Origin of the sequence: Acidovorax sp. M14 (assembly GCF_049331375.1) — a bacterium.
Classification (GTDB): domain Bacteria; phylum Pseudomonadota; class Gammaproteobacteria; order Burkholderiales; family Burkholderiaceae_C; genus Acidovorax.
In genome coordinates this window covers 1,180,556-1,293,549 of sequence record NZ_CP186263.1, presented here as the reverse complement: position 1 = coordinate 1,293,549, position 112,994 = coordinate 1,180,556, and the positions used below count along the sequence as shown (strand labels likewise).

Below are 112,994 nucleotides of genomic sequence, written 5' to 3'. Positions count from 1 at the left end.
GGCGCACTTCGACATTGCCCGCTTCGTCGCTGCCCACGGGCACGGATTCGTGCGGCAGGTTGGGCACGGCCACCAGCATGGCCAGCAGCTCGGACTGGATCTGTTCCAGGCGGGCGGCGGATTGTTCCAGCTCCACCTTGCCTGCGGCCACCTGGGCCTTGACGGCTTCGGCGCCGTCCTTGTCACCCCGGCTCATCAGCATGCCGACCTGCTTGGACAGCTGGTTGCGCTGGGCCTGCAGCTCTTCGGTGCGGGTCTGCAGCGTCTTGCGCTCGGACTCCAGGGCCTGGAAAGCGGAGACGTCCAGAAAGGCCTGGGGCTTTTTGCGGGTTTCCAGCCGCGCGATGGCGGTGTCGAGGTCTTTGCGGAGGAGAAGAATGTCAAGCATTGCAGGATTTTAAGGGGGTGGTCGGCACAGGCTCAGGCAAGGCTGGCGGGGTCAAAGTTGGCGCCGCAGAGAATCAGGGCCACCGTCTCTTGCGGCTGGGGCTTGTAGGCGCCGGATTGCAAAGCTGCCAAGCCCAGCGCGGCAGCGGGCTCCACGGCCAGTTTCAGCTCCTTCCACAGCCACAGCTGGGCCGCGCGGATGGCGTCGTCGGGCAGCAGCAACGCATCGTGTACGTGGCGCTGGCTCACCTCCCAGCTGATCGCCCCGATGCGGCGGGCACCGAGCGAGTCGGCGGCCACGCCACCCACCTCCACATCCACCGGTTGGCTCGCAGCCCGCGCAGCGTGCAGGGTGGGTGCGCGTTCGGGCTCCAGCGCCACCACATGGGCGCGGCTTTCCACCCATGCGGCCACACCGCCAATGAGGCCACCGCCGCCCACGCTGACCAGCACCGTATCGGGCAGGCGGCCGCCCTGCTCTTCCATCTCCAGCGCCAGGGTACCCGCGCCGGCCACCACTTCGGGCTGGTCGTAGGCATGGGCCTGCAAGGCGCCGGTGGTCTTCTGGCGGGCCACGCAGGCTTCAAAGGCTTCGGAATACGCGGCGCCGGTGACGACCACCTCCGCCCCCAGGGCGCGCAGGCGAGCGCGTTTGGCCTCGGGCGAGACCTCGGGCACAAACACCTCACAGCGCACGCCCAAGGCCTGGGCGGCCGCCGCCACGGCGATGCCCGCGTTGCCGCCCGAGGCGATGATCACGCCGCTCTCGGGCATCGGGTTGGCCAGCAGACGGTAGAGCATGCCGCGCGCCTTGAAACTGCCACCCACCTGCAGATGCTCCAGCTTGAGCCAGACCTCGGCACAGTCCACGCCCAAGGACTTGCCGGACAGGCGCATCAGCGGCGTGGTGCGCAAAAAGTCGGGCTGGGTGGCCAGTTGGCGGCGGGCGGCGGCAATGGCGGCGCGGTCGATCATGCAGGGGCTCCGGATGGCAGGTGGTGTCAAAAGAAGGGGCAGTGTAGGGGCTGCCCGCAACATGCAGACACAACGTGGACTGCACGTGCGCCCCACAACTGCCGATAACATGGGCAAAGCAGTTCCAACCCCACCCGTCCGGCGGTTCTGCACACAGGAGAAAAGCATGTTCTTTGTGTTCGGCCCGTCGGGCCAGATGTACCGGGGCGGCCCCGAAAACCTGGCACGTATTTCTGCGGTGCGCAGCGTGCAGCGCCCGCAGGCCCTGCGCACGCGGGCCATGGACGCACAAGACGGGCAGCCGGTGCCCGTCTTCACGGCCCCGCCCCGCCCCACCGCCGCCGACCACACCCATGCGGCGGCACCCGGCGCCGTCGTCAACCTGCGCCTGCAGGACGCCGTGAGCGCCTACGCGCAAACGGAGCAAGGCCCCCAGGCCAGTGCCCGCCAGCCGTTGACCAAGGTGAGCGATGTGATGACCACCGGCGGCGTGAGTGTGGCGCCCGATGTGCGCGTGAACGATGCCTGGCAGACCCTGGCAGAGCACCGGGTGGCGCAGGCCCCCGTGGTGGATGCGCTGGGCCGCGTGATCGGATTGCTGCTGAGGGCCGACATGGCGCCGCTGGATCTGCTGCCCGAGCCCGGCGCCGTCAAGCAGGCCATCGACCTGGCCCGCCGCCCGGTGGCCGAGGTGATGGTGAGCCCGGTGCCCACCGTGTCACCCGACACCGAACTGCGCCGCGTGGCCGCCGTGCTGCTGGACACCGGCCTGCCCGGCCTGCCGGTGACGGACGAGGCGGGCGTGCTGTCGGGCTTTATTTCACGCACCGACATCCTGCGCGCCGTGGCGGCCGACCCGCCGCTGGACCTGTGGAGCGGGCCCGCCGTGCCTCTGTAGGGGCATATTTGGATAAAAATGACCGCTAGCGCTAGAGAAATATGCGCTAGCAGCTATCAATTCAGGAGTGAATAAAAAAGGCGCCTACCGGCGCCCTTGCACGATCAGCGGCAACCTCGCACGCCGCCGTCAGTGCGCAGACGGCCCCGTCTCCGGCGTGCGCTCACGAATTTCCAGACCCGTGGCCGCGTCAATCTTGAGCCCCTTGGGCAGCGGGAACTTGATGGTCTCCTCAATGCCCGCCATGCTGCGCACCGACACTGCGCCCAGCGCCTTGATGCGGTCGATAACCTGCTGTACCAGAATCTCCGGCGCGGAGGCGCCCGCCGTGAGCCCCACGCGCGAACGGCCCTTGAACCATTCGCCCTGCAACTCGTCGGCACTGTCCACCATGTAGGCCGTGGTGCCCAGCTTGGCAGCCAGCTCGCGCAGGCGGTTGCTGTTGGAGCTGGTGGGGCTGCCCACCACGATCACCACGTCCACCTGCGGGCTCAGCACCTTGACGGCGTCCTGCCGGTTCTGTGTGGCGTAGCAGATGTCCTGTTGCTTGGGCTCGCGCACGTTCGGAAAGCGCGCCCGCACGGCGGCAGAGATTTCGGCTGCGTCGTCCACACTCAGCGTGGTCTGCGTGACCACGGCCAGCTTCTCGGTCTGCGCGGGCTGCACGCGGGCCACATCTTCCACGTCTTCCACCAGGTGGATGCCGTGGTCGAGCTGGCCCATGGTGCCCTCGACCTCGGGGTGGCCCTTGTGGCCGATCATGATGAATTCGTAACCCTCTTTGGCGAGCTTGGCGACCTCGACATGCACCTTGGTCACCAGCGGGCAGGTCGCGTCAAAAATGCTGAAGCCACGCGCCTCGGCCTCTTGCTGCACCGCCTTGCTCACACCATGGGCGCTGAAGACCAAGGTGGCGCCTGGGGGCACATCCGACAGCTCTTCGATGAAGATCGCGCCCTTGGCCTTGAGGTCGTTCACCACGTAGGTGTTGTGCACGATCTCGTGGCGCACATAGATGGGGGCGCCAAATTTCTGGATAGCGCGCTCCACGATCTCGATGGCGCGGTCCACACCGGCGCAAAAGCCGCGCGGCTCGGCCAGCAGGATTTCTTTCGGCGCCAGCATCACAGGATTCCGATCAGCTGCACTTCAAAGGTCACAGGCTGGCCCGCAAGCGGATGGTTGAAGTCGAACAGCACCGCGCCGTCTTCACGCACCTGCATCACGGCACCGGCGTAACTGCCCTGGCCGTCGGGCGTGGGGAACTGCACCACATCGCCCACGTTGTACTTTTCGTCGGGGTCACCCAGCTCGTTCATCAGCTTGCGCGCCACCCACTGCTGCATGTCGGGGTTGCGCTCGCCAAAAGCCTCACCCGCAGGCAGCTCGAACGTGGTGCGCGTGCCCTCGGCCAGGCCCAGCAGGCGCTGCTCCATGGCGGGCGACAGCTCGCCCGTGCCCAGCGACAGGGTGGCCGGCTTGTCGGCAAAGGTGTTGATCACATCCCCCGCTGGGCCAGCCAGGCGGTAGTGCAGCGTGAGGAAGGAGCCCGGCTGAACGGTGGGAAGGGGGGTGGAAATAGAGGTCATGAGAGTCCCGATAAACTGCCCCGATTGTAGAAAACCGGGGAAACCCCTATCGGCTGGGTCCATCGGTGCCCTGCCCCGTACGTACTTTCTTCGCGCCATGCCCCTCAAAGACCTGCCCGCCGACGCCCAGCCCCGCGAAAAACTGCTGGCGCGCGGCCCCGCTGCGCTGGCCGATGCCGAACTGCTGGCCATCCTGCTGCGCACCGGCATCGTGGGCAAGGGCGTGCTGCAGATGGCGCAGGAGCTGCTGGACCCGCCCGGCATCGACCCGGACACGGGCGCTGTCACCGGCGGCTTTGGCGGCATTGCCGGGTTGCTACACACCAGCGCGGCCGATCTGGAGCGGATCAAAGGCCTGGGCCCCGCCAAACGCGCCGAGCTGGTGGCCGTGCTGGAACTGGCCCGCCGTGCCCTGGCCCAGCAGCTGCGTGAACGCGAAGTGTTCGACTCGCCCGATACCGTCAAGCACTACCTGCAACTGCACCTGGCCGCCAAGGGGCACGAGGTGTTTGCGGTGCTGTTTCTCGATGCGCAAAACCGCCTGCTGGCACTGGAGGAGCTGTTTCGCGGCACGCTCACGCAGACCAGCGTGTACCCGCGCGAGGTGGTGCTGCGTGCCCTGCACCACCAGGCCGCAGCCGTGGTGCTGGCCCACAACCACCCGAGCGGCAGCGTACAACCCAGCCGTGCGGATGAGGCGCTGACCCAGACCCTGAAGACCACGCTGGCCCTCGTGGACGTGCGCGTGCTCGACCATGTGATCGTGGCACCGGGCCAGGCGCTGTCAATGGCTGAAAAGGGCCTGGTGTGACCGCCCCAGCCCCCACACCCGCCCAGCCGCCCACGGCCCTGCAAGCCGCGCTGGCGCGTGCTGCGCGCGCTGTTCCCGGCAAGGCGCCCCCGGTGGAAGCCACAGCCGCCGCCCCGGCCCCCAGCGCACCCCGGTCCGCCCGGCGCGCAGGCCTGGCTGACAAAAAGGCAGCCGCCAAGGCAGCGATGCGCCCGCTGCGCCAGGCCCCCGCCGGGCCCACAGCCGCAGCGAGCCCCTCACCACCCCGCCGCCGAGCCCCTCCGGCCCCGCGCCGTGCGGGTGAGCGCATCACCCAGCTGCAGGACCTAGCCACCGTGGCCCGCCGCCTGCGCGAGGAGCAGGAGCGCCGCGAGGCCGAAGACAAAGCCCGACGCGAAGCGGCAGCACGGGCCGAGGCCGAGCGCTACCTCTTCAGCCGCAGCGTGGGCCCTGTCACCCCGCTGCGCAACCCCAATGTGGCGCGGCTGCGGCGCCACCTGCCGCCGCCGCTGCCGGTGCAGCACTGGCTGGACGAGGAGCGGGTGCTGCTCGAATCCATCAGCGACGACTTCGACGTGAGCACCCTGCTGGACACCGACGACCAGCTCAGCTTTCGCCGCCCAGGCATCGGCGTGGAAGTGACGCGCCGCCTGCGCTCCGGCCACTGGAGCATTCAGCGCCACCTGGACTTGCACGGCCTGCGTGTGGACGACGCGCGCGAGGCGCTGGGTGAATTCATCCGCCACGCGCACAAGATCGGCCTGCGCTGCGTGCGCGTGGTGCATGGCAAGGGACTGGGCTCGCCCGGCAAAAGCCCTGTGCTCAAGGGCCGCGTACAGCGCTGGCTGGTGCAGAAGAACGAGGTACTGGCCTTCGTGCAGGCGCGGCCCATGGATGGCGGCGCGGGCGCCCTGGTGGTACTGCTGCAACCCGTTTTGCGCAAAAATTCATAAAAATAGCCGCAAGCGCCGGATCCATATGCGCTTGCAGCTATCAAAAACAGAGCAACACAGTGCTCTACAACAGACCGCACCGTGGCGGCGCTGCAAACGCACGCACCGTCACGGCACCCACAACGGCAGGGGGACGACTACTTGGACAAGTCCACGCCGTACTTCGACGTGCCCTTGCCTGACCCATCATCGGCCGCCAGCAAAGACACATTGCCCAGCCCGGCCGCTTGGGCCACGCTGAGCGCATTGGCGCCTGAGCTGAACACCACCGGCCCCGCCACTGTGGCCTTGGCAAAGCGCCAGCTCTTGGCCGCGCCGTTGGCGGTGCGAGTCACCGCCGGGTTCTTGCGGATGTAGTCGATCACCACGTCGCGGTTGGCATCGGGCGAGGCCCAGATGGTGCCCGAGCCGTCCAGCTCGTCGATAAAGCTCTTGCCGCTGGTGGCGCGGTAGTTGTTGGTGGCGATCACAAACTCCTGCGCCCCATCGATGGGTTTGCCCAGGTAGGTGAGGTTCTTGATGCGGCTGCCCACGGGCTGGGTCACGTCGATCTCGTACTGCATGTCCGCGGTGGTGAACATGTCGAAGTTGTAGCCCGGGAAAGTGCTGATGAGCTGCTGCTCGGTGGTCTTGGCCGGGTCGATCTGGTTGAAGCGCTTGGCAGCGGCTTCCAGCCAGTTCTTGATGTCCGCGCCGTTCACCTTCACCGCGTACACCGTGTTGGGATACAGGTACAGGTCGGCCGCGTTGTTGATGGCCAGCGGGCCCACGGCCACGTCGGTGTAGTCCGCGCCGCCCTGGAAGCCGCTCTTGAATGGAGCGCTCACCGACAGCACGGGCAAAGCAGCGTACTGCGGCAGGCTGGCCTTGATGTAAGCCGCCACATAGGCCTGCTGGGCCTGGTTCACGATCTGGATCGCGCCGGGGTCACCCACATCAGCAAACAGCGTGCTCATGCGGAAGTCAGTCTGGCCGATCGGTGTCTTCACATACTGGATCGCGGCTTGGTGCTGTGTCTCGATCAGAGGGGCGATAGCAGGGTCTGCATCCACAGTCACCGTGGCGCCAGCGGCATTCTTGCTCTGGATGTTGCGCAGCTCGCTCTTGCTGGCGGTCTTGTTGACCACCCACTTGCTGCCGTCCCACTGCAACGCCAATTGCACCACGCCCAGGGCCTTGCCCCAGGAGCCGGCCATGACGGCGGGCACACCGTTCACCGTGCCTGCCTTGTGGTCCACACCGGGCAGGTTGAAGCTGGGGGTGGCTGCGGTGTCGGGGAACACGCCGTGCTGGTGGCCCATCACCATGGCATCAATGCCCGCCACCTTGGACAGGTGCAAGCCCGGGTTCTCCATGGTGGCCGAGTAGGCGGCACTATCGAGCCCGCCGTGCAACAGCGCCACCACAATGTCGGCGCCCTTTGCGCGCAGCTCGGGCACGTACTTGTTGGCGGATTCCACGGCGCCTTCCGTGTAGACCTTGCCTTCCAGGTAGCGCTTGTCCCAGTTCATGATGCCGGGGGTGGTGAAGCCGATCACACCAATTTTGATCGGCAGCTTCACTTCCTTGCCATCGGTGCCCTTGGCCACCAGCGTGCGTTCCAGCAACGTGTAAGGCTGCACCAGCGGCTTCTTGGTCTTGTTGCTGTACACGTTGGCCAGCACGGCGGGGTAGCCCGCGCCCGCGCATTTCTTGGTGGCATCGACCCCATCCACGTCCAGCCCGCCACCCAGCACCTGGTTCAGGAAGGGCAGGCCGTAGTTGAACTCGTGGTTGCCCAGCGTGCCCGCATCAAAGCCCAGCGCGCCCATGGCCTTGTACATGGACAGCTGCTGCGTGCAAGGTATGGGGCTGACGGTGGCCTCGTAGTCGGCCAGCGCAGTGCCCTGAATGGTGTCGCCGTTGTCCACCAGCAGCGTGTTGGCAAACTCCTTGCGGGCAGCGCGCACCAGCGTGGCGGTGCGCTCAAAGCCGTAGCTCTTGTCGTCGGCCAGCTTGAAGTAGTCGTAGCTGCGCACATTGAAGTGCAGGTCGGTGGTCTCCAGCACAGCCAGCGTGGCTGTGGCGCCCGCGTTGCTGCTGGCGTTGTCGCTGCTGCCACCGCAGGCGGCCAGCGACGCAGCAAGTGCTACCACACCCAGTGCGGCGACACGGCGTGAAACCTGCGAAGGAGAAATCAGAAAACCCAGAATGCGTTCAGACATGAACAGTCCCTGTTGGAAACAAGGGACCGAGTGTCTGGGCCGGGTTTGACAGCGGTGTGACGTGGCAACGTCGATGCAACACCCGCGCCGCACGCGGCAGTCAGCGGGCCTCGCTACGGCTCAATCGATGCGGTGCACGTCGCCGTTGTGGGGCGATGCACTCTCGTGGAACAGGTCTTCCAGAAATTGCACAAGTTCATGCTCTTCGACAAAGTCGGGGATCACAAAGCCCGAGGGCGTGCGCTTGCCGTCAGCGCCCACGCGGTAGGCCTGCCACAGCGCGCCTTCGCGGCGCACTTCGACGATGCGGCCGAACACATTGAAGCGCGGGTACCCATGGGCTTCCGGCTGTTGAGCAGGTGTGGGGATTGGTTCAGCGGCAGTCATAGGAGTTTGTCCAGACGCGAGGGAGCCGTCAGGTTCGCACCGAGGCGATCAAGTCCACCTCCACCGTCGCGTTCTTGGGCAGCTGCAGCACCCCGACCGACGTGCGGGTGTGGGCGCCGGCCTCTCCCAGCACGGCAAACAGCACCTCCGACGCGCCATCGGCCACCTCACTTTGCTGCGTGAAGGTGGGCGCCGACTGCACATACACGGTAATGCGCAGGATGGATTGCACGGCATCCAGCGAACCCACGGCGCGCTGCAGCAGCGCCAGCGCCCGCATCGCGCAGACCTTGGCGGCCTTTTGCGCATCGGCCAGCGAGGCATCGGCCCCCGCCGCGCCCGTAACGACCACCGTGTCGCCCACGCGCGGGATCTGCCCGCTCAGGTAGATGTGGTGGCCGTCACGCACCAGCGGGACGTAGTTGCCACCAATCTTGATCTCGCCATCAAAGCGGTAGCCCAGTGCCTGGGCCTGTTCCTCAAATCTCGCATCGCGTGACATGAACATGGGTCTCCTGAAAAACTGCAGTCTTCGCTGCGGGCTACATGAAGCGCGCAAAAGGGTCTACCAGCGAGGCGATCGACACGGTGCCGGCCGCCCCACCCTCGTCACGCCGCGCCGATTCATGTCCTGCCGGCACGGGCACGGCGGGCAAGGGCTGCATGCGGCGGCCATACACGCGCTGCACGCGGTCGTCGAGCGTGGGGTGGGTATCCAGCCAGCGCTCCATGCGGCTGCGGCCGGGTACGTCCACCAGCAGCATGTGTTGCACGGCCGGGTGGGCCAAGCCAGTGTGGACGGGGTTCTCGGCATACCCGGCAGGTGTGTCGCGGCGCTGGGCCATGACCTTGCGCAGCACGCCACCCAGGCCATCGCGGCTGCGGGTCCATTGCACGGCGCGTGCGTCGGCCAGGTATTCGCGCTGTCGCGATACGGCGGCCTTGAGCATGCGGCCGGTGAGCCAGCCCGCAAAGCCCGCTACCATGATGGCCGAACCGAACCACCAGGCCAGGCCCCGGCGCTCGCGCATCGTGTCGCCAAAGTTGTAGACCAGCTCCAGCCCGAACACCATGCCCGCCAGGCGCATCTTCAGGCGCGTGTCGCCCTCGTGCAGATGGCTCAGCTCGTGCGCCACCATGCCCTGCATCTCTTCGCGGGTGAGGTAGTCCAGGGCGCCCTGCGTCACGGCAATGACGGCGTCGCTCTCGTCCCACCCGGCAGCGAACGCGTTAATGGCATCGGTGCGCGGCATGACCATGATCTGCGGGCGATCCATGTGCGCGGCAATGCACAGCTCGTCCACGATGTTGGACAGCCGCTGCTCGGCGTGCGACAGCGACGGGCGCAGCTCGCGCGCGCCCACACGTTGCGCCAGCTTGACACCGCCTGCGCGCAAGTTGGACGTCTCCACCCACCAGCCGCCCAGCACCAGCATCAGCGAGACCCCCACATTGGCGGCCAGAAAACCTTGTGGGAAGGGCAAGTGCACGGGCAGCACCGCCACCATCAGCCACCAGGCCAGCGCCAGGGCCGCATGCACGGCCGCCACCAGAACGACCACAGCGAAGGCAAAACCCAGCAGCAGGCGGCGCGTCTCGCTGCGCGCGTTGTGCTGGTGATCCCAGAACTTCATGGATGCGGCAATGGAAGGGTCAGAACTTCACCCGGGGCACGGCGCGCTCTTCGTCGGACTGCGTGGACGCCAGCATGGGCGCGGGCGCAAAACCCAGCAGGCGCGCGACGATGAGGTCCGGGAACTGCGCCGCCGCATCGTTGAACTCCAGCGCCTGATCGTTGTAGGCCTGGCGTGCAAAACCGAGGCGGTTTTCAGTGCTGGTGATTTCTTCGGACAGCGACTGCATGGTGGCGTCGGCCTTGAGTTCAGGGTAACTCTCGGCCACCACCATCAGGCGGCCCAAGCTGCCGCCGAGTACGCCCTCTGCCGCTGCCAGCGCGCCCATGGCGCTGGCGCTTTGCGGTGCGGCACGCACCGCTGCAGCCGCGCCCTGCGCCTGGCTGCGGGCCTTGATGACGGCCTCCAGCGTGGCGGCCTCATGCGCGAGATAACCACGCGCCACCTCCACCAAGTTGGGAATCAGGTCATACCGGCGCTTGAGCTGCACATCGATCTGGCCAAACGCGTTGGCAATGCGGTTGCGCAACTGCACCAGCCGGTTGTAGACCGCCACAGCCCACAACCCCACCGCGACCAGCACAACGACCACGACCCATGCAGTTGCCGACATACCCCACCTCCTGTATTTGTTGGAGGGAGCATCTTAGAGCCTGCGGAAGAAGCCTCGGGAAACCCGTAAGGGCGCCCTGCAAGGGCGCAAACGAGGGCCGCCTTGCGAGCTGGCTACACCCCTTTGTTGCGCATCCAGTCGGCCGTGCCCATGAAGCTTTCCTTCAGCCGCACACGCAGATCGGTGGGCACGCCGGTCTCGCCCATGGCCTGGTCCATGCAGGCCACCCACTGGTCGCGCTCCTTGATGCCGATGGCAAACGGCATGTGGCGCGCACGCAGGCGCGGGTGGCCAAACTGGTCGGTGTAGTACGAAGGCCCGCCCAGCCAGCCGCACAGAAACATGAACAGCTTTTGCCGGGCCTGGCCCAGGTCGCTGCCATGGGCGGCACGCAGCGCGGCGTAGCCGGGCTCCAGGTCCATCAGGTCGTAGAAGCGCTCGGTCAGGGCGCGCACGCGTTCTTCGCCGCCGATCCATTCAAAAGGGGTGGCGGCCACGGGGGCCTCTGCGGCGGAGGACGAGGGGGTGGATTCCATGGGGTTGGCAAAAAGAGGTTGCCAGGCGGTGTCGGGAAGCCTTGGATTATAGAAATCCGGGCCTTGTCATGCGCCTGCAGCGCGTGGGGGACAGCCGCGCATCGACACCCGTGGCCCTGTGCCCCGTTACTCCAACACCGCCCGCAGCTGCCGCGTGGTCACCGCCAGGCGCCGGGCGCCGATCTGGGCCAGGTTGTTCATCACCGTGAGGGCCGCCTCAGGATACTGCCGGGCCCAGGCGTCGAAATGCGCGCGCGACAACCGCACCAGGTGCGCCGGGCCACGTTCGGCGCCCGCGCAGGCGCTGCGGGCCGCACCGTTGAGGAAGGCCATCTCGCCAAACGCCATGCCCGGACCGACGGTGGCCAGACGCAAGCCCTTGTCGGGCGGCCATTGGGTCACCAGCGTGATGTGGCCGGACTTGACCACGAGGAGGTCATGGTCCGTGTCGCCCGCATGGAACACCACACCATGGGGTGCAACGGCCTGCGGCACCAGCAGTGCCTGCAAGGCCTCGGCCGCGGCCTTGGGCACGCCCTCGCCCACCTCGCCCAGCACATCCCGCTCGGGGTGCACGGGGCGCTGCTCGATGGGCCGCTGGGACAGGATGCCCACCTCGGCCCATTCCAGCGCCCGGTCCAGGTCGGCAAAGGCGCGCACATGCTCTCCGGCATGCTCGGCGGCCATGGGGTCCAGGGCTGCCACGGCTGCGGCGATGCCCTGCTGGTCCAGATCACGCACCAGCGCCCGCAGTTGGGCCATTGCCGTACTGTCCCACGCAGGCACACGGCCCGCGTCCAGAATGACCCAGCGATGGCGCGGAAGCAGCAGCATGCGCACCTGCTCGGCCAGATGGGCGGCCACCCCAAAAGACATAACGCCTTGCAGTTCAAACACGGCCACCTGGTTCATGCGCGGTGTCAGCCAGCTGTCCGACCCGGCACGGCGCAAGCGCCGCGAGCGCAGCTCGCCATCCAGACGCACGTGGCGCAGCACCGTGGCGGCAGAGTCGTGCAGCAGCACAAACGTGGCCACCACCAGGCCAGCCACCAGCGCCCCCACACCCCCCATCACGGCAAACACCAGCGCCACCAACCAGCTTTGCGCCCAGGTCACCCGCGACCGGCGGGCGTAGCCCAGCGACCACATGAGCCCCGGCACCTGCATCAGCCCCGCCAGCACCAGCCCCCCTGCCAGACAGGCCATGGGCACCCAGTGCAACCACCACGCTCCGGTGACCGCCACCCCCAGCATGATGGCGGCGTGCCAGCGCGGGGCATCGCGCGAGGCCCCCGCCTGCGCCAGCACGATGCGCGAACGCGAGGCGCTGGTGGATGCGGGAATCATGCCCACGAGCCCGCACAGTGCACCCAGCAGGCTCTCGCGGCGCAGGGCCAGGTTGGCGTTGCCGCGCAGGCCGTGGTCCAGCTCCAGCTCCTGGTTGAACACCAGAATCTCCAGGCTGTTGACCAGCGCCATCAGCACCGCCAACACCACCAGGGCCGAGCCCTGCTGCCGGGCCAGGGCCATCCAGGGAATGCCAGTCCAGTCGGGCAACATGGGCCAGGCAAACACGCTGGGCGGCACGGCTGGCACGAACACGCTGCCCAGCCCCACGCCCCATACCCCTGCCAGCGCCACGGCCAGTGCCACCACGGCCACCGCCGACAGCAGCCCCGGCATGCGGGGCCAGCGCCGGCGCAGCCCCCAGGCCAGCACCACCACGGCCAGCGCCGCCAGCAGGTGCCAGCCGGTGCGTGCGTCCCACAACGCATCAGCCCCCGCGCCAAAACCATTGCGCACCTGGCCTACCACCATCGACAAGCCCACACCGGCTGCAAACCCGTGTGTGACCGAGATGGGAAGAAACCGCGCCACCGACGCCAGCCGCAACACCCCCAGCAGCCACTGGAACACAAAGGCCAGAGCTACCGTGGCACCGCTGACCGCCAGCACCTGGCGCGCGCTCAGGCCCAGGCTGGGGGCTGCACCGTGGGCGGTTGCCAGCACGGCAGCAAACAGCAATGCCACCACCGTGGTCGGTGCATACACCACCCCGGCGCGGGGCGTCGCCAAGGTCAGCAGCAGGCCGGGTAACGCGGCCGACCACAACGCCAGCGCGGCCAGAGAATGTTCCCCCGCCAGCGGCGCAAATGCCAGCAGCCCCAGCCCCACGGCATGGGGCACGGTGACCGCCGCCGCCGACCACGCCGCCGCTGCGCCCGAGGGCTGCGGCGCTGACGGCCCGACCTCTGCCCCCGCCGAAGGCCCAGCACGGCGATGCAGCGCGGCAGTCACGGGTGCGGTCGGTGGCATGGAGGTGTCTAGCAAGCCCCGGGCATTGCGCGCCTACAGGCTACGCGCTGCAAAGGTGTCGCAGGTCTTGACACTGCCGCTTTGCAGGCCACTGTTGAACCAGCGCTGCCGCTGGGCGCTGGTGCCGTGCGTGAAGCTCTCGGGCACCACGGCGCCGCCGTTGGCCCGCTGCAGCGCGTCGTCACCAATCTTGGCGGCGGCGTTCATGGCTTCTTCCACATCGCCCTGCTCCAGGATCTGCCGGGCCTTCTGGGCGTGGTGGGCCCAGACCCCCGCAAAGCAGTCGGCCTGCAGTTCCAGCCGCACCGACAGCGCGTTGTATTCGACCTTGCTCACACGGCCCCGCATCTGGTCCACCTTGGCGCTGATGCCGAGCTGGTTCTGCACATGGTGGCCTACCTCGTGGGCAATCACGTAGGCCTGGGCAAAGTCGCCGGGGGCTCCCAAACGGGTCTTGAGGGTTTCGTAAAAGCCCAGGTCGATGTAGACCTTCTGGTCAGCCGGGCAATAGAACGGTCCCATCGCGGCCTGGCCTGTGCCACAGGCGGTGGGCGTGGCGCCCCGGAACAACACCAGCCGCGGGTCCTGGTAGCGACCGCCGCCCTGGCGGAACAACTCGCCCCACACGTCCTCCGTGTCCGCAAGCACCGTAGACACGAAACGTGCCATGGTGTCATCGGCCGGAGGCCTGTGGGCAGGGGTATGGGGCTGTGTCTGGACCTGGGGCGCCGGGCCGCCACCGCTGAGCAACCCCAGGATGGTCAAGGGGTTGATGCCCAGCACCCAGCCCCCCACCAGCGCGATCACGATGGTGCCAATGCCGATGCTGCGCCCACCAAACACCGGCGATCCACCGCCGCCGCCCTCGTCACGGCGGTCTTCCACGTTGTCGGACTCGCGATTGCCTTCCCATCTCATTGCATCTCTCCAGCGCCCTCACGGCGGGGCGGCCAAGCCTGCATGTTACGCGCCGGGACGGCCCCGGCGTGGACGATTTACGATGTGTTCCACCCCGCTTCAGCCCGCCTTTCATGACATCCATGGCCCCTGACACCCCCCACAGCACGCCCCCGGCCGGCCCGGCCATCCTGCTGACTGGTTTTGACCCGTTTGGCGGCGGCGCACACAACCCCAGCTGGCTGATTGCGCAAGCGCTGCACGGCCAGCGCATTGCAGGGCACCATGTGGTGGCCGCGCAGTTGCCCACGGTGTTCGGGCAGTCGTTGCAGCGGCTGCAGTCGCTGCTGCAGGAGCACCAGCCTGCCATCACGCTGTGCCTGGGCCTGGCCGGCGGGCGGGCAGCGCTGTCCATCGAGCGCATTGGCATCAACATCAACGATGCGCGTATCCCCGACAACTGCGGCGCCCAGCCCATCGACACCCCGGTGCAGGCCGGCGGGCCCGCCGCCTACTTTGCCAGCCTGCCCATCAAGGCCATGCTGCGTGGCGTGCAGCGGGCAGGCGTGCCCTGCGAGGTATCGCAGACCGCAGGCACCTTTGTCTGCAACCATGTGCTGTACGGGCTGATGCACTTGCTGGCGCAGGGCGCTGCCCCCCAGGGAGCGCGTGGCGGCTTTGTGCATGTGCCCTGGCTCAGCGGCCAGGGCGAGCCCCACTTGCCCCTGCGCGACATGGTGCGCGGCATCCATGCGGCCCTCTGGGCCGCAATGCTGGCCCCGCAGGACATCGCGCTGCAGGCAGGGGCCACGCATTGATGAGAATTACCGCGTACAGCAAACCTGAGCCGAGACCGCCCTGCCCTGTGGTCCCGTACCCGGCGTCGGTGAGGGGTTCTCCGCTCCCAAGCAGCCTGCACGCTGTGTAAAGTCCGCGCATGCCTTTTGTCCCCTCTTTCGCATCCTATGGCCTGCTGGACGCGGCCGCCACCGCCGAGCGCTTGCCCTGGTCCGCACTGGCCGATGAAATAGCCGCCTTGCTGCAGGACAACAGCGTGGTGGTACCCCAGCGGGCCGTGCTGCCGCTGGCACAAGGCGGCAGCCTGTTTGTGATGCCCGCGACGGATCAGACTGTGGCCATGACCAAGCTCATCACCCTGACCCCGGGCAATGCAGGCACCGGGCGCCCGTCGATCCAGGGCGATGTGGTGGTGTTTGACATCGCCACGGGGGAGCGCCGGCTGGTGCTTCATGGTCCCACCGTCACCGCACGGCGCACCGCCGCAGCGTCGCTGCTGGCCGCCCAGCGGCTGGCGCAGGTGCCACAAGGGCCTTTGCTCATCGTAGGCGCAGGGGTGCAGGGCCTGGCGCACGCCGAGGCCTTCATCCACGGCCTCGGCGTGCGCGAGGTGTGGATTACCTCCCGCAGCCGCGCCAGCGCCGAGGCCCTCGCGGCGCAAGTGCAAGCGCTGGGCGCCCAGGCTCGGGTGGTGCCCGACGCCGATGCTGCCATGCCACATTGCCCGCTGATCGCCACCTGCACCACCGGCAAGGCCGTGGTGCTGAGCGCCCCGCCCCGGCCCGACACGTTCATCGCAGCGGTCGGCGCCTTCACGCCCGCCATGGTGGAGCTGGCCCCGGGCCTGTGCCAGCACATCGCGCAGCACGGGCGCATCGTGGTGGACACCAGCGATGCGCTGCACGAAGCAGGCGATCTGCTGCAGGCAGGCCTGCATGTGGCGGCGCTGCCCACACTGGGCGATGTGGTGCGTGACCACCGCAATGCGGCGCTGAAGCACCCACCGGGCCCGGTGCTGTTCAAAAGCTGCGGCTGGGCTGGCTGGGACCTGGCGGCCGCCCGGCTGGCGCTGCGCCATGCCAGCCCGGCCCTGGCAGCGATGGACTCCGTGACCGCAACGCCTGCATGATGTTCATCACCCGCTTTTCAGACCACAGCCTGCGCATGCAGATTGCGCTGGTGTTCGGCGCGCTGGTGGTGGGCTTGTCGGTGTTGCTGTCGCTGGGGTTCGGCGAACTGCTCAAGCACCGCATCCAGCGCGATGCAGGCAACTCGTTGCAGGTGGTGGCCGAAAACGCCGGCAAGCTCTTGGCCCTGGGCCTCATGCAGCGCAGCCTGGAGGCCGAGGTGATGGCCAGTGCCGAAGTGGTCTGGTCCAAGGGGCTCGACTCTGCCGAAGCCCAACACATGCTAGCCCGCAGCCAGGCCATGCAACCCACCAATGTGTGGATTGGCGTGGCCGACGCGCAAGGCGTGGTGCGCAATGCCACGAACGGCCTGCTGGTGGGGCAGAGCGTGGCGCAGCGCCCCTGGTTTCAGCACGGCCTGCAAGGAGTGCATGTGGGCGACGTGCATGCAGCACAGTTGCTCGAATCCCTGCTGCCTCCCACCGCGACGGGCGAGCCGCACCGTTTTGTGGACTTTGCCGCCCCCATCCGCATCGGCCCCACCACCGTGGGCGTATTCGCCATCCACGGCAGCTGGCAATGGACCCGCGAGGTGCTCGAAAGCCTCACGCCCGCTTCGTCTGACGAGAGCGCGCTGGAACTGTTCATCTTTGACCGGCAAGGCACCCTGATCTTTGCCCCCGGCGGGCGGACCGAGGTGATGCGGGCCGCCGGGCAGCGGCTGCCCGAGGGCATTCAGATCAACAACAACCGCGACGGCGGCGGCAGCACGCAGACCACCGTGGCACGGTGGCAGGACGGCAAACGCTACCTGACCGCAGCCACGCAGCTGCAACCACGCAATGCCGCCAGCGACCTGGGCTGGCGCATCGTGGCGCGCCAACCCGTGGAGCTGGCTTTTGCCGAGGCCGACGACACCGTGCAGCTGGCGCTCGCCATCGGTCTGGTTGCCGCGCTGTTCGCCTCGGCCCTGGCCTGGCTGGCCGCCCGGCGCCTGAGCGTGGACCTGTATGCGCTGGCCGATGCCGCCAGCGCGGTGGAGGCAGGCCGCCCGGGCAGTGACATACCGGCCATGCAGAGCAGCCGCGAAGTGCAGCAGCTCTCGCAGTCTCTGGGCCGCATGACGCACCACTTGGTGGCCGCCCGTGAAGCCATGGAAGAAAAGGTGCGGCTGCGCACGCTGGAACTGGAAGCCGCCAACCGCGCCCTGGACCTGCAGGCGCGCACCGACGCGCTCACCGGTCTGCTGAACCGGCGCGGCTTCGAGACACAAATGGCCTTTGCCGTGGCGCTGGCGCGGCGCAGCAGCCGTCCGTTGAGCCTGATCACCGTGGACGTGGACCACTTCAAGCGGGTGAACGACACCTACGGACACGAGGCGGGGGACGAGGTGCTGCGGCGCCTGGCGCGCACGCTGGAGTCCCGCCTGCGGGGCTCGGATGTGGTGGCCCGGCTGGGGGGCGAGGAGTTTGTGGCGCTGTTGCCCGACACCGACCTGAACGGCGCTCAATCGATTGCACAAGCCCTGGTCACGGCCATGGCGGAGCAGCAGGACCCGGTGGTGGGGACGATCACCGTCAGCGCGGGCGTGGCCACGATGCGCGGCGCGGAAGACAACGGTGCCGCCATGCTGCGGCGGGGCGACGCGGCGCTCTACGAGGCCAAGGGGCAGGGACGCAACCGGGTTTGCGTGGAAGCTTGAGCGGACGTCAGAGCCTTACGAAAACAAGCACCCTGTCAGTGCCCGCTGGATACTGCCCCCGCCTCCAGCACTGGGGCATCGAAGTACGGCCGCAGCTGGCCCGCCAGTTCCTGCAAGCTGGCATCCGGCCCCTGGGCTGCCAGCGCCAGCCGCTCCAGCGCGTAAGGCCGGTGGCCCAGCATCATTGACATGTTCACGCAATGGCCTTGCGCGGCCATGCGCAGCACGAAGTCGTTGAGGAGTTCACAAGGCCAATAGGTGGGGGGGTGGGTGTGGTGGGCGTGACAGCCTGCATCTGCAGGGTCCGGCGCCGTATCAGCCGACTGAAACGCTGAGGCCACCGGCGAAGCGGCTGGCGCTTTGGCTTTGGCGGCGACCGCAGCGCCCTGCGCAGGTGCCAGGGCACGGACGGGCGCAAAGAAAAAACTTGAGGCAACAGCGGACATCAGCATGGTGAGGCTCCATCAGCCCCCATCTCCCGGGAGGCATGTCACCGATGCTAAAAAACTTACCGATGCTTGCATTTCAGCCAAGGCGCATGGCGTTTGTAGGACACCGCCCCTGCCCACAGGGCGGGTACCCAGCGCGCCGCCGAGGCTGTCAGGCCTTGGGCAGCGTCACGCCTACCTGGCCCTGGTACTTGCCGCCCCGGTCGCGGTAGCTGACTTCGCACACGTCGTCCTTGTCGCTTTCGAAGAACAGCACCTGGGCACAGCCTTCGCCGGCATAGATGCGTGCGGGCAACGGCGTGGTGTTGCTGAACTCCAGCGTCACATACCCTTCCCACTCGGGCTCGAACGGGGTCACGTTGACGATGATGCCGCAGCGCGCGTAGGTGCTTTTGCCCAGGCAGATGGTGAGCACGTTGCGCGGGATGCGGAAGTATTCGACCGTGCGGGCCAGCGCAAAGCTGTTGGGCGGGATGATGCAGCTGTCGCCTTCGAAATCGACAAAGCTCTTTTCATCGAAGTTCTTCGGGTCCACCACGGTGCTGTGGATGTTGGTGAACACCTTGAATTCGGGCGCGCAACGGATGTCATAGCCGTAGCTGCTGGTGCCGTAGCTGATGATCTTGCGGCCTTCGACCTCACGCACCTGACCGGGCTCGAAGGGCTCGATCATTCCGTGCTCGGCCGCCATGCGGCGGATCCATTTGTCGCTCTTGATGCTCATAGCAGAACTCCCTGCGCTGTGGCCCGCACAGTGGTGGTCTGCCGGGCGCTATTAAATACGTAGCTGGTAGCGCATGAATATCAAGCGCTGGAGCCGTATTTTGCTTGAGAAATCACCGTTTGCTGCACCACGCGGTCGTCACCGAGCACGATCAGCGCAAACAAAAGCTCATCCAGGTTGCGCGCCTGGCGCGTCTTGCGCGCCAAAAGCGGCGTGGCCTCGGGGTTCAGCACCACAAAATCAGCCTCGCAGCCCGGCTGCAGATTTCCCACCACACCGGCCAGGCCCAGCGCCTTTGCAGCACCGGCGGTGTGTTGCCACCACAGTTGCTGGGGGGACAGGCTCAGGCCCTGCTTGGTCTGCCCCTCCCGCCCCACGTAGTACGCGGCCAGCATGGTGTGGAACGGGCTGAAGCTGGTGCCCCCGCCCACATCGCTGGCCAGGCCGTAGCCGAAGCCCACCCGGTCGGCCCCCGCGTAGTCGAAGAACCCGCTGCCCAGAAAGAGGTTGCTGGTGGGGCTGACCGCCGCCACCGCGCCGGTGTCGCGCATCAGCGCGCGGTCGTCGTCATCGAAGTGGATGCAGTGCGCATACACCGCACGTTCGCGCATCAGGCCAAAGTCGTCGTACACGCCCAGGTAGCTGCGCGCGGCGGGGAACAGCTCGCGCGCCCAGCGGATCTCGTCGCGGTTCTCGGCCACGTGGGACTGGATCCACACATCGGGGTAGCGCTCAGCCAGCTCGCCCGCGCCGCGCAATTGCGCATGGGTGCTGGTGGGCGCAAAGCGGGGGGTGATCGCATAGCCGAGCCGGTCCACGCCGTGCCAGCGCCGGATGAGCGCTTCGGTGTCGATCAGGCTCTGCTCGGTGTCGTCGCGCACGCCGTCGGGCGAGTGGCGGTCCTGCAGCACCTTGCCGGTGATGAGGCGCATCTGCTGCCGTTGGGCCTCGGTGAACAGTGCATCCACCGACGCGGGGTGAGACGTCGAAAACGCCAGGGCTGTGGTCACGCCATTGCGCAGCAGTTCGGCCACAAAAAATTCGGCCACCTGGGCGCTGTAGCCGGGGTCAACAAACCGCGACTCGTGGGGAAAGGTGTAGTTCTCCAGCCAGGGCAGCAAGCCATCGGCGGGCGAGCCGATCACGTCCGTCTGCGGAAAGTGGATGTGCATGTCCACAAACCCTGGGGCCAGAATGCGCCCCGGCAAATGCACCACCGGCTCTCCGGCGAACTGGGGCGCGAGGGTCTGCCAGGCACCGGCTGCCAGCACCCGCTGGCGGCCCTGGGCATCCGGGCAGATGGCCAGCAGGCCATCTTCGTCATAGAGGGCGCGGCCGTCGTCGGCAAAGCGCAAAAGGGCGGAACGGTAAACAGGCATGGCGGCAAGCTTAGCGGCAGGGGGCTCCGTTTGTATATGCAGCACCCCATAGTGGCTATGGGGTTCAGGGAGCACCGAGCAGTGACAACGATGGGCGACACGCCCGACCGGCTTAGCGGGACACCTTGCCCACCACGCCTTCCACCAGCCAGTTCATCTGCAAAATTTGTGCATCCGACAGCGCCTGGCCTGCGGCGATCCGCTCCTGCCCCTCGTTGTCGCGCACCGGCGCCTTGCCTGCGCGGAAGGGCTGCAGCTTGCCCGCACCCACGGCCTTCTGCGCATTGAGCACCTCTTGCTGGACGGCCGCTGGCACCCGGGTACCAAAGTCGCCGACGCGGATCATGCCCTCGCGCACGCCGCCCCACAGGTTGGCACTTTTCCAGGTGCCGTTTTGCACAGCGCGCACGCGCTCGGTGTAGTAGGCGCCCCACTGGTGCGTCACGGCCACGATCTGGGCGTCCGGCCCGGTCTTGCGCATGTCGGAGTGGTAGGCCACGGCCATCTTGCCGCGCTCTTGCGCAGCCGCCATCACGGCGGTGGAGCCCGTATGGAAAGCGATCACATCCACGTCCTGGTTGAACAGCGCCATGGCGGCGTCGCGCTCCTTGGGCGGGTCGAACCACACGTTGAGCCACACCACCTTGACGGCGGCCTGGGGGTTGACCGAGCGCATGCCCAGCGTGAATGCGTTGATGCCCTGCAGCACTTCCGGGATGGGAAACCCAGCCACGAACCCGGCCACGCCGGTCTTGCTCATGCGGCCCGCAGCAATGCCCGCGAGATAGCGACCCTCGTAATAGCGCGCATTGGCGGCAGCCACATTGGGGGTGGTCTTGTAGCCGGTGATGGACTCGAACTTCACCTGCGGATAGTCCTGCGCCACCTTGAGCGTGGGCTCCATGTAGCCAAAGCTGGGGGTGAAGATGATCTGGTGGCCGGTGGAGGCCAGGTCGCGGATCACGCGCTCGGCATCGGCCCCTTCAGCCACGTTCTCGACAAACGTGGTCTTGACGTGGTTGCCCAGCGCGGCCTCGACGGCCTTGCGGCCTTCGTCGTGCTGGCGCGTCCAGCCTGCCTCGGTGATGGGCGAGACATAGACAAAACCGGCTTTGACCGGCTCGGTCACACTGCCCTTTGCGGGCGCGGTCTGGGAAAAGACGGGGGAGAAAAAACAGGCGGCCACGAGCGTGGCAGCGAGGTTTTTGTACATGGTGTTCCTCTACATGGCCCTGATGGAATGGACCGGAGGCACCGCAGGACGACGGTGCCACCGGGACGGTCAGACTGTGCGAAAACTACATGGAGCGATGCTGCAAAGACTGCCGGGGTAAAAAAACGAGTTCAAGCGCTGGCGAAGCACTGCGACAACGCGCAAAACCCCGCCATCAAATTCAGTTCAGCCGCAGCGCCTGCGAGCCTGCGCCCAGGCGGAAAGCACCCACCACTTCGGCCAGGCGCGAAGCCTGGTCTTTCAGGCTTTCGGCGGCGGCGGTGGACTCTTCCACCAGGGCTGCATTTTGCTGGGTCATCTGGTCCAGCTGGGTCACGGCCACATTCACCTGGCCAATGCCCTGGCTCTGCTCCGAAGCGGCTGCACTGATCTCGCCAATGATGTCGGTCACGCGCCGCACCGAGCTCACGATCTCGCCCATGGTGGTGCCAGCGTTCTGCACCAGCGCAGCACCCGACTCGACCTTTTCCACGGACACGCCGATCAGCGTCTTGATTTCCTTGGCCGCCTGGGCCGAGCGCTGGGCCAACGAGCGCACTTCGCTGGCCACCACAGCAAAGCCACGGCCCTGCTCGCCCGCACGGGCGGCTTCCACGGCGGCGTTGAGGGCCAGGATGTTGGTCTGGAAGGCGATGCCGTCGATGGTGCCGATGATGTCGGCAATCTTCTTGCTGCTGGTGTTGATCTCGTCCATGGTGGTCACCACCTGGGCCACCACATCGCCACCGCGCTGGGCCACCTGCGCCGCAGACACGGCCAGCTGGTTGGCCTGCACGGCCGAATCAGCGCTCTGGCGCACGGTGCTGGTCAGCTCTTCCATGGAGCTGGCGGTCTCCTGCAGGCTGCTGGCCGTCTGCTCGGTGCGTGCGCTCAGGTCCTGGTTGCCAATCGCGATCTGGGTGCTGGCGGTGGAGATGCTGTCCACCACGCCCCGCACTTGCTGCAGCGAACGGTGCAGCGCACTGCGCATGGCATCCAGTGCGCGCAGCAGGTGCCCGGTTTCATCGTTGGCATAGCTCGCCTGGGGAGCCCCCGTCAGGTCCATGTTGGCGATGGTCTCGGCAATGGCCTCGGCCTGGCGCAGCGGGCGCGTGATGCTGGTGGTCAGCAGCCAGGCCAACAAGGCGCCCAGCAGCAGCGACACGCCGGTGCAGATTTGCAGCAGCAGTGTGGTCTGCGCACGCAGCTCTTCGCTGCGCTTGCCGGCTGCATCCAGCTCGGCGCGCTGGCCGTCCACCATCTGCTGCACACCTGCCAGATAACTGCGCGAGGTGGGCTCAAAACGCTCGGTGAACACCTTGTTGGCGTTCTCGGCATCACCCGCCTGCTTGAACTTGCTCACCTCCTCGCGGGCCGCCAAATAGTCCTTGCGCAGCTCACCAACCTTTGCAAACAGCTGCTTCTTCTCCGGCGTGTCCATCTTGGACTCGATGAACTTCTGCAGCTCATTGGTTTCACGGATCGACGCCGCCGTGGCAGGCGCAAAGTAGGGGATCAGGCTGGCGTCACTGCTCTTGGCAATGGCCGCTGCACGCTGCACCCCCGATGTGGTGTGGCGCAGCCAGTCCGAGCCAGCACGCTCGGTCTTGATGTTGTCGTTGACCATGGCGTCGATCTCTCGGCCCAGCTGGCTGAGCTTGACCACAGCCACCACGCTGCTGGCAAAAAACAACGCCAGGATCAGGCCGAGCACCAGCGTGAGGCGCTTGCCAATGGAAATTTGACTGAGAAACATGGAAGGCTCCAAAAAAGGGGGCAACACGGCACCCGTGCACTCCGCAAAGAAACTGTTCAAGGTCTCAAGGGGCGCAGGGTAAGGGCCATGGTGGTGGATCACCCCGTGGGCCTGGGCCGGACGCAATTCGAACGAATGCTTACTATTTTAAGGGTTTACCCAGATCAGTCCCCTGCCGCACGTGCGACAGGCCGTCCGTGCGGGCTACGCCCACCTCAGTAATCGTGCTCCACGCACCGCTCAAACGCCTCCTTGAGCTTGTGCTCCCACACCCGCTTGTCGGCATTGCCTGCAAAGCTGGCTTCAAAGCTGTTGAACGCCAACTGGTAGGCATGTTTGGCCGTGAGGCCCGTGGCCGCAAACACCTGGGTAAAGTTCTCGTTGATGTAGCCCCCAAAGTAGGCCGGGTCGTCTGAATTGACCGTGGCGGCCAGCCCAGCGTCGAGCAGCTTGCCCAGGTTGTGATCTGCCAGATTGGGGAACACACACAGCTTCTGGTTGGACAGCGGGCACACCGTGAGCGCAATGCGGTCTTGCGCCAGGCGCTGCATCAGCGCCGCGTCGTGCACGGCCTGCACGCCGTGGTCGATGCGCTCGACCTTGAGCACATCGAGCGCGCTCCAGATGTAGGCGGGAGGGCCCTCCTCTCCCGCATGGGCAACCAGGTGCAGGCCCAGCTCGCGGCAGCGGGCAAACACGCGGGCAAACTTTTCGGGGGGATGGCCCAGTTCGCTGGAATCGAGCCCCACACCCACGATCTTGTCGAGCAGCGGCATGGCCTGCTCCAGCGTCTCAAACGCCGACCCCTCGCTCAGGTGGCGCAGGAAGCACAAAATCAGCGTGGCGCTGATGCCCAGTTCGGCGCGGGCGTCCTCGCAGGCGCGGTGCAGACCGTTGATGACGGTCTCCACGGGCACGCCGCGTGCGGTATGAGTCTGCGGGTCGAAGAAGAGTTCGGCGTGCAGCACGTTGTCGCGCGCCGCGCGGCCCAGGTAGGCGCGCGCCATGTCGTAGAAGTCCTGCTCATGCAGCAGCACGCTGGCGCCCGCGTAGTAGATGTCCAGAAAGCTCTGCAGGTTGGTGAACGCATAGGCGCTACGCAAGGCGTCCACACTGGCATAGGGCAGCGTCAGCCCGTTGCGCTGCGCCAGCGCAAAGATCAGCTCAGGCTCCAGCGAGCCCTCGATGTGGATGTGCAGCTCGGCCTTGGGCATGGCACGCAGCAGGCTGGGCAGGCGCTCGGCGGAGATGGGGGGGATCTTGAACATCAGCAGACTCCAAAGGTGATGCCACTCTGGCGCAGAAAGCGGCGGTAAGCAGATGATGCCTTGTCGGCAGCGGTATGCAACTCCGCGCGCAGGTCGAGTGGCAGGCACTGTGGCATCTGCGACTCCAGCACGGGCTGGTCCTGCGTGAAGATGGTGTGCTGGAAGGCCTGCAGCTTCTCGTCCGGCGAATCAAAATCCGCCACCGCCAGCCGGAACCACACCCGGCTGCGCACGGGCGTTACCGGGCAGATAAACAGGGCTATGGATTCACGCCAGCCCTCCACCGCCGTGGTGCCCGCCTCGGGCACCTTGGTCAGCACGGCTGCATAGGGCGCCGTGACTTCGTAGGTGTATTCGACCTGGGCGGCCGCCGTGGAATGCAGGTTGGATTGCGGTTGCCAGGCCTTGCAGCCCGTGGCCAGCACGCCCGTGGGCGTGGGCTCCACGCGGTAGTCGTCGATGGCCGTCGCTTCGCGGCTGCCCAGCCAGCCTTCGTGCACAAAGCCGAAATGCGACATGTCCAGAAAATTTTCGATGATGCGCGGCGCGCTGGCCGCCACATCGTAAGGACCGCAGTTGAGCTTGCGCAGGCGGGCGTCCCCTTCCGCCGCAAACACAGGCAGCCCCTGCTCACCCGGTGCGATGCGAACCCAGACCATGCCATAAGCCTCCTGCGTCTCAAAGTGCCTAGCGCAGTGGGTGGCCGGAGGCACAAAGCTGGGCAGTGCGGGCACATGCGTGCACTGCCCGCCGGCCGCAAACTGCCAGCCATGGTAGGGGCACTCCAACTGGCCCTGGGGCGTGACGCGGCCCAGCGACAGGCGGGCGCCCCGGTGCGGGCACTGGTCGGCCAGCGCGTGCACAGCGCCTCCGCTGTCGCGCCACAACACCACGGGTTGTTCCAGCAATTGCACGGCCAGCGGTGCCTGCGCAGCCACGGCCTCTGACAGGGCTACCGGGTGCCACAACGTTGATTCCACCATCGTCCTTGCTCCTCAAAAAGCCACGGACCGCAAAAGGCCCCTGCAAAACAAAAGGGCCACCCCAGGGCGGCCCTTTGTCACAGCAGCCCGCAAGAGCTGCTGATGAACGCGGTGCAAATTACTTCTTGTCGCCGCCGGGGATCTTGCCTTCCACGCCCTTGACGTAGAAGTTGATGCCGCCCAGGAATTTGTCGTCGGCCACGGCGTCCTTTTCCAGCACGGGCTTGCCGTCCTGACCCATGATGGGGCCCTTCCAGATGCTGAAGCTGCCGTCGGCCAGGCCCTTCTTCACTTCTTCCACCTTGGTCTTGGTTTCGGCAGGCACGTCTTCAGCGATGGAGACGATGTCGATCGCGCCTTCCTTCACGCCCCACCAGCTTTGGCCCGAAGCCCAGGTGCCGTCCAGCACGTCCTTGGTGGCCTTGACGTAGTACGGGCCCCAGTTGATGACAGCCGATGCCAGGTGGGCCTTGGGACCATAGGCAGTCATGTCGCTGTCCCAGCCGAAGGCGCGCTTGCCCTTCTCTTGAGCAGTCTTGAGCACGGCGGGAGAGTCAGTGTTCTGGAACAGGATGTCAGCGCCGCCGTTGATCAGGCTGGTTGCCGCTTCGGTTTCCTTCGGTGGGCTGAACCATTCGTTCACCCACACCACCTTGGTCTTGATCTTGGGGTTGACCGACTGCGCACCCAGCGTGAAGCTGTTGATGTTGCGGATCACTTCAGGAATCGGCACCGAGCCCACCACGCCCAGCGTGTTGGACTTGGTCATGGCGCCTGCGATGATGCCAGCCATGTACGCGCCTTCGTAGGTGCGGCTGTCGTAGGTGCGCAGGTTCTCGGCCGTTTTGTAGCCGGTGGCGTGCTCGAACTTCACGCCCTTGTTGTCTTCCGCCACCTTGAGCATGGACTCCATGTAGCCGAAGGTGGTGCCGAAGATCAGCTTGTTGCCCTGGCCGGCCAGGTCGCGCAGCACGCGCTCGGCGTCAGCGGACTCGGGCACGCTTTCCACAAAGCTCGTCACGACCTTGTCGCCAAATTCCTTCTCGATGGCCTTGCGACCGTTGTCGTGTGCAAACGACCAACCGCCGTCGCCCACAGGGCCGACATAGGCAAACGCAATCTTCAGTGGCTCGGGCTTGGGGGCCGGTGCTTCTGCGGCAGGGGCCGGTGCAGGCGCGGGGGCCGGTGCCGGTTCTTCCTTCTTGCCACAACCCACGAGGGCGGCAGCGGCCACAGCGGAGAGCGCTGCCACCTTGAGCATGGAGCGTTTCTGCAGATCAGTCATGTCGGTTTCCTTATCGAAGAAGTAAGACTTGCAAAGGTTGGGGGACGAAACTATCAATTATGGTGCGATCTACCGCAGGGTAACCAGATTTTCGCGCGCGCAATCCCTATCACGAGCCCGGATAAAACGGTTTGCCCAACGATGCCGGCATGTTGATGCGAATCCAGGTCGGATTGCGCGAGATCAACGCCAGCACCACGATGGTGGCCACGTACGGCAGCATGCTCAGCAACTGGCTGGCCACCTGCACGCCCGTGGCCTGCAAATGGAACTGCAGCATGGTCACGCCACCAAACAAATAAGCACCAAGCAACACCCGTGCCGGACGCCAGGTGGCAAAGGTGGTGAGTGCCAGCGCGATCCAGCCGCGCCCGGCCACCATGCCCTCGACCCACAGCGGGGTGTAGACGGTGGAGATGTAAGCCCCGGCCAGCCCGCACAGGGCACCGCCCACCACCACGGCCGCCAGCCGGATGCGCCGCACCGGGTAGCCCAGCGCGTGCGCCGACTCGGGCGACTCGCCCACCGACCGCAGCACCAGCCCGGCGCGCGAGCGGTACAGGAACCAGATCAACCCCGCCACCAGCAGCATGGTGAGGTACACCAGCGGATGCTGGCGGAACAGCGCGGGGCCTAGCAGCGGCACATCGCCAAGCACCGGAATGGCGTACTTGGGCAACTCGGGCAGCTTGGCCTGCACGTAGCTGATGCCCGCAAACGCCGAAAAGCCCACACCGAAGAGGCTGAGCGCCAAGCCCGTGGCGTACTGGTTGGTGTTGAGCCAGATCACCAGCACGCCAAAGATGGCGGCCAGCACGGCACCGGCCGCCATGCCTGCAGCAAAGCCCAGCCAGGTATTGCCGGTGTGCACCACCGTGGCAAACCCGGCAATGGCGGCGCAGAGCATCATGCCCTCGGCGCCCAGGTTGACGATGCCCGCCTTCTCGTTGATGAGCAGGCCCAGGGCCGCGATGGCCAGCACGGTGCCCGCACTGAGTGTGGCGCCGATGAGGAGTGCGTACGATTCCATCAGGCCACCACCTTTCTGGTGCCCACCCAGCGGATGCGATAGGCAATCAATGTGTCACAGGCCAGCAGCGTGAACAGCAGCAGGCCCTGGAACACGCCGGTGAGCGACTTGGGCAGGCCCAGGCGCGACTGCGCCAGTTCACCGCCGATGTAGAACATGCTCATGAGAATGGCGGAAAGAATCATTCCGACGGGGTGCAGCCGCCCCACAAAGGCCACGATGATGGCCGCAAAACCATAGCCTGCCGGCACATAGGGCGTGAGTTGACCGATGGGCCCGGCCACCTCCAGCGCACCCGCCAAACCGGCGGCACCACCCGAAATCAGCAATGCCGTCCACAGCGCGCGGCGCGACGAAAAGCCCGCATAACGCGCCGCTGCCGGTGCCAGCCCGCCCACCTGCTGGGCAAAGCCCGCCCGGGTGCGGAACAGGAACACCCACAAGGCCCCGGCGCCTGCGAGCGCCAGCAGCAACCCGATGGACACGCGCGAGCCCTGCATCAGGCGCGGGATCTGCGTGACCTTCTCGAACGTCTTGGTCTGCGGAAAGTTGTAGCCCATGGGGTCCTTCCACGGGCCATAGACCAGGTAGCCCAGCACCAGCGTGGCCACATAGACGAGCATCAGGCTCACCAGGATTTCATTGGCATTGAACTTGTCTCGCAGCAGCGCCGTGAGCCCCGCCCAGACCATGCCACCCAGCACCCCGGCGAGCAGGATGGCGGGCACGATCCAGGGGCCCGTGGTCTTGTCGGCCAGCAGCGCCACGCCACCCGCCACCACGGCGCCGATGACAAACTGGCCTTCGGCACCGATGTTCCACACGTTGGAGCGGAAACACACGGCCAGCCCCAGCGCAATCAGCAACAGTGGCGTGGCCTTGACCATGAGTTCGCCAATGGCGTACTGCGTCTTGATGGGCTCCCAGAAGAACACCTGCAGCCCGCGCACCGGGTCTTTGCCCAGCGCAATGAACAAGGCCACACCGATCAGCACGGTAAAGGCCAGCGCCAGCAGCGGCGAGCCATAGGTCCAGAGCTTGGAAGCCTGGGGGCGTGGTTCCAGCTTAAGCATGCTGCACCTCCCCTGCCTTGGCCTGTTGTGCGAGGTGCGCTTGGACATCGGCATGCCACAGGCCGCTCATCCATTCGCCAATGCGCTCCACCGTGGCCTCGGCGCGGGGCACCGAGGGCGACAGGTGCCCCTTGGCCACCACATGCAGCCGGTCGCAGATTTCAAACAATTCGTCCAGCTCCTCACTCACCACCAGCACCGCACAGCCCGCATCGCGCAGCGCCAGGATGGAGCCGCGAATCTGCGCCGCCGCCCCCACGTCCACACCCCAGGTGGGTTGCGAGACGATGAGCAGCTTCGGGTTGGCGTCGATTTCCCGCCCCACGATGAACTTTTGCAGGTTGCCGCCCGACAGCGACTTGGCCGCTGCATTGGGGCCGCCCGCCTTCACATTGAAGCGGGCAATGATGTCCGCTGCATGTTTTTGCAGCGCCCCCACCTTGATCCAGCCACTGCCGCTGACCGAATTGGTGCGGGTGAGCAACAGGTTGTGCGCGAGCCCCATGGTGGGCACAGCACCCCGGCCCAGGCGCTCTTCAGGCACAAAGTGCAGGCCCAAAGCACGGCGCTGGCCCGGGCCCATGCGGCCCGCGTTCTGGCCCGTCACCTGGATGCTGGCCGGCTCGGCGCGCTGGTCTTCGCCCGACAGCGCGTAGAGCAGCTCTTTTTGCCCGTTGCCCGACACACCGGCAATGCCCACCACCTCGCCCGCCTTCACCTCGAACTGCAGGTCGATCAGGTCCACGCCAAACTGGTCGGCACGCGGCAGCGACAGGCCCTGCACGCGCAGCACCGTGGCACCGGTCTGCACCGCGCGGTGCTCCAGCGCAGGCGGCTCGGCGCCGATCATCAGGCGCGACAGGGAGGCATTGGATTCTTCGGCCGGGTTGCACACGCCCGTGACCTTGCCACCCCGCAGCACGGTGCAGGCGGTGCACAGCGCGCGGATCTCATGCAGCTTGTGGCTGATGTAGAGAATGCTGCAGCCCTCGCTGGCGAGCTTGCTCAGCACCACAAAGAGCTTTTCGACCGCCTGGGGCGTGAGCACCGAGGTGGGCTCATCCAGGATCAGCACCTTGGGGTTGGTGAGCAGCGCGCGGATGATTTCCACGCGCTGCATCTCGCCCACGCTCAGCGTATGCACGGGGCGCAGGGGGTCGATGTCGAGGCCGTATTCGGCGGCCTTGGCGGTGATGCGGCCGGTCACTTCGGCCAGCGTCAGGCTCTTGTCCAGGCCCAGCCACACGTTCTCGGCCACGGTTAGGGTGTCGAACAGGCTGAAGTGCTGGAACACCATGGCAATGCCCAGGGCCCGCGCTTCTTGCGGATTCCGCACCTGCACGGCCTGGCCGTTGAAGAACACGCTGCCTTCGTCGGGCTTGACCGAGCCGTAGATGATTTTCATCAGCGTGGACTTGCCCGCGCCGTTTTCGCCCAGCACGGCGTGGATTTCACCCGGCAGCACCGTGAGCGACACGCCGCTGTTGGCCACCACGGCCGGGTAGCGCTTGGTGATGCCCACCAGCTGCAGCCGTGGCGGCGCCGCACCAGGCGCTGAAGGATTGGGGGGAGAACTCATGCGGGGATTGTCTCTCAGTTTTACAACTTGTTATAAGAATGAAAATACCTCATGGCGCTTGTTCAGCATGCCCAAGCAGCTATTCTTTTCGTAGCGAAGCAGCCACGGTTTTCACGCAATCTCGCAGCCAGGCGGCCGCCGCCGAGTGGTGCGTGCGGGCATGCCACAGCTGGTAGTACATGAGCCGGGGGAAGGGCACCGGGCACGGCAGGATGGCCAGTGGCAGCTGGTCCACATACCGCTCGCAATACTGGCGACCCGTGGTCAGCACAAGCAAGCTCGATGCCACGATGCTGGGGATGAGGCTGAAATGTGCGCAGCGCGCCGTGATGTGGCGCTGCATGCCCAGGCTGTCCAGGTGGGCGTCGATCACGCCGCGCGCGCCGGGGTGGGTGGGCGTGGGGGCGATGTGCTCGGCGGCCAGCCAGCTCTCCACGTCCCAGCCGCGCCGCACGGCGGGGTGGTCCCTGCTGACCAGGCACACCACCTCATCGCCAAACAGGCGGCCCATGTGCAGGTCGTCCGGCGGCTGGGGCCAGTTGCCGATCACCACATCGACCTCACCCTGCGCCAGGTGTGCGTGGTAGTGCGTGTCGGCCGACAGGGGCAGGATTTCGATGGGGCACAGGGGCGCCTCGACCTTGATGCGGGCCACGAGCTGGGGCAGAAAGAGCGGGTCGAGGTAATCGCTGGCCGCCACGCGGAAGGTGCGGGTGGCCGTGCGCGGGTCAAACCCACGCGCATCCGAAAACAGGGCCTCCGCCGCACGCAGGATAGCCCCGGCGGGCTCCACCATGCGCAGCGCGGCGTCGGTGGGCATCATGCTGGCTCCGGAGCGCACCAGCAGCGGGTCGCCCGACAGGTCGCGCAGCCTTTTCAACGCAGCCGACACCGCCGGCTGGTGCATGCCCAGGCGGACGGCGGCCCTCGATACGCTGCGTTCTGTGAGCACGGTGTGCAAGACCCTTATGAGATGGAGGTCTATCTTGTCGAAAAGGGCGTGGTCTCTCATAGCGATGTGGGCATGGGTGCCATAAGCTTGCGCATATGCCGGTAGCGGTACTGCGTTCTACCCTCTGCTGAACCTTTCCATCCAAGATCGAAGTGGCGTTTGTCATGACAACAAGACCCTTGCAATTCCTGCGCCGAGGCCAGCCCGTGGCGCTGGGCAATGTACCACCCGACCGCACCCTGCTGGAGGTGCTGCGCGAAGACCTGGGCTGCACCGGCACCAAGGAGGGCTGCGGCGAAGGCGACTGCGGCGCCTGCACCGTGGTGCTGGGCGAAGAACGTGATGGCCAGCTGCACTACAGCGCCGTGAACAGCTGCATCCGCCTGGCCCATTCGGTGGATGGCATGGCACTGTGGACCGTGGAAGACCTGGCGGAAGATCCGCTGATCCAGCCCGTGGGCGACACAGCGCCCGCTGCACAGCAAACCATCACGCTCCATCCCGCACAGGAGGCTATGGTCCAGTGCCACGGCTCGCAGTGCGGCTTCTGCACCCCAGGCTTTGTGATGAGCCTGTTCGGCATGTACCAGAACCACGTCTGCCACGGCCAACCCATCACCCGCGAACTGGCGCAAGAAGAACTCTCGGGCAACCTGTGCCGCTGCACCGGCTACCGCCCCATCCTCGATGCCGCCCAGCAGATGGCGTCACTGCCCGGCATGGCGGTCAATGAATCCGAAGTGCTACAAAAATTGAAGCTGCTGAGGCATGATGCACTAGCGCATGCGGCCGATTCGGCCTATATCGCGCCCTCCACCCTCCCAGAGCTGCTGGCAGCACGCGCCGCCCACCCGGGTGCCCAGGTGGCGGCGGGCTGTACCGACGTGGGGCTGTGGGTGACCAAGCAGCACAAGCAGTACGCCCAGGTGCTGGACGTGACCCGCGCGGCCGAGCTGCGGCAGGTGGTGCAGCACCCCGACGCCATCCACATCGGCGCCGCCGTCACGCTGACCGACGCGTTTGCGGCCCTCACTGCGCAGTGGCCGCAGCTGCACCGATTTGCCACGCGGTTTGCGGGGCTGCCCGTGCGCAACTCGGGCACGCTGGGCGGCAATGTGGCCAACGGCTCGCCCATTGGCGACTCCATGCCCCTCTTGATCGCGCTGCGCGCCCAGGTGGTGCTGGCCAGCCAGGCCCGGGGCGAGCGCCAGCTGCCGCTGGAAGACCTGTACACGGGCTACCGGCAGAACGTGATGGCGCCGGATGAGCTGCTGGTGCGCATTGTGGTGCCCCGCCCCTCGGCGCACGAACAGCTTCGGGCCTACAAGATTTCGAAACGCTTTGACGACGACATCTCCGCCGTCTGCCTGGTAGTCAACCTCGACATCGCCGGCGGTGCCGTGCAGCGCGCCAGCATTGGTGCAGGCGGCGTGGCCGCCACCCCGGCCCGCGCCCGGCAGACCGAGGCAGCACTGACCGGCCAGCCCTGGACCAAGGCCACCGCGCAGCGCGCCGCTGCGGCGCTGCAGGCCGAGTTCAGCCCCATCTCCGACATGCGCGCCAGTGGCGCCTACCGCCGCCAGGTGCTGGGCAGCTTGCTGCAGCGCTACTGGCTGGAGACCCAGGGCCAGCCCTCGGTCAGCCTGGACACTTTGACGCTGGAGGCCGCCGTATGAACGCCCCCCACACCATCGCCGAAACCGCCCTGCCCGCGCCCGCCCGCACCGCCATGGGCCAGTCGCACATCCACGAAAGCGCCCGCGCCCAGGTGGCGGGCGCCGCGCACTACATCGACGACCTGCCGGAAGTGAAGGGCACGCTGTATGCCGCGCCCATCCTCTCGACCGTGGCCCACGGCACCCTGAACAGTGTGGATGCCACCGCCGCACTGGCCCTGCCCGGCGTGCGCGGCGTGGTGCTGGCCAGCGATGTGCCCGGCGACAAGATCCTGGCCGCGTTCGGGCACGACGAGCCCGTGTTTGCGCTGGACAGCGTGCAGTTCGTCGGCCAGGTGGTCGGCCTGGTGGTGGCCGACTCGGTCATGCAGGCGCGCCGCGCGGTGCGGGCCGTGAAGCTCGACATCTCCCCCCAGCCCGCCGTGCTGACGGTGCAGGACGCGCTGAAGGCGCAAAGCTATGTGCTGCCGCCGGTGTTTGTGCGCCGGGGCGATGCCGCCACAGGCCTCGCGCAATCGGCGCACCGCATGCAGGGAGCGTTTGAAGTCGGCGGCCAGGAGCATTTTTATCTGGAAGGCCAGATCGCCTACGCCATGCCGCTGGAGCAAAAGCAATGGTGGATCTACTCCAGCACGCAGCACCCCGGCGAGGTGCAGCACTGGGTGGCGCACGCGCTGGGCATCGACAACCACGCGGTCAAGGTGGAATGCCGCCGCATGGGCGGTGGCTTTGGCGGCAAGGAGACGCAGGCCGGGCACCTGGCCGTCTGGGCCGCCGTGGCCGCGAACAAGCTGGGCCGCCCCATCAAGCTGCGGCTGGACCGGGACGAGGACTTCATGGTCACCGGCAAGCGCCACCCGTTTGCGTACGAATACGACGTGGGCTTTGACGGCACCGGCCGCATCACGGGCCTGAAGCTGCAGATGGCCGCCAACTGCGGCTTCAGCGCCGACCTGTCGGGCCCCGTGGCCGACCGCGCGGTGTTCCATGCCGACAACGCGTATTACCTGAGCGATGTCGAGATCGCGTCGTACCGCTGCAAGACGAACACGCAGAGCCACACCGCCTTTCGCGGATTTGGCGGCCCGCAGGGCGTGATCGTGATCGAAGCCATCCTGGGCGACATTGCACGTGCACTCGGCCTGGACGCGCAGGACGTGCGCCTGGCGAACCTGTATGGCAAGGACGCGAGCAGCGGCCGCAACGTGACCCACTACCAGATGGCGGTGGAAGACAACATCCTGCACGAGCTGCTGCCCACGCTGGAGCAGACCTCGCACTACCGCCAGCGCCAGGCCGAGATTGCGGACTGGAACGCGCGCAATGCGGTCATCAAGCGCGGCCTGGCCATCACGCCCGTCAAGTTCGGCATCAGCTTCACGGCCACGCTGTTCAACCAGGCGGGTGCGCTGGTGCATGTGTACACCGACGGCAGCGTGCAGGTAAACCACGGCGGCACCGAAATGGGCCAGGGCCTGCACACCAAGGTGGCGCAGATCGTGGCCGACGAGCTGGGCGTGCCCCTGCACCGCGTGCTGGTGACGGCCAGCGACACCAGCAAGGTGCCCAACGCCAGCGCCACGGCGGCCAGCAGCGGCACCGACCTGAACGGCCGCGCCGCCCAGTACGCCGCGCGCAACGTGCGCGACAACCTGGCCTCGTTCGTATGCGGCCTGGACGGCTGCGGCGCAGGCGCGATCCGGTTTGCGGGCGGCCAGGTGATCTCGCCCAAAACGGTGCGCAGTTTTGAAGAGGTGGTGCAGGCCGCGTACGCCAACCGCATCCAGCTGTGGAGCGACGGCTTTTACCGCACGCCCAAGATCCACTACGACAAGACGACCCTCACGGGCCGGCCGTTCTATTACTTTGCCTACGGCGCCGCCTGCACCGAGGTGGCCATCGACACCCTGACCGGCGAGAGCCGCGTGCTGAAGGTGGACATCCTGCACGACGTGGGCCACAGCATCAACCCGGCCATCGACGTGGGCCAGATCGAGGGCGGGTTTGTGCAGGGCATGGGCTGGCTGACGACCGAGCAGCTGGTGTGGAACGACAAGGGGTACCTCGCCACCCACGCGCCGAGCACGTACAAGATCCCGGCCACGGGCGATATTCCGGAGCACTTCAACGTCCACCTGTGGCCCGAGGCGAATCGGGAGGACAACGTGGGTGGTAGCAAGGCGGTGGGAGAGCCGCCGTTCATGCTGGCGATCAGTGTGTATGAGGCGCTGCGCAATGCGGTGGCGGCGGGGCGTAGCGGGGTGGATGCGGCGGCGCCAGTGGTGCTGACAGCGCCGGCGACTGCGGAGAATGTGCTCAGGGCGTTGGGGCGGTTGGGAGAGTGATGTTTTGGGCTGCTGGCGCTGAAGGGATATGCGCTGGTAGCTATTGATTTTGTAGTTTTCGGTGGGGTGGCTGATTGGGCCGCATGCCTTTTTCAAGGGCGGAGGCCGGGAGTCGCCCGGCATGCGAGTCCCTTTCTTTCGCGTCGCCGAAAGAAAGGAACCAAAGAAAGGGCGACCCCACTGTCTGCGTCCCCTGCGCTTCGCTTCGGGGCAACCTGCGGTGCTCGGGTTTGGCGGGGTCTCGCTCGAACTCGCTCCGTTTCACTTCGCTCAGACAATCGCGAGCCCTGATCCGCCAAACCCTGCGCTCCTCGGCGCATCCAGAGGGGCAAAGGGGACAGAACATCCACACGGGCCTTTGCTTCGCTGCGCTGCGCTCGGCCCCAACTCGCGGGCGCAAGCGCCACGCGCTGCGCAGGCCAAGCCGAGCGCAGCGATGGCCCGAATGGATGTCCGGCTGTTCGGTTGTTTGGATGTTCGGCTGTCCACCCCCTGCTGGCTGCGCCTGCGGCGGGGCGGTTGCGGGGTGAGCACGCGCGTCGAAGCGCGCGTGCTTCGTGAACTGACTCGCCGTGGATGTCTGAACGAAGCTGCTACGCAGCGCAGTGAGTTCCACGGCGCACCACGCAAACGCCCCGACGCAGGTTTGCCCCTTCGCACCGCGAAGGGGTCGCAGACTGGGGGTCGCCTTTCTTTTGGGTACTTTTCTTTGGCGAAGCAAAGAAAAGTACCTCGCCCGCCGGGGCGACTCCCGGCCTCCGCCCTGAAGCCAGGCATGCCCCCAAATCAGCGCCAACGACAAAAAACTACAAAATCAATAGCAACCACCCCATATCCCACTAACGCATCCAGCCAAAAACCCTTCAAACAGGCCCCAAAGCCATCCGCCCCGAAGAAGTGACCGACGCATCCCTCGCATGCCGCGTCTCCACCCGGTTGCGCCCCGCCCGCTTCGCGTCATAACAAGCCATGTCCGCCGCGTACAGCACCGACGGCACATCCTGCAAGCTGGCATCGAGCACCACCAGCCCGATGCTCACCCCCAGCGTAAAACTGCGCCCCTGGTACGAAGGCTCCCACGCATGCACCGCCGCACGCAACTGCTCGGCCACGGCCTGGCCGCGTGCCAATGCACAGCCGGGCAACACCACCGCAAACTCATCGCCCCCCAAGCGCGCCGCCCAGCCGATCTGGCGCACATGGGACTCCAGCAGCCGGGCCACATGGCGCAGCACATCGTCGCCCGCGTCGTGGCCCGCAATGTCGTTGACCACGGTGAAATGGTCCAGGTCGAGGAACAGCACCACACCATCGCCCTGGGTCTCGCCACCCTCCTCGTCGGCAGCGGGCACCACAGCGCGCTGGCGGGCCGACCGCTCGACCATCAGCTGGCCCAGGCGCTCGTCAAACGCGGCGCGGTTGTACAGCTGCGTCAGCGCGTCGTGCGCGCGGCCCCAGGACTGCTGCACCTGGGCCTCGCGCGCGGCGGTGATGTCTTCCAGAATCCACACGGTGCCACCGTGCACCTCCTCGGGGCGCACGCCCCGGCCCTGCACGCGGGCCCACACGGGACTGCCGTCCTTGCGCATAAAGCAGATGTCGCCGTCGAACGCACCATGCGCCGCCACTTCGGCCCGCACCCGGTCGCCCACCTGCGCATAGTCGGCGTCGCTCGCGTACAGGATGCGCGCGGGGCGGCCCTGCAGCTCCTGCGCGGTGTAGCCCAGCATCACGCAGGCCTGGTGGCTCGCCACCTCCAGCATGCCGTGGCGGGTGATGACGATGCCCACGGGGGCGCTGTCCAGCACGGCCTGGAACTGGCCGACCACCGTGTCCTTGCGCGACTGCTGCAGGCTGCCCTGCTGCACCAGGCCCTGGAACACTCGCACCAGTTCGCCCACCTCGCCGCCCGCGCGGGGCCAGTCCACCGCTTGTGCGGGCTGCTGGCGCGCGCTGGTCCGAAGCAGCTGGCGCGCCTTGAAGGTCAGCTGCGCCAGTGGCTGCGCCATCCAGCCCATCAGCGCCACCGCCAGCAGCATGCACAGCACCATGCTGGCCACCGCCAGCCACCAGGCTTCGCGCTGGGCGCCGCGCAGCGGTGCCAGCAGCGCCTGCGACTGGCTCACGCGCGCCACGATCCACTGCGGCAGCGGCATGCCCGCCATGCTCACGATGTGGTCGGCCTGCACATGGGTCATGCCCCGCCCGACCACCGGCTGGGCCTGGCTCTGCCAGCGGGTGTACACGGGGGCCAGGCCCGCCTCGTCACGCACCTGGCCCAGCACGCGGGCGGGGTCGGAGTGCGACAGGATGGTGCCGTCGCGGGTGAAGACGATGAGCTGCGAGTCGTCGCGCGCGGGCAGCGTCATCGACGGTGGCAACAGGCTTTGGGATTGCAGCCGCAAAGCCCCGGCCACCACCCCCATCACGGTGCCGTCGTCACGGTGCAGCGGCATGGTGAACATGACCCGCGCCTCGCCCCGGCGCCCGGCGATCAGCTCGGACACCAGGGGTTTGCCATCGACCAGGGTGCGGCGCAGTGCGTCGCGCTCGGCAGGGTCCAGGTCCGCCGCCTTTTCGATCTGGCCGGCGCGCAAATTGAGGCGCAGTTCGCCGTTGTCGCGCGCGACCTGCATGGTGTCGAAAAACTGCACCGCAGGCAGGCCCTGCTGCAGCAGCCATTCCAGCGACGAGGGCGACTCCAGCACGGCCGGCGTGATGCCAGCAGCCACCGTGCGCAGCACCTTCTGGCTTTGTTCAATCTTGCTGGCCAGCAACCGGGCCACCACCTCGACCTCGTCGGTCTGCTGGCTCACCACCCGGCGCATGGCCTCTTGTCCGGAGGCCCGTGTGACCAGCCAGGCGGCCACCGCCCCCGACAGCGCCACCGCCAGCGCAGCCACCAGCATCAGCCGCAGCACCAGGGCGCCGGGCACCAGCCAGCCCGGCGCAGGGTCCGGGGCAGCCTGGGGGCCGGGCGGCGGCGTCATGGACGCTTCCCCCCTGCGGGCTGATGGGCACACTCAAAGTTCGGCATGGGGACGGGTCGCAGCAGACATGTCCCAACAAATATACGCAGGGCCTGTGCCCCGGGGCTTGGGTGGAACCCTTGGGTAAAGCCAAGGAAAAACCCTGAGCCCGCCGGGGTGCGGCAGGGATGAAAAGGAGGCGCAGCAAGGGCCGTGCAGCGCGGTGCACGCGCACATCGCCGCGCAGAAGAGCCGCCCCAGGGCCGATCGCCTCAGAGGTGCCGGTTTGTCAGCAAATGCAACGGAGCACCAGCCCGTGACAGCGCTCAGGAGCAAGCAGCCCGTTGGCCGCTGCTGAGCCTCCACCAAGCGGGGTCAGCAGCCCGCCATCGACTGCAAGGCCCGGGGCTGGGGCAGTGCCAGCACATTGCCGGTGCCGTGGATCAGGCCCAGCTCGCGCAGGTGGCGCAGCACACGCGAGAAGGTTTCGGGCGCAATGCCCAGCTGGGCGGCGATCAGGCGTTTGCGCTGGTGCAGGGTGACCTGCATGGCGCCGCTGTGGTCGGGCTGGGCGTGGTTCAGCAGCCACTGTGCGCAGCGCGATTCGGCATCCTGCGCGAGGCGGCTCACCGCCAGTTCAGACTGTTGCCGGTAGCCCTGGGCCATGTCCAGCAGCAGGCCGCGAGCGCCCGCCGGCATGGCGGCCAGACTGCGTTGGAACGCCTCGATGGGCACGCGCCGCACATGCACACGGGTGTCGGCCACCATGTCCACCGGCAAGGGCAGGCCCAGCAAGGCCGACGCGGCATCGAGCCAGAATGGCCCCTCGACAGCACCGAGCTGGTGGCGCAGGAAACCGTCGTCCAGCACACCGCGCAGCACACGGCCGCTTTCGAGGTGCAACACCGTCGTCAGCACCTCATTGCGCCTGCGCAGCACTTCGCCGGGAGCGATGACCTCGGTGTCAGCGGGCAGAGAAAAAAGGTTAGGTGGCAGCATGGAAGCCACTGTGCCGTGCGGCTGCGTCTGCGGCATTGAGCCACATCAAAACCGCACCATGTCGCCCGCCCCGCGCGCCCCAGGTTTGCGCCAAAACACACGAAAACTGCGCCAGCAACGTGCATGGATGCGCGCTGAGAGCGCCTGGCAGGGATGTAAACAGGTGTTGCACCAGGGCATGGAACTTGCGAAGCCCTACCGGCGGGCCCCGCCCTGCACCACGGTGCAACAGGGGCCGCGTCTCCTTTGCCCCGCCGGCCCTCCGGCGCTTTTTTCCCCAGGAATCACTCCATGAAGAAAAACCTGATTGCACTGTCTCTATCGCTTGGTGGCGCCCTGCTTTGTGCCACCGGGGCCCAGGCCCAGAGCTCCGTCCAGCTGATGGGCCTGACCGATGTGTTTGTGGGCTCCATGAAAAACGCCGGTGATGCCGGCAGCAGCAAGGTGGTCAACAGCGGCGGCATGACCACGTCGTGGTTCGGTTTTAAGGGCACTGAAGACCTGGGCGGCGGGCTCCGGGCCAACTTTGCACTCACCTCGTTCATCAAGGTAGACAGCGGGATCCAGGGCCGCTTTGCCAACGACACCTTCTTCTCGCGCGATGCCAACGTGGGCCTGAGCGACAGCTGGGGCACCGTGACCGTGGGGCGCGGCCTGGCCCCCAACTTCCTGCCGTCGATCCTGTCGAACCCGCTAGGCGACTCGTTCACCTTTGCGCCGCTGATCCTGCACATGAACGTGCCGCTGTTCAACGGCACGGGCTGGGGTTCCACCACGCCGTCCGACACCGGCTGGTCCAACGAAATCATCTACAGCACGCCCAACCTGGGCGGCCTGACCGCCAACCTGCACTACCAGTTTGGCGAGGTCGCGGGCGACAGCAGCAAGAAGAACGTGGGCATCAACGCGCTGTACTTCAACGGCCCCATCACCCTCACCGGCTTCTACGAGCGTGACCAGATGAGCAACCCCGCCGTGCCCAGCACCTACCTGGGCACCACCAAGACCGACTGGATGCTGGGCGGTGCGTATGACTTTGCCGTGGTGAAGGCCTTTGCCAGCTACGGCCAGGCCAAGGCCGACAACACCACCAACAAGGCCAAGACCACGCAGCTGGGCGTGTCGGTGCCCGCAGGCGCCACCGGCAAGGTGCTGGCATCGTGGGCGCAGACCAAGATGACGGCCACCGACATCTCGCGCAAGACCTTCACCGTGGGGTATGACTACTTCCTGTCCAAGCGCACCGACGTGTACGTGATGGCCATGAACGACCGCATCACCAACCAGACCAAGGGCAACAGCTTCGGCGTGGGCATCCGCCACCGGTTCTGACGGCTGCACGCAGCACCTGGGGCGTTTTTCAAGCCCCAGCAGCCCCAGGCGCCAGTGCAATATGCCTGAGCAGCTACAAAATAAGTAGCACCCGGAAATCATTCACGTTGGTGTGCGTGGGGCCGGTGACCAGCAGGTCGTCCAACCCCGCAAAAAATCCCCAGGCGTCGTTGCGCGCCAGGTGGTCGTCGATGCGCAGGCCCGCTGCGCCTGCACGCACCAGCGTGTCGGGGCACACAAAGGCCCCCGCGTTGTCTTCGCTGCCGTCGATGCCGTCGGTGTCGGCCGCCAGCGCCCACACGGCGGGCTCGCCCTGCAGCGCCTGCGCCAGGCCCAGGCAAAACTCCCCCGCACGCCCGCCCCGCCCCCGGGGCACGCCGGGCGCACGTGGACGCACCGTGACGGTAGTCTCCCCCCCCGAAAGAATCACACACGGCGCCGCAAACGGCTGGCCACGCCGCGCCACCGCGCGGGCCAGTGCCGCATGCACCTTGCCCACCTCGCGCGACTCTCCCTCCATCTCGTCCGACAGCACATGCGCAGGCAGCCCCGCCGAACGGGCCAGCGTGGCGGCAGCCTCCAGCGCCTGCTGGGGCGTGGCAATCATGTGCACGGCATGGCCGGCAAAACGCGCGTCGCCGGGTTTGGGCGTCTCCAGGCTGCCGGCCTCCAGCGCGGTGCGAATGGCCGGGGGCACCTCGATGCCATAGCGCGCCAGAATGGCCAGCGCATCGGCGCAGGTGGTCGCATCCGGCACGGTGGGGCCGCTGGCAATCACCGACGGGTCGTCGCCCGGCACGTCGCTGATGGTGAGCGTGACCACGCGCGCCGGCGCACAGGCCGCCGCCAGGCGCCCGCCCTTGATGCGCGAGAGGTGCTTGCGCACGCAGTTCATCTCGCCAATGTGCGCGCCGCTGTCGAGCAGGGCGCGGTTGATGCGCTGCTTGTCTTCCAGCGTCACCCCGTCGCAGGGCAGGGTCAGCAGGGACGAGCCCCCGCCCGATATCAGGCACAGTACCAGATCGTGCTCCGTCAGCCCCTGGGTCAGATCCAGAATGCGCTGCGCCGCCGCCAGCCCGGCCGCATCGGGCACGGGGTGCGCGGCCTCCACCACCTCGATGCGCTGGGGCACGCCCGCAGGCCGGGACGGCACATGCCCGTAGCGGGTGACCACCAGGCCCGACAGGGGCGCGTCCTGCGGCCACAGGGCCTCCAGCGCCTGCGCCATGGCGCCGCCCGCCTTGCCCGCGCCCAGCACCAGGGTGCGGCCCCCGCTCTCGCGGCTGGGCGGCTGGGGCAGCCACTGGCGCATGTCGTGCAGGGGTTGTGCGCTGTGCACGGCAGCGTCAAACAGCGCCTTCAAGAAGGCGCGGGGGTGGGTGCGGTAATCCGGCAGGGAAGAGCTGGCTGGCTGGGTTTCTGGGTGCATGCCGCGCATTGTGCAGCGGCGGGGCGGGTCACCCGGCTGTAACCAGGTTGTCACACGCCGCCGGTATCGTCGGCACCCTTGCTCAGGGACCCACAACAGCCATGCACAACACCCCATGGAGCCGACTGGAGGCGATGATGGCACTGCTGTCGCCCGCCGCCCGCCAGGGCACCGGCCCCCTGGCGAGGCTGATGCGCGAAGGCGGGCTGTACTGCGTGTTCCAGCCCCTGGCCGACCTGCGCGAGGGCCAGGTCTACGCGCACGAGGCGCTGATACGTGGCCCCCAGAACACCCCCTTGCACACCCCCGACAAACTGCTGGAGCTGGCCCGGCACGAGGGCATCCTGCAGGACTTTGAGCTGCTCTGCGTTTACACCGCCATGGAGCAATGGGGGCGGCACGACGCCCCGGGCCGGCTGTTTGTGAACATCAGCGCCGATGCGCTGGTGCATGGCGTCCAGCTGATCGGAGCTACCGAGCTGGGCAACACCGTGCGCAGCCTGGGCCTGAGCGCCCGCATGCTGGTGCTGGAAATCACCGAACACGAACGCGTGACCGACATGCCCCAGCTGCGCCAGGCCATCAAGGCCGTACACGCCTGCGGCGCGCGGCTGGCGCTGGACGACTTTGGCGACGGCCGCTCCAGCCTGCGGCTGTGGTCCGAGGTCAAACCCGACTTCGTGAAGATCGACAAATACTTCATCCGCGACATCAGCGACCACCCCGAAAACCTGCAGATGCTGCAGGCCATCAAGGGCATTGCCGACGTATTCGGCACCCAGCTCATTGCCGAAGGCATCGAAACCCGCGACGACTTGCGCGCGCTGCGCGACCTGGACATCCCCCTGGGCCAGGGCTGGCTGCTGGGCCGCCCCGCCATGGTTCCGCGCGAGGCGGTGGACGACGCAGCGCTGGAGGTCATGCACGACCGCCGCGTAGCCGTGCTGCCGCACCTGGGCCAGACTGCGCGCCCGGGCATCCTGCGCAGCCTGCTGGTGGTGCAGGCGCCCACCGCAGCGCCCGCCACCAACAACGACGCCGTGGCAGCCCTGTTCCGCCAGCACACGGACCTGCACGCGCTGGCAGTGGTGGACGGGTCGCGCCCCGTGGCCCTCATCAACCGCCAGCAGTTCATGAACCACTACGCCACGCCGTACTTCCGCGAGGTGCATGGCCGCAAATCGTGCCTCGCGTTTGCCAACCTGGCACCGCGCGTGGTGGAGCTGGACTGCGATGTAGACCAGCTCGTGGGCATCCTCACGTCGCAGGACCAACGCTACCTGAGCGACGGCTACATCGTCACCGACAACGGCCGCTACCTGGGCCTGGGCACCGGCGACCAGCTGGTGCGCGCCGTGACAGAGACCCGCATCGAGGCCGCGCGCCACGCCAACCCGCTGACCTTTTTGCCCGGCAACATCCCCATCAGCCTGCACATCCAGCGCTTGCTGGAAAGCGGTACCGAGTTTGTGGCCTGCTATGCGGACCTGAACAACTTCAAGCCCTTCAACGACCACTACGGCTACTGGCGCGGCGACCAGATGATCCGCCTGGTGGCGCGCCTGGCCACGGCCCACTGCGACGCACGCAGCGACTTCGTGGGCCATGTGGGCGGAGACGACTTCATGCTGATCTTCCAGAGCAGCAACTGGCTGCAGCGCTGCAAGAACATCGTGGACGAGTTCGCACGCGAGGCCGTCACGCTGTTCGACGACAGCGCACGGCTGGCAGGCGGCATCCAGGCCGAGGACCGGCATGGCGTGCAGCGCTTCTTTCCGTGCACCACGCTGGCCATCGGTGCCGTGCGCATCACGCCCGGGCGCTTCCGGCACGCCGAAGAAGTAGCCAACCTGGCTGCCGTGGCCAAGCATGAGGCAAAGCAGGCATCCACGGGGGTGGTGCTGCATGGCGGGTTCACCGAGTCGAGCCTGGGGGCGTTGGCCGCGACGCGGGCGCTGCAGGATGTGCTGGCGGCGTAGGGACCGTTTGAACCGCGTCTGAGGGGCGCAACGCTGACGCAGAAAGCGGTGTTCTGGCTCAACGTCAGGCTGTCATTGACACCGCACGGCTTAGGGCAAACAAGTCCGCTTCGGGCCCGAAGCTGCGGTTGACTCGCTACGCGCTGGCTTGCAGTCCAAGCCGCGCAGTGTCCGGAGCCCGACAATGCGCTCCAACCCTCAATCGATAGGACATGCCCCAGCAAGCCGGGTCATGCCTCTCATCTCAAACGGTAGGCCTCATGAATACAGTCTTTGCTCGCGCCGAGTTCTTCGACGCTTCCGCACTGGTTCTACTTTACGTCAACGACCCAGGTGCTTCGGCGGTTCGTGAATACTTCAATCGACGGCCAACCGTTTACACGACGGAGTTTTGCTTCCATGAGGCTCTTAGTGTTCTGAAAACTAAGTGGCGAAGGGTCAAAGTTCTAAGTCGAGATGAGTACTTGGCGGCAGCTCATGAGCTGACTATTTGGTATTCGGGAATGCAACGGACGTTGCCAGAAATCGCACTTCACGATCGTGACTACTATCCGTTGGTTCGCGAGCTAGCGATTCGCACTGGGCTCGATTATTCAGATGCGCTTCAGTTGGCGAGCCTGAAGTATGGGAACTATGCAAGCTTGGCTAGAGAGTCGAAGACGGTCTTGACTACGGCCGATCGAGAATTGGCCAATGCTGCACGTGCCGAGGGGTTGCGCGTTTGGTCGGTGCTTGATGAGACGCCACCGAATGAGGTCTAACCTATTGCTAGTTCCGAGAAGCGTCGGCGAGCTGCCACTCGCGACTCAGTGTCAGCATTGACCGTCCGCTTCTAACTGCCGCAGCACTTGACTCCCTCACGGCCCCGTAGACGCCCCCGCCTCAAACCACTTCCCAATCAGCGCCCGCTCCGCGTCGGTAATACCCGTCGCGTTGTTCATGGGCATGAGCTTTTGCACCACAGCCTGCTGGTAGATGGCCTGGGCGTGTTGCTTCACGCTGTCGGGCGAATCAAGCCGCAGGTTCTTCATCTGCACCGCAGCGCCGTGGCACATGTAGCAGCGCTGCTCCAGTACCGCTTGCACGGCCTTGAAGTCACTATGGCCGCTAGCGCCGGTTTTATCTGCGCTGGCAGCTCCTGAAACAGGAGCATTCGCGACAGGAGCGGCAACGGGTGCGGGGCGCATCCACACAATGGCGCCCACGATCACGACCACGCCCACCAGCGCATACGGCAGCGGGTTGCCATTGCGGCCCAGCTTGTAGCCGTGGCGCATCACGAAGAACTGACGGATGGCCGCGCCCGCGAACATCATCAGGATCAGCACCAGCCAGTTTTGCGGGTGGCTCCAGGTGAAGCTGTAGTGGTTGCTCAGCATGGCAAACAGCACCGGCAGCGTGAAATAGGTGTTGTGCACGCTGCGCTGCTTGCCGCGTTTGCCGTGGATCGGGTCCACGGGCTGGCCGGCCTTGATCTGGCTGATGACGGTGCGCTGGCCGGGGATGATCCAGAAGAACACGTTGGCGCTCATGGACGTGGCGATCATCGCCCCCACCAGCAGGAAGGCCGCACGGCCCGCAAACCAGTGGCAGGCCAGCCACGAGGCCACGCACACCAGCACCAGCACCAGCGCGCCCACGATGGCGTCGCCGTTCTTGCGCTGGCCGAAGATGCGGCAGATGGCGTCGTACAACAGCCAGAACAGCACAAAGAAGCCCAGCGCCACCACGATGGCCGTGGCGGGTGCCCAGTCCATGCGCGACTTGTCGATGAGGTAGGTGCTGGCGCTGTAGAGGTAGGACACCGTGAACAGCGCAAACCCGCTGATCCAGGTGCTGTAGCTCTCCCAGAAGAACCAGTGCAGGTGCTTAGGCAACTGCGGCGGCGACACCGCGAACTTGACCGGGTGGTAGAACCCGCCGCCGTGCACGGCCCAGAGCTCGCCGCTCACGCCTTGTTTCTTGAGGTCTTCGTCTTCGGGCGGCGTGAGGCTGCTGTCCAGAAAAACAAAATAGAACGACGAGCCGATCCAGGCAATGGCCGTAATGACATGGACCCAGCGCAAAAGCAGGTTGGCCCAGTCGAGAAAGTAGCTTTCCATATCTCAACCTTGGCAGCGCGCACGCGCTGCAATAGCAAACCTGCTCACCACTGCGGGCGCTCTGAGCAGACATTGAGGTCGCGCACCTTGGCCAGTGGGTTGCTGGCCGGGGCACCGCTGCGACCGGTACGTCAAAGTGTATGCAGGAATTGTTCCCGATTCCAGCCCCAACCTGGGGCATTCGGGGCCGGAATTACCCTCATTCCCCAGCCTTTGGTGCTGGCTGCAGCGTCTGCAGCAACTGCGCCGCCACGGCCACGGCAATCACCTCGGGCTCCTTGCCCCCGATGCCAGGGATACCGATGGGGCAGGTGACCTGCGCCAGCTCCTCGGCGGCGAACCCGCGCCCATGCAGGCGGTTGCTGAAGGTGCCCCACTTGGTTTGGCTGCCGATCAATCCGATGAAAGGCAGGTCGCCCTGCTCGCGCTGGCGGCGCAGGCAGGCGGCCACCACGTCCAGGTCCTCAGCGTGGCTGAAGCTCATGATCAGAACGCGGCTGCCGGGTGCCAGGCGGGGCACGGCGAGTTGCACCGGCTCGGAGTGTTCGCAGACCACACCTTCGGGCGGGTCGGAAGGGAAAATGCCGTCCCGGCTGTCGATCCAGGTCAGCGCAAAAGGCAGTGGCGCCAGCACGCGGGCCACCGCGTGGCCCACATGCCCGCCGCCAAACAAGGCCACTGGATGCAGGCGGGGCGCCAATCGCTGGGCCAGGCCTGGTGCGTCTTGCGCTGCGAGCAACTCAAACCCGAGGTGCACCACCCCGCCACAGCACTGGCCCAGCGCCGGACCCAGCGCAAACCGCATCGGCCCCGGCGCAGTGACCAGCCCACCCGCCAGGCGGCGGCGTGCTTCGGCAATCGCCTGCAGCTCCAGATGCCCGCCGCCGATGGTGCCCACCAGCTGGTCGGCGAACACGGCCATCCAGGCGCCGGGCTCCCGGGGCACGGACCCTTGGGTAGACTCCACGGTCACCAGGCAGGCTGGCACGGCCCCCAGGCCGTCCAGCAGCATTTGCAAATTTGTCACCGCGATCCTTTTCGTGACGGATGCAAAACGGGGCTCTGCCAGCGGCTCACCCTCCGGTGAGGCAGCTGTTGTAGCCCTCATTTCGACCGTCGTCATTTTGTAACGTACCACCTTCGCCGCTGGGTTATCGTGCCCGCAGTCTCAGGAACCTTTCACACCATGCCCGACACGCCCTCTCCCCGCTCCACCGGAAAGCGCAGCCACTGGTTGCTGGCAGGCATCATGGCCGTGGGCGCGGCGCTGGTCTCGGCCTGCAAGGCCCCGCCAGAGCCCACGCCAGCCCCCGCGCCCGACAGCGTCCCGTCCACCGGGCCGGATGCCAGCGGCGTCAAGGGCCCCGTGCCCGCCACCGCCGGGTCAGCGCGCCCCTCGGCCGCTGCCACGCCACTGGCCTACCGCCAGGATGCCGCCACGCACCTGTATGGCCTGAACCGCGAACGCATCTTCAAAGGCAAACTGCCGCCGCAGCTGTATGCCATTGGCGTGCTGCAGCTCGACATCGACCGCGCGGGCAAGATCACCCGCCTGCACTGGATGCGCGCCCCGCGCCATGCCCCCGAGGTGGTCACCGAGATCGAGCGCACGGTGCGCGCTGCAGCCCCGTTCCCTGTCCCGGCCCGCTTGGGCAAGGTCACCTACACCGAGACCTGGCTGTGGGACAAGAGCGGGCACTTTCAGCTCGATACGCTGACCGAAGGGCAGCTGTAGCAATATCTCCCTGAGCGGCCAGGCCACTTCGGCCGTCAGGCAGCGCTTGCTACGAGCCCCGGTAGGTCGAATAGCTCCAGGGGCTGACCAGCAGCGGCACGTGGTAGTGCTGGTCGGCATGCGCAATGCCGAAGTCCAGGCTCACCTGGTTCAGAAAATTGGGTTCGGGCAGTTGCACGCCCCGGGCCTTGAAGTAGCCCGCCACATCAAAGCGCAGCCGGTACGTGCCGGTGCGCAGGCTGGCGTTGTCGAACAGCGGCGCATCCGTGCGGCCGTCGTGGTTCAGCACCAGGCGCTTGATGAGGGTGGCGTTGTCGCCGTCGGTGGAATACAGGGCCACTTCCATGCCGGCCGCAGGGCAGCCGTTCATGGTGTCCAGAACGTGGGTGCTCAATCCCATGGGGGAATCTCCTGAAGTAAGAGTCTGTCCAATCGGCGACGATTGCCAGATCGCAGTGTGTAGACCAAAAGTGTATACACTTTTCACCATCCACCGTATCATGCAGCCATGGAATCTTCCTCCACCAGCGCCATCGTCGAAGCGCTGACCCGCGCCATCGTAGAACACCGCCTGCAACCCGGCACCAAACTGGCCGAGCAAAAGCTGGCCGACCACTTTGGCGTGTCGCGCACGCTGGTGCGCCAGGCACTGTTTCAGCTGGCGCAAAACCGGCTGGTCACGCTGGAGCCCGCACGGGGCGCATTTGTGGCGACACCCTCGGTCGAGGAGGCGCGCCAGGTGTTTGCCGTGCGCCGCATGCTGGAGACCGAGATGACCCGCGCCTTTGTGCGCAGCGTGACGCCCGCCAAGCTCAAGGCCCTGCGCGCCCACGTGGCCAGCGAGAAGGCCGCCATGGGCACGCACGACGCCAGCACCCGCACCGAGTTGCTCGGCGACTTCCATGTGCGCATGGCCGAACTGATGGGCAACGAGGTGCTGGCGCAGATGCTGGGCGACCTGATCTCGCGCTGCGCCCTCATCACGCTGATGTACCAGTCGGCCAGCGCGGCCGAGCACTCGCACGAGGAGCATGCCGACATCGTGGCGGCCCTGGCCGCGCGCGACGAGGAGCGCGCGGTGGCCCTGATGCAAAGCCACCTCGAACATGTCGAAGCCAGCCTGACCTTTGACCGCAAGCGCCCGGCCAGTGACTTGGCCGCCGCACTGGCCTCTTGAAAACCACCCCACCATGATCTACGACACCACCCAGGCCTACCCCCGCGACCTCATCGGCTATGGCAAGACACCGCCCCACGCCCAGTGGCCCGGTGGCGCGCGCATTGCCGTGCAATTCGTCCTGAACTACGAAGAAGGCGGCGAAAACGCGGTGCTGCATGGCGATGCGGGCAGCGAGCAGTTCCTGTCCGAAATGTTCAACCCGGCCAGCTACCCCGAGCGGCACATGAGCATGGAGGGCATCTATGAATACGGCTCGCGTGCTGGCGTGTGGCGCATCCTGCGCGAGTTTGAAAAGCGCCAACTGCCCCTCACGGTGTTTGGCGTGTCCACAGCCCTACAGCGCCACCCCGATCTCACGGCAGCCTTTGTGGAGTTGGGCCATGAGATTGCGTGCCATGGCCTCAAATGGATCCATTACCAACACATTCCCGAAGAGGTGGAACGCGCCCACATGCAAGAGGCGATGGACATCATCCAACGCATGACGGGCGAAAGAGGAAGTTCGCAAGACCACGTACATGGTCTGGGCTGGTACACCGGCCGCGACAGCCCCAACACGCACCGCCTGGTGGCTGACTACGGCGGCTTTGAATACGACAGCGACTACTACGGCGACGACCTGCCCTTCTGGATGAAGGTGCAAAAAACCGACGGCAACGTGGTGCCCCAGCTCATCGTGCCCTACACGCTGGACTGCAACGACATGCGCTTTGCGCTGCCCCAGGGCTACTCGCACGCCGACCCGTTCTTCCAGTACATGAAGGACACGTTCGACGCACTGTATGCCGAGGGCGACCCAAATGGCGACAACGCGCCCAAGATGATGAGCATTGGCATGCACTGCCGCCTGCTGGGCCGCCCGGGCCGCATCACGGCGCTGCAGCGCTTTCTGGACCACATCGCACAACACGACAAGGTGTGGGTGGCCCGCCGCATCGACATCGCGCGCCACTGGAAGGCCGTGCACCCCTACCCCACCACAAAGGCCTGACGACCATGGCATGGACCCTTGACCAACTGAATGCCGCCACGCCCGCACAGGCCCTGGAGGCGCTGGACGGCGTGTACGAGCATTCCCCCTGGATTGCCGAACAGGCGCTTGCCCAGCGGCCATTCCGCTCGCTGGCACACCTCAAGCACGCCCTGGCCCACGCGGTGCGCACCGCCAGCACCGAGGCGCAGCTGGGCCTGATCCGCGCCCACCCCGAGCTGGCGGGCAAGGCCATGGTGGCGAAAAGCCTCACCGCCGAATCGACCAACGAGCAGTCCAAGGCGGGCCTGACGCAGTGCACGCCCGAAGAATTTGCGCGCATCCAGCAGCTCAATGCGGACTACAACGCCCGCTTTGGCTTCCCCTTCATTCTGGCCGTGCGCGGTCCGCGCGGCGCGGGGCTGAACAAGCAGCAGATCATCGATACCTTTGCGCGGCGGCTCGACAACCACCCGGAGTTCGAGGTGGCAGAGGCCTTGCGCAACATCCACCGCATCGCCGAGATCCGCCTGAACGACAAGTTCGCCGCCGAACCTACGCTGGGCAATGACGTGTGGGACTGGCATGAAAAGCTGGCCGAACACTCCGACCCCGGCTTTGCTGAAAAGGGCCAGCTCACCGTCACCTACCTCACCGACGCACACCGCGCCTGTGCCCAGCGCATCAGCCACTGGATGCGCGACTGCGGCTTTGACGAGGTCGAGGTGGACGCCGTGGGCAACGTGGTGGGGCGGTATCGCGCCGCCACACCCGGTGCCAAGTACCTCATGACCGGCTCGCACTACGACACCGTGCGCAATGGCGGCAAGTACGACGGGCGCCTGGGCATTTTTGTGCCCATGGCCTGCGTGCGCGAACTGCACCGCGCGGGCCAGCGCCTGCCGTTTGGTATCGAGGTGATTGCCTTTGCCGAAGAAGAAGGCCAGCGCTACAAGGCCACCTTCCTGGGTTCGGGCGCGCTCATCGGGCACTTCAACCCTGCCTGGCTGGACCAGAAGGATGCCGACGGCGTGACCATGCGCGCTGCCATGCAGCACGCGGGGCTGTGCATTGACGACATTGCCAAGCTGCAACGCGACCCGGCCCAGTACCTGGGCTTTATTGAAGTCCACATCGAACAGGGCCCGGTGCTCAACGAGCTGGACCTGCCGCTGGGCGTGGTCACCTCCATCAATGGGGGCGTGCGCTTTGTGGGCGAAATGATCGGCACCGCCAGCCACGCAGGCACCACCCCCATGGACCGCCGCCGCGATGCGGCCGTGGCGGTGGCAGAGCTGGCGCTGTACATCGAGCAGCGCGCCGCCCAGGACGGAGACTCGGTGGGCACGATCGGCCTGCTCAACGTGCCCGGCGGCTCCATCAATGTGGTGCCGGGCCGCTGCCAGTTCAGCCTGGACCTGCGTGCACCCACCGACCCGCAACGCGACGCACTGGTGCGCGACGTGCTTGACCACCTGGGCCAGATCGCTGCCCGGCGCGGCCTGCGCTATACGCTGGAAGAATCCATGCGCGCCGCCGCCGCCCCCAGCGCACCGGCGCTGCAGCACCATTGGGAGCGCGCGGTGGACTACTTGGGCGTGCCCGTGTTCCGCATGCCCAGTGGCGCAGGCCACGATGCGATGAAGCTCCACGAAATCATGCCGCAGGCCATGCTGTTCGTGCGCGGAGAAAACTCCGGCATCAGCCACAACCCGCTCGAATCCACCACCAACAACGACATGCAACTGGCTGTGGACGCCTTCACCCAGGTGCTGCACCAGCTTGCCGAGGAACAACAACCATGACCACCCCGAACCACCACGCCGCGCTGGACGCCTGGATCGACCAGCACTTTGACGAAGAAGTGCGCTTTTTGCAGGCCCTGGTGCGCGTGCCCACCGACACGCCCCCGGGCAACAACGCACCCCATGCCGAGCGCACCGCCGAGCTGCTGAAGGACTTTGGCTACGAGGCCGAAAAGCATGCCGTGCCCACCGTCGACGTGCAGGCCTACGGCATGGAGTCCATCACCAACCTCATCGTGCGCAGACCATACGGCAGCGGCGGCAAGACCATCGCCCTGAACGCCCACGGCGACGTGGTGCCGCCCGGCGAAGGCTGGACGCACGACCCCTACGGTGCCGAGATCGTCGATGGCGCCATGTATGGCCGCGCCACCGCCGTGAGCAAGAGCGACTTTGCAAGCTTCACCTTTGCCGTGCGGGCCTTGGAAGCCGTGGCCAGGCCCACCCAGGGCGCGGTGGAGCTGCACTTCACCTACGACGAAGAGTTTGGCGGCGAACTCGGCCCCGGCTGGCTGCTGCAAAAGGGGTTGACGAAGCCCGACCTGATGATTGCCGCGGGCTTCAGCTATGAAGTGGTCACCGCCCACAACGGCTGCCTGCAGATGGAAGTGACGGTGCACGGCAAGATGGCCCACGCCGCCGTGCCCCACACCGGCGTGGATGCCCTGCAGGGCGCCGTGCACATCCTGAATGCGCTGTACGCACAGAACGACGAGTACAAGAAGGTCACGTCCAAAGTCGAGGGGATCAAGCACCCCTACCTGAACGTGGGCCGCATCGAGGGCGGGACCAACACCAATGTCGTGCCCGGCAAGGTGATGTTCAAGCTCGACCGCCGCATGATCCCCGAGGAAAACCCGGTGGAGGTCGAAGCCACCATCCGCCGCGTGATCGAACAGGCCGCAGGCGAGCGCGCCGGTATCAGCGTGGAGATCAAGCGCCTGCTGCTGGCCAACGCGATGACGCCGCTGGCGGGCAACAAGCCACTGGTCGACGCGATCCAGCAACATGCCCAAGCCGTGATCGGCGAACCGGTCCCTGCCGTGGGCACGCCGCTCTACACCGATGTGCGCCTGTATGTGGAGCGCGGCATTCCCGGCGTAATCTACGGCGCCGGCCCCCGCACCGTGCTCGAATCGCACGCCAAGCGCGCCGACGAGCGCCTGCAACTCGAAGACCTGCGCCGCGCCACCAAGGTGATCGCGCGGACATTGAGCGACTTGCTCGCCTGAAGGCCCGCAGGGCATTGGGATTGAGTCATGCATGCAGCACATCAGTGCAGCGCCGCAATGTCATGACGCAATGGCCTCTGACAGCCCCTTGACCAACCTACACTGGCGCGGGCGCATCCATCGACTGGGTGCGCCCGTTGTCATTTCCAGATTCCACACACCAGGAGATATCCCATGAACATTCGCCATACGCTGCTGGCTGGCAGCGTTGTGCTGGCCCTGGCCAGCCTCACGGCCTGCGGCAGCACGCCGCCGGTGGCCAAGGCTCAGCCGGTAGCCGCAGTACAGCAGACCGCTTCGGCCCAGGCCGCCAGCGCAGCCTACGACTTCGACATGGATGTGTTCCACCCCGTCGTGGCACGCAATGGCATGGTCGCCACCGAACAAGAACTGGCCTCGCAGATTGGCCTGGACATCCTGAAAGCCGGTGGCAATGCGGTGGATGCCGCCGTCGGCATTGGCTTCGCGCTGGCCGTGGCCCTGCCCAACGCAGGCAACCTGGGCGGCGGCGGCTTCATGATGGTGCACGACGCCAAGACCGGCAAAAGCGTGGCCCTGGACTTCCGCGAAGTGGCGCCTATCAAAGCCACGCGGGACATGTACCTGGATTCCAAAGGCAATGTGGTGGACGGCAAGTCGCTGTACACCCACTACGCCGTGGGCGTGCCTGGCACCGTGGCCGGCATGGAGCATGCGCTCAAGAGCTGGGGCACCCTGCCCCTGTCGCGTGTGATCGCTCCGGCCATTGAGCTGGCGGACAAGGGCTTCCCGGTGAGCGAAACGCTCGCCAAGATCCTGCAGCAAGAGAAGAAGAACATGGGGAAGTGGCCAGCCACCCAGGCCATCTTCTGGAAGAACGGCGAACCGCTGAAGGTGGGCGACCCGCTGGTGCAGAAAGACCTGGCGCAGTCCATGCGCCTGATTGCCCAGCAAGGCGCCAAGGCGTTCTACGAAGGCGAGATCGCCCAGAAGATCGCGGCTGAAATGGCCCCCCACGCGGGCGCCATCACGCTGCAGGATTTGCGCGAGTACAAGGTGGTGGAGCGCGCGCCCATGCGCGGCACCTACCGTGGCTATGAGATCGTAACCATGCCCCCACCTTCCTCGGGCGGCCCGCATCTGGTGCAGATCCTGAACATGCTGGAGCCGCTGCCCCTGGCCCAGTGGGGTCCCAACAGCGCGCAGACCATCCACCACATGGCCGAGAGCAGCAAGCTGGCGTATGCCGACCGCTCCGAATATCTGGGCGACCCGGATTTCGTTAAGATCCCGCTCAAGGGCCTGACCTCCAAGCGCTATGCCGAATCGCTTGCCAAGGGCATCGACCCCAACCGCGCGCGCCCGGCCAAGGAGATCAAGCCCGGCCAACCCCAGCCGTATGAGAGCGACCAGACCACCCACTACAGCGTGGTGGACAAGGCAGGCAACGCCGTGGCCGTGACGTACACGCTCAACACCAACTTCGGCAGCGGCATCGTGGCCAAGGGCACGGGCATCCTGCTCAACAACGAGATGGACGACTTCTCGGCCAAGCCCGGCGTGGCCAATGCCTACGGGCTGGTCGGCGGTGACGCCAACGCCGTGGCCGCCAAGAAGCGCCCCCTGTCGTCCATGACGCCCACCCTGGTGCTGAAGGACGGCAAGCCCACGCTGGTGACCGGCAGCCCCGGCGGCGCACGCATCATCACCACGGTGCTGCAAACGGTGGTCAACACCATCGACTTTGGCATGAACCCCGCCGAGGCCGCTGCCGCACCCCGTGTGCACCACCAGTGGACGCCCGACGAGCTGCGCGTGGAAAAGGGCCTGTCGCCCGACACCATCGCCCTGCTCAAGCAGCGCGGCCACAACATCGCGGTCAAGCCCTCAATGGGCCGCACGCAGACCATACAGATCCGCGGTGGCGCGCTGTACGGCTACTCGGACCCGCGCAACCCCGACGGCAAGACCCTCGGCTACTGATTGCCAGCGCCCGCCTAGTGCGGGCTAGCTGCGCCTGTCAGCCTTTGCAAGGCCACGCACTACAAATGCGTGGCCGTTTTTTATTGCAGCCTTCGTGACAGCATGCGGGCATACCCTCATACGCCGCCCTTCAGACTTGCCTACAGTTCTTGTATGCAAGATTTGCGTTCAAAAAGCTACTGAAGGAGTTGGCATGCCCCGGTTTTTCAAATCCCTTTTTGGCCAGGTGGTGCTGGCCTTGATAGCCGGTGTGGTGGTGGGCCTGGTCTGGCCCGACACCGCCATCGCGCTCAAGCCCCTGGGCGACGGCTTCATCAAACTCATCAAGATGCTGATCCCGCTCATCGTGTTCTGCGTGGTGGTGCATGGCATCGCAGGCACGGGCGACCTGAAGCGGGTGGGCCGGGTGGGCGTCAAATCGCTGATCTATTTCGAGGTCGTCACTTCCATCGCCCTGGTGTTGGGTCTGGCGCTGGCGTTCTGGCTCGAGCCCGGTGTGGGCATGAACGTGGACCCCAAGGCGCTCGACCCCAAAGCCATGGGCGCCTATGCCGAAAACGCCAGCAAGCTCACCGGGGGCGGCTTTACCGACTTCTTGCTCAAGCTGATCCCCACCACCGCCGTGAGCGCGTTTGCCAACGGCGACGTGCTGCAGGTCCTGCTGTTCTCCATCGTTTTTGGCTGCGCCCTGGCATTGATCGGCGAGCGCGGCGCGCGCGTCACCAGCCTGATCGACGACCTGTCGCATGTGCTGTTCAAGACCATGGGCCTGATCATCAAGCTCGCGCCGCTGGGCGTGCTGGGGGCCATCGCCTTCACCGTGGGCAAGTACGGCCTGGGCTCCCTCAAGCAGCTGGGCATGCTGGTGGCGCTGTTCTACGCTGCGGTGGTCATCTTCGTCGTGGTGGTGCTGGGCCTCATCATGCGGGTGTCGGGCTTCAGCCTCTTCAAGCTGCTGCGCTACCTGCGCGAGGAGCTGGCCGTGGTGTTTGCCACCACATCGTCCGACAGTGTGTTGCCGCAAGTCATGGCCAAGCTCAAGCACATGGGCATCCGCGACTCCACCGTGGGCCTGGTGATCCCCACGGGCTACTCGTTCAACCTGGACGCTTTCTCGATCTACATCACGCTGGCGGCCGTGTTTATCGCCCAGGCCACCAACACGCCGATTTCCATGGCCGACCTGCTGACCATCCTGGCGATCTCGCTGGTCACCTCCAAGGGCGCACACGGCGTGCCCGGCTCGGCAATCGTCGTGCTGGCAGCCACCTTGCAGGCCATCCCTGCCATCCCGGCGATTGGTCTGGTACTGGTGCTGTCGGTGGACTGGTTCATGGGCATCGCCCGCGCGCTGGGCAACCTCATTGGCAACTGCGTCGCCACCGTGGCCGTGGCGGCGTGGGAGGGCGACATCGACCGCGAACGCGCCCATGCCGTACTGGACGGCCGCGAGCCACCCATGCCACGCGCCTGATTGGGCGCCGCACCTTTGCAGCACGCGACAATCCGGCCATGAGCATCAACCAGACCCAGATCGCCCAGCAGGTGGTGGAATCCATCCTCGCGCAAAAACTCTCGCCCGGCGAGCGCCTGGGCGAGCAGGAGCTGGCCGATCTGTTCGGCGTGAGCCGCACGCTGGTGCGCGAGGCCCTGATGCAGCTGCAGGCACGGGGCTTTGTGGAAGTGCGCTCGCGCCGGGGCTGGTACGTGGTGGAGCCTTCGGTGGAGGATGCGCGCGACGCGTTCTCCGCCCGGCGCATCATCGAGTCGGGCATCCTGGCCGATGCGGGCCGACCGCTGCAAAGCGTGACCCGCCGCCTGCGTGCGCACATCGCCGACGAGCAGCAGGCCATCGAAGGCGCGGACGCTGCCACGCGCGCCTTTCTGCTCGCAGACTTCCACGTCTGCCTGGCCGAGGCGATGGGCCACCGCAGCCTGAGCGACATCCTGCGCGACCTCACGGCACGCACCACGCTGGCCGCATCGCTCTACCAATCGCAGCACGCGGCCAGCCAGTCCTGCGCCGAACACGCCGCCATCGTCGAGGCGCTGGAGGCCGGCAACACCACCCTGGCCCGCGAGCGCATGCTGGCCCACATCGGCCATGTGGAAGGCGCTCTCAACCCCGGCCAGCCCCTGGTGCGCGACCGGCTGCGGGAATCCCTGGCACCGCTGACCAGCCCACGCACCAAGGCGGCAGCTACGGACCCGGGCTAACCACACCGAAGGCACACAGGCCACCCACCGTCCAACCGCCTCCACCACGGCAGGCGAGAAATTGCTGCGTCCCTAAGGGTTAACCGGGATAAGCGCGCCCGGTCATTTTGTATACGATTTTTGTATGGACACCTGTGCACCATCCGGTGCCAGTGTTCCTTTCGTATTCACCCCCCCAACCCGCTGAAGGACGCCCATGAACCCGCCCGTACACCCCGTGGACGAACACCTGCCCCTGGGGCGACTGACGGCGCTGGGCCTGCAGCATGTGCTGGTGATGTATGCGGGCGCCGTGGCGGTGCCACTCATCGTGGGCCGCGCGCTCAACCTCACGCCCGACCAAGTGGCCAAACTGATCTCGGCCGACCTGTTTGTGTGCGGGCTGGTCACACTGATTCAGGCGCTGGGCGCCTCGCGCTGGTTTGGCATTCAGCTGCCGGTGATGATGGGGGTGACCTTTGCCTCGGTGGCGCCCATGATCTCCATGGCGCAGAGCACGGGCGGCACGGCCGGGGCCGGGCTGATCTTTGGCTCGGTGATCGGCGCGGGCGTGATCTCCATCCTGATCGCGCCGCTGGTCAGCCGCATGCTCCGCTTCTTCCCGCCGGTGGTCACCGGCACCATCATTGCGGTCATCGGCATCAGCCTGATGCGCGTGGGCATCAACTGGATCTTTGGCAACCCGGTGGGCCCCACGGCGCCCAGCGTGCCCAACCCCGAGCACCTCAAATGGCTGGCAGAGGCGCAGGCAGCGGCGGGTGCACCCGGCTCATCGCTGCCGCCGGTCCCCAAGGGCTTTGCCGTGGTGCCCACGGTGCCCAACCCCAAGTACGCGGACCTGACCGGTGTGGGCATCTCGTGCCTGGTGCTGCTGTCCATCCTGCTGATTGCCAAGTTTGCCAAGGGCTTCATCGCCAACATTTCGGTGCTGCTGGGCATCGTGATCGGCGCGGTGGTTGCCGTGGGCATGGGGCTGATGAACTTCGACAAGGTGGCCAAGGCGCAGTGGTTTGACCTGGTGCTGCCGTTCGAAATTGCCGGGCCCGTGTTCGACCCCATCCTGATCCTGACCATGACCCTGGTGATGATCGTGGTCATGATCGAATCCACCGGCATGTTCCTCGCCCTGGGCGAGATGACCGACCGCAAGGTCGACCAGGCGGCCCTCACGCGCGGCCTGCGCACCGACGGCCTGGGCACGCTGCTGGGGGGCATCTTCAACACCTTTCCGTACACCAGCTTCTCGCAGAACGTGGGCCTGGTGGCCGTCACCGGCGTCAAGAGCCGCTTTGTGTGCGTGGCCGGTGGTGTGATCCTGATCGTGCTGGGCGTGCTGCCCAAGATGGCCGCCCTGGTCGAGTCGCTGCCCACCATGGTGCTGGGCGGCGCGGGGCTGGTGATGTTCGGCATGGTGGCGGCCACGGGCATCCGCATCCTGGGCGGTGTGGACTTCAAGACCAACCGCTTCAACGCCATGATCGTGGCCGTCTCCATCGGCGTGGGCATGGTGCCGCTGATCGCACCCAACTTCCGCCAGTGGATGCCGCATGCCATCCACCCCCTGATCGAATCCGGTATCCTCCTGGCCTCGATCACGGCGGTGGCCCTGAACGTTTTCTTCAATGGCGCCAGCCGCGACACCTCCGCCGCTGTCAACGCCGCACGCCAGGCCGACGCCCACTAGCATCCCGCCTGCCCGCTGCCGAAAACCCGCCACCGCCCGCGTGGCCCGCCCCCTGTCCGCCACGGCTGCCAGGGGGTTTTGGCTTTAGAGCCTGTTCAAAGTCTTTTTGGAGATCGCATTGGAGTGCAATCGGGAGGAGTGGATGCGTCGGGTGCGCCGCATGGGTTCGTGCCCATGCAAGCAGCCGGGGCGCCAAAACTCCAAGTTCATCGGCCCGATTTCACTCCCACCTTCGGGCAAGTGCCTTGCCGGGCGGTCTGCGGCGGAGCAAAGCTTGCCGATAGCACGGGCTATCGGCAGCGCACCGCGCCTTGCATCCCATCCCGGCAAGGGACTTGTGCGACTCCAAAAAGACTTTGAACAGGCTCTTATGCTGCATCCGCATAAACCTGCATGCCAGCCGCCCACGCCATCGGGTACCCTTGTTTTCGCTTTCCGCCCAGGACTTCCAGGATTTCCGCATGACACAGAACATTTCCGCCGCCGAACAGGCCCTGCGCGACGCTGCGCGCGAATACCACCGCAACCCCACCCGGGGCAAGATTTCGGTCACGCCCACCAAGCCTTTGTCCAACCAGCGCGACCTGTCGCTGGCCTACTCGCCGGGCGTGGCCTATCCGTGCCTCGACATCGCTGCCGACCCCTCCAAGGCGTTTGACTTCACCTCGCGCGGCAACCTGGTTGCGGTGATCACCAACGGCACGGCGGTGCTGGGCCTGGGCGACATCGGCCCGTTGGCCAGCAAACCGGTGATGGAAGGCAAGGGCTGCCTGTTCAAGAAGTTTGCCGGTGTCGATGTGTTCGACATCGAACTGGCCGAGCGCGACCCCGACAAGCTCATCGAAATCATCGCCGCGCTGGAGCCCACGCTGGGCGGCATTAACCTCGAAGACATCAAGGCGCCCGAGTGCTTCTACATTGAGCGAGAGCTCAGCAAGCGCATGAACATCCCGGTGTTCCATGACGACCAGCACGGCACGGCCATCATCAGCAGCGCAGCGCTGCTCAACGGCCTGGAGCTGGTGGGCAAGCAGATCGATCAGGTCAAGATTGCCGTGTCCGGCGCGGGCGCGGCAGCCATTGCCTGCCTCAACGTGATGGTGGGCCTGGGCGTCAAGCGCGAGAACATCTTTGTGTGCGACTCCAAGGGCGTGATCTACGAAGGCCGCCCTGGTGGCTACGACGAATCGAAAGCGGCCTACGCGCAAAAGACCGACGCCCGCACGCTGGCCGATGCGGTCAACGGCGCCGACGTGTTCCTGGGCTGCTCGGCCCCCGGCGTGCTGACGGCCGAGATGGTCAAGACCATGGCGCCGAAGCCCATCATCCTGGCCCTGGCCAACCCCGAGCCCGAAATCCGCCCCGAACTGGCCAAGGCCATCCGCCCCGACTGCATCATCGCCACCGGCCGCTCGGACTACCCGAACCAGGTCAACAACGTGCTGTGCTTCCCGTACATCTTCCGCGGCGCGCTGGACTGCGGCGCCACCAAGATCACCGAAGCCATGAAGCTGGCCTGCGTGCGCCAGATCGCCGACCTGGCCAAGGCCGACATCAGCGAAGAAGTGGCCAGCGCCTATGCGGGCAAAGAGCTGACCTTCGGCCCTGACTACCTGATCCCCACACCCTTCGACTCGCGCCTGATCCTCAAGATTGCGCCCGCCGTGGCCAAGGCCGCCGCCGAATCGGGCGTGGCCACGCGCCCCATCGAAGACATGGAGGCCTACAAGGAAACACTGTCGCGCTTTGTCTACCAGACCGGCATGCTGATGCGCCCCGTGATCAACGCGGCCAAGGCCCTGCCCGATGCGCAAAAGCGCGTGGCCTATGCCGACGGTGAAGACGAGCGCGCCCTGCGCGCCGCGCAGATGGCGATTGACGACAAGATCGCCCACCCCATCCTCATCGGCCGCCCCGCCGTGATTGCTGCGCGCATTGCCAAGGCCGGCCTGCGCATGCAGCTGGGCAAGGACGTGGAGGTGTGCAACCCTGAGGACGACCCCCGCTTCCGCCAGTACTGGGAGCACTACCACCAGCTCATGAAGCGCAACGGTGCCTCGCCCGAAGTCGCCAAGGCCGCCGTGCGCCGGTCCAACACCATCATCGCCTCGCTGATGGTCACGCTGGGCGATGCCGACGCCATGATCTGCGGCCTGGTGGGCACGTACGAGACGCACCTGGAGCGCATCCACAGCATCATCGGCCGCCAGGAAGGCGCCAACAACTACGCGGCCCTGAACGCGCTGATGACCAACCGGGGCACGCTGTTCATTGCCGACACCTATGTGAATGAAGACCCCACGGCCCAGCAGCTGGCCGACATCGCCTGGATGTCGGTGCAGGAAGTGCAGCGCTTTGGCATCCCGCCCAAGGTGGCCTTCCTGTCGCACTCCAGCTACGGCTCGTCCAAGCGCGCCTCGGCCCGCAAGATGCGCGAGGCGCGCGACCTGTTCGTGGCGGCGCACCCCGAGATCGAGTGCGACGGCGAGCTGCACGGCGACGCCGCGCTGGAGCCGAACATCCGCAACGCCTACATGGCGGATTCGACCCTGACGGACTCGGCCAACCTGCTGATCTGCCCCAATCTGGATGCCGCCAACATCCTCTACAACGTGCTCAAGACCACCACCAGCGGTGGCGTCACCGTGGGCCCCATCCTGATGGGCGCCGCTGCCACGGCCTACATCCTGACCCCGGCTGCCACCGTGCGCCGCGTGCTCAACATGACGGCCCTGGCCGTGGCCAGCGCTGCCACCCGGCCACGCTGAAAGTGCCGTGCCGGCCTTGCGCTGGTCGGCCTGCACACCGAGTCAACGGGGCCCCTGGGCCCCGTTTTTTTGTGCGTGCGAGAACCCCTTGCACCGCACTCGCACCATTTCGGGAAACCCAGCATGCTGGTATGCACCACTTCGGTGAACAATGGGGCACGGCAAAACACCCGCATCCGCAAACCGGGCATCGTTTTTGCTGACTGCAGGTGCATGGCCCCTGGATGGGGCCAACACCTTCCCTCACCGCATTTCCCCTTGCCCGACAGGAGCCCCGAATGAAAAAAAGACTGTTCATGCAAACCGCTGCCGCCCTGGCTCTGATCGGCAGCGCGTCGCTGGCCCAGGCACAGGCCACCACGCCCATCAAGTTCCAGCTGGACTGGCGTTTTGAAGGCCCAGCCGCGCTGTTCCTGCAACCCGTGGCCAAGGGCTACTTCAAGGCCGCAGGCCTGGACGTGACGGTGGATGCCGGCAACGGCTCCGGCGGTGCGGTGCAGCGCGTGGCATCGGGCACGTACGACATGGGTTTTGCCGACCTGGCCGCAGTGATGGAGTTCCACGCCAACAACCCCGACGCGCAGAACAAGCCCGTGGCGGTGATGGTGGTCTACAACAACACACCCGCCTCGGTCATGGCGCTGAAAAAGAGCGGCATCACCAAGCCCGCCGACCTGGCCGGCAAGAAGCTGGGCGCCCCCGTGTTTGACGCAGGCCGCCGCGCGTTCCCCATCTTCCAGAAGGCCAACGGCATCGGCGCCGTGACCTGGACCGCCATGGACCCGCCACTGCGCGAAACCATGCTGGTGCGCGGTGACGTGGACGCCATCACCGGCTTCACCTTCACCTCGCTGCTCAACCTGGAAGCCCGGGGCGCCAAGGCCGCCGATGTGGTGGTGCTGCCCTATGCCGACTTTGGTGTGAAGCTGTACGGCAACGTGATCATCGCCAGCCCCAAGCTCATCAAGGAGAACCCGGGCGCCATCAAGGCGTTCCTGTCAGCGTTCACCAAGGGCGCCAAGGAAGTCATAGCCAACCCCGCTGCGTCCATCGAATACGTGAAGGCGCGCGACGGCATCGTGAACGTGCCGCTCGAAACCCGCCGCCTGCAGCTGGCCATCGACACCGTGATCAACAGCCCCGACGCGCGCGCCGAGGGCTTTGGCCAGCTCAAGCCCGGCCGCCTCTCGCTGATGGCGTCGCAGGTGTCCGATGCGTTCAACACCAAGACCCGTGTGAACGCCGACGATGTGTGGAACGCCAGCTTCTTGCCCAGCGCTGCCGAGCTGAACATCCTGCCTAAGAAGTAATTACTATTAATTTGATAGCTGCAAGCGCATGATTGACTAGCGCTTGCGGCCATTCTGAGCATAAAAACTTCCATGCAGGCTGCTGACAACTATTTTGTGGACTTCCGGGACGTCTGGCTCGCCTACAACGACGAGCTGCGCGCCAAGAACCAGTTTGCGGTCGAAGCCATCGACCTGCAGGTGCGGCGCGGCGAGTTCATCGCCATCGTCGGCCCCTCGGGCTGTGGCAAGTCCACCTTCATGAAGCTGGCCACGGGGCTGAAGATGCCGTCGATGGGCAAGATCCTCATCGACGGGCAGCCGGTGACAGGGCCGCTGAAGGTGTCGGGCATGGCCTTCCAGGCGCCTTCGCTGCTGCCCTGGCGCACCACGGTGGACAACGTGCTGCTGCCGCTCGAAATCGTTGAGCCCTACCGCAGCCACTTCAAGCAAAAGCGCAAGGAGTACGAAGAACGCGCCCGCAAGCTGCTGCAAAAGGTGGGCCTCGCAGGCTACGAAGACAAGTTCCCCTGGCAGCTCTCGGGCGGCATGCAGCAGCGCGCCAGCATCTGCCGCGCGCTGATCCACGAGCCCAAGATGCTGCTGCTGGACGAGCCGTTTGGCGCGCTGGATGCCTTCACGCGCGAGGAGCTGTGGTGCATCCTGCGCGACCTGTGGACCGAGCAGCAGTTCAATGTGATCCTGGTCACGCACGACCTGCGCGAGTCGGTCTTCCTGGCCGACACGGTGTATGTGATGAGCAAGAGCCCCGGCCGGTTTGTGGTGCGCAAGGAGATCGAGCTGCCCCGCCCGCGCGACCTGGAAGTGACCTACACCAAGGAGTTCACCGACATCGTGCACGAGCTGCGCGGCCACATCGGTGCCCTGCGAAAAGCAGGCGCGCCCATCCAGCAATAAGAACAAAGAAAGCGCCTCATCCCTATGCACAAGAAAACCGTGGAGCGCTGGTCCCCCTGGATCCTGCTCGTCGCCACCATCCTGCTGTGGCAAATCATCTGCTCGGCCTTCAGCATCCCTGAATACCTGTTCCCCAGCCCCTGGGCCATTGGCGTGCAGCTGGTGGAGTTCAGCGGCGTCATCGCAGGCCATGCCTGGCGCACCTTCTGGGTCACCATGGCGGGCTTCGGCATCGCCATCGTCGTGGGGGTGCTGCTGGGCTTTGTGATCGGCAGCTCGCGCATCGCCTATGCCGCCGTGTACCCGCTGATGACGGCCTTCAACGCGCTGCCCAAGGCCGCCTTTGTGCCCATCCTGGTGGTGTGGTTCGGCATCGGCGTGGGCCCGGCCATCCTCACGGCGTTCCTCATCAGCTTCTTCCCCATCATGGTCAACATCGCCACGGGCCTCGCCACACTGGAGCCCGAGCTGGAAGACGTGCTGCGCGTGCTGGGCGCCAAGCGCTGGGACGTGCTGACCAAGGTGGGTCTGCCCCGCTCCATGCCGTACTTCTACGGCTCGCTCAAGGTGGCCATCACGCTGGCCTTTGTGGGCACCACCGTGTCGGAAATGACCGCGGCCAACGAAGGCATCGGCTACCTGCTGATCAGCGCAGGCTCGTCCATGCAGATGGGCCTGGCCTTTGCGGGCCTGATGGTCGTGGGCGCCATGGCCATGGTGATGTACGAGCTGTTCAGCTGGATCGAAAAGCGCACCACGGGCTGGGCGCACCGGGGTTCTCAAGGTGAATAACCCGACGGCGTTGAGCGAAGCCCAGGCAGCCACGCTGCTGCGCCGCGCCAACGCCGTGGCCCAGCGCGCCAAGGACATGGGCCGCCACCCTTTTGGCGCGCTGCTCGTTGCGCCCGATGGCGAAACCGTGCTGGCCGAGCAGGGCAACATCGACACGGTGAACCACGCCGAGAGCACGCTGGCGCGCACGGCGGCGGCCAACTACCCCGGCGCCTATCTGGCCCAGTGCACGCTGGTCACCACCTGAGAACGTGTTCGCCATCTCCCAGGGGTCGCGTTGGAGCGCAATCGGGATGAGTGGATGCCCTGGTTGCTTGCATGGGCTCGTGCCCATGTAAGCAACCGGGGCGTTCAATCGCCCGATTTCGCTCCAACCCTTCGGGCAGTGGTCTTTGCGGGTGGCCTGCGGCGTTGCGGCGCTTGCAAATAGCCGAGCTATTGGCAGCGCACCGCGCCTTGCATCCCATCCCGCAAAGACCGCTGCGCGACCCCTGGGAGATGGTGAACACGTTCTTGGACCCCTGCGCCATGTGCGCTGGCACCATCTACTGGGCGGGCATCGGCCGCGTGCTGTATGGCGCCGAAGAAACCGCCCTGCTCGCCCTGACGGGCGACCACCCCGAGAACCCCACACTGGCCCTGCCCTGCCGCACGGTATTTGCCAGCGGCCAGCGCCCCACCGAGGTACTGGGCCCGGTGCCCGCACTGCAGGACGAGATCACGGCCCTGCACCGCGATTTCTGGCAGTAATGGGCTCTGGCGCCTGTACATCAAGCGCAAGCAGCTCCTCTTTCAGTAGCAAAAGACACCACCAACGGGTGCCCCGGCACCCTGCCGCTATACTGCCCGCCCCGTTTGGACGACAGCAGGATCACACCGCATGCGCTTGACCATTCTTTTGCGCCTTCTGGCCCTTGGGGCCGCAGCAGGTCTGGCCGCATGCGGCGGCACCGCACCAACACAGCCAGCGGCGGGCGACGCCACACCGGTCACCGCGACCCCATCCACCACGCCCCCTATCCGCATCGGCATCGCCCTGGGCGGCGGCGCGGCCAAGGGCTTTGCGCACATTGGCGTGATCAAGATGCTGGAGGCCAATGGCTTGGCGCCCGCCGTGGTCTCGGGCACCAGCGCAGGCAGCGTGGTCGGCGCGCTTTATGCCAGCGGCATGAACGCCTTCGAGATGCAGGAAAAAGCCGTGGCGCTGGACGAAGCCAAGATCCGCGACCTGCAGTTGTCATCGGGCGGGCTCGTGCTGGGGCAGAAGCTGGAAGACTACGTGAACGAGCAGGTGCGCCGCAAACCGCTGGAGCAGATGGCCAAGCCCTTTGTCGTCGTCGCCACGCGGCTGGAAGACGGCGAGCGCACCGTGTTTGCGCGCGGCAACACCGGCCAGGCCGTGCGCGCATCGAGCAGCGTGCCGGGCGTGTTCCAGCCCGTCACCATCGGCAAGTACCACTTTGTGGATGGCGGCATCGTGAGCCCCGTGCCGGTGGATGCCGCACGCCAGCTGGGCGCCGACATCGTGATTGCGGTAGACATCTCCAACAAGGCCCGGGGCCAGACGCCGGGCAATATGCTGGGCGCGCTGAACCAGTCGATTGCCATCATGGGCCAGAAGCTGGGCCAGGCCGAACTGGCGCGGGCCGACGTGATCGTCCGCCCGCAGGTGCTGGACATTGGTGCTGCCGACTTCAGCCAGCGCGCCAATGCCATCGTGGAAGGCGAAAAGGCCGCACTGGCCGTGATGCCGCAGATCCGCGAACGTGTGGCCCAACTGCAGGCCGAACGCGCCAAGGCGGCGGCGCAGGCCCAGCAGAAGGCGGCCGAGGTGCAGTACCAGGCCTGCCTGGACAACCGCAGTCGGCTGCAAAAGCTGGCGGGCCTGGCTAAGCTGGACGACTCCTGCCCGGCGCCCAAGTAGCGCAGCAAACCAACGATTCCGGCGTAGTGCCCTTCGGGTAAAGTCAGCTGAGCTCCGGCACGCCAGCACAACCCTGCACCGACTTCACGCCCCCACTGCCCGCCCCACCATGTCTTCGCCGTTCTCCGCCGTCAAACCCAGCGCCAAGCTCTCCGACCAAGTGGCCAGCGCGCTGGAGGCCGAGATTCGCGCGGGCCGCATCCAGGCAGCGCAAAAGCTACCCACCGAAGCCGTGTTGGCGCAGCAGTTCCAGGTCAGCCGCACGGTGGTGCGCGAGGCCATCTCGCGCCTCAAGTCGTTGGGGCTGGTCGACTCGCGGCAGGGCAGCGGCGTGTATGTGCTGGCGCCGGGCATCGAACCGCTGCAGTTTGATGTGCCCCTTGCCGCATCGCGCGAGGCGGTGATGCAGATTGTGGAAGTGCGCCGCGCGCTAGAAGCCGAGGTGGCCGAACTGGCGGCCCTGCGCCGCAGCGAGGAAGACATCGCTGCCATCCGCGCCGCCATGCAGCACATTGCCGACGCCGTGCGCGCAGGCCGCGACGGGGTGGAAGAAGACGTGCTGTTCCACCGCGCCATCGCCCAGGCGGCGGGCAACCCGTTCATGATCAGCACGCTGGACTATCTGGCCCAGTTTCTCAAAGGCGCCACGCGCGTGACCCGCGCCAACGAGGCGCGGCGCACCGACTTTGCCGATGCGGTGACCCACGAGCACACCCACATCGTGCGCGCCATCGAGGCGGGCGACCCGGTGGCTGCACGCGCCGCCGCGGCGCAGCACATGAAGAACGCACTGGCCCGCATCGAGCAGGCCGACCTTTCGTTCTGGGCCCAGGACGGCGCGCGGCTGGCCCAGCCGCTGGTGGCGGCGTCCGCACCGCTGGTGTTCTGAGCTGCATCGGTGATGCCTGCGCGACGGGCTTAAACGCTTTGACGCTGGTGGCGTAGCGCGCATCCGAGCGAAGCTTGAGGTGTGGCGGCGGCTGGACTTGCCCCCTCCGCATTGTTGATTTGCTACATATTTAGTAGCTACTCAGGCACATTGCACTAGCGCTTGAGCACCAAAACGCCTCAAAAGTGCGTCACCCGCCCTCTGCACGCACGGGCACACGCGGGTTAACCCGTAGGAGTGCAGATCGCAATAATTTGTATGATAACCATATAAACACACCAAACCGGGTGCGCCCAGCCTTCCTCACCAGGCCGTTTTCAGCGGCCTCCATCTGGGCTTGCCCCCTTCCATCCCGGAGATACCCCGTTCATGTCCACCCTCGCACTTCTCGGCATCGGCGCCGGCAGCATTGGCCTGCTCCTGTTGCTCATCATCCGCTGGCAGGTCCACGCTTTCGTGGCGATGATGCTGGTGAGCTTTCTGGTGGCGTTTGCCACGGGCATGCCCATTGGCGACATCATCAGCACGCTGATTGCGGGCATGGGCGGCACGCTGGGGTCGGTGGCCATCCTGGTGGCGCTGGGCTCCATGCTGGGGCGCATGATCGAGGTGTCGGGCGGCGCGGCCAGCCTGGCCAACCGCTTCACACAGCTGCTGGGGCCTACACGGGTGCCCATGGCCCTCACGGCTGCAGCGCTGGTGCTGGCGATTCCGGTGTTTTTTGACGTGGGCTTCATCATCCTCGTGCCCATCGTCTACGGCTTTTGCAAGGCGGCGGGCGTGAACCCCATCAAGTTCGGCCTGCCCGTAGCGGGCATCATGCTGGCTGCGCACGTGGTGGTGCCACCGCACCCCGGCATCGTGGGCGGGGCAGCTATCGTCAAGGGCGACATTGGCTGGATCACCATCATTGGCCTGGCCATCTGCATCCCGCTGGCGGCGTTGTCTCAGGTCGTGGCGGGCTGGCTCAATCGCAAGGGCTACCCCATGCTGCCCACCACGGCTGAGCAGTTTGCCGCCTTTGGCAACAGCGAAGACAGCAAGACCAGCAAAGCAAGCGCCGCTCCAAGCGTCGGCACCATCATGGCGCTGATCCTCATCCCCCTGGCCCTCATCATGGCGGGCACCACTGGCGCCACGCTGCTGCCCAAGGGAGACAACCTGCGCAACCTGCTGGGCTTCATCGGCTCGCCCATCTTTGCACTGATGGTGGCCGTGGGCCTGGCGATGTTTCTGCTGGGCCGCAACCAGGGCTGGAACCGCGAGCGCACCAACGCCATCATGGAATCCGCCCTGCCCCCTGCTGCCACTGTGATTTTGGTGACGGGCGCAGGCGGCGTGTTTGCCAAGGTGCTCACGGCCAGCGGCATTGGCGCTGCGCTGTCGCAAAGCCTCACCGCTACCCATCTGCCGCTCATCCTGCTGGCGTTCATCATCTCTCTGGCCCTGCGCGCTGCCCAAGGCTCGGCCACCGTGGCCATCATCACCACCTGCGGGCTGCTGGCCGATGCGATGGCGGGTGGCGGGTATTCCCCCTTGCAAGTGGCGCTGCTCACGGTTGCCATTGGCTTTGGCAGCCTGGGCCTGTCGCACGTCAACGATTCGGGCTTCTGGATCGTGACCCGCTACCTGGGCTTGAGCGTGGGCGATGGCCTGCGCACCTGGACCGTGCTGACCACCGTGCTGGGCCTTGCGGGCTTTGCCCTGACTGCCCTACTGTGGGTGGCCGTTGCCTGATTTTTCCTCTTTGCTCTAGAAAGACACCACTATGACCCAACCCACCGTCGGCATCATCGGCCTGGGCGCCATGGGCGTTGGCATTGCCAAGACCCTGCGCAACAACGGTTTCACCATCCACGTGTGCGACGTGCGCCCCGGCGTGGCCGATGCCTTTGTGGCCGACGGCGGCACGGCACACGCCACCACCGCTGCATTGGCAGCGGTGAGTGATGTGGTGGTGTCGGTGGTGGTCAACGCCGCGCAGACCGAGAGCGTGCTGTTTGGCGACGATGGCCAAAGCGGCGCAGCCAGCACCATGCGCCCCGGCAGCACCTTTGTGATGTGCTCCACGGTGGACCCAAACTGGTCGGTGGCACTGGAAGCGCGCCTGAACGCCCTGGGCCTGCACTATGTGGACGCGCCCATCTCCGGCGGCGCCGCCAAGGCCGCATCGGGCCAGATGACCATGATGACCTCGGCCAAGCCCGAGGCCTATGCTGCAGCGGGCGCCGTGCTCGACGGCATGGCTGGCAAGGTGTACCGCCTGGGCGAAAAGGCGGGCGCGGGCAGCAAGGTCAAGATCATCAACCAGCTGCTGGCCGGTGTGCACATTGCCGTGGCCGCCGAAGCCATGGCCCTGGGCCTGCGCGAAGGCGTGGAGGCCAGCGCCTTGTATGAAGTGATCACGAACAGCGCGGGCAACAGCTGGATGTTTGAAAACCGCATGGCCCACGTGCTGGCGGGCGACTACACGCCGCTGTCGGCCGTCGATATCTTCGTGAAGGACCTGGGCCTGGTGCTGGACACCGCCCGTGCCAGCAAATTCCCCCTGCCGCTGGCGGCCACCGCACACCAGATGTTCATGCAGGCATCGACCGCAGGCTTTGCCAAGGAAGATGACAGCGCTGTGATCAAGATCTTCCCGGGCATCACTCTGCCCGAAGGGAAGGTCAAGGCATGACACGCGCACGTGCATTGCTGGGCTGCATTGCCGACGACTTCACCGGCGCGACCGACTTGGCCAACAACCTGGTGCGCGCCGGCATGCGCGTGGTGCAAGCCATGGGCGTTCCCAAGGCGCCGTTGGATACCGAGGCAGATGCCATCGTGGTCGCACTCAAGTCGCGCACCATTCCAAAAGACGAAGCGATTGCCCAGTCGCTTGAGGCGCTGAAGTGGCTGCAGGCGCAAGGTGCCGAGCAGATCTACTTCAAATACTGCTCCACCTTTGACAGCACAGCCGCAGGCAACATCGGCCCCGTGACCGATGCGCTGATGCAGGCCCTGGGCACCGACTTCACCATCGCCACGCCCGCATTTCCCGACAACAAGCGCACCGTGTTCAAGGGCTACCTGTTTGTGGGAGATGTGCTGTTGAACGAGAGCGGCATGCAGAACCACCCGCTCACGCCCATGACCGACCCCAACCTGGTGCGCGTGCTGCAGGCGCAGACCGAGAGCCGCGTGGGCCTGATCGACCACAGCGTGGTCGCACAGGGCGAGGCCGCTATCCGCGCGTGCATCGACCAACTGAAGGCCGAAGGCGTGCGCATGGCCGTGGTGGATGCGGTATCGAACGCCGACCTGCTGCGCCTGGGCCCTGCCCTCAAGGGCATGCCGCTGGTGACTGCAGGCTCGGGCGTGGCCATTGGCCTGCCGGGCAACTTTGGCGTGACGCCCAGCAACGAGGCCGCCCGCCTGCCCGCCGCGCAAGGGCTGCAGGCCATCGTGTCGGGCAGCTGCTCGGTGGCCACCAACCAGCAGGTGATGGACTTCATCAAGGCAGGCAAGCCTGCTCTCGCCATCGACCCGCTGCGCATTGCGGCAGGCGTGGACGTGGCCGCCGAAGCGTTGGCCTGGGCCGAAGGCCACATTGGCAACGGCCCGGTGCTGGTGTATTCCACCGCCGAGCCTTCGGCAGTGCGTGCCATTCAAGGCAAGCTGGGCTCCGAAAAAGCCGGTGCCATGGTGGAAGACACCATTGCCGCCATTGCACGCGGCCTGGTGCAGCGCGGTGTGCGCCAGCTCATCGTGGCGGGTGGCGAAACCTCGGGTGCCTGTGTGCAGGCCCTGGGCGTCACGCAAATGCGCATTGGCGCGCAGATCGACCCCGGCGTGCCGTGGTGCCATGCCGTGGCCCCGGACGCGAAGGACGGGCTGCACATCACACTGAAGTCGGGAAATTTCGGCAGCACCGACTTCTTCACCAAGGCTTTTGCACAATTGCAGGCATGACTTCTAGCCCCGCCTTCATGGATGAGTCTCAAGCCCGCGACGAAATCTGCCGCGTGGGCCGCAGCCTGTTCGAGCGGGGCTATGTGCATGCCACCGCAGGCAACATCAGCGTGCGCCTGGCCGACGGTTACCTCATCACCCCTACCGACGCCTGCCTGGGCACCCTGCAGCCCGAGCGGCTGGCGCGCCTGGACGCCCAGGGTGAGCAGGTGGCGGGCGACCGGGCCAGCAAGACCATTGCGCTGCACCGGCAGATTTACGCGGCGTCGGCATCGACAGCCTCACCCGCGCGCTGCGTGATCCACACGCACAGCACGCACCTGGTGGGCTGCTCGCTGCAAGCCGACACGGCTGCAGGTGGCCAGCTGGCGCCCGATGCGCAATTGCTGCCCCCTATCACGCCCTACTTCGTCATGAAGGTAGGCCGCGTGCCGCACATCCCGTACCACCGCCCTGGTGATGCAGCAGCGGCCGCGCTGGTGGCGAAGACCATCACCCGCTATGCGGCGCAGCGCAAACCAGTGCGCGCCGTGATGCTGGCGCGCTTGGGCCCCAACGTGTGGCACGACACGCCTGCTGCCGCCATGGCCGTGTTGGAAGAGCTGGAAGAAACCGCGCGCCTGTGGATGCTGTGCCAGCCCCGCCCCACACCGCTGACCGAGCCCCAGATCGAAGAGCTGCGCCAGAGCTTTGGTGCCCACTGGTAACAGGCGCGCGGCGCACAAGGCGCGGGAATGAAAGAACACACACAAGGAGACAAACCATGACCCTTTCTTTCTGGCGCAAAGCCTTTGCCCCCACGCTGCTGGGCGTGCTGGCCACAGGCGGCGCATCGGCTGCGGACTACCCCGCCCCCAAGCATGGGGAATGGGTCGTCAAGGACTTCCGCTTCCACACGGGCCAGACCTTGCCCGAACTCAAGCTGGCCTACTCCACCGTGGGTGAGCCCACCGGAGAGCCCGTGCTGGTGCTGCATGGCACCAATGGCTCGGCAGAGAGCATGCTCACGCCAGGCTTTGCAGGCACGCTGTTTGGCCCCGGCCAGCCGCTGGATGCACGCAAGCACTTCATCATCCTGCCGGACGCCATCGGCACAGGCCGCTCCAGCAAGCCGTCGGACGGCCTGCGCGCTGCCTTTCCGGCCTACAACTACGACGACATGGTGCAGGCCCAGTACCGCCTACTGACCGAACACCTGGGCGTGCGCCATGTGCGCGCCATCATCGGCAACTCCATGGGCGGCATGCACACCTGGGTGTGGGCCCAGCGCTACCCCGACTTCATGGACATTGCCGTGCCCATGGCTTCGCTGCCCACCGCCATGTCGGGCCGCAACTGGATGATGCGCCGCCTGCTGGTCGATGCCATCCGCAGCGACCCCGAATGGCAAGGCGGCAACTACACCCGCCAGCCCCGCAGCCTGCAGTTTGCGTCGGTGTTCTTTGGCATGGGCACCAACGGCGGCAACCAGGGCCTGCAAAAGCTGGCCCCCAACCGCGCTGCGGCCGATGCGCTGGTGGAGCAGCGGCTCAAAGCCCCTTTCCGTGGCGATGCCAACGACCACATCTACCAGTGGGAAGCCTCACGCGACTACGACCCCGAGCCCGGGCTGGAACGCATCACCACGCGCGTGCTGGCCATCAACTCGGCAGACGATGAGCGCAACCCGCCCGAGCTGGGTGTGCTGGACAAAGCCATCGCCCGCATCCCGCACGCACAGGCCTACGTAATCCCTGCCAGCGCCGACACCCTCGGCCACAGCACGGTGGGCCTGGCGCGCTTTTACCAAGACCGGCTGGCGCAGGTGCTTACCAGCGCACCGCGCCGCTGATCCGTTTTTTTCAGAAAGCCTTTTTCATGCCCCGCTTTGCCGCCAACCTGTCCATGCTCTACAACGACGTGGACTTTCTCGACCGTTTTGCCGCCGCTGCCCGCGATGGATTCAAGGCGGTGGAGTACCTCTTCCCCTACGCCTACCCTGCGCAAGAACTGGCCACACGGCTGCAAGCCAACGGCCTGCAGCAGGTGCTGTTCAACGCGCCACCCGGTAACTGGGACGCGGGCGAGCGCGGGCTGGCCTGCCTGCCCGGGCGTGAGGCCGAGTTCCGCGAAGGCATGGCCAAGGCGGTTGAATACGCCCAGGCGCTGCAATGCCCCCGCATCCACGTGATGGCCGGGCTGGTGCCCCAAGGGGCAGACGCCGCCGCCGTGCGCGCCACCTACATCGCCAACGTGCGCTACGCCGCCGAACAAGCTGCGCCCGATGGCATCCAGATCCTGCTGGAGCCCATCAATGGCCGAGACATGCCCGGCTTCTTCCTGAGCCGCCAGGACCAGGCCCATGCGCTGATCGCCGAGATCGGTGCCACCAATGTGAAGGTGCAGATGGACCTGTACCACTGCCAGATCGTGGAAGGCGACCTGGCCATGAAGGTGCGCCAATACCTGCCCACCGGCAACGTCGGCCACTTCCAGATTGCTGGTGTGCCCGAGCGCCACGAGCCCGATGTGGGCGAAATCAACTACACGTACCTGTTCAAGCTGCTGGACAGCCTGGGCTACGACGGCTGGATTGGCTGCGAATACCGCCCCGCGCGCGGTGCAGCCGCCCACGCCACCAGCGACGGGCTGGGCTGGCTCAAGCCCTGGCTGTAAAAACCTACCCCGCACCACAGTTGCCGCTGCACGCCAGACGCTGGTGCAGCGCGCACCATGGTGTGGCGCGCAAGGGTGTTCGGGTATAGCCCACACGATGGGATCGCATGGCACAGATCCTGCAGATACGCCGGTGCCAAGAGTAGAAGCGTTCAGCGGCCACCGCCCGGAAATTGCTCTTGAAGCATGCAATGGACTGACGCCACCACGGGCGCGCAGGACTGTGCGTCTTCAGGAGGCCGGTGCCCCCACCTTGCAGCCCCAGCGCCCTATCGGTTGATTGCATGCACCCCGTCCGGAGGGGTGTGAAGCCTGGCTTTTCACTCCCCCGTGGTTATCCGCCAACGACCAGGAGTGCTCCACGATGCAACGCCGTTCCCTCATCCGCGCCACTGGCGCCGCCGCCCTGCTGTCTGCCGCACCGTTTGTGCGCGCCCAGGGCAATCTGCAAAAGTTCAAGTTCAACCTGGGCTGGAAGGTTGAGGCCTCGGGCGCGGGCTTTTTGCTGGCGCAGCAGCGCGGCTACTACAAGGATGCGGGCCTGGACGTCACCATCGACACCGGCAACGGGTCTGCATCGGCCATCAGCCTGGTGGCGGGCGGTGCGTATGACGTGGCGTCGGCCGACCTCTCGACCATGATCGAGTTCAACACCGCCAACCCACAATCCAAACTGGCGGCGGTCGCCATCCAGTACGACCTGAACCCCAACTCGGTCATGGTGCGCAAGGACGGCGCCATCAAGAAGCCCGCCGACCTGGCGGGCAAGACCATTTTGGGCCAGCCCTTCAATGCCTCGCGCAAGCTCTTTCCTGCCTTTGCCAAGACACAGGGCTTTGATGGCAGCGGCGTGAAATGGGAGAACGTGGCGCCCGACATTGGCGACACGCGCTTTGTGAAAGGTGACTTTGACGCAGCAGCGTACTTCTTCTTCACCGGTCTGCTCAACCTGAAGGCGCGGGGCCTGACGCCGGATCAGATCACGGTGTTCCGCTTCTCGGACTATGGCCTCAAGTCCTACGGCAACGGGCTGATCGCCAACGCCAAGAGCATGCAGGACAACCCGGACGCCATGAAGGCCTTCGTCAAGGCCACCACACGCGGCTGGGTCGATGCGATTGCCGACCCGCGCGCCGGCGCTGCCGCCATCAAGGCCCGCGAGCCCCTGGCCCATGAGGAGATCGAGTTCGAACGCCTGCAGCTCATCGTGGACGGCACCATGAAGACCGCCGAGACACGCACCAACGGCTGGGGCGCTGCCACCCCTGCGCGCCTGCAGGCCACCATCGATGAGACCGTGGCCGCCTTCGGCCTCAAGAGCAGCCTGGCGGTGGCCGACATCTGGACTGACCGCTTCCTGCCCGCAGCCGCCGACCGCAAGCTCAAGGCGTGAATAGGGGAAAGCCATGGGCATCCCCCTCATCGACCTCAGCGGCGCCCTGCAGCCAGGCGCGCCGCGCAGCCCTGCCGTGATGGCTGTGGCCGACCAACTGCGCCAGGCCTGCATGGGCGCAGGGTTCTTCTACGTGCGCGACCACGGGGTGCCGCTGGACGTCATTGCACGCCAGTTTGAATTGGCGCAGCAGTTCTTCGACCTGCCGCTGGCATCCAAGGAAGCGATTTCGCTGCACCACTCACCCGCCATGCGGGGCTACGAAAGCCTGGGCGGGCAGACCCTGGACGCAAATGCGCGCCCGGACCTCAAAGAGAGCTTCTACTGCGGGCTGGACTACGCTGCCGAACATCCGTACGTGCAGCGTGGCTACCACTCCTACGGCAGCAACCAGTGGCCGGAGGGGTTGCCCGAGCTGGCCACCCAGAGCCACACCTACATCGCCGCCATGCGGCAACTGGCCATGCGGCTGATGCAGCTGCTGGCACTCTCGCTCGACCTGCCCGAGGACTACTTCGACCACACGCACCAGAGCCCCATGCTCACGCTGCGGCTGCTGCGCTACCCGCCGCATCCTGAAAGCGCCGATGCACTCACCTTTGGCGCAGGCGAGCACACGGACTGGGGTGCCATCACCCTGCTGGCCCAGGATCACCATGGCGGCCTGGAGGTGAAACTGCCCACCGGCGAATGGGTGGCCGCCACACCCATCGAGGGCGCGCTGGTAGTGAACCTGGGCGACATGATTCCGCGCTGGACCAACGGGCTGTACCGGTCCAACCCGCACCGCGTGCGCAACGTGCACAGCGGGGGCGCACCGCGCCACTCCATTCCGTTTTTCTACACGCCCGACTACGAGGCCCAGGTGATCCCCGTCCCCACCTGTGTGCCTGCCGGTGAGTCGCCGCGCTTTGCACCCTGCACCGTGGGCGAGCACTTGCAGGCCATGTACCGCAAGACCTATGGCCTGGGTCAGACCACCACATCCACCACCCCGGCCAGCGCGGCGGTGATGGCATGAGGCTCTGGTTCAACCTGTTGTGCCAGGACATCGAGGCACAACTGCAGTTCTATCAAGCCCTGCTGCAGTTGCCCGAGGCGCCGGGGACCCGCTCGGCCATCTACCGGGCGGTGGAGACCGAGCACTTCCAGCTCGGCTTCAACGCCCCCGAGGCCTATGCCCTACTGGGCCTGGCTGACCGGCAGCCCGGTGCCACCTTGCCGTCACCACGCAGCGTGACAGGCTACGCCACCTTCATGCTGGACATGCCAGATGCCGTGGACGCTGCCAGCGAGAAGGCAAAAGCTCTGGGCGGGCAAATCATCAAGCCACCCTACGCCACCTACTACGGTCAATGGCAGGCGGTGCTGGCGGACCCGGAGGACAACGTGTTCCGGGTGAGCGCTGTGGGCGTGCCCCGCAACGTTGCTTGAGCCGCCCCTACCCGGTAAGGCCAACAACGGCAGTGCCCGCCAAAGCATGAGCGGGGTGAACCAACGCCCACCCCTGCGCCATCCATCGCGCCTCAATAGGCCTTGAAGTTGGCCGCCACCCGCTGGTTCAGGTAGTCGCCAGCGGCAATCGCGGGGTACTTCTTGCCCGGCCCTTCGATGATGGCGTCGCGGTTGGCCTGCGCAAAGAAGGCGATGCTGTAGCGTGGCCCCATGTACTCGCCGGGCAGCGGGTTCTTCACGCGGTGGAAGTTACTGGGCAACTGGTCGTCGCTCCAGCGCATCAGCATGTCGCCGATGTTGCAGGTGATGGCCTGCTCGTCGGGCTCTACGGACGTCCAGGCCTGGGTGTCCATCTCCTTGCCCGGGCACACCTGCAGGCCGCCCTGGCCCTGGCGCTGAAAGAGCAGGGTCAGGCAATCAAAGTCGGTATGCGCCCCGGCGCGCCACAGGCCCAGGTGGGCTTGCTGCTCGGGCGGGGTCGCAAAGTAGTGCAGCAGGCGCAAGGTGCTTTGGTAGCTGGCCTGCGCAGGGTCGTGCGCGCGGGCAAAGAAGGCCTCGTCAAACCCCAGCTTCCACGCAAAGCACGACAGCACCTGCATGGCCACCTGCCAGCACTGGCCTTCGAAGGCGAGCATGGTGGACTGAAAGCCCGCCAGCTCCTCGTCGGTGGGCCACAGGCCCGCCATGTGTGGGCGGGTGATCTGGTACGACTCCTTCTGGTCTGGTGTGCCGGTGGAGGGGCGCACCTGCGCGCGGCTCTCCCAGCCCACATTCAGCGCTTTCTTGAGCGGGTACTGCGCCTTCACGGCGTCGGGCAGCGCAAAGAAGCGCTCGGTCATTGCAAAGGCGTTGTGCACCTCGGCCAGGTCAATGCCGTGGTTCACGATCTGGAAAAAGCCAACATCGACGGCGGCGTCCCACAGCTGGTCGGCAACCTCGGTCTTGCGCCGCGCAAAGTCGCTGAGGTCGATACGGCGGATTTCGCGGCTCGCGGTTTCCGAGCCCATCGCGCCCATGCGCGTTTCTTTTTGCAGCTCGGCGAGGTCGTAGGTGGCGGTGGTGGTCATGCAGTTCTCCTGAAGACAAGTGGAAGGAAGAAAGGCCCTCCCGCTGGGTGCTTCAAGAGTGGATGGCACCGCCCGCGGCGGCCGTCCTTTCAACCCTTGAAGCCACGGTGTGCAAACGCACACCGCTGTGCGCACAGCGGGCTTCAAGAGCAATTTCCGACTGGCATCGCCCCGTGCAGGATGGCACAGGGGGGGCAACGCAGTGAACGCTTCTACTCTTGCCAAAAGCGATGCAAGAAGAATGCCCACGGCGCCTTGCTTGTGTATCCACGCAGGTTGAGAGCGCTTGTGCACAGCGCATCAAAAGCCATGCATACATGTCACTGATTGTGATTGGCATGCCAAATGCATAGCGCCCTGCACCACAACGGCGGGCATGCAGACAGTCCGGCGTTGCACAACGACAGCAACCCACCCACCATCGACGGAGACACCCACACCATGCACGCGCTCATGTCTGCACCCCCGGCCAGCTTTGACGACCCCACCCCCATCAACGACACCGACGGCACCTACCTGCGCCAGGCCATCGCGTGGTCGTGCACGGCCCGCGCGCGCGGCAACCGCCCGTTTGGTGCCGTGGTCATCAGTGCCGAAGGGCGGCTGCTGGCCGAGGCCTACTGCAACACCACCGAGACCGGCGACTGCACCGGCCATGCCGAGACCAATGCCGTGCGCCAGCTCAGTCCGCGCGTGGGGCGCGATGCCCTGGCCAAGGCCACGCTGTATTCGTCGGCCGAGCCCTGCGTGATGTGTGCGGGCGCCATCTTCTGGTCGGGCATCGGGCGCGTGGTGTTTGGCATTGACGCCGAGCGCCTGCGCGTCTTCCGGGGCGAGCGGGCCGAGCAGCGCGATGCGGAGCTGTCGTGCCGTGACGTGTTTGCCGCCTCCCCCCACGCTATCGAATGTATCGGTCCGGCGCTGATCGAAGAAGCCAGCGCGCCCCATATCGGGTTCTGGAAAGTCTGACCCGTTGCTGCGCGGGCAGAATCTGCAGCGCGCACTCTGCCATCCCACGTCCCCCATGCCTCGCACCAAAGCCATGACCGAATCCGAAGCCGAAGCCGCCTCCGGCGCGCTGCTCAGCCGCGCCAAGCAGGGGCGCGAACGCATCCTGGGTGCCATCCGCGACGCGGCCATTGCCGAGTTCAGTCGCCATGGGTTCAAGGGGGCATCCACCAAGGCCATTGCCGAGCGCGCGGGCCTGACCAAGCCCCAGCTGCACTACTACATCAGCAGCAAGGAAGAGCTGTATGAAGAGCTGCTGTACTCGGTGCTCAACGGCTGGTCGGGGGCCTTCATTTTTGACAGCAACAGCGACGATCCCAAGAAGGTGTTGAGCAGCTACGTGCGCAAGAAGCTCGACTACGCGCTGGACAACCCGGGCCTGTCGCGCATCTTCACCACCGAGGTGCTGGGCGGTGGGCGCAACCTGGGCAAATACTGGCCCGTGGCCGTCAAGTCCACCCAGCAGAAGGTGGACCTCATCAACCGCTGGATCGCCGAAGGCCGCATGCGCGCCGTCAACCCCACACTGCTGCTCATGCAGATCTGGGGCATGACGCAGCACTACGCCGACTACGGCGTGCAGGTGCACATCATGCTGGGCCTGGCGCCCGATGAACCCATCGACCGCGAGCCCATCGTGCACGAACTCACCAGCTTTGTGCTGCTGGGCTGCGGCCTCGCACCAGACTAAAGCCCCATGCCCATTTCTGGGCATGGTCTGCGCGCCAGAGGGCCTGCGGGGCGTGATGCGCACCAGCAAGCGGCGCAAATCGGTCGCAACAAGGCCACGTTGATCCACCACAAAGACGTTTGACGGGTTCTTGTGGCTGGCACAGCCTTTGCAATAGTTTGACCAATCGATCAAATCACATGGTCAAACAATGCAGACAGCCCCTGACACCGCCAGCGCCACCCGCACAGAACACACGTTCGAGCTGATCCTGCAGCGCAGCCAGATGCGCTTGCCTGTGGACCCCGGCGAGAGCATGGCCGACGTGCTGCAGCTCGCAGGCGTGCCGCTGGAAACCCTGTGCGAGCAGGGCGTGTGCGGCACCTGCGTGACCCGCTGGCTGGACGGCGAACCCGACCACCGCGACAGCTGCCTGAGCGCCGCAGAGCAAGCCACCCACCTCGCCGTGTGCTGCGCACGCAGCCACAGCGCCACGCTCACCCTGGACATCTAGGTCCATCCCACGCACCCGAAGGACACCCGCCATGCGCATCCTCGTGATTTATTGCCACCCCGTAGAAACCAGCTACAACGCCGCACTGCACACCGAGGTGGTGCAGCAGCTGCGCGGCGCGGGCCATGAGGTGGACGACTGCGACCTGTACGCCGAGGGCTTCAACCCCGTGATGACCCGCGAGGAGCGCCTGGGCTACCACGAGGTGCCCAGCAACCAGTTGCCCGTGCAGGGCTATGTGGACCGCTTGCTCTGGGCCGAGGCGGTGGTGTTCTGCTTTCCCACCTGGTGCTTTGGCATGCCGGCGATGCTCAAAGGTTTTTTTGACCGCGTGCTCATGCCCGGCGTGGCCTTTGACATCAGCGACCCGCACAACGTCAAGCCCTCACTCACGCACATCAAGCGCATCTCCGCCGTGGTCACCTACGGCCGCCCCCGCTGGACGGCCCTGTTCATGGGCGACCCACCGCGCAAGTCCATCACACGCTACATGCGCCTGCTCACTGGCGGCAAGGCGCGGGTGGACTACCACGCCTACTACCACATGAACGTGGCCACCCCACCCCGGCTGGCAGCCTTCAAGGCCCGTGTGGGCCAGGCCATGGCGCGCTTTGCATAAGACCAATTTCTAAGGGCAACGGCATGCACGCATCCAGCACTCCCGACCACATCCTGCGCGCAAGGTTGCCGCGCTGGCTGCTGCCTTCCGCATGGCCGCAGCAGGGCCACCACCCCGTACTGGCCGACCTGCACCTGGCCCAAGGCCGCATCGTGCAGGTGCTGCCCCATGGCACCCAGCCAGCGCCCCACGGCACGGTGTGGGACGTAGCAGGCGCACTGGTGCTGCCCGGCTTGGTGGATGCGCACACCCACCTGGACAAGGCCTTCACCCTGCCCCGCATGGGCGTGGTCCAGCCCGGCCTGCTGGGCGCCATCGAGGCCATGATGGTGGACCGGCAAAGCTGGACCGAAGCCGACATCCACGCCCGCGCCAGCCGCGCGCTGCAATGGGCCTATGACGCGGGCACCGTGCACCTGCGCACCCACTGCGACTGGTGGGAGCCCGACGCACAGCCACTGGCCTGGAACGTGTTGCGCGCACTGGCCCATGACTGGGCCGACCGCATCACGCTGGAGCGCGTAAGCCTGATCCCCTTGCATCTGTATAAGGACCGCAGCGCCGCCATGCAGCTTGCCGCCACCGTGGCCGCCAGCGGCCCTGGTGCCTTGCTGGGCGGCTTTGTGCATTCCACCAACTGGGACCCGCAGGCGCTGCGCCACCTGTTCGAAGCCGCACAACACCACGGCCTGAACGTGGACCTGCATGTGGACGAAGAGCTGCACCCCGGCGCCCAGGGCTTGGCGACCACCGCTGCACTGCTCAAGGATCTGCGCTTTGAAGGCCATGTGGTCTGCGGGCACACCTGCGCGCTGGCGGCACAGGACGAGGCCACCGCCCTCGCCACGCTCGACGCCGTCGCGCAAAGCCCCATCACCCTGGTCACGCTGCCCATCACCAACCTGCTGCTGCAGGACGCCACCACCGGCCGCACGCCGCGCCAGCGTGGCCTGACGCTGGTGAAGGAGGCCCGTGCACGCGGCATCCCGGTGCTGGTGGCCAGCGACAACGTGCAAGACCCGTTCTGCCCTGTGGGCAGCTTCGACCCGCTGGAGGCCTTGGCCACGGGCGTGCTGGCGGCGCAGCTGGAGGCACCCTTTGACCAATGGAGCGAATCCCTGTGCCGCACCGACTGGCTGCGCTCCGGCAGCACTGGCCCCACCGCGCTGCCGCTGCAGCCCGGTGCGGTGGCTGACCTGCTGGTCTTCACCCAGGCCGACCACTGGGGCTTTCCATCGCGCACACAAGGCGCGCAGGGCCGCGTGGTGCTGCGCCAGGGCCGCGTCGCCAGCGGCCACGCACCAGCCGCCTGGCATGTGCCCACCACCCAAACCGCAAGGAGCCTCGCATGAGCCCCGCATCCGCAATCGCACCGGCGCCCGGCATCGCCCAGCCCCTGGCCCGCTACGCCGCATGGCGCCGCGCAGGCGACTTCATCTACCTGAGCGGGATCATCGCCGTGGACCCTGCAGCCAGCCGCATCGTGCGCGGTTACGACGACATCCCGCATGAAGCCGCCACGCTGATTGGCCGCACGGGCGAGTTCAGCAGCGACATCAAAGAGGGCCCCATCCTCGCGCAGAGCTGGTACGTGCTCGACCGCATCCGCCAGACCATCGAGGCCGCAGGCGGCCAGATGTCCGACGTGTTCAAGCTGGTGCAGTACTTCAAGAACCTGGACCACTTCCCGCAGTACAGCCGCGTGCGCAAGCTGTTCTTCCCCGGCGAGCCGCCCGCATCCACCGTGGTGGAAGTGAGTGGCATGTTGCCCACGCCCGACATCCTCATCGAGGTGGAGGCCACGGCCTACCTCCCTTTGCGCTGACAACGCCTTCCTTCACGAAAGAACCACCCATGCTGCACGGCTACAACCCGCCCCACCGTTACCTGCCCTACCTGAGCTGGACCGAGATCGCAGACCTGCCCGACAAGGAGAACATCGTCATCGTGCTGCCCACCGGCGCGACCGAGCAGCACGGCCCGCACCTGCCGTGTGCGGTGGACACCGTCATCAGCGCAGGCGTGGTGGGCCATGCACTCGCGCGCCTGCCGGATGATGTGCCCGCGTTTGCGATGGCCCCCATCACCTATGGCAAGTCCGAAGAGCACCTGCACTTCCCTGGCACCGTCACGCTGAGCGGCGAAACCCTGCTGGCGACCATGAACGAGGTGGGCGAGTCGGTGTACCGCGCGGGTTTTCGCAAGCTCCTGTTCGTCAACGGCCACGGCGGTCAGCCGCAGGTGATGGAGATGTGCGCCCGCGAGCTGCGGCTGCGCCATGGCGACTTCATCGTGGTGCCCAGCTTTACCTGGCGAGTGCCGCATGTGGCGGGCAAGTTCCTCTCCGACAAGGAAAAGCGCCTGGCAATGCACGCCGGCCACGGCGAAACCGCACTCATGCTGGCCCTGGCCCCCGACACCGTGCACATGGAGCGCGCGGTGGTCAACTACCCGCCCGTTTTTGATTCGCCTCTGCTCTCGCCCGACGGCCGCCCCGCCTGCGCCTGGAGTGCCCGCGACTTCGGCCCCAGCGGAATCATTGGCGACCCGCTGCCCGCCACGGCCGAACAGGGCCACGCCATCCTCGACTCGCTGGCCGTGAGCTGGGCCGCTGCCATCACCGAGCTGCACAAGCTGCAGTGGGCACCGCGCGCTGAGCCCACCTGGGGCCGCGCCCAACACACCGGCCACATCGAGCACCCGTCCGCACTGGCCTGAAATCTGCGAGCGCCACTGCAAATCCTTTTCGCCTTTCCTTTCGTTGTCCCGTCGTTGTCCCTTCGTTCCACCTCCACCCCCTACCGGAGTACCACCATGATGAAGACCGCCTCCCGCCTTTCCAAAATTGGTGCAGCCGCGCTGCTCGCTGTTGGTGCCGTCGGCACCATGCAGGCCCACGCGCAGGAAAAGTTCACCTACATGACCAACTGGTACGCGCAGGCCGAGCATGGCGGCTTCTACCAGGCGGTGGCCACGGGCCTGTACAAAAAATACGGGCTGGACGTGACCATCAAGATGGGCGGCCCACAGGTCAACATCGTGCAGATGATGGCCGCTGGCCAGGCCGAATGCGTGATGGGATCGAGCGACCTGCAGATGATCCAGATGCGTGAAGGCGGCGTGCCCGTGGTCAACGTGGCAGCGGTGTTCCAGAAGGACCCGCAGGTACTCATCGCGCACGAGGACGTGAAGAAGTTCGAAGACCTCAAGGGCAAGACCATCCTGATCGCATCGTCTGCCCAGCGCGGCTACTGGCCCTGGCTCAAGGCCAAGTACGGCTTCACCGATTCGCAGACCCGCCCCTACACCTTCAACATCCAGCCCTTCGTCGCCGACAAAAACAGCGCCCAGCAGGGCTACCTGACATCCGAGCCGTTTGCGATTGCGAAGGCGGGTGTCAAGGCCAACACGCTGATGTTCAGCGACCAGGGCTACCCCGCCTACGCCACCACCATCTCGTGCATGGAAAAGACGGTGAAGGACCGCAGCGCCGCCGTAGCCTCGTTCGTGAAGGCGTCGATGGAAGGCTGGAAGAGCTACCTGGCCGACCCGGCCCCCGCCAACGCGCTCATCAAGAAAGACAACCCCAACATGACCGACGAGCAGCTCGCCTACAGCGTGGCCAAGCTCAAGGAAATGGGCATGGCGACCGGGGGCGACGCAGCCACCATGGGCATCGGCATCATGACCGACGCGCGCGCCAAGGCCAGCTACGACTTCCTGGTGGACGCCAAGCTCATCGACCCCGCCAAGGTCAAGCTGACTGAGACCTACACCACGGCCTTCGTCAAAGACCTCAAGGTTCTGCCCTGAGCCCTGACAGCCCTGAAACAGCGGCCGGTGCGCAGCCCTCCCACGCCCGGCCGCATCCATCGAAAGGCGACCATGACATCCCCCGCTGAATCTCCGCCGCTGGCACACGCCCAGGCACCGCTGCCCCATTCCACGCCCGCCGTGGAGGTGCTCTCCGCTGAAAAAACCTACCCCAACGGCACGCAGGCCCTGTTGCCGGTGGACCTGACCATTGAGGAAGGCGAATTCGTCACCCTGCTCGGCCCATCGGGCTGCGGCAAGAGCACGCTGCTGAAAATGGTAGCGGGCCTGCTGGAGCCCACCGACGGCCGCCTACACCTGTGGCGCAAGCCCGTGGCGCAGCTGGACGAAAGCGGCAAGAAGATGGCGTTTGTCTTTCAGTCGCCCACGCTCATGCCCTGGGCCAGTGTGCAGACCAATGTGCGCCTGCCGCTGGACCTGGCGGGCGTACCGCGTGCCGAGGCCGACGCGCGCGTGACCGAAGCGCTGGCACTGGTGGGCTTGTCCAAATTTGCCAACGCCCTGCCCCGCGCCCTGTCGGGCGGCATGCAGATGCGCGTATCGATTGCGCGCGGCCTGGTCACCCAGCCCGACCTGCTGTTGATGGACGAGCCCTTTGGCGCGCTGGACGAAATCACGCGCCACAAGCTCGACGCCGACCTGCTCGACTTGTGGCGCAAGAAGAAACTCACTGTGATCTTTGTGACGCACTCGATCCACGAGGCGGTGTTCCTCTCCAGCCGCGTGGTCATGATGGCCGCACGACCCGGTCGCGTGGTCGAAGAGTTCCGCATCGACGCGCCCTACCCCCGCACGGCCGACTTCATGGTGTCGCCCGAATTCAGCCGCTACGCCAAGCTGCTGCAGGACAGCCTGCTGCGCGCCAGCGTGGACACCGAGGAGACCGTGGCATGAGCACCCCCTTCCCTTCCGCACCCATGGCGTCCCCCGTGGTGACCGCGCACCCCGCAGCCGCCCCGCGCTCCGCGCCCGCACCAGTCGCTGCCAAACCTGCCGCCAAGACCACGCCCAAACGCCCGCCGCTCATGGCCCAGCCCCGCGTGCAGCGCGTGGTCTACCCCGTGCTGGTTGGCCTGGTGCTGATCGCACTGTGGCAGGGCATGGTCACAGCCATGGAGCTGCCGCCCTACCTGGTGCCCTCGCCCATCCTGATGATGAAGACGCTGTTCACCGACTGGGCGGCCCTCGGCGGCTCGCTGTGGGTCACCGTCAAGATCACGGTGCTGGCCTTTGTGGTGGCCACCGTCGCGGGGGTGCTGGTCTCGTTCCTGTTTGTGCAAAGCAAGCGTATCGAGACCGCGCTCTTCCCCTACGCCGTACTGCTGCAGGTCACGCCCATCGTGGCCGTGGCGCCGCTCATCATCATCTGGGTGAAGGACCCGACGGCGTCGATGGTGATCTGCGCCGCACTGGTGGCCCTGTTCCCCATCATCAGCAACACCACACTGGGCCTGCGCAGTGTGGAGCCGGATCTGCAAAGCTACTTCCAGCTCAACCGCGCCACGCGGCTGCAGACGCTGCTGCGCCTGCGCATCCCGAGCGCACTGCCCTACTTCTTTGGTGGGCTGCGCATCTCCAGCGGCCTGGCGCTCATCGGCGCCGTGGTGGCGGAGTTTGTGGCGGGCACCGGGGGCCAGGGCGCAGGGCTGGCGTACCAGATCCTGCAGGCAGGCTTTCAGCTCAACATCCCGCGCATGTTTGCTGCGCTGCTGCTGATCTCGCTCACCGGTGTCACGCTCTTCGTGCTGATGGCATGGCTCACACGCGTCGCCCTGGGCGGCTGGCACGCCAGCGAAACGTCGCACGACTAGACCTTTCACCCCCATCGCCAACACACCGCGCGCAGCCACTGGCGCGCGGCACGGGCTTCCTTTTGCCCAAAACGGCCGCCAGCGGCCAAGGAGATACCGACATGACCACCACCGCCCATCAACTGCCCGACCTGCTGCCCGACCTGGACTGGATCGCCGACCCGCTGCGCGTGGGCCGCCTCTCGCAGGACTTTGCCTGGTTCAGCCCCGTGCTCAAGCGAGACCTGGCAGGCAAACGCGGCGACATCGCCGTACGTCCACGCACCGAAGCAGAAATCCGGCAGGTGGTGGCCGCCTGCGCCAGCGCGGGCATGCCCCTGACCGTGCGCGGCAGCGGCACCGGCAACTACGGGCAAAGCACGCCGCTGCATGGCGGCGTGATCCTGGACCTGTCGGGCTACAACGCCTTTGGCTGGGTGCGCGGCGGCGTGGGCCGCGCGCAGTCGGGCATCCGGCTGGCGGACTTTGACGCGCAGGCCAAGCCCCACGGGCAAGAGCTGCGCTGGCTGCCCAGCACCTACCGCAGCGCCACGCTGGGTGGGCTGTTTGGCGGCGGCTTCGGCGGCGCGGGCTCCATCAACCACGGCCCGCTGGCCGCGCCCGGCAATGTGCTGGCCGTGCGCGCCATGACGGTGGAGCCCGAGCCCCAGGTCATCGAACTGCGCGGCCCAGAGGCCATGCTGCTGCACCACACCTACGGCACCAACGGCATCGTGCTGGAGCTGGAAGTGGCCCTGACCCCTGCCGTGGAGTGGACCGAATGCATCGCCACCTTCGAACAGTTCGACGCCGCGCTGGAGTTTGCCGACCGCTTTGGCAGCGCGCCCGGGCTGGAGAAAAAAGAGGTGTGCTTTGTGGCCGCCCCCATCCCGCAGTACTTCACCAGCCTGGCCGAGCACCTGCCCGCCAATCAGCACGCCGTGCTGCTGCTGGTGGCACCGCACTCCGAGGCGGGCATGCGCGACATGGTGGCGCAGCACGGCGGGCAGGTCACCTACCGCAAGACCGCCGACGAAGTGGCCAGCAGCCACAAGACGCTGCTCGAATACACCTGGAACCACACCACCCTGCACGCCCTCAAGGTGGACAAGGGCCTGACCTACATCCAGAGCGGCTTCAACCCCATGCACCGCCTCAAGCAGGTGAAGGCGCTGGAGGCCGCACTGAAGGGCGAGGTGATGATGCACCTGGAGTTCTTGCGCACCAAGGAAGGTGCCTTCAACTGCAGCGGCCTGCAGATCATCCGCTACACCACCGATGAGCGCCTGAACCAGATCATGCAGATCTACCGCGACCACGGCGTGCAGATCAACAACCCACATGTGTACATCGTGGAAGACGGCAAGCAGAACAACCTGGACCCGGCCGTGGTGGGCATGAAGCGCCGCTTTGACCCCCAGGGCCTGCTCAACCCGGGCAAGCTGCGCAGCTGGTACACGGCCGAACCCACAGCCCCCGTGCAGACACCTGTACGCCAAACAGCGTAGAGAAAACGGGTGGCGCGTGTCGCACCCACAGGCCTCTACCGCTTACCTGAAGGGCATAATCAGCTACTCATTTCGTAGCAGACCATCACCCCATGCCCTGGCACGCCCGCCTCCAGCTCGACTACACGGCAGAACACAGCGCCCGCACCGTCGCCCGCTACGAGCACAACGGGCCGCTGCGCATCCTGCAAAGCCTGTACCCCGAGGGCGACGCCATCTGCCACAACGTGCTGGTGCATCCACCTGGTGGCCTGGTGGGCGGCGACACACTGGACATCACCACCACCGTGGGCCCCGGCGCCCACGGCCTGGTCACCACACCCGGGGCCACGCGCTTTTACCGCTCCACCGGCCCGCTGGCGCTGCAGCGCAGCCACCTCACCCTGGCCGAAGGTGCGCGCCTGGAATGGCTACCACTCGAAGCCCTGTGCTACAGCGCCTGCCACGCCGAAAACCACCTCACGCTGAACCTGGCCCCCGGCGCCGAATGCATCGCCTGGGACGTGACCGCGCTCGGCCTGCCCCATGCGGGCCAGCCCTTTGAACAAGGCCGCTTCACCCAGCACCTGGAAGTACCCGGCCTGTGGCTGGAGCGTGGCGTCATCGATGCCACCGATGACCGGCTGCTGAGCAGCCCCTTGGGCCTGGCAGGTCACCGCTGCATGGCCAGCATGTTTTTTGCCACAGGCACGCCCCTGGACCGCACCCGCCGCGATGCGGCCTTGGACGCAGCCCGTGCAGTGATGGATAAACACCCCCAGGTCAAGGCAACAGCAGGCGCCACCAGCCCCAATGACCGCATGGTGGTGGTGCGCGTGCTGGCGCCGCAGGTGGAGCCTGCGATGAAGCTGCTTAAGGCCGTGCGAGTGGCTTGGCGGGAGGTGCTGTGGAAGCTAGAGGGGGAGGCGCCCAGGATTTGGGCGATGTGAACGTGGGCACAGCTTCGCTCGCACTGGCAATGCCTGCCAAGGATTACAAGGCGGGCTTACGTGCCTGAAGTGCGGAGCAAGTCTTCACGAGCCAGTGGCCGTGGTGGCCTTTATCCGTTCGTTCCGGGGGACAGTTTCTCTGCAATCAGGTTGGCTGTGTAGCGCAGTCGTTGAATGTCCGCATCCGCGTTCACCGTACGACTGAAGCAGCACAGCGTGCCGTATATCTCGCCGCCAGGCAGGCGCACCGGAGTGCTCAGATGGGTCCCGATGGGAAAGCCCGGATCTGGCGCTTGGCCCTGCGCAATCAGCGGCTTGGCATCTGCGATCTGCTCCGGCAGGCGGCCGTCGACCACGTATTGGCACCAACTTTCCTCGACCGGATCTGATTGGCCAGCATGGACGGGAGAAAAGCCTGGCGCGCAATCCACTGCCTCTATCACGCGGCGGCCGTTGGCGATCTGGGATACAAAAGCGACGTCCATGCCCAGACGTGTGCGCAGCATCCTTAAAACGGTGGGCACCACATCAGGCAGATCGGGATCCGCAGAGTCACTGGTGGCAACCAGCAACTCAGAGATGGTGACGTCGAGATCGTCGGGGTTGTAGTCCAGCAAGTGCATACCCACCAGTCTAGATCGCAACCGGCGTGATGCCGGTAAGCAGACGTTGAAAATGGGTATCGAAACGCACGCTGCTAAGCAGCGCTGGTCCCGCCTTGAGTCCGCGACCGCAGGGCGTACCAAACGCCCTGCACTCAATGGGCACGCACGCGGTCGTGCACGTCCAGGAACTCAGGTGGCTGGGGCAATTGCCGCAGGCACCTTCAACAACCCATCCGCTTTGAACATGGCGCGAATCCCCCGCACCGCTTGCCGAATCCGCGCCTCGTTCTCGATCAGCGCAAAGCGCACGTATTCATCCCCCTGGTCGCCAAACCCAATGCCCGGCGACACGCACACCTTGGCCTTGTCCAGCAGCTGCCGCGCAAACTCCAATGAGCCCAGCGCGCGATATGGCTCTGGAATACGTGCCCAGATGTACATGCTCGCCTTGGGGCAGTCCACGGCCCAGCCGGCTTCGGTGAGGCCCTTGTAGAGCACGTCGCGGCGGCGCTGGTACTGGGCGGCGATGTCTTTCACGCATTGCTGGTCGCCCTCCAGCGCGGCAATCGCAGCCACCTGCAGGGGCGTGAAGGTGCCGTAGTCGTGGTAGCTCTTGATGCGGGCCAGGGCCGCCACCAGGTCGGGGTTGCCCACCATGAAGCCCACGCGCCAACCGGCCATGTTGTAGCTTTTGCTCAGGGTGAAAAACTCCACCGCCACGTCCTTGGCGCCGGGCACTTCCATGATGCTGGGGGCGCGGTAGCCGTCGTAGACGATGTCGGCGTAGGCCAGGTCATGCACCACCAGAATGTCGTGCTTCTTGGCCAGGGCGATGACGCGCTCGAAGAACGAGAGGTCCACACACTGCGCCGTGGGATTGCTGGGAAAGCCGAAGATCATCATCTTGGGTTTGGGGTAGCTGCCGCGGATGGCCTTTTCCAGCTCGGCAAAACAGTCCACATCCGGCGCCACGGGCACGCTGCGGATGTCGGCCCCGGCAATCACCGCGCCGTAGATGTGGATGGGGTAGCTCGGGTCGGGCACCAGCACGGTGTCGCCCCGGTCCAGCGTGGCCAGCATGAGGTGGGCCAGGCCCTCCTTGGAGCCGATGGTGACGATGGCCTCGGTGTCGGGGTTGATGTCCACCGCGTAGCGGTCTTTGTACCAATGGCTGATGGCGCGGCGCAGGCGCGGGATGCCTTTGCTGGCGCTGTAGCCGTGGGTGTCGGGCCGCTGGGCCACTTCGGTGAGCTTGGCGACGATGTGCGGTGGTGTGGCCCCGTCGGGGTTGCCCATGCTCATGTCGATGATGTCTTCGCCCCGGCGGCGGGCGGCGAGTTTGAGCTCGGCCGTGATGTTGAAGACGTAGGGAGGGAGGCGATCGATGCGCGCAAAACGGCGCTTGCCCTGCGATGCAGACATGCGGTGTGACTTTCACGTAAGCGCCCGGAACCGTCCGAGCGACGTGGCTGGCAAAAAGGCCAGCCCGCAGCCAATGTAGCGCAAGCTGCGGACAACGCTCCAGCCCTTTGTGCGCAGTGTGGCGGCAATGCCGCAGTTGGGACGATGGATCGCCGCCCCCTCTACGATGGGCGCATGAGCACCACCTTACCCACCAGCCCCTCCGCCCTGCCTGCCGACCACCCTTTTTGCCCAGGTGCAGGTGCTGGCCTTCGACATCTTTGGCACCGTGGTGGACTGGCACGGCAGCATTGCGCGCGAGGTGCGTGCGCTCTACCCCCAGGTGGATGCCGATGCCTTCGCGCTGGCCTGGCGCGCAGGCTACCAGCCTGCCATGGCGCGGGTGATGCGCGGCGAACAGGGCTGGACGCTGATCGATGCCCTGCACCGGCAGATCCTGGACGAGATCCTGCCGCGCTTTGGCCTGAGCCACCTGGGCGAGGCCGAGCGCCAGCACCTCAACCGCGTGTGGCACCGGCTCGATGCCTGGCCCGACAGCGTGCAGGGCCTGACGCGGCTCAAGCAGCGCTACACCATCACCACGCTATCGAACGGCAACATCGGCCTGCTGACCCACATGGCCAAGCGCGCCGGGCTGCCCTGGGACTGTGTGCTGAGCGCCGAGGTGTTCAAGGCCTACAAGCCCCACCCCGACACCTACCTGGGCGTGGCGCGGGTGTTTGACCTGCCACCGCAGCAGGTGGCGCTGGTGGCCGCGCACCACGACGACCTCGCTGCTGCGCGGGGCTGCGGCCTGCGCACGGCATACATCGAACGGCCGCACGAGTTTGGCGTGGCTCAGCCCAAGGATGTGTCGCCGCAGCCGGGCAATGACCTGCATGCCCAGGACCTGAACGATCTCGCCAGCATGCTGGGGTGCTGAACGGCCTGCGGTGCGGTGTGCGCCAGTGTGTGCGCGCTTCAGTGCGCCACCAGCAGTTGCACAAACATCTGTACCTTGGCGCGGCACTCAGCGCTGATGGAGGTGAACTCCAGCCCCGCCACCCATTCGTCGCCCTCCTGCTTGAGAGTGACGACGCGGGCGTACACATCGGCCACACGGTAGTCCACCAGCGGCAGCTCGAACTCCAGCTTGATCTCGCTGTGGGGTTCCAGCGGCTCGATCAGCTCCACGAGCAGGCCGTGGTAGCCGATGTCGCGGATGGCGCCGTGCACGATGTGGGGCACCACGATCTTGTCCTGCATGCGCTGGCACAGGCAGGGCAGGCGCGCGTCCACGCGGTGGCTGCGGCGGAACTCCTGGCGGGGCACCTTGAGCTTGTGCGACGGGATGGCGATCAGCTCGCGCAGGCTGACGGGCTGCGTGCGCCCCTTGACGAACACCTGCATGGGCGCAGACGCCGACACCAGCCCCCAGCAGCGCTGGTAGGTGGAGTCGCTGATCAGCACCTGGCCGCGCAGGCTCAGCGCCTCGATGCGGGAGGCCAGGTTCACCGCCTCGCCGATCACCGTGTATTCGGAATACACATCCGACCCAAAACGCCCGGCCATCACAGTGCCGGTGTTCACGCCGATGCCCAGAAACACCTCGGGCAGGCGCTCGGTCAGGTGGGCCAAGTTCAGCTCGCGCATGGCAATCTGCATCTCCACCGCGCAAAGCAGCGCCCGGTCCACATCGTCATCGCGGGCCACCGGTGCGCCAAACAGCACCATGATCGAGTCACCCATGAACTTGTCGATGGTGCCCTGGTACTTGAAAACCACTTCCGACAGACGTGCCAGGCAGCGGTTGAGCGCCGCAATGACCACCGACGCAGGCTGCGAGCCCGACAGCGCCGTGAACCCGCGCAGGTCGGCCAGCAGGATGGTCACCTCGCGCGGCGCCACCTCCAGGCCGTTGGCGGCAGCGCCCTCGGGGTTCTCCATGCCGTGCAGGATGTCTGCCATCTCGGCCTGGGCCGCCTCGCCCAGGGGCTTGCCGGTTTCGCGTTCGATCAGCGCCTGCAGGCGGCGCACGGCGTCGTGGTGGAATTCTTTGTGCATGGAGGTCTGGGGCGTGGAGCGGCCGGGCTTTTGTGGGTGGGGGTAAGAACCTGTTCAAGAGGCAATGCCTGCCCTTCGCCACCCAGAATAGGCGCCGCCCCACGGCTGGTCAACCGGTGAAAACACTCCGGGCAAAGCAGCAACAGCGAGCGCTATGGCAACTACTCACCATCAAAAAACTGATGTGCGGAGGACGCGAGCAGCGTCCCAGCACTGTCAGAGGGTGATTTGGAGTGTTTTTGACTTCAAGCGCTAGAAACACATGCGCTGATAGCTATTACTTGTGTAGCAATCGGCGGATTGCCCACCTTCACCCGGCGCTCACCCGGTCCACGCACACAAACTCGCCCACGGCACCGTCATAGTCCCAGCGGGCCGCCACCCTTGCCTGACCGTCCAATGCGGCGCCCGATGCCTCGGTGCTAAGCACCACCAGGCTGTTGGGGCTGCCGTGCCGCAGGCGGTGCGACACCGCCGTGCCTGCGCTGCTGGCCCACAGCCCGGGCAAGGGCTGCAGCAGGCGCGGCTGATGCACGTGGCCGGACAGCAGCATTTGCGCACCGGCAATGCGCCATCGCTCGATGGCTTCGTCTGCACGGTGAGGGCGGTGGTCGCGGTCCTCGGCGTCGCGGGCCACCAGGGGGTGGTGGCTGGCCACGATCCGCCATGCGCCAGGGGGCGCCCGCGCCAGGAGCAGCGCCACATGCTCGATCTGCGCGGACGACAGGCTGCCGCGCTCGTGCCGCCAGGCGCGTGTGGTGTTCACGCCCACCACGTAGAACGCCCCCATCTGCCGCACGGGCTCCTGGTCCATGCCGAACTGTTCGGAGAACCGCTCGTACGAACGGCCCCAGCGCATCCACCACGCGAACAGGGGCAGGTCGTGGTTGCCCGCCAGCACCAGACTGCTGCGCGCATGCAGGCCCTGCACAAACCGGGCGGCCTGTTCAAACTGCTCGGCCGTGGCGCGCTGCGTGAGGTCGCCCGACACCACCACCATCGCCACGCCCAGGCGTTGCGCCAGCCGCTGCACAGCGGCGCACACCACCGGGTCGTGCGCACCGAAGTGCAGGTCGGACAGGTGCATCAGAACCGTCATGGCAGGGGGTGGCGCGGGGTGGGCAGGCGCAAGGGTCGCTCCATCAAGCAGGCAGCAGGCCGGGTGCGGGGGTGGCGCCCGGCGCGGGCGTGTCGGCAGGGACGAAAGCAGTGGCTTCTTCAGGCGGGGGGGTCTGCGATGCACCGTCACGCGCAAGTTGACTCGGTGCCACCAGCCACAGTGGCCGCGCACTGATGCGGAAATGCAGGGGTGGCGCCATCCATTCCCGCTCGCCGTCAAACGCCACCTTGACCTGGGGGGGCCGCCAGCTGGCGGGAGCCACCGACAGCTCCGAACAAGCCATGCTGACCACCGCGTTGTCCTTGTCGAGCTGGCCGGTGGCCGCATTCCACACCGTGCGGGCGATGGCCCAGCGCCCTTGCGGCTTGAGCATGACCACGGCCAAGTGCCCACCATCGGCCACCTTCTGCGCCTGCGGCAGGCCCATGCGGTCCAGCTGCAAGGGGTTGTTGCCCACGAACAGGGTAGTGACCAGGTGCTCTTCCTGCTGCGCCTCGGCGCCCTGGTGCGTCTTCATCACCACGCGCCAGCGGCGGCCCGACGCGGGGCGGAGCAGGCTCCACACCGCCGCTGCCACGGCCACCCAGCGCTTGCGGCCAAAGCGGCGCGATGCCATCTCACGGTCGGCCAGCATCTTGGGGTACAGGCCCACGCTGGCGTTGACCACAAACATGCGCCGGTTCACAAACCCCACCTGCACCGGCCGCAGGTCCCCTGCATGCAGGGCCTGCAGCAGGTCCTGCACGGCGGTTTCCGGTTCCAGCGCCAGACCGTGCTCGCGGCTGAAATAGTTGAAGGTGCCCATGGGCACCACCCCCAGCGGTACCCCGGCGCGCAGCGCGGCCGACGCCACGGCGTTGATGGTGCCGTCGCCCCCGGCGGCCACCAACAGCCCGCCGTCATCCTGCGCGGCCTGGGCAGCACGCTCGGCCAGCTGCACGATGTCTGCACGGCGGTCGGGCACATGCCAGACCACATCGTGCGTCTGCAAGGCGGGCACGCCCTCCAGCTTGGCGCGCAGCAGGCCCAGGTCGGCACCGGGCCGCCGAGGCACCACCAGGTGGATGGGGCCACGGGGCTGGGGGGGAAGGGTGTGTTCCGAAGGTGTCATGCGAAAACTCTGCAACAAACAAGAGCAACCCCACAGCGCGCAGAACAAATCGCAGCGGCCGGGCAGGCCCACAGGCCCACCCCACCATCGGCAAGCCCGTACGGACTGCAGGGCACTCCATGGTGACAAGCCATCACGCGCGGCGCAGCCGGTAACCACCCCTTGCGCCTGTCAGCCAGCGCCGACAACCGCGCTGTGGGCAGGTTCACAGGCCAAATACACCCACCACACGGCGGGATGCTGGGAACTTCAGTACAACCCCGGCTTCTGTCACTGAGCCCCTGCACGTTGCGGGTGCCCCAAAAGAGAAAGGACGCGTGATCTCCATGACCACAACCTCCAGCGCCCTGGCTTCCAACGACATAGGAGCCCTGCTGGCGCAGCACCCCTTGGGCTGGTGGATGGCTGGCGCAGTGGCTTTTGCCCTGCTGGGCAGCGCTGCGTTGACGGGCTTGCGCAGCCTGCGGCAGCATGTGGGCACGCCGCTGGGCCGCGTGTTTCCGCCCCAGGCCCGCTGGGTGCTGGTGGCGGCCATGGCGGCTTCGGCCTGTACGCTGGTGCTGGCGGGTGCCACCCTGGCAGAGCTGGCCGAAAGCGGGAGCGCCCAAGGGTACTGGGGCGCGCTGGACGACGCACTGGCCGCCAGCCTGCAAGCACAGGCACCGGCCGCCGTACTGCAATGGTTTGCCACCCTCACCCACCTGGGCGACACCTGGGTGCTGACCGCCCTGGCGCTGGGCGTGGCTGCCGCGCTATGGCTGCGCCGGCACCGCCTGCTGGCCACCGGCTGGCTGGTGGCCATGGCGGGCAACGGCGCGCTGACCAAGGTGCTGAAGAACCTGTTCGAGCGCGTGCGGCCCGAGCACACGCACGGCATTGCCGAGGCCAGCGGCTACAGCTTTCCCAGCGGGCACAGCAGTGCATCGATGGTGGCCTACGCCATGCTGGCCTACCTGGCCACGCGGCTCTTGCCGCGTGCATGGCACCTGCCTGCGGCGATGCTGGCCGGTGCGCTGATCTTCACCACCGGCTGGAGCCGCGTGGTGCTGCACGTGCACTACGCCAGCGACGTGCTGGCGGGCTGGCTGCTGGGTTGCACGTGGATGGTGTGCACGGTGCTGATCATGGAGAGCGTGTCGCGCTGGCGCAGTCCGGCCCTTGCTACCGCTGCAGCGCAACGCCTCTGAGCCTTCAGATCGCCACGAGGTTCCGAATGCCCTTGGCTTCCATCTCCGATCCCGGCCCGCGCGCGATGACTTCGCCGCGCTCCATCACCAGGTACTCGTCGGCCAGCTCCTGCGCAAAGTCGTAGTACTGCTCGCACAGCAGGATGGCCATCTCGCCCTGGTCCGCCAGCATGCGAATCACGCGGCCGATGTCTTTGATGATGCTGGGCTGGATGCCTTCGGTGGGCTCGTCCAGGATCAGCAAACGCGGGCCGGGGGCCAAGGCGCGGGCGATGGCGAGCTGCTGCTGTTGGCCGCCCGACAGGTCACCGCCCCGGCGCTTGAGCATTTGCTTGAGTACGGGGAACAGCTCGTACAGATGCGGCGGCACGGGGGTGGAGCCGCTTTTGTAGGCCAGGCCCATGCGCAGGTTTTCTTCCACGGTGAGGCGGCCGAAGATTTCGCGGCCTTGGGGCACAAAGCCGATGCCGGCGCGCGCCCGGTCGTAGGGCGTGGCCTTGTCGATGGGCTTTCCGTCAAAGCTGATGCTGCCGCTCTTGATAGGCACCAGGCCCATCAGGCTTTTGAGCAGCGTCGTCTTGCCCACGCCGTTGCGGCCGAGCAGCACGGTGACCTTGCCCGGGGTGGCGGTGAGGCTCACGTCACGCAGGATGTGGGAGCCGCCATAGTACTGGTTGATGTTCTGGACGGTGAGCATGGTGACTTGAAATGTTTTGGGCCGCTAGCGCTAGTTCCATATGCGCTGGCAGCTATGTTTTTGATAGTGATTTCCTTCACCGGCCGAGGTACACCTCGATCACGCGCTCGTCGGCCTGCACCTGGTCGAGCGTGCCTTCTGCCAGCACCGAGCCATCGCACAGCACCGTCACTTTTTCGGAGATGGTGCGGATGAAGCCCATATCGTGCTCCACCACCATGAGCGAGTGTTTGCCCTTGAGCGTGAGGAACAGCTCAGCCGTGCGCGCGGTTTCTTCGTCCGTCATGCCCGCTACGGGTTCGTCCAGCAGCAGCAGCTTGGGGTCCTGCATCAGCAGCATGCCAATCTCCAGCCACTGCTTTTGCCCGTGGCTCAGGTTGCCCGACTGGCGCGTGACGCTGTCGGCCAGGTGGATGGTGTGCAAGATCTCGGCCAGGCGATCCGACTGCGCGGAGTCGAGCCGAAAGAACATGCTGGACTTCACGCCCTTGTGGGTCTTGAGCGCCAGCTCCAGGTTCTCAAACACGCTGAGCTGCTCGAACACCGTGGGCTTCTGGAACTTGCGGCCGATTCCCAGGCTGGCAATCTCGGGCTCGTTGTGGCGCAGCAGGTCAATAGTGGAGCCGAAGAACACCGTGCCTTTGTCAGGCCGCGTCTTGCCGGTGATGATGTCCATCATCGTCGTCTTGCCTGCGCCATTGGGGCCGATGATGCAGCGCAGCTCGCCCGGGGCGATGTCCAGGCTCAGGCCGTTGATGGCCTTGAAGCCGTCAAAGCTCACGTGCACGTCTTCCAGGTACAGGATGCGGCCATGGGTCACGTCCACCTCGCCCGGCACCGCCACGCGTGAGAAGCCTGCCGCGCGGCCGCCCGACTCGGTCTGGCCCAGCACAGCGGGCGCCAGCGTCTTTTGCAACCGCCGCGCGCCTTCTTCCATCAGATCGGGCGTCATTGCGCAGCTCCCTTCGTGGTTGTCATTTTTGCTTTGAGCTTCTTGACCAGGCCCACCACGCCATCGGGCAGGAACAGCGTCACGGCAATGAACAGTGCGCCCAGAAAGTACAGCCAGAACTCAGGCGCCGTCACCGTGAGCCAGCTCTTGGCGCCGTTGACGATGAACGCGCCCACAATGGGCCCGAGGAGCGTGGCGCGGCCGCCCACGGCCGCCCACACGGCGATCTCGATGGAGTTGGCAGCACTCATTTCGCCGGGGTTGATGATGCCGACCTGGGGCACATACAGCGCGCCCGCCACGCCACACATCATGGCGCTGATGGTCCAGATGGTGAGCTTGTAGGGCAGCGGCGAGTAGCCCGAGAACATCACGCGGCTCTCTGCATCGCGCACGGCCTGCAGCACGCGGCCGAACTTGCTGCGCACCAGCCAGCGGGCCAGCAAAAAGAAGCCCAGCAGCGTGACGCCCGTCAGCACGAACAGCGTCATGCGCATGTTCTGCGTGGCAATGGGCATACCCAGGATGCGCTTGAAGTCGGTGAACCCGTTGTTGCCGCCAAAGCCAGTCTCGTTACGGAAGAACAGCAGCATGGCCGCATAGGTCATGGCCTGCGTGATGATGGAAAAGTACACCCCCTTGATGCGCGAGCGGAAGGCGAAGTAGCCGAAAACAAACGCAATCACGCCCGGCACGGCCACGATGAGGATCAGCGTGGCGATGAAGCTATCAGACAGCGCCCAGTGCCAGGGCAGCTCCTTCCAGTCAAGGAACACCATGAAGTCCGGCAGGTCGCTCTTGTAGTTCCCGTCGCGGCCGATCTGGCGCATGAGATACATGCCCATCACGTAGCCGCCCAGCGCAAAGAACAAACCATGGCCCAGGCTCAGGATGCCGGTGTAGCCCCAGATCAGGTCCATGGCCAGCGCACAGATGGCGTAGCACATGATCTTGCCGAGCAGCGCTACGGCGTAGTCGCTGAGGTGGAAAACGCTGCCGGCGGGCACCCACAGGTTGAGCACGGGGGCGACGGCGCACACCACGATGAGCGCCACGATGAAGGCCGACCAGCCGCCGCGCGTGAGCAGCGGCGCGGGTGCGGGCAGTTGGATGTTGGGAGAGGTTGGCGTAGTCATGATCTTTCGTCTCTGGTGCTTCAGTCGGCCGTACGCCCTTTGACCGCGAAGATGCCTTGGGGCCGCTTCTGGATGAAGATGATGATGAACACCAGCACCGCAATCTTGGCCAGCACTGCGCCCGCCCAGCCTTCAAGGAACTTGTTGAGGATGCCCAGGCCCAGCGCGGCATACACCGTGCCCGCCAGCTGGCCCACGCCGCCCAGCACCACCACCATGAAGGCATCGACGATGTAGCTCTGGCCCAGGTCCGGCCCGACATTGCCCACCTGGCTCAGCGCGCAACCAGCCAGGCCTGCGATGCCGGAGCCCAGCGCAAAGGCCATGGTGTCGATGCGTGCGGTGTTCACGCCCATGCAAGAGGCAATGGGGCGGTTTTGCGTCACGCCTCGCACGAACAGCCCCAGGCGCGTGCGGCCAATCAGGTAGCCCATGCCCAGCAGCACGGCGATGGCAAAACCGATGATGACAAGGCGGTTGTAGGGCAGCGTGAGGTTGGAGAGCACCTGCACACCACCGCTCATCCACGCGGGGTTTTCCACGCCCACGTTCTGCGCGCCAAACAGGCTGCGCACCAGCTGCATCAGCACCAGGCTGATGCCCCAGGTGGCCAGCAGTGTCTCCAGCGGGCGGCCGTACAGAAAGCGCAGCACGCCACGCTCCAGCACAGCACCCACGAGGGCCGATGTGAGAAAGGCCAGCGGCACCGCAGCCACCAGATACCAGTCGAAAGCGCTTGGAAAGAACTTCTGGAACACGCCCTGCACCACGTAGGTGGCGTAGGCGCCGATCATCATCAGCTCGCCGTGGGCCATGTTAATCACGCCCATCAGGCCGTAGGTGATGGCCAGGCCCAAGGCCACCAGCAGCAGGATGGAGCCCAGGCTGATGCCCGAAAACGCAGCGCCCAGGCGCTCGCCCCAGGCCAGTTGGTCGTCCAGGGTGCGCAGCGCGGCCTGCAGGGCAGCCTTGACCTTGGCGTCTTCCTCCACCGCCACGCGCTCGTTCAGCAGCAGGCGCGTGTCGGGTGTGGCGCTGGCCGACAGGGCCTGCGCGGCAGCGATGCGCTGCGATGCATCGTCGCTGCCGAGCAAGGTGGCAGCGCGCGCCAGCTGCAGTTGGGCCTTGATCTTGTCGCTGGTTTCCTGGGCCAGGGCTTTATCGAGCAGCGGCAGGCGGCCTGCGTCAGGCTCTTTGGTCAGTGCCTTGGCGGCGGCCATGCGCTGGGCTTCGTCCTTGCCAAACAGCGCCAGGCCCGCCAGGGCCGTGTCGATCTCGCCGCGCATGCGGTTGTTGTTGATGATGTCTTCGGCATCGGCAGGCAGTGGCACCTCGGCGCCGGTGACGGGGTCGATGCCCTTGTCGTCCCGCACGATCAGGGCCTTGCCACCGGCCACCTTCACCGCATCATCGGCCAGTGCCTGCAAAAAGGCAGCGGTGCGCTCGCTGGGGTCGACCACGGCCTGCTGCACGGCGGCCACGCGGTCGTCGGTGTCGCCAGCGGCCATGGCCAGGGCCTGCTCGGCAGTGAGTGCGTAGGCGCTACCAGCCATCAACAGCAGGCTGGCCCACAAGGCCAGTAAACATCGCAACATAGAAGCATCCAATGGGCCCGCAGGGTTTGCGGGCAGATCACACAAAGAAAAAGGAGGGCACGCGCCCTCCTTTCTTGGGCACTGCGAGAGTGCTTACTTCTTCTCGGGCTCGTCCTTCTTCTTGTCGTTGCCTTCGATGTAAGGCGACCATGGCTTGGCCTTCACGGGGCCGGGGGTCTTCCACACCACGTTGAACTGGCCGTCGGCCTTGATCTCACCGATGAACACGCTCTTGTGCAGGTGGTGGTTCTTCTCGTCCATCTTGCTCACGATGCCGCTTGGTGCCTTGAAGGTCTGGCCGGCCATGGCGGCGATCACCTTGTCCACATCGGTGCTCTTGGCCTTTTCAACCGCTTGCTTCCACATGTTGATGCCGATGTAGGTGGCTTCCATCGGGTCGTTGGTGAGCGGCTTGTCCTTGTGGCCGGCAATGCCCTTGGCCTTGGCGTAGTCGCTCCACTTCTTGATGAAGGCGGTGTTCTCTGGGCTCTTGATGGACTGGAAGTAGTTCCAGGCGGCCAGGTGGCCCACCAGCGGCTTGGTGTCCACGCCGCGCAGTTCTTCTTCACCCACCGAGAAGGCCACCACCGGCACATCCTTGGCCTTCAGGCCCGCGTTGCCCAGTTCCTTGTAGAAGGGCACGTTGGAGTCGCCATTGATGGTGGAGACCACGGCCGTCTTGCCGCCCTGGCTGAACTTCTTGATGTCGGCCACGATGGTCTGGTAGTCAGAGTGGCCGAAGGGGGTGTACTTTTCATCGATGTCCGAATCCTTCACGCCCTTGCTCTTGAGGTAGGCGCGCAGGATCTTGTTGGTGGTGCGGGGGTACACATAGTCGGTGCCCAGCAGCACCCAGCGCTTGGCACCGCCGCCGTCCTTGCTCATCAGGTAGTCCACCGCAGGGATGGCCTGCTGGTTGGGCGCGGCGCCGGTGTAGAACACGTTCTTGGACAGTTCTTCACCTTCGTACTGCACGGGGTAGAACAACAGGCCGTTCATTTCTTCCACGACAGGCAGCACCGACTTGCGCGACACGCTGGTCCAGCAGCCGAAGATGACCGAGACCTTGTCCTGGCCCAGCAGCTGCTTGGTCTTTTCGGCAAACAGCGGCCAGTTGGAGGCGGGGTCCACCACCACGGGTTCGAGCTTCTTGCCCAGCACGCCGCCCTTGGCATTGATCTCGTCGATCGCCATGAGCACGGTGTCTTTCAGCACGGTCTCAGAGATGGCCATGGTGCCCGACAGGCTGTGCAGGATGCCGACCTTGATCGTGTCCTGGGCGTGGGCTGGCAGCGCAGACAGGCCAGCGAGCGTAGCGACGGCCGCGAGGGCCTTGAGGGAATAACGACGTTGCATGTGTGCTTCTCCGGTGGTGGTTTCAATCAGGGAATCAATCAAACCGCTTCGCCCGGCGGGCCCCGGTGTGGAGCCGCATTCGATCGGGCGATGGAATGGATTCTGGAGAGCGGGGCCCGTTGGCGAAATACGCCGGGTGGCGTACACGCACCGCTGCGGCACCGCGCCCCCCGGGGCCGTTGCGCGGCCTCTCACGGCCCGCGGTAAGTGCAACAGGTCAACCGGAGACGGCGCTGCATTCACTATCAAAAAGATAGCTTTTAGCGCATATATCACCAGCGCCATCGGCCTATTTCATCCAAAAACCTTGACCAGCGAAGGTTGGGGAGTCTTCGTAAAATCTGCGGGTTTTCCCTAATCTTCGCGCGCCAGGCCTCCATGGGCCCGGTTGCCGCACTTCTGCCCCGCTGCGCTCCATGAACCTCCCTTTGCTGGCCCTGGCCATTGCCGCTTTTGGCATTGGCACCACCGAATTCGCGATCCTGGGGCTGCTGCCCGAAGTGGCGGGTGACCTGTCCGTCTCCATCCCCGCCGCCGGCATGCTGGTGTCGGCCTACGCCCTGGGCGTGGCCGTGGGTGGGCCGCTGCTGGCGGTGGCCACCGCGCGCTGGCCGCGCAAGACCACGCTGACCTGGCTGATGGTGCTGTTCATCATCGGCAATGTGGGCTGCGCGTTGGCGCCCAGTTATGCGTGGCTGATGGTGGCGCGTGTGGTCACCTCGTTCTGCCACGCGGCGTTTTTTGGCATTGGTGCCGTGGTGGCGGCCAGCGTGGTGGCGCCGCACAAGCGCGCCCAGGCCATGGCGCTGATGTTCACCGGGCTCACGCTGGCCAACGTGCTGGGCGTGCCGCTGGGCACGTTGTTGGGCCAGCACCTGGGCTGGCGCTCCACCTTCTGGGCAGTGGTGGCGATTGGGGTGCTGGCCGTGGCGGCCGTGGTGCGCTGGGTGCCGCACCTGCGCCACCAGAGCAGCGGCAGCGCGCTGGGCGAGTTCCGCGTGCTGCGCATCCGCCAGGTGTGGCTGGCGCTGGCGGTGAGCGTGCTGGCCTCCACCAGCATGTTCACGCTGTTCACCTACATCACGCCCATCCTGCGCGACGTGACCGGCGTATCGCCCCAGAACGTGAGCGGCGTGCTGCTGCTGTGCGGCGTGGGCCTGACCATTGGCAACCTGCTGGGCGGCCGCCTGGCGGACTGGAAGCTGCTGCCCTCACTGATGGGCATCTTCGCCGTGCTGGCGGGGGTGCTGGCGGCGTTTTCGTTCACCAGCGCGTGGCTGTGGCCCGCCATCCTCACCGTGGTGGTGTGGGGCATGGTGTCGTTCGCAGCGGGTACGCCGCTGCAGGCGCGCGTGGTGTCGCAGGCGGGCGACGCACCCAGCCTTGCGTCCACGCTCAACATCGGTGCATTCAACCTGGGCAATGCCATCGGGGCCTGGCTGGGGGGCGCGGTCATCACGGCCGGATGGTCGCTGCAGGCCATTCCGCTGGTGGCGGCTGCTGTCACGCTGAGTGCGCTGGCGCTCACGGCGTACATCGCCTGGCTGGACCGGCAGCCCGCTGCCCAAGCGCCCGAAGCGCCCGTGCTCGCCGACTGCAAGGCGGTCTGACGGCCCGGCCCTGCAGCGGCTCGCAGCCCACTGGCCCCAGACCACAGGCACCGCACCGCCCTGCCCGGCGTACCCGGCAGGGCTTTTTTTCGCCTTCGCCCGTATCGGCCTGCGCCCCATCCGCCTGCCGCGCTGCGTCGCGTAGCCGACATGGGCGTACAGCGTCCACCCGCGCACGGCGATAGGATGGCAGCCCAACGGCTGGACGCACCCGCAGGTCCTCCGCAACGGCAAGGACAACCCATGGTGAAACGACGCACAGTGCTCCTCGGCGGCGCCGCAACGGCGGGCGCGCTGGTCATCGGCTGGGGCGTGGTGCCCCCGCGCCAGCGGCTGCACACCGCTCAGCCCCTGCCTCAGGCCACGGGCCAGGTGGCACTCAATGGCTGGCTCAAGGTAGCGGCCGACAACACGGTGACGGTGATGATGGCCAAGTCCGAAATGGGCCAGGGCGCGCACACCGGCCTGGCCGCCATCCTGGCCGAGGAGCTGGATGCCGACTGGGCCCAGGTGCGGCTGGAGATGGCGCCCATCGACGACATCTACAACAACCTGGCCACGGTGGTGGACGGCCTGCCGTTCCACCCCGACAACGACGGCTCCATCAAGGCCGTGGCAGGCTGGCTGACGGCCAAAACCATGCGCGAGGTGGGCGTGATGATGACGGGTGGCTCCAGCAGCATCAAGGACCTGTGGCGCCCCATGCGCGAGGCCGGTGCGCACGCCCGCGCCATGCTCATCAATGCAGCCGCCGTGCAGTGGAAGGTGCAGGCCGCCGAATGCAAGGCCAACGCCGGCGTGGTGGAACATGCAGCAGGCCAGCGCGCCACGTTTGGCGAGCTGGCAGCACTGGCGGCGCAGCAGCCGCCACCGGGCAAGGTCACGCTCAAGGAGCCCGCTGAATTCAAGCTGATCGGCAAACCGCTCACCCGCATCGAGGCGCCCTCCAAGCTCGACGGCAGTGCGGTGTTTGGCATCGACGCCCACCCGCCCGGCCTGCTGCACGCCAGCGTGGTGATGTGCCCCACGCGGGGCGGCAAGGTGGCCCAGTTCGATGGCGCAGCCGCGCAAAAGATGCCTGGGGTGAAGCAGGTGCTGGCCGTCGCGCCGTACCACGGCGGCACCGGCGGCGTGGCTGTGATTGCCGACACGCCCTGGCATGCCAAGAAGGCCGCCGCCGCGGTCACCGTGCAGTGGGACCACGGCCCCGCCGCCACGCTGTCGAGCGCCGCCGTCATGACCCAGCTGACCCAGGCGCTGGACCAGGCCCAGGGCTTTGGCTACCACAGCGTGGGCGATGTGGACAAGGCCCTGCAAGGCGCAGCGACCACCCTCACGGCCGACTACCGCGCGCCTTACCTGGCCCACGCCACCATGGAACCCATCAACTGCACCGTGCAGTTCAAGGACGGCGCGGCCAGCGTGTGGACATCCACCCAGGTGCCGGGCCTGGCGCGCATGGCGGCCGCCAAGGCCCTGGGCATCGACGAAGACAAGGTGACCGTGCACCAGCTGCTGCTGGGCGGCGGCTTTGGCCGGCGGCTGGAGGTGGACTACGTGGCCCAGGCCGCCGCCATTGCCAAGACTGCGGGCGGTGCGCCGGTGCAGACGCTGTGGTCCCGCGAGCAGGACATGCAGCACGACTTCTACCGCCCCGCCTGCGTGGCGCGGTTCAAGGCCGGGCTGGACGCACAGGGCCAGCTGGTGGCCTGGCACAACGTGTCGGCCGGTCAGGCCATCGTGCCGCAGGTGCTGGCCCGCACCTTTGGCCTGCCGGGCGCGGGGCCGGACAAGACCACGTCCGAAGGCGCGTTCGACCAGCCCTACGAGTGGCCCCACGCACGCATTGCCCACGAGATCATCGACCTGCCGCTGCCCGTGGGCTTCTGGCGCTCGGTGGGGCATTCGCACCAGGCGTTCTTCAAAGAGAGTTTTGTGGACGAAGCAGCCCACGCCGCCAAGAAGGACCCGGTGACCTTCCGCGCCGCGCTGCTGCAAAAACACCCGCGCCACCTGAAGGTCCTGCAAAAGGCGGCCGAGCTGGCGGGCTGGGGCCAGCCCTTGCCGCCCGATGCGTCGGGCGTGCAACGGGCGCGCGGCGTGGCGCTGCACCAGTCGTTCGGCTCCATCGTGGCGCAGGTGGCCGAGGTGTCGGTGGGTGCCGACAAGGCCATCCGCGTGCACCGCGTGGTGTGCGTGATCGACTGCGGCGCGGCCATCAACCCCAACCTCATTGCCCAGCAGATGGAAAGCGCCGTGGTCTATGGCCTCACGGCGGCGCTGTGGGGCGAAGTGACCATCAAAGACGGCCAGGTGCAGCAGAGCAACCTGCACGACTACCCCCTGCTGCGCATGTCCGACTGCCCCCGCGTGGAGACCCACATCATGGCCAGCGCCGAGCCCCCCGAGGGCGTGGGTGAGCCCGGCGTGCCGCCCATCGCCCCCGCCGTGGCCAATGCCTTGTTTGCCCTGACCGGCCAGCGCCTGCGCGCGCTGCCGCTCAAGCTCAGCTGACCCGACGCACCGGAGCCCCCATGACCACGACCCTGAACCTCAACGGCCAATCCGTCGCCGTCAACGCCGAACCCGACACGCCCCTGCTGTGGGTGCTGCGCGGCGAGCTGCAGATGAACGGCACCAAGTTTGGCTGCGGCATGGCGCTGTGTGGCGCCTGCACGGTGCACCTGAACGGCGAGCCGGTGCGCGCATGCATCACGCCCCTGTCGGCCGTGGGCAGCGCCCAGGTCACCACCATCGAAGGCCTGCAGGGCCCCGAAGCCACTGCACTGCGCACCGCATGGACCGCGGTGGATGTGGCGCAGTGCGGCTACTGCCAGAGCGGGCAGCTGATGTCTGCCTGCGCGCTATTGAAGAAAACCCCGCAGCCCACCGATGCCGACATCGACGCCGCCATGTCGGGCAATGCCTGCCGCTGCGGCACCTACCCGCGCATCCGGGCGGCGATCCACCAGGCTGCGCGCGGGCCTCAGGGCTGATAGCCCCCCCCTCCCAGGTCGAGCGGAACCTGCTCGACCACGCCCCCTTCAGCAGGTGGCATGTCGGCGCAGTACACGGCATTGCGCCCTGTACCCTTGGCTTGGTAGAGGGCCTGGTCGGCGCGGTTGACGAGCTCTTCAAAACTCATGCCCGAGCCCTGGTGCAGCGTGGCCACGCCAATGCTCACGGTGACAGCCACCTCCTGCCCCTCGTCGCCCACGCACACCAGCAGGGTCTCGACCTCGCGGCGCAGGGACTCCGCCACCTGCAATGCGCTGGGGCCATCAGTCTCGGGCAGCACGATGACGAACTCCTCGCCCCCAAACCGCGCAACGATGTCCACACCGCTGCGCTTGCGCGCCGCGCACACCTGGGCCACGGCGCAGATCACACGGTCGCCGGCCAGGTGGCCGTACATGTCGTTGACGGACTTGAACAGGTCGATGTCCGCCACCAACAAGGACATCGGGTGGCCGAAGCGTTCGGTGCGTTTGGCCTCCTTGGCGCCCAGCTCCATGAGCGTGCGGCGATTGGACAGGCCCGTGAGCGAGTCGTTGGCGGCCAGCCGCTCCAGCGTGGCGTTGAGCTGCTGCAGCAGACGGTTCTGCTCGGTGAGCTGCTGGTTGATCTGGGCGATTTCGGTCTCGCGGCACTTGCGGTCGTGGATGTTGAACGTGACGCCGATCAAGCGCTTGCCAGGGGTCTCGCTGTGGCCGTCCATGATGCGGCCGTAGTTGGCAAACCAGATCCACTCACCGCTCTTGGAGCGCAGCCTGAACTCGCACCGGTATTGGGGCGTGACGCCCGTCAGGTGGTCGGCCACGGCCCGGCGCACGGTGTCGATGTCGTCGGGGTGGAACAGACCATAGATGTCCTGCACGCCCGAGACGATTTCGTCTTCGGTGAACCCCAGCTCTTCAAACGTCTTGGTCGCCTTGCGCGTGACGTGGCCGGTGATGAGGTCGTTCTCCCACAGGTCGAGCCCGGCGGCCTCCAGGGCCAGCTCCAGCCGCTCCTTGTTCAGGTCCGCCTCACCCATGGCCATGACCACCTTTTTTCACAGCGTTCCGTTTCTCTCGTGCGTCGGCGCGGGCTTCAGGAATCAGGCGGGGGGCATGCCGCCCGCGTAACCGATATTGCGCAGCAGCGCCGCAAAGGAGGCCACCACACCGGGGGTGTTGTAGAGCTGGGGCGCCGTCTGCACCGCAATCACGCTCACCTGGTTGCCGGTGCTGCGGCCCGTTTTGGCATCGAAATACTGGGCCAGGTCGTCGCTGGCGTTGGAGAACCCGCGCCCTGTGCTCTCGGAGTAGTAGCAGATCGAGTCGGGCGCGATGATGTCGGGCGTGGTGCTCGCCGCCGAATACATGATCAGGTTCTCGTTGAGGTTGTAGAGGTAATGCGTCTCGGTGCTCTGGGCCGGGTCTGGCGCATTGTCCAGCCGGATGATGCCCGAGTCCAGCGACGCGCTGGAGGTGGACTGGGTGACCGAGGTCATGAAAAAGTTGGTGACCACGGCGCGCACCGCACGGCCGGTGAGGTTCTGGATGCCCGCCGCCACGGCCTGGGTGCTGAGTGGCGTGACCGCCTGCAAGAGCTGCAGGCCCAGCTGCCGGGCCTGCTCCAGCGTGCCCGGGATGTAGCTGCCCGACAACGCGAACTGGTTGCCCGCATTGGAGGGCCACATCGCAATGCCCGAGTACCCGCCAAAACCGCCCACTACCCCGCCCGCCAGCGACTCGATGCCCGACGCCGTGGCAGAGCCCAGCACCGCATACTCCGCCGCCACGAGCGTGGACGCATCGCTGGCCAGCACGGCAGGGCTGGGCGCGGGCCCGGTGGGGGCGGTGAAGGTGGTCTGGGGCAGCTCGGGCACCGCGCGGCCCGCGCCGTCGCCATTGACCACCCAGATGCTGCCGCCCGACATGGCCGCGCCGATCAGCGGCACCAGCGAATTGATGGGCCCGATCTCCACCGGGATGAAGGCGCCCGGCTGCATGCCGGTGTACGCCTGCATCACGGCCACGGTGTTACTGATGGAGTTCTGCACCGCCGTGAGGGTGAGGTTGTCGGCCGCGTCGGGCGAGCCCATGATGGCCAGCACACAGGCGTTGGTGGCGCCGTCGTAGTCCTGCACCTGCACCGTGCCGGAGTAACCCTGGTCCGCCAGTTGCTGCACGATGGCGCAGGCATCGTGGTAACTGCCGCCGCCGCCACTGGCCAGCACGGCTGCCCCGGTGGCGATGGCCTGGAAGTCGGTCAGGCCATAGAAATAGACATTGCCCATCGGGCCCCCTCTCTTATTTGGATGAAAAGCACGATATCCGAGCCCCGTCGAAAGTCAATGACCGGGATACCACGGGGGGATCGGCACCACGGCAGGGCCTGCACTCTGGTTTACGGCGGCATCATCGCCTATGCTGTGCACCAAGTTGTTTTCCGCTACCCCCACCATGAGCACCCCCGAAAAATCCCCCGTTTACGGCACCGAAGACCTTTTGATCAGCCTGTGCAACTCCGTCACCCGCGTACTGGGCGTGGCTACCCACAGCCAGATCCACTATTCCGGCATGGTGCAGCGCATCAGCAAGACCTGCCTGAAACCCGACATTGGCTGCTTTGTGCTGTTTGACGGCGGCTTCTCGGGGCTGGTGATCATCAATTTCTCAGGCCAGGCGGCGATGGAGCTGTACGCCAACTACCTGCTGAACATGGGCATGTCCAAGGATGACCTGGTCAGTTCGTACACCTCCGACGAGGTCAGCAACGTGATGGGCGAGCTGATGAACCAGGTGGTGGGCGACTTCACCGGCAAGGTGCGGCGCGAGCTGCAGACCCACATTACGCAGAACCAGCCCAAGATGCTGGTGCTGAACAAGCAGGTGCAGCTGTCGGTGGACGCCAACCTCGACAAGCCCGAGGCGCGGCGCGTGACCTTCTACACCAGCAACAACAACATCTTCTACCTCGAACTCGCCATCGACCGCACCGAGTTCATCAAGCTCTACGACTTTGAAGCGCAGGAGGCGCCCGACCCGGACGCACTGATGGCCCAGTCGCAGGAGGCGCCGCCCGTCCCCGCCCCACCGCCCGCCGGCCAGGACGACACGGATGCGCTACTCAAGTCCCTGGGCATGTAGCAACACTACAAAAAAGATAGCTGCCAACGCATGAAACACTAGCGCTTGCAGCCAATTTGGCTCAAAAGGAGCGCCCAGAGTGGCTGCGGCGTCCCTCTGGGCGGCTCAGCGGGCCTGTCCTACACCCGCCGTCACGATGCACTGACCGCTCTGCCAGGTCACGGGTCTAAGCTGAAAAGCCCACCTGTTGATCGGAAAGGAGCCCCCATGCCACGTGCCGCCTGGAGCGCCAAACGCGAGCGCCAGTACGAACACATCAAGGACAGCCTGCTGGAGCGCGGAGAGAGCGAAAGCACCGCCGAAGAGATCGCCGCGCGCACCGTGAACAAGGAGCGCGCGCAACACGGCGAAGCCCGCACGGCCAACCCCCAAACCCTGAAAGCCACGCCGGCCCCTGTGCGCGGCGGCAAAAACTCGCACCGCGGCCCGCAAGGCCGCACGCGCGAGCAGCTTTACGAAGACGCCAAGCGCGCAAACATCCGGGGCCGGTCCCGGATGAACAAGCAGCAGCTGGAGCAGGCCCTGGCGCGATGAACGGGGCGCGGCTCTCGCGCCACCCCTACTGCCAGCCGTAGCGCCGCACGTACCAGCGCTTCATCACCGTCGTCAGCAGCACGTAGCCCGCCAGAATGCCCCCCAGCCACGGAAAGTAAGCCAGCGGCAGCGCCTGCAGCTTGAAGTGACCGGCCAGCGGCCCCATGGGGATGAAGATGCCCACCGCCATGATGAGCACCGTGGCCGTGAGCAGCGGCACCGACGCCACGCTTTGCACAAACGGCAGCTTGGGTGTGCGGATCATTTGCACGATCAGCGTCTGCGTGAGCAGCCCCACCACAAACCAGCCCGACTGGAACAGGGTCTGCGCGCCCTCGTTGTTGGCACCGAACACATGCCACATAACCGCAAACGTGGTGATGTCGAACACCGAGCTGATGGGCCCGAAGAACACCATGAAGCGGCCGATGTCGCTGGGGTTCCACTTCAACGGGTTGCGGATGAGCTCCTCGTCCACGTTGTCAAACGGGATGGCGATCTGCGACAGGTCGTACAGCAGGTTCTGCACCAGCAGGTGCAGCGGCAGCATGGGCAAGAAGGGCAGGAAGGCGCTGGCCACCAGCACCGAGAACACGTTGCCGAAGTTGGAGCTGGCCGTCATGCGGATGTACTTGAGCATGTTGCTGAAGGTCTTGCGGCCCTCCATCACGCCCTCTTCCAGCACCATCAGGCTTTTCTCCAGCAAGATGATGTCGGCCGCCTCCTTGGCGATGTCCACCGCGCTATCCACGCTGATGCCGATGTCGGCCGCACGTAGCGCGGGCGCGTCATTGATGCCGTCGCCCATGAAGCCCACCACGTGGCCGCCCGCCCGCAGCGCGCGCACCAGCCGTTCCTTGTGCAGCGGCGAGAGCTTGGCAAACACGTTGTGGGTGTCGGCCGCACGCGCCAGCGCGGCGTCGTCCATGGCGTCCACGTCCTTCCCCAGCAGCACACCCTGCACGGCCAGGCCCACCTCGCGGCAGACCTTGAGCGTCACCAGTTCGTTGTCACCGGTCAGCACCTTCACGGCCACGCCGTGCGCGGCCAGCGCCTTGAGCGCAGGGGCAGTGGATTCCTTCGGTGGATCCAGAAACGCCACGTAGCCAATCAGCGTGAGGCCTAATTCATCGGCCACGCTGTACACCGTCTGGTGGGGCGGCGTCTCCTTCATGGCCACGGCCACCACGCGCAGGCCCTCGTTGTTCAGGCCGCGCGTCACCTCCAGCACCCGTGCGCGCAGGGTGGCGTCCAGCGGCAGGTCTTGCACGCCGGTGTCTTCCACCACACGCACCTGGGTGCACACGTCCAGCATCTCTTCCACCGCGCCCTTGCAGATCAGCTCGTGGTGGTCGTTGCGCTCGCTGACGATGACCGACATGCGCCGGCGCACAAAGTCGAACGGCACCTCATCGACCTTGCGGTAGTCCTGCGCCAGGCGCAGGTCGGTCTGCAGCTCCACATGCTCCAGCACGGCGTGGTCCAGCAGGTTCTTCAGCCCGCTCTGGTAGTGGCTGTTGAGGTAGGCAAAGGCCAGCACCTCGTCGCTGTTGTGACCAAACACGTCGGTGTGGCGCTCCAGAAAGATCTTGTCCTGCGTGAGCGTGCCGGTCTTGTCGGTGCACAGCACGTCCATGGCGCCAAAGTTCTGGATCGCGTCCAGCCGCTTGACCACCACCTTCTTGCGCGACAGCAGCACGGCCCCCTTGGCCAGTGTGCTGGTCACGATCATGGGCAGCATCTCGGGCGTGAGGCCCACGGCCACCGACAGCGCAAACAAAAAGGCCTCCAGCCAGTCGCCCTTGGTAAAACCGTTGACCACCAGCACGATCGGCACCATGACCAGCGCAAAGCGGATCAGCAGCCAGCTCACGCTGTTGACGCCTGCCTGAAACGCCGTGGGCGTGCGGTCGGTGGCTGTGACGCGCGTGGCCAGCGTGCCAAAGTACGTGTGGTTGCCCGTGGCCACCACCAGCGCGGTGGCAGAGCCTGACACCACGTTGGTGCCCATGAACAGCAGGTTGGTCGCGTCGAGCGCGCTGGTGCCGGGCTGGCTGCGCTCGGCAAATTTTTCGACCGGCAGCGATTCGCCCGTCATGGCCGACTGGCTCACGAACAGGTCCTTGGCTGTGAGCACGCGGCAGTCCGACGGAATCATGTCGCCCGCCGACAGTACGATGTGGTCGCCCGGCACCAGCTGGTGGATGGGCAGCTCGCACGGTGTGGCTGCGCCACCCAAGTCGCTGCGGCGCAGCACTGTGGCGGTGTTACTGACCAGCGACTTGAGGCGCTCGGCCGCGCGGTTGGAGCGGCCCTCCTGCACAAACCGAAGCAGCGTGGAGAGCACCACCATGGCCAGGATCACGATGGTGGCCTCGTGGTCTTCGGTGAGGTACGAGA

Annotated in this window: 98 protein-coding genes and 3 pseudogenes (2 of these 101 running past the window's edge); 57 read left to right on the top strand and 44 right to left on the bottom strand. The window is 66.2% G+C overall.

The window, feature by feature from the left end:
* Together serS and ACOYR4_RS06070 are read right to left on the bottom strand one after the other, a co-directional pair.
* Positions 1-388, bottom strand: the 5' end (the start) of a protein-coding gene (serS, locus tag ACOYR4_RS06075) for a serine--tRNA ligase (RefSeq protein ID WP_422848950.1). It extends 929 nt beyond the left edge of the window; only the first 388 of its 1,317 coding nucleotides appear in the window; the start codon lies at positions 386-388; its stop codon lies beyond the left edge, outside the window.
* Positions 389-420: 32 nt separating this feature from the next.
* On the bottom strand, positions 421-1,362 hold the full coding sequence (locus ACOYR4_RS06070; RefSeq protein WP_422848949.1) for a threonine/serine dehydratase: 942 nt from the start codon (positions 1,360-1,362) through the stop codon (positions 421-423).
* 166 nt (positions 1,363-1,528) lie between these two features.
* Between ACOYR4_RS06070 and ACOYR4_RS06065 the strand changes: the two genes are divergently transcribed.
* Entirely contained in the window at positions 1,529-2,260 is a 732-nt protein-coding gene (locus ACOYR4_RS06065; protein WP_110959512.1) for an HPP family protein, read from the top strand.
* Between the two features lie 129 nt (positions 2,261-2,389).
* On the opposite strand, the gene ispH is transcribed toward ACOYR4_RS06065, so the two are convergent.
* A complete protein-coding gene (gene ispH, locus ACOYR4_RS06060) occupies positions 2,390-3,385 on the bottom strand; it encodes a 4-hydroxy-3-methylbut-2-enyl diphosphate reductase (protein WP_060985944.1) in 996 nt (331 codons plus the stop codon).
* Positions 3,385-3,849, bottom strand: a complete 465-nt coding sequence (locus ACOYR4_RS06055) for an FKBP-type peptidyl-prolyl cis-trans isomerase (RefSeq protein ID WP_015012908.1) — start codon at positions 3,847-3,849, stop codon at positions 3,385-3,387. Before ACOYR4_RS06055 ends, ispH begins: the two co-directional genes overlap by 1 nt.
* A 97-nt stretch (positions 3,850-3,946) precedes the next feature.
* On the opposite strand from ACOYR4_RS06055, the gene radC reads away from it, so the two are divergent.
* Positions 3,947-4,660 (top strand): RadC family protein, encoded by a 714-nt coding sequence (radC, locus tag ACOYR4_RS06050; protein WP_056641656.1) that lies wholly within the window; start codon positions 3,947-3,949, stop codon positions 4,658-4,660.
* 185 nt (positions 4,661-4,845) lie between these two features.
* Positions 4,846-5,592 (top strand): Smr/MutS family protein, encoded by a 747-nt coding sequence (locus tag ACOYR4_RS06045; protein WP_422849630.1) that lies wholly within the window; start codon positions 4,846-4,848, stop codon positions 5,590-5,592.
* Positions 5,593-5,729: 137 nt separating this feature from the next.
* On the opposite strand, the gene ACOYR4_RS06040 is transcribed toward ACOYR4_RS06045, so the two are convergent.
* The 8 genes from ACOYR4_RS06040 to ypfJ form a co-directional block, all read right to left on the bottom strand.
* Complete coding sequence (locus ACOYR4_RS06040) at positions 5,730-7,796, bottom strand: bifunctional 2',3'-cyclic-nucleotide 2'-phosphodiesterase/3'-nucleotidase (RefSeq protein WP_422848948.1); 2,067 nt, start codon at positions 7,794-7,796, stop codon at positions 5,730-5,732.
* 120 nt (positions 7,797-7,916) lie between these two features.
* On the bottom strand, positions 7,917-8,183 hold the full coding sequence (locus tag ACOYR4_RS06035) for a DUF7661 family protein (RefSeq protein WP_422848947.1): 267 nt from the start codon (positions 8,181-8,183) through the stop codon (positions 7,917-7,919).
* A gap of 28 nt (positions 8,184-8,211) precedes the next feature.
* Positions 8,212-8,685, bottom strand: a complete 474-nt coding sequence (locus ACOYR4_RS06030; protein ID WP_422849629.1) for a RidA family protein — start codon at positions 8,683-8,685, stop codon at positions 8,212-8,214.
* A gap of 40 nt (positions 8,686-8,725) precedes the next feature.
* Positions 8,726-9,817, bottom strand: a complete 1,092-nt coding sequence (locus ACOYR4_RS06025) for a M48 family metalloprotease (RefSeq protein WP_209817319.1) — start codon at positions 9,815-9,817, stop codon at positions 8,726-8,728.
* Positions 9,818-9,836: 19 nt separating this feature from the next.
* On the bottom strand, positions 9,837-10,430 hold the full coding sequence (locus tag ACOYR4_RS06020; protein ID WP_060986627.1) for a LemA family protein: 594 nt from the start codon (positions 10,428-10,430) through the stop codon (positions 9,837-9,839).
* Positions 10,431-10,543: 113 nt separating this feature from the next.
* The gene (locus ACOYR4_RS06015; protein ID WP_422848946.1) at positions 10,544-10,966 is read right to left on the bottom strand and encodes a group II truncated hemoglobin; all 423 of its coding nucleotides are present in this window, start codon (positions 10,964-10,966) and stop codon (positions 10,544-10,546) included.
* Positions 10,967-11,092: 126 nt separating this feature from the next.
* Complete coding sequence (locus ACOYR4_RS06010) at positions 11,093-13,282, bottom strand: SulP family inorganic anion transporter (RefSeq protein WP_209817321.1); 2,190 nt, start codon at positions 13,280-13,282, stop codon at positions 11,093-11,095.
* Positions 13,283-13,315: 33 nt separating this feature from the next.
* Entirely contained in the window at positions 13,316-14,200 is an 885-nt protein-coding gene (gene ypfJ, locus ACOYR4_RS06005; protein ID WP_422848945.1) for a KPN_02809 family neutral zinc metallopeptidase, read from the bottom strand.
* A 122-nt stretch (positions 14,201-14,322) separates the two neighbouring features.
* Here ypfJ and pcp point away from each other — a divergent pair, with 122 nt between their 5' ends.
* The 3 genes from pcp to ACOYR4_RS05990 all read left to right on the top strand — a co-directional run bounded on the left by pcp (position 14,323) and on the right by ACOYR4_RS05990 (position 17,806).
* Positions 14,323-14,997, top strand: a complete 675-nt coding sequence (gene pcp / locus ACOYR4_RS06000) for a pyroglutamyl-peptidase I (protein ID WP_422848944.1) — start codon at positions 14,323-14,325, stop codon at positions 14,995-14,997.
* A gap of 119 nt (positions 14,998-15,116) precedes the next feature.
* Positions 15,117-16,106 (top strand): delta(1)-pyrroline-2-carboxylate reductase family protein, encoded by a 990-nt coding sequence (locus tag ACOYR4_RS05995; protein WP_422848943.1) that lies wholly within the window; start codon positions 15,117-15,119, stop codon positions 16,104-16,106.
* A complete protein-coding gene (locus ACOYR4_RS05990) occupies positions 16,103-17,806 on the top strand; it encodes a sensor domain-containing diguanylate cyclase (protein ID WP_422848942.1) in 1,704 nt (567 codons plus the stop codon). The genes ACOYR4_RS05995 and ACOYR4_RS05990 overlap by 4 nt, the downstream gene beginning before the upstream one ends.
* Before the next feature lie 35 nt (positions 17,807-17,841).
* On the opposite strand, the gene ACOYR4_RS05985 is transcribed toward ACOYR4_RS05990, so the two are convergent.
* The 12 genes from ACOYR4_RS05985 to ACOYR4_RS05930 all read right to left on the bottom strand — a co-directional run bounded on the left by ACOYR4_RS05985 (position 17,842) and on the right by ACOYR4_RS05930 (position 31,557).
* Positions 17,842-18,258, bottom strand: a complete 417-nt coding sequence (locus tag ACOYR4_RS05985; protein WP_422848941.1) for a hypothetical protein — start codon at positions 18,256-18,258, stop codon at positions 17,842-17,844.
* Between the two features lie 148 nt (positions 18,259-18,406).
* A complete protein-coding gene (gene dcd / locus ACOYR4_RS05980; protein ID WP_015012892.1) occupies positions 18,407-18,979 on the bottom strand; it encodes a dCTP deaminase in 573 nt (190 codons plus the stop codon).
* Positions 18,980-19,059: 80 nt separating this feature from the next.
* Positions 19,060-20,358, bottom strand: coding sequence for a guanine deaminase (gene guaD / locus ACOYR4_RS05975; protein ID WP_295943478.1), 1,299 nt, complete (start codon positions 20,356-20,358; stop codon positions 19,060-19,062).
* A gap of 112 nt (positions 20,359-20,470) precedes the next feature.
* Positions 20,471-21,571 (bottom strand): BMP family ABC transporter substrate-binding protein, encoded by a 1,101-nt coding sequence (locus ACOYR4_RS05970; protein ID WP_295943481.1) that lies wholly within the window; start codon positions 21,569-21,571, stop codon positions 20,471-20,473.
* Between the two features lie 181 nt (positions 21,572-21,752).
* A complete protein-coding gene (locus ACOYR4_RS05965; protein ID WP_295943483.1) occupies positions 21,753-23,327 on the bottom strand; it encodes a methyl-accepting chemotaxis protein in 1,575 nt (524 codons plus the stop codon).
* Between the two features lie 215 nt (positions 23,328-23,542).
* Complete coding sequence (locus tag ACOYR4_RS05960) at positions 23,543-24,595, bottom strand: adenosine deaminase (protein WP_422848940.1); 1,053 nt, start codon at positions 24,593-24,595, stop codon at positions 23,543-23,545.
* Entirely contained in the window at positions 24,595-25,578 is a 984-nt protein-coding gene (locus ACOYR4_RS05955) for a Rieske 2Fe-2S domain-containing protein (protein WP_422848939.1), read from the bottom strand. Before ACOYR4_RS05955 ends, ACOYR4_RS05960 begins: the two co-directional genes overlap by 1 nt.
* A gap of 118 nt (positions 25,579-25,696) precedes the next feature.
* Positions 25,697-26,863, bottom strand: coding sequence for a BMP family ABC transporter substrate-binding protein (locus ACOYR4_RS05950; RefSeq protein ID WP_422848938.1), 1,167 nt, complete (start codon positions 26,861-26,863; stop codon positions 25,697-25,699).
* A gap of 109 nt (positions 26,864-26,972) precedes the next feature.
* On the bottom strand, positions 26,973-27,893 hold the full coding sequence (locus ACOYR4_RS05945; RefSeq protein ID WP_060987493.1) for an ABC transporter permease: 921 nt from the start codon (positions 27,891-27,893) through the stop codon (positions 26,973-26,975).
* Positions 27,893-28,966 carry an ABC transporter permease gene (locus ACOYR4_RS05940; protein WP_015012883.1) on the bottom strand — a complete coding sequence of 358 codons (1,074 nt, stop codon included), beginning with the start codon at positions 28,964-28,966 and terminating at the stop codon, positions 27,893-27,895. Before ACOYR4_RS05940 ends, ACOYR4_RS05945 begins: the two co-directional genes overlap by 1 nt.
* Positions 28,959-30,545, bottom strand: a complete 1,587-nt coding sequence (locus tag ACOYR4_RS05935) for an ABC transporter ATP-binding protein (protein WP_422848937.1) — start codon at positions 30,543-30,545, stop codon at positions 28,959-28,961. The genes ACOYR4_RS05940 and ACOYR4_RS05935 overlap by 8 nt, the downstream gene beginning before the upstream one ends.
* A gap of 79 nt (positions 30,546-30,624) precedes the next feature.
* The gene (locus tag ACOYR4_RS05930; RefSeq protein ID WP_082565093.1) at positions 30,625-31,557 is read right to left on the bottom strand and encodes a LysR family transcriptional regulator; all 933 of its coding nucleotides are present in this window, start codon (positions 31,555-31,557) and stop codon (positions 30,625-30,627) included.
* A 104-nt stretch (positions 31,558-31,661) separates the two neighbouring features.
* On the opposite strand from ACOYR4_RS05930, the gene xdhA reads away from it, so the two are divergent.
* Together xdhA and xdhB are read left to right on the top strand one after the other, a co-directional pair.
* Entirely contained in the window at positions 31,662-33,173 is a 1,512-nt protein-coding gene (gene xdhA, locus ACOYR4_RS05925) for a xanthine dehydrogenase small subunit (RefSeq protein ID WP_422848936.1), read from the top strand.
* Positions 33,170-35,518 (top strand): xanthine dehydrogenase molybdopterin binding subunit, encoded by a 2,349-nt coding sequence (gene xdhB, locus ACOYR4_RS05920; RefSeq protein ID WP_422848935.1) that lies wholly within the window; start codon positions 33,170-33,172, stop codon positions 35,516-35,518. Before xdhA ends, xdhB begins: the two co-directional genes overlap by 4 nt.
* Before the next feature lie 863 nt (positions 35,519-36,381).
* On the opposite strand, the gene ACOYR4_RS05915 is transcribed toward xdhB, so the two are convergent.
* Together ACOYR4_RS05915 and ACOYR4_RS05910 are read right to left on the bottom strand one after the other, a co-directional pair.
* On the bottom strand, positions 36,382-38,508 hold the full coding sequence (locus ACOYR4_RS05915; protein ID WP_422848934.1) for a diguanylate cyclase domain-containing protein: 2,127 nt from the start codon (positions 38,506-38,508) through the stop codon (positions 36,382-36,384).
* A gap of 354 nt (positions 38,509-38,862) precedes the next feature.
* Positions 38,863-39,486, bottom strand: a complete 624-nt coding sequence (locus ACOYR4_RS05910; protein ID WP_060985679.1) for a Crp/Fnr family transcriptional regulator — start codon at positions 39,484-39,486, stop codon at positions 38,863-38,865.
* A gap of 291 nt (positions 39,487-39,777) precedes the next feature.
* On the opposite strand from ACOYR4_RS05910, the gene ACOYR4_RS05905 reads away from it, so the two are divergent.
* The gene (locus ACOYR4_RS05905) at positions 39,778-40,818 is read left to right on the top strand and encodes a porin (protein WP_060985676.1); all 1,041 of its coding nucleotides are present in this window, start codon (positions 39,778-39,780) and stop codon (positions 40,816-40,818) included.
* Between the two features lie 73 nt (positions 40,819-40,891).
* Here ACOYR4_RS05905 and ACOYR4_RS05900 read toward each other — a convergent pair whose 3' ends face one another.
* On the bottom strand, positions 40,892-42,247 hold the full coding sequence (locus ACOYR4_RS05900; RefSeq protein WP_422848933.1) for a glycerate kinase type-2 family protein: 1,356 nt from the start codon (positions 42,245-42,247) through the stop codon (positions 40,892-40,894).
* A gap of 101 nt (positions 42,248-42,348) precedes the next feature.
* Between ACOYR4_RS05900 and ACOYR4_RS05895 the strand changes: the two genes are divergently transcribed.
* Positions 42,349-44,226 (top strand): EAL domain-containing protein, encoded by a 1,878-nt coding sequence (locus ACOYR4_RS05895; RefSeq protein ID WP_422848932.1) that lies wholly within the window; start codon positions 42,349-42,351, stop codon positions 44,224-44,226.
* A gap of 260 nt (positions 44,227-44,486) precedes the next feature.
* On the top strand, positions 44,487-44,987 hold the full coding sequence (locus ACOYR4_RS05890; protein ID WP_422848931.1) for a type II toxin-antitoxin system VapC family toxin: 501 nt from the start codon (positions 44,487-44,489) through the stop codon (positions 44,985-44,987).
* A gap of 96 nt (positions 44,988-45,083) precedes the next feature.
* Here ACOYR4_RS05890 and ACOYR4_RS05885 read toward each other — a convergent pair whose 3' ends face one another.
* Positions 45,084-46,328: a urate hydroxylase PuuD gene (locus ACOYR4_RS05885; RefSeq protein ID WP_422848930.1), complete on the bottom strand. Its 1,245-nt coding sequence runs from the start codon at positions 46,326-46,328 to the stop codon at positions 45,084-45,086.
* Between the two features lie 199 nt (positions 46,329-46,527).
* The gene (xdhC, locus tag ACOYR4_RS05880) at positions 46,528-47,355 is read right to left on the bottom strand and encodes a xanthine dehydrogenase accessory protein XdhC (protein ID WP_422848929.1); all 828 of its coding nucleotides are present in this window, start codon (positions 47,353-47,355) and stop codon (positions 46,528-46,530) included.
* Positions 47,356-47,514: 159 nt separating this feature from the next.
* On the opposite strand from xdhC, the gene ACOYR4_RS05875 reads away from it, so the two are divergent.
* On the top strand, positions 47,515-48,063 hold the full coding sequence (locus ACOYR4_RS05875; protein WP_422848928.1) for a hypothetical protein: 549 nt from the start codon (positions 47,515-47,517) through the stop codon (positions 48,061-48,063).
* Positions 48,064-48,112: 49 nt separating this feature from the next.
* Here ACOYR4_RS05875 and uraH read toward each other — a convergent pair whose 3' ends face one another.
* Positions 48,113-48,463 (bottom strand): hydroxyisourate hydrolase, encoded by a 351-nt coding sequence (gene uraH / locus ACOYR4_RS05870; RefSeq protein ID WP_015012870.1) that lies wholly within the window; start codon positions 48,461-48,463, stop codon positions 48,113-48,115.
* 108 nt (positions 48,464-48,571) lie between these two features.
* Here uraH and ACOYR4_RS05865 point away from each other — a divergent pair, with 108 nt between their 5' ends.
* The 25 genes and pseudogenes from ACOYR4_RS05865 to ACOYR4_RS05745 all read left to right on the top strand — a co-directional run bounded on the left by ACOYR4_RS05865 (position 48,572) and on the right by ACOYR4_RS05745 (position 77,129).
* A complete protein-coding gene (locus tag ACOYR4_RS05865) occupies positions 48,572-49,240 on the top strand; it encodes a GntR family transcriptional regulator (protein WP_015012869.1) in 669 nt (222 codons plus the stop codon).
* A 13-nt stretch (positions 49,241-49,253) separates the two neighbouring features.
* Complete coding sequence (gene puuE / locus ACOYR4_RS05860) at positions 49,254-50,234, top strand: allantoinase PuuE (RefSeq protein ID WP_422848927.1); 981 nt, start codon at positions 49,254-49,256, stop codon at positions 50,232-50,234.
* Between the two features lie 5 nt (positions 50,235-50,239).
* Complete coding sequence (gene uraD, locus ACOYR4_RS05855; RefSeq protein WP_422848926.1) at positions 50,240-52,018, top strand: 2-oxo-4-hydroxy-4-carboxy-5-ureidoimidazoline decarboxylase; 1,779 nt, start codon at positions 50,240-50,242, stop codon at positions 52,016-52,018.
* Entirely contained in the window at positions 52,015-53,250 is a 1,236-nt protein-coding gene (locus ACOYR4_RS05850) for a M20 family metallopeptidase (RefSeq protein ID WP_295943513.1), read from the top strand. Before uraD ends, ACOYR4_RS05850 begins: the two co-directional genes overlap by 4 nt.
* Positions 53,251-53,424: 174 nt before the next feature.
* Positions 53,425-55,212 carry a gamma-glutamyltransferase gene (gene ggt / locus ACOYR4_RS05845; protein ID WP_422848925.1) on the top strand — a complete coding sequence of 596 codons (1,788 nt, stop codon included), beginning with the start codon at positions 53,425-53,427 and terminating at the stop codon, positions 55,210-55,212.
* A gap of 193 nt (positions 55,213-55,405) precedes the next feature.
* A complete protein-coding gene (locus ACOYR4_RS05840; protein ID WP_422848924.1) occupies positions 55,406-56,686 on the top strand; it encodes a C4-dicarboxylate transporter DctA in 1,281 nt (426 codons plus the stop codon).
* Positions 56,687-56,724: 38 nt separating this feature from the next.
* A complete protein-coding gene (locus ACOYR4_RS05835; RefSeq protein ID WP_108626735.1) occupies positions 56,725-57,429 on the top strand; it encodes a GntR family transcriptional regulator in 705 nt (234 codons plus the stop codon).
* A 196-nt stretch (positions 57,430-57,625) separates the two neighbouring features.
* Complete coding sequence (locus ACOYR4_RS05830; RefSeq protein WP_422848923.1) at positions 57,626-59,113, top strand: nucleobase:cation symporter-2 family protein; 1,488 nt, start codon at positions 57,626-57,628, stop codon at positions 59,111-59,113.
* A gap of 461 nt (positions 59,114-59,574) precedes the next feature.
* On the top strand, positions 59,575-61,881 hold the full coding sequence (locus ACOYR4_RS05825) for an NADP-dependent malic enzyme (RefSeq protein WP_422848922.1): 2,307 nt from the start codon (positions 59,575-59,577) through the stop codon (positions 61,879-61,881).
* 278 nt (positions 61,882-62,159) lie between these two features.
* A complete protein-coding gene (locus ACOYR4_RS05820) occupies positions 62,160-63,191 on the top strand; it encodes an ABC transporter substrate-binding protein (RefSeq protein ID WP_015012860.1) in 1,032 nt (343 codons plus the stop codon).
* A gap of 72 nt (positions 63,192-63,263) precedes the next feature.
* Complete coding sequence (locus tag ACOYR4_RS05815) at positions 63,264-64,088, top strand: ABC transporter ATP-binding protein (RefSeq protein WP_043566088.1); 825 nt, start codon at positions 63,264-63,266, stop codon at positions 64,086-64,088.
* Positions 64,089-64,112: 24 nt separating this feature from the next.
* Positions 64,113-64,880, top strand: a complete 768-nt coding sequence (locus tag ACOYR4_RS05810; RefSeq protein WP_060986854.1) for an ABC transporter permease — start codon at positions 64,113-64,115, stop codon at positions 64,878-64,880.
* A 76-nt stretch (positions 64,881-64,956) separates the two neighbouring features.
* Positions 64,957-65,124: pseudogene (locus tag ACOYR4_RS05805) on the top strand (nucleoside deaminase); the annotation flags it as partial.
* Between the two features lie 269 nt (positions 65,125-65,393).
* Positions 65,394-65,630 (top strand): annotated as a pseudogene (locus ACOYR4_RS05800) (nucleoside deaminase); the annotation flags it as partial.
* 130 nt (positions 65,631-65,760) lie between these two features.
* Positions 65,761-66,804, top strand: a complete 1,044-nt coding sequence (locus ACOYR4_RS05795) for a patatin-like phospholipase family protein (protein WP_309826076.1) — start codon at positions 65,761-65,763, stop codon at positions 66,802-66,804.
* A 109-nt stretch (positions 66,805-66,913) separates the two neighbouring features.
* The gene (locus ACOYR4_RS05790) at positions 66,914-67,693 is read left to right on the top strand and encodes a FadR/GntR family transcriptional regulator (protein WP_116749138.1); all 780 of its coding nucleotides are present in this window, start codon (positions 66,914-66,916) and stop codon (positions 67,691-67,693) included.
* 369 nt (positions 67,694-68,062) lie between these two features.
* Positions 68,063-69,430 (top strand): GntP family transporter, encoded by a 1,368-nt coding sequence (locus ACOYR4_RS05785; RefSeq protein WP_422848921.1) that lies wholly within the window; start codon positions 68,063-68,065, stop codon positions 69,428-69,430.
* A gap of 31 nt (positions 69,431-69,461) precedes the next feature.
* Positions 69,462-70,373: an L-threonate dehydrogenase gene (gene ltnD / locus ACOYR4_RS05780; protein ID WP_422848920.1), complete on the top strand. Its 912-nt coding sequence runs from the start codon at positions 69,462-69,464 to the stop codon at positions 70,371-70,373.
* The gene (gene otnK, locus ACOYR4_RS05775; protein WP_422848919.1) at positions 70,370-71,647 is read left to right on the top strand and encodes a 3-oxo-tetronate kinase; all 1,278 of its coding nucleotides are present in this window, start codon (positions 70,370-70,372) and stop codon (positions 71,645-71,647) included. Before ltnD ends, otnK begins: the two co-directional genes overlap by 4 nt.
* Positions 71,648-71,664: 17 nt before the next feature.
* Positions 71,665-72,354 (top strand): aldolase, encoded by a 690-nt coding sequence (locus ACOYR4_RS05770; protein ID WP_422849628.1) that lies wholly within the window; start codon positions 71,665-71,667, stop codon positions 72,352-72,354.
* Positions 72,355-72,410: 56 nt separating this feature from the next.
* Entirely contained in the window at positions 72,411-73,478 is a 1,068-nt protein-coding gene (locus ACOYR4_RS05765) for an alpha/beta fold hydrolase (protein WP_422848918.1), read from the top strand.
* A gap of 26 nt (positions 73,479-73,504) precedes the next feature.
* Positions 73,505-74,302 (top strand): 2-oxo-tetronate isomerase, encoded by a 798-nt coding sequence (otnI, locus tag ACOYR4_RS05760; protein ID WP_422848917.1) that lies wholly within the window; start codon positions 73,505-73,507, stop codon positions 74,300-74,302.
* A 364-nt stretch (positions 74,303-74,666) separates the two neighbouring features.
* Positions 74,667-75,695 (top strand): ABC transporter substrate-binding protein, encoded by a 1,029-nt coding sequence (locus tag ACOYR4_RS05755; RefSeq protein WP_422848916.1) that lies wholly within the window; start codon positions 74,667-74,669, stop codon positions 75,693-75,695.
* 13 nt (positions 75,696-75,708) lie between these two features.
* A complete protein-coding gene (locus ACOYR4_RS05750) occupies positions 75,709-76,716 on the top strand; it encodes an isopenicillin N synthase family dioxygenase (protein ID WP_422848915.1) in 1,008 nt (335 codons plus the stop codon).
* The gene (locus ACOYR4_RS05745; RefSeq protein WP_422848914.1) at positions 76,713-77,129 is read left to right on the top strand and encodes a VOC family protein; all 417 of its coding nucleotides are present in this window, start codon (positions 76,713-76,715) and stop codon (positions 77,127-77,129) included. Before ACOYR4_RS05750 ends, ACOYR4_RS05745 begins: the two co-directional genes overlap by 4 nt.
* 92 nt (positions 77,130-77,221) lie before the next feature.
* Here the strand turns inward: ACOYR4_RS05745 and ACOYR4_RS05740 are convergent, their stop codons facing one another.
* Positions 77,222-78,217 carry an isopenicillin N synthase family dioxygenase gene (locus ACOYR4_RS05740; protein ID WP_422848913.1) on the bottom strand — a complete coding sequence of 332 codons (996 nt, stop codon included), beginning with the start codon at positions 78,215-78,217 and terminating at the stop codon, positions 77,222-77,224.
* A 453-nt stretch (positions 78,218-78,670) separates the two neighbouring features.
* Here ACOYR4_RS05740 and ACOYR4_RS05735 point away from each other — a divergent pair, with 453 nt between their 5' ends.
* From ACOYR4_RS05735 to ACOYR4_RS05680, 12 genes are all read left to right on the top strand, one after another.
* The gene (locus tag ACOYR4_RS05735; protein ID WP_422849627.1) at positions 78,671-79,186 is read left to right on the top strand and encodes a nucleoside deaminase; all 516 of its coding nucleotides are present in this window, start codon (positions 78,671-78,673) and stop codon (positions 79,184-79,186) included.
* A gap of 73 nt (positions 79,187-79,259) precedes the next feature.
* Entirely contained in the window at positions 79,260-79,916 is a 657-nt protein-coding gene (locus ACOYR4_RS05730; RefSeq protein ID WP_422849626.1) for a TetR family transcriptional regulator C-terminal domain-containing protein, read from the top strand.
* Between the two features lie 190 nt (positions 79,917-80,106).
* Positions 80,107-80,409, top strand: coding sequence for a 2Fe-2S iron-sulfur cluster-binding protein (locus ACOYR4_RS05725; RefSeq protein ID WP_422848912.1), 303 nt, complete (start codon positions 80,107-80,109; stop codon positions 80,407-80,409).
* A 31-nt stretch (positions 80,410-80,440) separates the two neighbouring features.
* Entirely contained in the window at positions 80,441-81,028 is a 588-nt protein-coding gene (locus ACOYR4_RS05720; RefSeq protein ID WP_044398955.1) for an NAD(P)H-dependent oxidoreductase, read from the top strand.
* A gap of 23 nt (positions 81,029-81,051) precedes the next feature.
* On the top strand, positions 81,052-82,380 hold the full coding sequence (locus ACOYR4_RS05715) for an amidohydrolase family protein (RefSeq protein WP_422848911.1): 1,329 nt from the start codon (positions 81,052-81,054) through the stop codon (positions 82,378-82,380).
* The gene (locus tag ACOYR4_RS05710) at positions 82,377-82,853 is read left to right on the top strand and encodes a RidA family protein (protein ID WP_422848910.1); all 477 of its coding nucleotides are present in this window, start codon (positions 82,377-82,379) and stop codon (positions 82,851-82,853) included. Before ACOYR4_RS05715 ends, ACOYR4_RS05710 begins: the two co-directional genes overlap by 4 nt.
* 29 nt (positions 82,854-82,882) lie before the next feature.
* Positions 82,883-83,746: a creatininase family protein gene (locus tag ACOYR4_RS05705; RefSeq protein WP_422848909.1), complete on the top strand. Its 864-nt coding sequence runs from the start codon at positions 82,883-82,885 to the stop codon at positions 83,744-83,746.
* A gap of 96 nt (positions 83,747-83,842) precedes the next feature.
* Entirely contained in the window at positions 83,843-84,841 is a 999-nt protein-coding gene (locus tag ACOYR4_RS05700; protein WP_422848908.1) for an ABC transporter substrate-binding protein, read from the top strand.
* Positions 84,842-84,913: 72 nt separating this feature from the next.
* Positions 84,914-85,756 carry an ABC transporter ATP-binding protein gene (locus ACOYR4_RS05695; RefSeq protein ID WP_063463089.1) on the top strand — a complete coding sequence of 281 codons (843 nt, stop codon included), beginning with the start codon at positions 84,914-84,916 and terminating at the stop codon, positions 85,754-85,756.
* On the top strand, positions 85,753-86,673 hold the full coding sequence (locus ACOYR4_RS05690; protein ID WP_422848907.1) for an ABC transporter permease: 921 nt from the start codon (positions 85,753-85,755) through the stop codon (positions 86,671-86,673). Before ACOYR4_RS05695 ends, ACOYR4_RS05690 begins: the two co-directional genes overlap by 4 nt.
* Before the next feature lie 101 nt (positions 86,674-86,774).
* Entirely contained in the window at positions 86,775-88,160 is a 1,386-nt protein-coding gene (locus tag ACOYR4_RS05685; RefSeq protein ID WP_422848906.1) for an FAD-binding oxidoreductase, read from the top strand.
* Between the two features lie 92 nt (positions 88,161-88,252).
* Positions 88,253-89,089, top strand: a complete 837-nt coding sequence (locus ACOYR4_RS05680) for an urease accessory protein UreD (RefSeq protein ID WP_422848905.1) — start codon at positions 88,253-88,255, stop codon at positions 89,087-89,089.
* Positions 89,090-89,199: 110 nt separating this feature from the next.
* Here ACOYR4_RS05680 and ACOYR4_RS05675 read toward each other — a convergent pair whose 3' ends face one another.
* Positions 89,200-89,712, bottom strand: coding sequence for a GAF domain-containing protein (locus ACOYR4_RS05675; protein WP_060985157.1), 513 nt, complete (start codon positions 89,710-89,712; stop codon positions 89,200-89,202).
* Between the two features lie 171 nt (positions 89,713-89,883).
* Positions 89,884-91,116 (bottom strand): alanine transaminase, encoded by a 1,233-nt coding sequence (gene alaC / locus ACOYR4_RS05670; RefSeq protein ID WP_422848904.1) that lies wholly within the window; start codon positions 91,114-91,116, stop codon positions 89,884-89,886.
* A gap of 235 nt (positions 91,117-91,351) precedes the next feature.
* Between alaC and ACOYR4_RS05665 the strand changes: the two genes are divergently transcribed.
* Positions 91,352-92,038 carry a haloacid dehalogenase type II gene (locus ACOYR4_RS05665; RefSeq protein ID WP_422848903.1) on the top strand — a complete coding sequence of 229 codons (687 nt, stop codon included), beginning with the start codon at positions 91,352-91,354 and terminating at the stop codon, positions 92,036-92,038.
* Positions 92,039-92,076: 38 nt separating this feature from the next.
* Here ACOYR4_RS05665 and ACOYR4_RS05660 read toward each other — a convergent pair whose 3' ends face one another.
* Together ACOYR4_RS05660 and ACOYR4_RS05655 are read right to left on the bottom strand one after the other, a co-directional pair.
* Complete coding sequence (locus ACOYR4_RS05660; RefSeq protein WP_060984123.1) at positions 92,077-93,159, bottom strand: adenylate/guanylate cyclase domain-containing protein; 1,083 nt, start codon at positions 93,157-93,159, stop codon at positions 92,077-92,079.
* A 310-nt stretch (positions 93,160-93,469) separates the two neighbouring features.
* Entirely contained in the window at positions 93,470-94,258 is a 789-nt protein-coding gene (locus ACOYR4_RS05655; protein ID WP_422848902.1) for a metallophosphoesterase family protein, read from the bottom strand.
* Positions 94,259-94,452: 194 nt separating this feature from the next.
* Between ACOYR4_RS05655 and ACOYR4_RS05650 the strand changes: the two genes are divergently transcribed.
* Positions 94,453-95,070: a hypothetical protein gene (locus tag ACOYR4_RS05650; RefSeq protein WP_422849625.1), complete on the top strand. Its 618-nt coding sequence runs from the start codon at positions 94,453-94,455 to the stop codon at positions 95,068-95,070.
* On the opposite strand, the pseudogene ACOYR4_RS05645 reads toward ACOYR4_RS05650, so the two are convergent.
* Positions 95,034-95,390 (bottom strand): annotated as a pseudogene (locus ACOYR4_RS05645) (diacylglycerol/lipid kinase family protein); the annotation flags it as partial. The gene ACOYR4_RS05650 and the pseudogene ACOYR4_RS05645 overlap by 37 nt on opposite strands.
* 326 nt (positions 95,391-95,716) lie before the next feature.
* On the opposite strand from ACOYR4_RS05645, the gene ACOYR4_RS05640 reads away from it, so the two are divergent.
* Positions 95,717-96,577 carry a phosphatase PAP2 family protein gene (locus tag ACOYR4_RS05640; protein WP_422848901.1) on the top strand — a complete coding sequence of 287 codons (861 nt, stop codon included), beginning with the start codon at positions 95,717-95,719 and terminating at the stop codon, positions 96,575-96,577.
* Between the two features lie 4 nt (positions 96,578-96,581).
* On the opposite strand, the gene urtE is transcribed toward ACOYR4_RS05640, so the two are convergent.
* The 5 genes from urtE to urtA all read right to left on the bottom strand — a co-directional run bounded on the left by urtE (position 96,582) and on the right by urtA (position 102,313).
* Complete coding sequence (gene urtE, locus ACOYR4_RS05635; RefSeq protein WP_108626704.1) at positions 96,582-97,274, bottom strand: urea ABC transporter ATP-binding subunit UrtE; 693 nt, start codon at positions 97,272-97,274, stop codon at positions 96,582-96,584.
* Positions 97,275-97,350: 76 nt separating this feature from the next.
* Positions 97,351-98,226, bottom strand: coding sequence for an urea ABC transporter ATP-binding protein UrtD (urtD, locus tag ACOYR4_RS05630; protein ID WP_015012821.1), 876 nt, complete (start codon positions 98,224-98,226; stop codon positions 97,351-97,353).
* A complete protein-coding gene (urtC, locus tag ACOYR4_RS05625; protein WP_422848900.1) occupies positions 98,223-99,362 on the bottom strand; it encodes an urea ABC transporter permease subunit UrtC in 1,140 nt (379 codons plus the stop codon). The genes urtD and urtC overlap by 4 nt, the downstream gene beginning before the upstream one ends.
* A gap of 20 nt (positions 99,363-99,382) precedes the next feature.
* Entirely contained in the window at positions 99,383-100,957 is a 1,575-nt protein-coding gene (gene urtB / locus ACOYR4_RS05620; protein WP_422848899.1) for an urea ABC transporter permease subunit UrtB, read from the bottom strand.
* 93 nt (positions 100,958-101,050) lie between these two features.
* Positions 101,051-102,313: an urea ABC transporter substrate-binding protein gene (gene urtA / locus ACOYR4_RS05615; RefSeq protein ID WP_060984130.1), complete on the bottom strand. Its 1,263-nt coding sequence runs from the start codon at positions 102,311-102,313 to the stop codon at positions 101,051-101,053.
* Positions 102,314-102,729: 416 nt separating this feature from the next.
* Between urtA and ACOYR4_RS05610 the strand changes: the two genes are divergently transcribed.
* The 3 genes from ACOYR4_RS05610 to ACOYR4_RS05600 all read left to right on the top strand — a co-directional run bounded on the left by ACOYR4_RS05610 (position 102,730) and on the right by ACOYR4_RS05600 (position 106,919).
* Positions 102,730-103,923, top strand: coding sequence for an MFS transporter (locus tag ACOYR4_RS05610; protein ID WP_422848898.1), 1,194 nt, complete (start codon positions 102,730-102,732; stop codon positions 103,921-103,923).
* Positions 103,924-104,166: 243 nt separating this feature from the next.
* Positions 104,167-106,437: a molybdopterin cofactor-binding domain-containing protein gene (locus tag ACOYR4_RS05605; protein WP_422848897.1), complete on the top strand. Its 2,271-nt coding sequence runs from the start codon at positions 104,167-104,169 to the stop codon at positions 106,435-106,437.
* A gap of 20 nt (positions 106,438-106,457) precedes the next feature.
* On the top strand, positions 106,458-106,919 hold the full coding sequence (locus tag ACOYR4_RS05600; protein ID WP_209817426.1) for a (2Fe-2S)-binding protein: 462 nt from the start codon (positions 106,458-106,460) through the stop codon (positions 106,917-106,919).
* Here ACOYR4_RS05600 and ACOYR4_RS05595 read toward each other — a convergent pair.
* Positions 106,910-107,965, bottom strand: coding sequence for a sensor domain-containing diguanylate cyclase (locus ACOYR4_RS05595; protein WP_422848896.1), 1,056 nt, complete (start codon positions 107,963-107,965; stop codon positions 106,910-106,912). The genes ACOYR4_RS05600 and ACOYR4_RS05595 overlap by 10 nt on opposite strands.
* A 57-nt stretch (positions 107,966-108,022) precedes the next feature.
* Positions 108,023-109,207, bottom strand: coding sequence for a DUF917 family protein (locus ACOYR4_RS05590; protein ID WP_422848895.1), 1,185 nt, complete (start codon positions 109,205-109,207; stop codon positions 108,023-108,025).
* A gap of 166 nt (positions 109,208-109,373) precedes the next feature.
* Here ACOYR4_RS05590 and ACOYR4_RS05585 point away from each other — a divergent pair, with 166 nt between their 5' ends.
* Both ACOYR4_RS05585 and ACOYR4_RS05580 read left to right on the top strand, forming a co-directional pair.
* Entirely contained in the window at positions 109,374-110,060 is a 687-nt protein-coding gene (locus ACOYR4_RS05585; protein ID WP_056062049.1) for a DUF3334 family protein, read from the top strand.
* Between the two features lie 207 nt (positions 110,061-110,267).
* Positions 110,268-110,594, top strand: a complete 327-nt coding sequence (locus tag ACOYR4_RS05580; protein ID WP_422848894.1) for a plasmid stabilization protein — start codon at positions 110,268-110,270, stop codon at positions 110,592-110,594.
* A gap of 25 nt (positions 110,595-110,619) precedes the next feature.
* Here ACOYR4_RS05580 and mgtA read toward each other — a convergent pair whose 3' ends face one another.
* Positions 110,620-112,994, bottom strand: the 3' portion of a protein-coding gene (gene mgtA / locus ACOYR4_RS05575) for a magnesium-translocating P-type ATPase (RefSeq protein WP_422848893.1). The gene runs 352 nt beyond the window's last position; only the last 2,375 of its 2,727 coding nucleotides appear in the window; its start codon lies off the right edge, out of view; the stop codon is at positions 110,620-110,622.

What these genes read in the sequence shown, in the direction of transcription:
- ACOYR4_RS05680 (WP_422848905.1), top strand. Translation starts at nt 88,253, where the DNA reads ATGCCCTGGCACGCCCGCCTCCAGCTCGACTACACGGCAGAACACAGC.
- ACOYR4_RS05785 (WP_422848921.1), top strand. Translation starts at nt 68,063, where the DNA reads ATGTCCACCCTCGCACTTCTCGGCATCGGCGCCGGCAGCATTGGCCTG.
- ACOYR4_RS05695 (WP_063463089.1), top strand. Translation starts at nt 84,914, where the DNA reads ATGACATCCCCCGCTGAATCTCCGCCGCTGGCACACGCCCAGGCACCG.
- ACOYR4_RS05960 (WP_422848940.1), bottom strand. Translation starts at nt 24,595, where the DNA reads ATGTTCAAGATCCCCCCCATCTCCGCCGAGCGCCTGCCCAGCCTGCTG.
- ACOYR4_RS05720 (WP_044398955.1), top strand. Translation starts at nt 80,441, where the DNA reads ATGCGCATCCTCGTGATTTATTGCCACCCCGTAGAAACCAGCTACAAC.
- ACOYR4_RS05955 (WP_422848939.1), bottom strand. Translation starts at nt 25,578, where the DNA reads ATGGTGGAATCAACGTTGTGGCACCCGGTAGCCCTGTCAGAGGCCGTG.
- urtC (WP_422848900.1), bottom strand. Translation starts at nt 99,362, where the DNA reads ATGACTACGCCAACCTCTCCCAACATCCAACTGCCCGCACCCGCGCCG.
- xdhA (WP_422848936.1), top strand. Translation starts at nt 31,662, where the DNA reads ATGACAACAAGACCCTTGCAATTCCTGCGCCGAGGCCAGCCCGTGGCG.
- ACOYR4_RS06010 (WP_209817321.1), bottom strand. Translation starts at nt 13,282, where the DNA reads ATGCCACCGACCGCACCCGTGACTGCCGCGCTGCATCGCCGTGCTGGG.
- ACOYR4_RS06015 (WP_422848946.1), bottom strand. Translation starts at nt 10,966, where the DNA reads ATGGAATCCACCCCCTCGTCCTCCGCCGCAGAGGCCCCCGTGGCCGCC.
- ACOYR4_RS05715 (WP_422848911.1), top strand. Translation starts at nt 81,052, where the DNA reads ATGCACGCATCCAGCACTCCCGACCACATCCTGCGCGCAAGGTTGCCG.
- ispH (WP_060985944.1), bottom strand. Translation starts at nt 3,385, where the DNA reads ATGCTGGCGCCGAAAGAAATCCTGCTGGCCGAGCCGCGCGGCTTTTGC.
- ACOYR4_RS05965 (WP_295943483.1), bottom strand. Translation starts at nt 23,327, where the DNA reads ATGTTTCTCAGTCAAATTTCCATTGGCAAGCGCCTCACGCTGGTGCTC.
- ACOYR4_RS05810 (WP_060986854.1), top strand. Translation starts at nt 64,113, where the DNA reads ATGCACAAGAAAACCGTGGAGCGCTGGTCCCCCTGGATCCTGCTCGTC.
- ACOYR4_RS06025 (WP_209817319.1), bottom strand. Translation starts at nt 9,817, where the DNA reads ATGAAGTTCTGGGATCACCAGCACAACGCGCGCAGCGAGACGCGCCGC.
- ACOYR4_RS05900 (WP_422848933.1), bottom strand. Translation starts at nt 42,247, where the DNA reads ATGCACCCAGAAACCCAGCCAGCCAGCTCTTCCCTGCCGGATTACCGC.
- ACOYR4_RS05825 (WP_422848922.1), top strand. Translation starts at nt 59,575, where the DNA reads ATGACACAGAACATTTCCGCCGCCGAACAGGCCCTGCGCGACGCTGCG.
- ACOYR4_RS05610 (WP_422848898.1), top strand. Translation starts at nt 102,730, where the DNA reads ATGAACCTCCCTTTGCTGGCCCTGGCCATTGCCGCTTTTGGCATTGGC.
- ACOYR4_RS05795 (WP_309826076.1), top strand. Translation starts at nt 65,761, where the DNA reads ATGCGCTTGACCATTCTTTTGCGCCTTCTGGCCCTTGGGGCCGCAGCA.
- ACOYR4_RS05765 (WP_422848918.1), top strand. Translation starts at nt 72,411, where the DNA reads ATGACCCTTTCTTTCTGGCGCAAAGCCTTTGCCCCCACGCTGCTGGGC.
- ACOYR4_RS05700 (WP_422848908.1), top strand. Translation starts at nt 83,843, where the DNA reads ATGATGAAGACCGCCTCCCGCCTTTCCAAAATTGGTGCAGCCGCGCTG.
- ACOYR4_RS06070 (WP_422848949.1), bottom strand. Translation starts at nt 1,362, where the DNA reads ATGATCGACCGCGCCGCCATTGCCGCCGCCCGCCGCCAACTGGCCACC.
- ACOYR4_RS05705 (WP_422848909.1), top strand. Translation starts at nt 82,883, where the DNA reads ATGCTGCACGGCTACAACCCGCCCCACCGTTACCTGCCCTACCTGAGC.
- ACOYR4_RS05905 (WP_060985676.1), top strand. Translation starts at nt 39,778, where the DNA reads ATGAAGAAAAACCTGATTGCACTGTCTCTATCGCTTGGTGGCGCCCTG.
- ACOYR4_RS05605 (WP_422848897.1), top strand. Translation starts at nt 104,167, where the DNA reads ATGGTGAAACGACGCACAGTGCTCCTCGGCGGCGCCGCAACGGCGGGC.
- ACOYR4_RS05770 (WP_422849628.1), top strand. Translation starts at nt 71,665, where the DNA reads ATGGATGAGTCTCAAGCCCGCGACGAAATCTGCCGCGTGGGCCGCAGC.
- guaD (WP_295943478.1), bottom strand. Translation starts at nt 20,358, where the DNA reads ATGCCTGTTTACCGTTCCGCCCTTTTGCGCTTTGCCGACGACGGCCGC.
- ACOYR4_RS05820 (WP_015012860.1), top strand. Translation starts at nt 62,160, where the DNA reads ATGAAAAAAAGACTGTTCATGCAAACCGCTGCCGCCCTGGCTCTGATC.
- ypfJ (WP_422848945.1), bottom strand. Translation starts at nt 14,200, where the DNA reads ATGAGATGGGAAGGCAATCGCGAGTCCGACAACGTGGAAGACCGCCGT.
- ACOYR4_RS05690 (WP_422848907.1), top strand. Translation starts at nt 85,753, where the DNA reads ATGAGCACCCCCTTCCCTTCCGCACCCATGGCGTCCCCCGTGGTGACC.
- ACOYR4_RS06035 (WP_422848947.1), bottom strand. Translation starts at nt 8,183, where the DNA reads ATGACTGCCGCTGAACCAATCCCCACACCTGCTCAACAGCCGGAAGCC.
- radC (WP_056641656.1), top strand. Translation starts at nt 3,947, where the DNA reads ATGCCCCTCAAAGACCTGCCCGCCGACGCCCAGCCCCGCGAAAAACTG.
- uraD (WP_422848926.1), top strand. Translation starts at nt 50,240, where the DNA reads ATGGCATGGACCCTTGACCAACTGAATGCCGCCACGCCCGCACAGGCC.
- ACOYR4_RS05930 (WP_082565093.1), bottom strand. Translation starts at nt 31,557, where the DNA reads ATGAGAGACCACGCCCTTTTCGACAAGATAGACCTCCATCTCATAAGG.
- ACOYR4_RS05970 (WP_295943481.1), bottom strand. Translation starts at nt 21,571, where the DNA reads ATGTACAAAAACCTCGCTGCCACGCTCGTGGCCGCCTGTTTTTTCTCC.
- uraH (WP_015012870.1), bottom strand. Translation starts at nt 48,463, where the DNA reads ATGGGATTGAGCACCCACGTTCTGGACACCATGAACGGCTGCCCTGCG.
- ACOYR4_RS05725 (WP_422848912.1), top strand. Translation starts at nt 80,107, where the DNA reads ATGCAGACAGCCCCTGACACCGCCAGCGCCACCCGCACAGAACACACG.
- ACOYR4_RS05655 (WP_422848902.1), bottom strand. Translation starts at nt 94,258, where the DNA reads ATGACGGTTCTGATGCACCTGTCCGACCTGCACTTCGGTGCGCACGAC.
- ACOYR4_RS05675 (WP_060985157.1), bottom strand. Translation starts at nt 89,712, where the DNA reads ATGCACTTGCTGGACTACAACCCCGACGATCTCGACGTCACCATCTCT.
- ACOYR4_RS05755 (WP_422848916.1), top strand. Translation starts at nt 74,667, where the DNA reads ATGCAACGCCGTTCCCTCATCCGCGCCACTGGCGCCGCCGCCCTGCTG.
- ltnD (WP_422848920.1), top strand. Translation starts at nt 69,462, where the DNA reads ATGACCCAACCCACCGTCGGCATCATCGGCCTGGGCGCCATGGGCGTT.
- puuE (WP_422848927.1), top strand. Translation starts at nt 49,254, where the DNA reads ATGATCTACGACACCACCCAGGCCTACCCCCGCGACCTCATCGGCTAT.
- ACOYR4_RS05910 (WP_060985679.1), bottom strand. Translation starts at nt 39,486, where the DNA reads ATGCTGCCACCTAACCTTTTTTCTCTGCCCGCTGACACCGAGGTCATC.
- ACOYR4_RS05990 (WP_422848942.1), top strand. Translation starts at nt 16,103, where the DNA reads ATGATGTTCATCACCCGCTTTTCAGACCACAGCCTGCGCATGCAGATT.
- ACOYR4_RS05945 (WP_060987493.1), bottom strand. Translation starts at nt 27,893, where the DNA reads ATGGAATCGTACGCACTCCTCATCGGCGCCACACTCAGTGCGGGCACC.
- otnK (WP_422848919.1), top strand. Translation starts at nt 70,370, where the DNA reads ATGACACGCGCACGTGCATTGCTGGGCTGCATTGCCGACGACTTCACC.
- ACOYR4_RS05895 (WP_422848932.1), top strand. Translation starts at nt 42,349, where the DNA reads ATGCACAACACCCCATGGAGCCGACTGGAGGCGATGATGGCACTGCTG.
- ACOYR4_RS05915 (WP_422848934.1), bottom strand. Translation starts at nt 38,508, where the DNA reads ATGACGCCGCCGCCCGGCCCCCAGGCTGCCCCGGACCCTGCGCCGGGC.
- ACOYR4_RS05835 (WP_108626735.1), top strand. Translation starts at nt 56,725, where the DNA reads ATGAGCATCAACCAGACCCAGATCGCCCAGCAGGTGGTGGAATCCATC.
- ACOYR4_RS05790 (WP_116749138.1), top strand. Translation starts at nt 66,914, where the DNA reads ATGTCTTCGCCGTTCTCCGCCGTCAAACCCAGCGCCAAGCTCTCCGAC.
- ACOYR4_RS05580 (WP_422848894.1), top strand. Translation starts at nt 110,268, where the DNA reads ATGCCACGTGCCGCCTGGAGCGCCAAACGCGAGCGCCAGTACGAACAC.
- ACOYR4_RS06040 (WP_422848948.1), bottom strand. Translation starts at nt 7,796, where the DNA reads ATGTCTGAACGCATTCTGGGTTTTCTGATTTCTCCTTCGCAGGTTTCA.
- ACOYR4_RS05935 (WP_422848937.1), bottom strand. Translation starts at nt 30,545, where the DNA reads ATGAGTTCTCCCCCCAATCCTTCAGCGCCTGGTGCGGCGCCGCCACGG.
- ACOYR4_RS05685 (WP_422848906.1), top strand. Translation starts at nt 86,775, where the DNA reads ATGACCACCACCGCCCATCAACTGCCCGACCTGCTGCCCGACCTGGAC.
- ACOYR4_RS05850 (WP_295943513.1), top strand. Translation starts at nt 52,015, where the DNA reads ATGACCACCCCGAACCACCACGCCGCGCTGGACGCCTGGATCGACCAG.
- ACOYR4_RS05730 (WP_422849626.1), top strand. Translation starts at nt 79,260, where the DNA reads ATGACCGAATCCGAAGCCGAAGCCGCCTCCGGCGCGCTGCTCAGCCGC.
- ACOYR4_RS06055 (WP_015012908.1), bottom strand. Translation starts at nt 3,849, where the DNA reads ATGACCTCTATTTCCACCCCCCTTCCCACCGTTCAGCCGGGCTCCTTC.
- ACOYR4_RS05600 (WP_209817426.1), top strand. Translation starts at nt 106,458, where the DNA reads ATGACCACGACCCTGAACCTCAACGGCCAATCCGTCGCCGTCAACGCC.
- ACOYR4_RS05940 (WP_015012883.1), bottom strand. Translation starts at nt 28,966, where the DNA reads ATGCTTAAGCTGGAACCACGCCCCCAGGCTTCCAAGCTCTGGACCTAT.
- xdhB (WP_422848935.1), top strand. Translation starts at nt 33,170, where the DNA reads ATGAACGCCCCCCACACCATCGCCGAAACCGCCCTGCCCGCGCCCGCC.
- urtE (WP_108626704.1), bottom strand. Translation starts at nt 97,274, where the DNA reads ATGCTCACCGTCCAGAACATCAACCAGTACTATGGCGGCTCCCACATC.
- ACOYR4_RS06065 (WP_110959512.1), top strand. Translation starts at nt 1,529, where the DNA reads ATGTTCTTTGTGTTCGGCCCGTCGGGCCAGATGTACCGGGGCGGCCCC.
- ACOYR4_RS06045 (WP_422849630.1), top strand. Translation starts at nt 4,846, where the DNA reads ATGCGCCCGCTGCGCCAGGCCCCCGCCGGGCCCACAGCCGCAGCGAGC.
- ACOYR4_RS05745 (WP_422848914.1), top strand. Translation starts at nt 76,713, where the DNA reads ATGAGGCTCTGGTTCAACCTGTTGTGCCAGGACATCGAGGCACAACTG.
- ACOYR4_RS05640 (WP_422848901.1), top strand. Translation starts at nt 95,717, where the DNA reads ATGACCACAACCTCCAGCGCCCTGGCTTCCAACGACATAGGAGCCCTG.
- ACOYR4_RS05885 (WP_422848930.1), bottom strand. Translation starts at nt 46,328, where the DNA reads ATGGAAAGCTACTTTCTCGACTGGGCCAACCTGCTTTTGCGCTGGGTC.
- ACOYR4_RS05750 (WP_422848915.1), top strand. Translation starts at nt 75,709, where the DNA reads ATGGGCATCCCCCTCATCGACCTCAGCGGCGCCCTGCAGCCAGGCGCG.
- ACOYR4_RS05995 (WP_422848943.1), top strand. Translation starts at nt 15,117, where the DNA reads ATGCCTTTTGTCCCCTCTTTCGCATCCTATGGCCTGCTGGACGCGGCC.
- ACOYR4_RS05890 (WP_422848931.1), top strand. Translation starts at nt 44,487, where the DNA reads ATGAATACAGTCTTTGCTCGCGCCGAGTTCTTCGACGCTTCCGCACTG.
- ACOYR4_RS05815 (WP_043566088.1), top strand. Translation starts at nt 63,264, where the DNA reads ATGCAGGCTGCTGACAACTATTTTGTGGACTTCCGGGACGTCTGGCTC.
- ACOYR4_RS05830 (WP_422848923.1), top strand. Translation starts at nt 57,626, where the DNA reads ATGAACCCGCCCGTACACCCCGTGGACGAACACCTGCCCCTGGGGCGA.
- urtA (WP_060984130.1), bottom strand. Translation starts at nt 102,313, where the DNA reads ATGCAACGTCGTTATTCCCTCAAGGCCCTCGCGGCCGTCGCTACGCTC.
- ACOYR4_RS05595 (WP_422848896.1), bottom strand. Translation starts at nt 107,965, where the DNA reads ATGGCCATGGGTGAGGCGGACCTGAACAAGGAGCGGCTGGAGCTGGCC.
- ACOYR4_RS05840 (WP_422848924.1), top strand. Translation starts at nt 55,406, where the DNA reads ATGCCCCGGTTTTTCAAATCCCTTTTTGGCCAGGTGGTGCTGGCCTTG.
- ACOYR4_RS05950 (WP_422848938.1), bottom strand. Translation starts at nt 26,863, where the DNA reads ATGACTGATCTGCAGAAACGCTCCATGCTCAAGGTGGCAGCGCTCTCC.
- urtD (WP_015012821.1), bottom strand. Translation starts at nt 98,226, where the DNA reads ATGACGCCCGATCTGATGGAAGAAGGCGCGCGGCGGTTGCAAAAGACG.
- ACOYR4_RS05710 (WP_422848910.1), top strand. Translation starts at nt 82,377, where the DNA reads ATGAGCCCCGCATCCGCAATCGCACCGGCGCCCGGCATCGCCCAGCCC.
- ACOYR4_RS05875 (WP_422848928.1), top strand. Translation starts at nt 47,515, where the DNA reads ATGCCCGACACGCCCTCTCCCCGCTCCACCGGAAAGCGCAGCCACTGG.
- ACOYR4_RS05985 (WP_422848941.1), bottom strand. Translation starts at nt 18,258, where the DNA reads ATGCTGATGTCCGCTGTTGCCTCAAGTTTTTTCTTTGCGCCCGTCCGT.
- urtB (WP_422848899.1), bottom strand. Translation starts at nt 100,957, where the DNA reads ATGTTGCGATGTTTACTGGCCTTGTGGGCCAGCCTGCTGTTGATGGCT.
- ACOYR4_RS06020 (WP_060986627.1), bottom strand. Translation starts at nt 10,430, where the DNA reads ATGTCGGCAACTGCATGGGTCGTGGTCGTTGTGCTGGTCGCGGTGGGG.
- ACOYR4_RS05590 (WP_422848895.1), bottom strand. Translation starts at nt 109,207, where the DNA reads ATGGGCAATGTCTATTTCTATGGCCTGACCGACTTCCAGGCCATCGCC.
- pcp (WP_422848944.1), top strand. Translation starts at nt 14,323, where the DNA reads ATGGCCCCTGACACCCCCCACAGCACGCCCCCGGCCGGCCCGGCCATC.
- dcd (WP_015012892.1), bottom strand. Translation starts at nt 18,979, where the DNA reads ATGAGCATCAAGAGCGACAAATGGATCCGCCGCATGGCGGCCGAGCAC.
- ACOYR4_RS05650 (WP_422849625.1), top strand. Translation starts at nt 94,453, where the DNA reads ATGCGGAAATGCAGGGGTGGCGCCATCCATTCCCGCTCGCCGTCAAAC.
- ACOYR4_RS05735 (WP_422849627.1), top strand. Translation starts at nt 78,671, where the DNA reads ATGTCTGCACCCCCGGCCAGCTTTGACGACCCCACCCCCATCAACGAC.
- ACOYR4_RS05865 (WP_015012869.1), top strand. Translation starts at nt 48,572, where the DNA reads ATGGAATCTTCCTCCACCAGCGCCATCGTCGAAGCGCTGACCCGCGCC.
- ACOYR4_RS05585 (WP_056062049.1), top strand. Translation starts at nt 109,374, where the DNA reads ATGAGCACCCCCGAAAAATCCCCCGTTTACGGCACCGAAGACCTTTTG.
- ACOYR4_RS05740 (WP_422848913.1), bottom strand. Translation starts at nt 78,217, where the DNA reads ATGACCACCACCGCCACCTACGACCTCGCCGAGCTGCAAAAAGAAACG.
- otnI (WP_422848917.1), top strand. Translation starts at nt 73,505, where the DNA reads ATGCCCCGCTTTGCCGCCAACCTGTCCATGCTCTACAACGACGTGGAC.
- ggt (WP_422848925.1), top strand. Translation starts at nt 53,425, where the DNA reads ATGAACATTCGCCATACGCTGCTGGCTGGCAGCGTTGTGCTGGCCCTG.
- ACOYR4_RS06030 (WP_422849629.1), bottom strand. Translation starts at nt 8,685, where the DNA reads ATGTCACGCGATGCGAGATTTGAGGAACAGGCCCAGGCACTGGGCTAC.
- alaC (WP_422848904.1), bottom strand. Translation starts at nt 91,116, where the DNA reads ATGTCTGCATCGCAGGGCAAGCGCCGTTTTGCGCGCATCGATCGCCTC.
- ACOYR4_RS05660 (WP_060984123.1), bottom strand. Translation starts at nt 93,159, where the DNA reads ATGCACAAAGAATTCCACCACGACGCCGTGCGCCGCCTGCAGGCGCTG.